Raw genomic sequence first — 110,118 nt, 5'->3', positions numbered from 1 at the left:
TGTAGCGACCTGTTCTTCGCTCGCGGCGACCCCAGATCGACCCATCTGTCATCTCCCCAGATCAGGGCCGTTGCAATCACCGGTTGAGCCCGCCTGGGTGCGCTGAAAGGTACGTTCGCTCGGGGAGGGGGGTCAGCGATTGGGCAGGCGTACCGTGAAGACGGTGCGCCCGTCCACCTGGTCGACGCCGATGGTGCCGCCGTGCAAGTGCACGTTCTCGACGGCGAGTGAGAGTCCGAGTCCGCTGCCCTCGCTGCGTCCGCGCGCGGTGTCGACCTTGTAGAACCGCCGAAAGATCGCCTGCCGATCCTCCGGTGAGATGCCGGGGCCGTGGTCGACGACGGTGATGACGGAGAAACCGGGTTCGACGCTCAACTCGACGCGAACCGGGGGCGCTCCGTGGCGCAATGCGTTACCGACGAGGTTGGCGACGACGATGTCGATTCGACGCGAATCCACTCTGGCACTGACATTTTCAAGTGCACTGAGTTCGACGGTTTCGATCCAGCCGCGGCTCTCGAGTGTGCGCTCGGTCAATTCGACGAGGTCGACGTCGTCGAGGACGAGGTGCGCTTGCTGAGAGTCGTGGCGAGACATTTCGATGAGGTCTTCGACAAGTCGAGTGAGCTTGCCGATCTCACTGCTCACGATGCGCGCGGCAGCGGCGGCGTCGGGCGGAAGATTGGGGATCTCTTCACGGAGAATTTCGCTGACCGGCACGAGTGCGGCCAGCGGCGTTCGAAGCTCGTGGGAGACGTCGGCGACAAATCTTCGCGACTGCTCTTCCGATTCTTCCAGACCTCGGATGACCGCTTCGTTGCGAGCGACCATGTTGTTGAACGTTGTTGTGACCTGGGCAAGTTCGGCTACTCCGTCTTCGGGGAGTCGGACGCTCAGGTCGCCGTCGGCGGCACGGGCGGCGGCCTCGTCCAGGCGTTTGAGCGGACGGACCAGCGTCGACGCGATCCAGAGTCCGAGCAGACCGCTCACCAGCACACCCGCCGCGAGGGTGAGACCGACTGCTCGAAGTAGGTCGTCGAACTTGTCCTGCACCCCTACCAGCGGCCGGATGGTAACGGCTTTGACCAGTGTCTCGTTGTCGTAGCCGTCGTCTGCGCTCATGTCCACGACATTGACGGACATTCCCAACATGATGCGCTGTGAGTCGAGTCGCTCGAAGCGGATCAGTTTGGGACTGTCCAAACCGTCCTCGAAGCTGGGCGGGATGGTCGCCGCATCCACAGTTCCTTGACGGATGACTTCGCCGTCGGCGATCAGTGTCATGTCGGATTGGAAAATCTGTTCGAGGTTGGCAGGTGTCAACTCGTCTACCGGCACTCCGTTGCTGTACTGCAGTTCGTCGCGAAATTGTGCTGTTGCGACGTCCTGAGCGTTGGAATAGATCCACGACCGCGCCATGAACGAGACGACGCCTGCGGTTGCCCCGGCGATGATCACGACGATTGCGATGAACACGAGCACGAGCCTGGTCCGCAGACCGTCGACCTGAAGCCAGGGCGGTCTCATCGAGCTGAGCTGGTGTTGAAGCGATACCCGAATCCGCGCACCGTTTCGATGACGGTCGGTGCGGCTGGGTCGTCCTCGATCTTTCCGCGCAGTCGCTGCACCGCCGCATCGACGATTCGGGAATCGCCCAGGTACTCCTGGTCCCAGGCTGCGGACAACAACTGCCTGCGGCTGAGGACCTGTCCGGGGTTCTCGGTCAGCGCCAGTATCAGTCGGAGTTCGGTCGGGGTCAGGGTCAGCAGCGTCCCGGCCTTGCGCACCTGCAATGACGACCGATCCAATTCCAGGTCGCCGAACGTCTCTGCACCCGGCGCCACATCTGGACGCGTCGTTGCGGGTGCCGAACGGCGGACGACGGCTTTGATCCGAGCGTCGAGGACACGCGGACTGGCCGGTTTGACGACGTAGTCGTCGGCACCGGCTTCCAGACCGGCAACGGTGTCGATGTCGTCGGATCGAGCGGTCAGAATGATGATCGGGATCGAACTTCGGGTGCGGATACGTCGGCAGATCTCGTAACCGTCGGCTCCCGGCAACCCGAGGTCGAGTAGGACGAGGTCGGTGGCCCCCATGGCGTCGTCGAAGTCGCCGTTACCGTCGGGACGATGGCTGACGTTGTGCCCGAGTCGGTTCAGTCCCAACGTGATTGCCTCGGCCACGGCTGGATCGTCTTCTATGAAAAGAATGCTCACCATGAGCTCACCTTGGACTCGCCATGATCAGGGGCCTTCTGCGGTCGGAGGAATCTGGGTCTGCCAAGGGTACAGGGGTCACACTCGCGAGAGTCGCTCGTTGCCTGAGTCTGCCAGCACCGCATGCCGGGCGACGCTGGTGTTCAACGGAAATGCCGACACAGCAAGGGTGTAGCAGCCGACGAGCAGTAGTGCACCGATCACGTCGCTCGGGCGGTGCCATTGCAGCACGACTACCGAGATCGCGGTTCCGATGGTGATCAGCGCACCGTTGACCGCAACGACCGCCCGCCACCTCGAGGGCGTGACGATCACGATCGCGCAGACCAGAGCAGTGATGGCCGTCAAAGTGCCGCTGGGAAAGGAATTGTGCATCACCAGACCGTTCAGGTCCGGTCGATCCAGCGATTGTTTGAGAACCCAGGCCGTCGTGATGGGACCGAGGGTCACGACGACGACGCGTAAAGCTAGCGCAATCGGGTTGTTGCGCAATGTGATCATGAGCGCCACGAGCACTCCTCCCACTATCAGTATCGGGGTGACGAGGCCGATGAATTCGGCGGAGAACACACTGAGGCGTTCGGAGGTGGCCGCGCCCACCATGAGTTGTTGGTCGACGATCTGACCACCGGTAGTGTTGACCGCCAATTCGAATTCGACGACTCCGAGAATCAAGAGTGCCAGTGCGGCAATCAGTCTCGCTGGTTTGACTCGTGTCATGATCAGCCTTCCGCTCTCTCGTCCGAAGGGTTGCTCAGCTGGGGCGGACATTCCCCGCCGGGAGTGGTTGCCAATTCGAAATGCCACATCTCGTTCGCATAGGTCTGGCAGAGGCCGTAATCGCTGCCGTGCTGTATGAGCCAGTCGTCGGCGTCTGTCGGTCCGATGTCGACGGCCAGCCCGCTGACATGCTTCGACAGACTCGGGGAGTGCACCCACTTGGACGCTTCGTCCACGCTGCCGTACTTGACGACGGCTTCGTCGAACAGTCGCTGTTGGTATGCCGCGGACCGCCATCCCGACGTGACGTGCATGTCCACTCCGGATGCCTGTGCGTCGGCCGCTGCCGACTGCAGCGCCGCGAGCAGTGCGGTATCGAGTCGGGCCAGCGCGGGCACATGAGTGTCCTGCAAGCTGATGCCGTCTTCGATCTCGCCGCCTGAAGGTCCTGAATCAGGCTGAGTGGCAAGGTAGTTACCGCTCTTCGGCTGTGCTTCTTCTGTGTACGAGCACGCGCTGAGCGTGACCGCACCGAGCACGACCGCACCGAGGGCGACGAAGCGGATGATTCCGCGGTGGCTGGGCATGTATCAGAGACTGCTCGGTCAGTGTCACCGGCAGATGGTCACCGTTCGTCGGCGGTGTCACGGTCTGCAACAGCTCTGTAACAGGACGGAACGGGGCTGGTGAGCGTGCGCTATGCGGGGCGCGGGATCGATGCGAAAGTCGAGAGTTCGAACCACGAAGGCAAGCTACGACGCAACGCTGTCGGCCCCGAAATGGTGACATCACCGGACCGTATGGCGTCCGACCAGGTCAGGTTACCGCGCCAGATCTCGGTCATCGGTCGCAAGCCAGCAGAGACCGACACCGCAACGTCGAAACCTGGATCGATATCGCACATGTCCACCTCGCCGGAATTGATGACGAGCCACCAGTTCCGCGAATGTCCACGCACTCCGGAGAACGCGAAGTGCACCACGGTCTTGCCGTCGGGCACCACGGAATGATCCACCCGGCGATGCATGTCCCACAGCAGCAGTTTCGGATCCAGATCTTCGTCGCCGAGCTCGCCGATCCATCTGGTGCCCCAGATGCCGAGAGCTTCGACCACGGGACGCAGTTCACGGCCGGCGTCGGTCAGACGATAGCTGACGACGCAGTCGGTTTCTTCTCGCTCCACTATGCCGGCGACCGCGAGCTGGTGAAGCCGGGTCGAGAGCAGTGTCGGTGACATTCGCGGAAGCCCGCGGCGGAGATCGTTGAAATGCTCGCTTCCCATGATCAGTTCGCGGAGGAGAAGCAGTGTCCACCGCTCGTCGAGTAGCTCCATCGCCTTGGCGACGGGGCAGAACTGGTGGTACGAGGACCCCATCTCTCGATCGTAGGCCTCCGGGGTGCTCCGGTACAGATTTCGTACTGGAGAGGTGCGAACCGTCGTCGTAGCGTCGAAGTAACGGCATCAACTTTGTTGGTTCGGAGTACGAAAAATATTGAAGGAGAACGGTAATGAGTGGATCAACGGGAACTCTCGGGTTGGACCGGGAGCTGAAGGCGAAGCACCGGGCAATGTGGGGTCTCGGTAACTATCCGGCGGTAGCGGCGCAGGTCATCGCGGAACTCGGACCTGTATTGGTACGTGAATGCGGCGTGCAGAAAGGAGATCGGGTGCTCGACGTCGCGGCGGGGTCCGGCAACGCCGCCATTCCGGCGGCTGCGCTGGGTGCGCAGGTGATCGCCACCGACCTGGCTCCCGAACTGTTCGTGGCAGGAAAGGAGGCCGCGACGCTCGCGGGTGTCGAACTCGATTGGCAGGAGGCCGATGCCGAGGCTCTTCCCTTCGGCGACAACGAGTTCGACGTGGTGCTCTCGTGCGTCGGCGTGATGTTTGCCCCGCACCATCAGCGTGCCGCGGACGAACTTCTGCGAGTATGCCGATCCGGCGGAAAGATCGGAGTGCTGAGTTGGACTCCGACGGGATTCATCGGCGAGATGTTCAAAACGATGAAGCCGTATGCGCCGCCGCCGCCCCCCGGCACCCAACCGGCGCCGTTGTGGGGCGACGAGAACCATGTTCGTGATCTGCTCGGTGATGTCGACGCCAGGACAGACGTACTGCGTGTGGAGACATTCAGCGGACCGGAAGATTTCCGTGATTTCTTCAAGAAGAATTACGGGCCGACCATCGCGGTGTACCGGAACATCGGCGACGATCCTGACCGAGCGCAGGCACTGGACCGAGATCTGCTCGAGTTGGCGAAAAAGTACGGCACCGGAAGTGAGCCGTTCGTGATGGAGTGGGAGTACCTGCTTCTCACCGCGACACCCGATAAGGGCGGTGCGTGATGACGACAGTCGAGTTCGCGCCGCTGAAATCGGCGATCACAGGTTCTGTGTTCGGTCCCCGAGATCCGGAGTACGACGACGCCAGATCGATCTGGAACGGGCAGATCGACCATCGGCCTGCGGTGATCGCCCGGTGCCGGTCGGCGTCGGATGTGTCTGTGGCACTTGCATTTGCCAGAGCCCATTCATTGGAGGTTTCGGTCAGAGGTGGCGGGCATTCCTACCGCGGCACATCGGTGTGCGAAGGCGGTGTGATGATCGATCTCAGCGCGATCAACGTGGTAACCGTCGCCCCGTCCGCGAAGCGAGCCAGGGTCGGCGGTGGTGCGACGATTGCCGACCTCGACGCCGCGACGCAGGAACACGGATTGGCAGTGACCGGTGGAGTGATCAGTGATACCGGCGTCGGTGGCCTGACGCTCGGTGGCGGCATGGGGTGGCTGACCCGCACGCTCGGCCTGGCGATCGACAATCTGGTGTCGGCGGAGGTGGTGCTTGCCGACGGTTCGATCGTGCGAGCCTCCGAGGACGATCACAGCGACTTGTTCTGGGCTCTGCGCGGCGGCGGCGGAAACTTCGGAGTGGTCACCGAGTTCGAGTACCGTCTGAGCGAGATCGGTCCGGAAGTGCATCTGGGACTGTTCTTCTGGGGAATGGAGGACGGACCCGCAGCGCTTCGTCTGTGCCGCGAAGTGGTGCCTGCCCTGCCGAGAAATGCGGGAGCGATGGTTGCCGTCAGTTTGTCCGCGCCGCCGGCACCGTTTGTCCCGGATCAGTTTCACCTGCTACCCGGATACGCGTTGCTGGTAGCCGGTTTCGGATCGGAAGAGGAACACTCTAATGCGATTGCGCCGATCCGAGAGGGCGTGCCGACGCTGTTCGAGTTCGTCACCCCGCTCCCGTACACCGGTTTGCAATCGATGCTCGACGACTCGGAACCGTGGGGTGCGTACGCCTATGAGAAGGCTTTGGACCTGGTGGATTTCTCCGACGACGTGATCGATGTTCTGACCGAGCAAGCGGGCAAGAAATCGTCGCCGATGTCCTTCATGCCGATCTTTCCGCTGCAGGGAGCTTTCACTTCCGTCGGCGAGGACGAGACTGCGTTCGGTGGTTCTCGCACACCACATTACGTGTGCAACATGACGGCTACGGCCACCGATGCCGGAACGCTGGAGTTGGACCGATCGTGGGTGCGTGAGACCTGGGAAGCCTTGCGTCCGTTCTCGTCCAATCAAGGCGGGTACGTCAACTTCATGACCGATGTCGACGAGGACCGAGTGCGAGCCTCCTACGGCGCGGCGAAGTATGCGCGATTGTCCGCAGTCAAGGCGAAGTACGACCCGGACAACGTGTTTCACCTCAACGCAAATATTCTGCCCGCGTAAGGCGTCCAAATCAGAGTGCGAACACCAGTCAGACCGTGAATACCAGGATGACGACGATCAGCGCGGCCAAGATGATGACGGCAATCATGCCGGTCATGGCGAGGGGAGCCCAGGCCACTACCTTGTCACGGGTGCTGGCATCGGCGGGCCCGGTCGGTATTCGCGGCGGCCAGGAGAACATGTCCATCGGACTGGGAACGTTCCGCAGTGGCGTGTTCTGTTGCACTGCTGGAAGTCCGGTGATCGTGGATCCGGTCAAGCGATTGCGGCGGTGTGGGTCGGCAAGTTGTGTGGTCCGGTGAGCCCAGGCCGGTACGGCGCCCTCGGACGAGTAGACGGGAGCGTCGATCAGCTGCTCGATCGTGCCACCGCCCGTCGCGGCTGCAGCGAGAGCGTCGCGTGCCTGAGCCATTGTCGGCCGTCGGATGGGGTCCGGCTCGAGGAGTTGAAGGAGAACGTCGGTGAGCGGTCCGGACTTGGTGGGTCGGTAGATCTCGGCCTTGGCAACACGATGCAGTAGGGCGATGGCGTCCGAGTCGATACCGAAGGGCGGTTGACCCTCGATCACCGTGTAGAGCGTCGACCCGAGTGAGAAGACGTCACTGGCCTCGGTGGGGTCGTCGCCGCGGGCAACTTCGGGTGCGAAGTACGCGGGAGTGCCGGTGATGACTTCGTCCTGGGTGTCGGACACGTCGCTCTTTGCACGGGCGATGCCGAAGTCGCTGATCTTGACGGTGCCGAGGGACTTGCCTCGGTCTGCGATCAGGATGTTGCCGGGTTTGATGTCGCGGTGGACGATGCCTGCGGCGTGCGCTTCGGTGAGTGCCGCAGCGATCTGCGCGCCGATCTGCGCGACTTCGAGTGGTGGCAACGTGTCGGCCAGGTTCATGGCCTGGGCGAGGCTGCGAGCCGGGAAGTACTCCATGACCAACCAGGGTTCGCCGGACTCGATCGCGACGTCGTACATGGCGATGGAGTGGGGATGGGTGAGCTTTGCGGCGTTCCTGCCCTCGCGCAATGTGCGTTCGCGGACCTCTTCGGCCGTTTCGGTGTCGAGGCCTTCCGTACTTGTGACCTGTTTCACCGCGACGTCACGGCTGAGGAGGGTGTCGCGGGCCAGCCAGACGGCGCCCATCCCTCCGTCGCCAATCTTGGAGCGGAGTCGGTACCGCCCCGCCAGCAGGTATTCGGGCCCGATGCCCCTCCCGGTCTGCTCCTGAGCTGTCACATCTCAAGGTTAATGGATTGATGCCACTGTGACGCTCGAGGCTCCTGTGAACTGGGTTTTTGGCTCTGCTTGACGTGTCGGGGGTGACACGGTTTACTGAAAACGGTTCGAAAATATGTTCGAAATTGCTGTTCGTTGGATGCATGTCAAACCCGACTTCCCCGCGGTTTGCCGGCTGGTTATGGATTGCGACCAGTGAGTTTTTTCCGGTGTTCCGGAGGATGGGGATGACCGAGGTGACCGAGTTGGTAGAGCTGTCGGCAGATGCGGCGGGGTTGTCCCGTCAGGATCGGCTGGCACAGCTCCGCCGACAGATCGCGTCCATTCCCTCTCGCGGCGATACGTCGTTCTCCGGACCGAGTGTGTCTGTTACCGGTGTGTCCGCAACTGGTGTTTCCGGGACAAGTGCAGCAGCCTTCGAGAGTGTTGCCGACCGGGACATACCGGTCGTGGACCGCGCGCACAAGGCTGGTGTTCTCCCAGTGCCGGAAGGTATCGGGGCATTGCTACCGCAGGGCGGTTTGGTGCGCGGAACCGTGGTGTCCGTCGAGGGCGCGGCGTCCTTGCTTTTGGGATTGGTCGCGTCCGTGACGGCGTCCGGAGGGCATGTTGCAGTCATCGGGCAGCCTCGACTGGGATTGCTGGCGGCGTACGAGATGGGTGCGCAACTGGAACGTCTGGCACTCATTCCGGCGCCTGGGCCGGATCCGGTCGAGATCGCCGCTGTGCTGCTCGACGGTATGGATCTGGTGATTCTGGGGTTGGCGGGTGCATCGGTATCCCCGTCGCGTGCGCGAGCGGTGGTGGCGCGCGCCCGGAGCAAGGGCTCGACTCTTGTTGTCACCGAAGGTCACTGGGACGGAGCCGAAGTTCGGTTGGACGCTCGGGTCCATGGTTACGGTGGGTTCGGTCAGGGCCGGGAGTTGGGGCGTGGTCGGCTCAGTTCCCTGAGCCTCGCGGTTCGTGCACGGGGGCGCTCGTTCCAGCCCCGGACCACGCGCCTGGACATCTGCAGTGCAGCCGGCCGGGTCGAGTGGGTGCCTTCCCAGCCGGTGGAGACTGTGTCGTCCCAGGTGATGACGGAGCAGGTGGTGTCACTGTGAGCAGAGTTCTGGCGTTGTGGTGCCCGGACTGGCCGGCGGTGGCAGCGGCAGCACTTGCCGATCTTCCGGCAACACATCCCGTCGCGGTCACCTCGGGTAATCGGGTGATCGCATGTTCGGCGACGGCCCGCGCGGAGGGAGTTCGCCGAGGCTTGCGTCGACGCGAGTCGCAGGCCCGCTGCCCGGAACTGTATGTGGCGACGGCAGATCCGGAACGCGACGCCAGATTGTTCGAGCCGGTCGCCGCGGCCATCGATGCGGTGGCACCGGGCGTCGAGGTACTCCGTCCCGGTTTGCTGGTGCTCAGTGCGCGAGGTGTCAGTCGGTACTTCGGTTCGGAGGAAGCCGCGGCGGAACGATTGGTGGATCAGGCATCTGCTGCGGGCGTCGAGAGTCAGGTGGGTGTGGCGGATCAGCTGTCCACGGCGGTCATTGCCGCACGCCGGGCAGCGCTGGTGCCGCCGGGGGAGGGGGCACGGTTTCTGGCGCCCCTACCCATGCCGGAGTTGGCGGCCGAGCCCAGCCTCTCTGCGCCGCATCGCGGAGAGTTGGTCGATCTGCTGCGCAGACTCGGGATCAGGACCATCGGTGCTTTCGCAGATCTACCGGCAGTGGACGTCGCTTCGCGTTTCGGTGCCGATGCGGTGCTCGCGCATCGTGCCGCGCGTGGTGAACCCGAGCGGCCACCGTCGGCGCGGACGCTTCCGCCGGACCTGGAAGTGGAGCAGCATTACGATCCGTCGATCGAGCGGGTAGATGCCGCAGCGTTTGCCGGGCGTGCCTTGGCAAGTCTGCTGCACGACAAGTTGTCCGCCGCCGCGGTCGCGTGTACGCGTCTGTCGATTTCGGCCAGCACGGGCAACGGTGAAAATCTTTCTCGGACTTGGCGTTGCGCCGAACCTCTGACGCCAGAGGGAACGGCCGATCGAGTGCGTTGGCAACTGGACGGCTGGCTCACCGGGCGCAGTGAGACCCGGCCGACTGCAGGCATAGCGGTGTTGCGTCTGGAACCGGTGGAGGTGGTCAGTGCCGGTGCCTTGCAGTTGGGACTGTGGGGCGGGGTCGGCGACGAGGAGGAGCGGGCCAGGCGAGCATTGGTGCGCGTGCAAGGTCTTCTGGGCGGCGAATCGGTTCAGGTCGGTGTCCTGAGCGGTGGTCGAGGACCCTCGGAGCGAATTACCCTGTTGCCCGTGGGAGACGAGCGGGTAGCTGCCCATGATCCGACAGCCCCGTGGCCTGGTCGTCTGCCGCAGCCCTCTCCGGGGTCGATCTTCGTAGACAACCCCAAGGTATGGCTGGGGGATATGGCCGGCAATGCCGTGTACGTCACCGAGCGCGGAGTCTTCAGTTCGCAGCCGGGAAGGCTGAAGTGGGGGAGCAAGGAATGGGCAGTGCAGGGATGGGCCGGGCCATGGCCGGTAGACGAGCGATGGTGGGACGCTGCCTCGGCGCGCACGGCGGCGCGGGCTCAGGTTCTGCTGGAGGAATCGCGGGCGCTGCTGATGATCTGTGAAGGCGGTGGATGGTCGGTGGAGGGTGTGTACGAATGAGTTCACAGGTACAGCCAGCTGTACCGGACATGGTCGAGTCGGCTGTACGAACAGTAGGGGCGCTGGCGCCATCGTACTGACGCCGTCGGGCACCTAGCGTTGATGACATTCAAAAACTCACTGTTGCAATGATTCTCGTCGTTGCAACTCTTCGCGAGGAGTGTCATGAAAACGGCGGGCCGATCTGACGTTTCCGGAACCGATCGACTTCACTACCGGCCGACGGAGCTACGCGACGCACAACTTCTTGCGTACGACGAAGCCGGCGAAGGCCGAATCGTGGAGGTATTCGGGGACGTCGCCACAGCTGAGCACATCGTGATCTTCGTGCCAGGCAATGACAACGGCCTGGGAAACTACTTCGACGAGAACCGTCCGACAGGACCACGAGCGAGCGGATGGACACTGGGAAGGATGCTCCGAACGCTCGGGCCGAACGACCGCGTCGCGGTGATCGTGTGGGTCGGTTATCGGACGCCGTGGGGATTTCTCGAGTCGTTCTCGCGGACTCTTGCAGAGCGCGGTGCGATCGATCTGGCGCGGTTGACTCGTATCCTGCCGCGTTCGGCGCATGTCACGCTCGTCGGGCACAGCTACGGGGCGGTGGTGTGCGGACTCGCCCTCCCGTCGGCGCGCGCGGACGATTGTGTGGTGATCGGCAGCCCGGGAATGGGGACCAGTTCGCGTGAGGACCTGTGCTTTGGCGGAAATCTCTGGGCTGCTCTGGGGCCGTCGGACTGGATCCGGTACTTCCCGCGCGTGAAGATCGGTCGTCTCGGGCACGGCCCGTCTCCAGTCCGAGCGCAGCACGGAGCCATAGTTTTCGACACCGGCGCCATTCGAGGGCATTGCGGATACTTCGCCGATGCAAGCGAGTCGCTGCGCAACATCGCGAGGATCGGGTTGGCTCGCTACGACGAGGTCACGAGACCAGGGGAGTTGCCGCCTCAGCTGACCGCGTCAGCAATCCGCGAGGACAGGTCTATCCTGGGAACTCGTGAGTGTCGCTAACGTACGAAGTGCCGGCGGGGTCCAGATCAGCTACCGCGATTCCGGCTCGCATCCCAGTGTGGCAGATCTGCCTCCGGTAGTTCTCGTGCACGGCATGGGCGGCGACAGCGGTACCTGGGACAAGTTCGCGCGGACCTTGCGTTCGCGCAACCGACGAGTTGTCTCGGTCGATCTTCGCGGCCACGGCCGGAGCGCTCGGGCGTCGTCGTACCTGTTCGACGAGTTCGCGGACGACGTCATGGACGTGTGTGATCATCTCGAACTCGATCAGGTGGATCTGGTCGGCCATTCGCTCGGCGGGCACGCGGCGTCGTTGATCGCTCAGAAACGTCCCACCGTGGTGCGGAAGTTGGTCATCGAGGAAGCGCCGTTACCACTCCGCGCAGGTGATCCGGAACAGGTGTTCGCGAGGAAATTGCCGAGTGTGCCAGAACTGTGGCACGCCACAACAAGTTTGGTGCGACATCCGCGAGCCGCGCTGACGTTCGATCGCTCGATGACGCGGTCCGCGCTCGAGCAGTTCCGCCGGCCGGATCCGCAGTGGTGGGATCGCTTGCCACTCATCGAGGCCGACATGTTGTTCCTGCGTGGAGGTCTGGGTGGGATGGTGGACCCCGTTCGCCTCGACGCTGTTGCAGCCACCGTCGCGCGCTGCGAATTGGTCTCCTTCCGCACCGGCCACAGTGTCCACCGCGACGGTCACCGCCAATTCGAATCCGTTGTGTTGCCGTTCATTTCCTGAAAGCGGAATATCAGATCAGTTCCGGGAAGAACCCATCCACAACGCGTGCGGCACCGAATGTACTTCCATGCACACCAACGGCAACGACTGGTCCGCACACGAATACGTCGACGCGGTAGCACGATCCGTTCACGGTGAGACAGTTCGATGGCCGCAGGGTCCGAGCACGGATGCGGTGATCGTTCTCCCCGTTCATGCCCGAAACCATCCGGGGAAGAACGCAGTTCTGCTCTGGAATCACGACTTCGGTTGGTCGTGGGGCGTCGAGGAGGCTGATGTGCGAAGAACGATTTCGATAGTCGACACTCTCGGCATCGGCCGGACACCGGATCCGCTGCGCTGTGCGGATCGGGTAATCGAGCTGATCAGTCAGGCGGTTTGCTCGAGCATGTGTAGCGAAGAGTGATTCGGTCAACTCTGGGGCGACAACGCCTCCGAGAGGACGACGCACGTGAACCCAGAGAACGTTCCAGCCTCGCATTGTCATTCATTGCCGCGCCGGACGTTCCTCGGTGGCGTCGGTGCTCTTGTCCTCGCCGGAGTGGCAGACGTCGCAACCGGCGCGGTGAGCGCGGCGCCGGCACAAGCAGCGCCCGCCGATCGGTTTCCACAGAAACCCAACATCGTTGTCATCATCACCGATCAGGAGCGCCGGCCGATGTACTGGCCGCAAGGTTGGGCTGATCAGAATCTGCCCAACCGCAAGAGGATTGCCGATCACGGGCTGACGTTCGACCAGGCGGTGTGCAATACCGCGATGTGCTCGCCGAGTCGCAGTACGTTCTTCACCGGCCTCTACCCCGCGCAGCACGGGGTCACGAGAACGCTCACCGAAGGCGGCACTGTTTCACCCACCGAGCCACAGTTGCAGGTCTCCGAACAGAACATGGCAAAGCTGCTGGCGTCGGCCGGCTACAACGTCCAGTACCGGGGGAAATGGCATCTGAGCAAAGGCGTCGACGGCGGTGATCCGACCAGCGAGGACGTGGCGGGATTCGGCTTCGAAGGGTGGATTCCGCCGGACGCGGGCCAGGACACCAATCCGGATCATTTCGGCGGCGGGTGCGCAGACCATGATCGCCGTGTTGCCGAGGAGGCAGTCGATTTTCTCTCCGGACCAGCAGTCACGTCCGGACAGCCCTGGGCGCTGATTGTCTCGTTCGTGAACCCGCACGATGTCCTCGCGTACCCCCAGACCTGGAATGCGATGAACGGAACGTGCGACAACTACGGATCGGACGCACCAGGCGCCTTCGAGCAAGGAATCGACCTGCCGCCCACCTTCGACGAGATCCTGGCGCTCAATCACAAACCGACAGCACAGGTTCAGTCGGAATTGCTGCTCGCAGCCGGGCTCGGGCCGCTGCTCGGACCCGATCAGGCCCGCAACTACATCAACTTCTACGCCTACATGCACAAGGTTGTGGATGAACACATCGGCAGCGTGCTCGACGCGATCGAGGCCACTCCACAGATGCTCGACGACACGGTGATCGTTCGCATGTCCGACCACGGGGAGATGGGGATGAGCCACGGAGGTTTGCGGCAGAAGGTGTTCAACGCCTACGAGGAAACGCTGCGCGTTCCATTGGTCATCAGCAACCCCTTGCTGTTTCCCGAGCCCGTTCGCACCGACGCCCTGGCGTCGTTGATCGACGTGATGCCCACTCTCGCCACTCTCGCCCAAGCGCCTGCGCGTGAATCGTGGAACTTCTTGGGCACCGATCTGACACCGGTCGTCGTCGACGCTGCCGCCTATCCGCAAAGTCCCAGCGCACAGGTCCAGGACACGATTCTGTTCACCTACGACGATCAGAACTGCGCAACGCCCGACGGTCAGAACATCGTCACGCAGCCTAATCACATCCGGTGCATACGTGAGAGTCGATGGAAGTACACGATGTACTTCGATCCCGCGGGAGTTGCTGCGCCGCAATACGAACTCTACGACCTACAAGCCGACCCCTTGGAACTGAACAATCTAGCCAATCCGCTCAATATCGGCTCGTATCGGCCAGATCTGGCGGCTCAGATGAACGCCAAGCTCTTCGCAGTGATGGAGACCAAGGGCGTTTCTCTGAAGGAATAGATCGAATTTCGCCAAAACTGATTCACGTTTCAGTTCTGCGGGCATGCTGGTGGGGCATCTGTCTTCGGTTCGGGAAGAAGGAATGTCATGACTGTCACCTCGCCGGGGCGAGAAGGTTTCAGTACTCTTCGGTCGGGAGGGTTGAACTGGGATTCGTTCCCACTCCGATTGTTCACCAAGGGAAATGCAAAATTCTGGAACCCAACCGACCTCGATTTTTCCCAGGACGCTCGTGACTGGCAGGAGCTGACCAGCGAGCAGCAGCGCAGCGCCACCTTCCTGTGCGCGCAGTTCATTGCCGGTGAAGAAGCCGTCACCGAAGACATTCAACCGTTCATGAAAGCGATGTCGACCGAGGGCAGGTTCGGCGACGAGATGTACTTGACGCAGTTCTGTTTCGAGGAAGCCAAGCACACCCAGGTATTTCGGCTGTGGATGGACGAAGTGGGATTGACCAGTGACCTGCATTCCTACGTCGCTGACAATCCGTACTACCGGCAACTGTTCTACGAGGAGTTGCCGTCGTCGCTACGCATTCTCGAGACGGATCCCAGCCCGGTCAACCAGGTGCGTGCCAGCGTCACGTACAACCACGTCATCGAGGGCAGTCTGGCGTTGACGGGCTACTACGCCTGGCAGAAAGTCTGTGCGACGCGCGGAATCCTGCCTGGCATGCAGCAATTGGTGCAGAAGATCGGTGACGACGAACGACGGCACATGGCTTGGGGGACGTTCACCTGCCGAAGGCACGTCGCCGCCGACGATCACAACTGGGACGTCGTCCAGCAGCGGATGGGTGAACTCATGCCCATGGCGCTCGGAATGATCAACTGGGTCAACGATCAATTCGAGGTGCAGCCGTTCGGTTTGGACAATCAGGAGTTCCTCGAGTATGCCGCAGACCGTGCGCAGCGCCGACTTTCGGCGATCGAGTCTGCGCGCGGGCGCGACGTCGCCGAGATCGACCTCGACTATTCGCCGGAAACTCTCGAGGAAAAGTTCGGGGCGGAAGATGCCGCTGCGATGAGTGAGGCGGCCGGCTGAAGTCGAGTTCTATTGGGGCCAAGCCGAGTTCTGGATGACCTCGACAAAATCGATGTGCCGAAATCCAGGTACAAAATGTTCGAGCACGTCGCCGTTGACCGTTCCGAACGTGCTCTCGGGGCGGTGCTTGAAACCTTCGGTGAAGGCCTTCAAGATCTGATTCTTGAAATCCGGGCGGGGGTGGGCCGCGGTGACGGCGTCGATGTCGGCCTGGTCGAGTTCGCTGTATCCGATTCCGAGTACGTCGGTCTCCACACCCGCTGTCACCAAGGCGATTTCGGGTTCCAATCGGGATGGAACTTCGGGCGTCGTATGCAGAGCGATGCCTTCCCACACTGTGCGGATGTCGGCTTCGTCGACTCCGTAGCCGGTGAGGAATCGCCGTGCTTCGTCCGCGCTGTCCAATTCGAATCGTGCCGTACTGTCTCGGAACTTCTCGGTGAGCCCCAGATCGTGGAACATGGCGCCGACGTAGAGCAATTCGGGGTCGGCGTGCAGTCCCAAACGCGCGCCTTGCAGCGATCCGAAGAGGAAGACGCGTCGCGAGTGGTGAAACAGTAACTCGGACGCCGTATCTCGGACGAGTTCGGTGGCGTTGGCAGCCATCTTCGAATCGGGGATTTTCACACCGGCAATGATCGTGTTCATCGGTACCTGCTCTGCTTGTCGCTGCTGCGAATTTCTCGGTCTATCCCAGTGTCGGTCGAGCACGCACGCGGGCGCACCCTGATCTCGGCCATACTGTCCACAGATCAGGACGAAGGGGAGTGATCGTGACCGCAGTGCATCGAGTTGCCGTCCTGGTGTTCGACGGCGTCAAACTGCTCGACGTCGCAGGTCCGAGTGAGGTGTTCGCAGAGGCCAATCGCGGCGGAGCGAACTACGAGTTGGTGATCTGCTCGGTGGGTGGACACGATGTCGACTCGTCGACCGGCATGCGCATTCCGGTCGACTGTGACGTCGCAGATTCCGGTTCCTTCGACACGTTGCTTGTCATGGGTGGCGACGTGTTCCCGTCCACGCCGGTGAGCCCGGAACTACGCGAGGCGGCACGTGAGCTGGCAGGGCGTTCGGGGCGGGTTGCCTCGATCTGTACCGGGACTTTCATCCTGGCTGCGAGCGGACTGCTCGACGGACGCCGCGCAACGACGCATTGGCAACACACGGCAACGCTGGCGCGCGCCTATCCGCAGATCACGGTAGTTCCCGACGCCATCTTCATCGAGGACGGCACGGTGTTCTCGTCTGCGGGTGTGACCGCCGGGATCGACCTCGCGCTCGCATTGCTCGAGCGAGATCATGGTGCAGAAATGGCCCGACGCGTCGCGCAACTTCTGGTGGTATTCCTCCAGCGTCCAGGTGGGCAGTCACAGTTCTCGCCGTCGTTGAGCGGGCCGCGACCCCGGGTGCCCGCGCTTCGCGCAGTAGTCGATGCGGTGGCGGCCGATCCGGCGGGGGAGTACTCGGTCGACGAACTGGCTGCCCTGGCGCATCTGAGCCCACGGCATTTGACGAGGCTCTTTCGCGAGGAACTCGGTACGACGCCGGCCAAATACGTCGAGTTGATCCGTTTCGATTCCGCGAAAGCGCTCCTCGATGCCGGCCACTCGGTGACCGAAGCCGCACAGTTGGCGGGATTCGGCAGTTCGGAATCCCTACGCCGAGCATTTTCGACGCATCTCGGAATCTCGCCGCAGGTGTACCGTCGTCGTTTTCAAGCTTTCGGCTGAGACTGACTTTCGTGCTTGCCTTGCGGCGGGCTCATGCCCTGCCTGTCGAGCCAGGCAAGGCTGTAATCCGCGATCTCACGCCAGCCGTGGTCGATGGTCAGAGAATGCCCCCGATCGCCGAAGACCTTGTATTCGTTGACCGTTGGAGCCTTGGCATACTTCTTGAACGAGCTGTCCGAACTGGCTTTCGGTACTGTGCGATCCTTCCCGCCGCCGATCATCAGAAGGGGTCCACGTTGCGCGTTGAAATCCACTGCAGCGGGGCTGTGAGGCGCGAAGTTGGCGAGTGCTGCCTCGAACAACGGCCGACCAGGGGCGGGAATCGCATACTGCTCGAACAAGGCGTCGGACTCGTCCTTGGACACGGCGCTGGCAAAGGACTTGTGAAACGACTCTCTGTTGTGTGAGTACGCCTTCCGGTAATTCCCGGGGTTGGACAGGACCGGGAAGACGCTGCCCAGTTGGACGAGGGGAAGTTTCAACACCCCTTTGGGCTGAGCCGGGTCGATGGCAATTGCCGCGGTCGCCAACTTCTGGCCCAGCAGTTTCTGCGCGATCAAACCTCCGAACGAATGCCCCACCACGATCGGTGGTTCGTCGAGATCGGCGATCACCTTGGCGTAGTGATCGGTCACGTCGTCGATGCCGTGTCCCGCGATGTCTTCCGGGTGTTCGCGCGTCTCACCCACCGTCGACGCGTCCCCTGGCCACCCCGGCGCCATCGTGGGGTACCCCTGCGCGTTGAAAACCTGTGCCCAGGAATCCCAGGTGGTCGGGTGCATCCAGAGTCCGTGGATGAACAGAACTGTCGGGTTGGACTTGGGCGACATGCGCGCTCCCCGCTATCGGACCGATGATCGATACGGGATGCCCGCTTTTTGCAACCTCATGCACATTTTCGGCGAGCTTTTCCGTCGGACCGTTCCGTTCTGTTGTGCGAAGATGGCACGATCGTGGAATGGCACCAACTGGATCTGCAAAGGCGATGGCACTGTGGACCACCGCTTTTGTTGTCTCACAAGCGAATATTGCTCGCCTACTCGGGCCGGTGGCTCCCAAAGTATTGGAAGTGCAGACGGCGTTCTCCGCTCGCCGGTACGTCGAGATCTTGGACTCCATGGACGCGGCGGCCACGGCGCGATTTCGTAGTCACTACTACCCCGACTTCGTACATCCCGCGATCTACGCGATGGCTTTGCGGTCAGCAAGCAAGCGGCTCGGGGAGCGGGTTCCCCTTTCCTCCGCAACTCGGCGCGTCCTTGCCGTCGCGCCGGTACTGTCGGCGGCCGGCGACTACGTCGAGAACGTGGCCGGACTGCATTTCCTCGATCATCGCGACAGCATCACCGACTCGAGGGTTCGCGCCGCTTCGACTGTCAGTATTGCCAAATGGGTGCTCGCGCTCGGAACTTTCGGATATTTGTCGCAGGGTTTTGTCAGAGTATGGGTATCGCGAAAATGAGGAGCACTGATGGCAGTCGAACTCGATACCGAATACTTCGCTGACGGAGAAGAGTTCCGTCGTTGGCTGTCCGAGAACCACGAGTTGGTCCCCGGCCTTTGGCTGAAAATGGCCAAGAAGACCTCGTCGCACAGCTCGATCGACTACGACCAAGCGTTGGACGTTGCCCTGTGCTTCGGCTGGATCGACAGCCTCGCACGGCGAATCGACGACGATTTCTTCGTACAGAAGTTTTCGCGACGCACCGCGCGGAGTCCGTGGTCCAAACGCAACGTCGAGATAGTCGCCCGCCTCGACGCCGCGGGACTTCTCGAGCCATCCGGCATCGCCGAGATCGAGAAGGCCAAGGCCGACGGTCGGTGGGATCGCGCGTACGAGGGATCAGCCAAGGCCGAGGTCCCGAAAGACTTTCTCGATGCGCTTGCGGAAAACCCGAAGGCTCGCGAGTTCTACGCGACGCTCAATTCCACCAACCGATTCACCATCGCGTACCGACTGCAGGAGGCAAAGCGTCCGGAGACGCGAGCCAGGAGGATCGAGAAATTCGTCAACCAGCTTGCGGAGGGCAAGAAGTTCTACTGAGCTGCCGCGTCACTGAGCCACAGGCACTTGCGAATCGACACCCAGCGCGGCTGACACAATAGGGCTCGTGATCGAAGCCGAAACCTGTTCCGCACTGTCTGCTGTCGACGAACCGCTGGCAGGCAGCGCTGCCGTCGTGCGGGGTTGGGTGTGTCTCGAATTCAACGCAGCCTGGGGTCGAGACGTGCTGGACGGAACGGCGTTGGGGGAGGAGCTCGCCGCCGAGCTGAGCCGACGAGCCGACTCTGCCGACGTACGAATCATGTTCGTTCGGCGACCCGGTCGCACCGACCCGATGACTGATGGACACACCGTCCTGCTTGCGCGCTCCGATCCGAGCGACTCATGGTGTGAAAGGTTGCACATCGATTCGCCGATGGACTTACTCGACGTCGATTTCTTCCTGTTGGATGGGCCGCCACCAGGATTGGGCGAGCAAGTGACCGAGCCAGTCGTATTGGTCTGCGCTCACGGCAAGCGCGACCAGTGCTGCGCTGTATTCGGCAGGCCGATTGCCGCAGCGCTCATGTCGTCCTTCGGGCCTCAGGTGTGGGAGTGTTCGCATACCGGCGGGCACCGATTTGCGCCGTCGATGATCCTGCTGCCGAGCGGCAATACATACGGCCGTCTGTCCGCAAGTGAGAGTGTCACGGCCGTGGAGGTGGCTTCCCGAGATCAAGTCCATTTGCCAGGCCTGCGTGGTCGGAGTTGCTGGTCTCCGGCGGGTCAGGCTTCGGAAATTGCAGTGCGACAACAAATCAGCTGTGGAATCGACCAGTTGGCTGTCATCGAGCAGGTGAGTGACGGGACATGCGTCGTCGCACATGTGGACGGCCGGCGATGGGCCGTGGAGACTGCAGTCTCCGAACTCGCGCCGCGTCCACCGAGTTGCGGCGCGGCACCCAAGCCGGTCAGGCCGGTTGTCGTCACATCGATTCGGGATCTGTGATTCCTCGACGGTTTTACGCGATCAGGCTCGATGAACTCGGTCGTGGTCAGTGCTATTGCAACAGGAGTGCAATGACTGCGGGCGGTAGTTGAGATATCGCCTGAGAAGATAGCTTTCTCGGGAGAACGTACCGTGAGGTACGTTCTGGGAATGGCACCGACGTGGGAACAGATCCGAGGCGCGAATTACGGCACGATGGGACGCACTGTGCGTGGCGTCGTTCACCGCCCCGACGGGTCGTGGCAGCTGGTGTTGCATGCTCCGGAGGCGGCGTGGCGCTACGAAAACGAGTCGGGCGAGCCGATCTTTCTGGAGAACGCGACGGACAGATGGTCTCGCGACGCGGACGATGCGATGGTCCACGCCGTCAAGTCTCCGAACACGATGTACGCGACCATCGGTATCGGTTCACCATCGCTGCTTCTCCGCGCTTATGACACGTTCCCTCCTGCATCAAGTCATATGTTCGACAACGAACGATTCGTCGACCCCAGTGCGCCCCGCGCAGCGATCGTGCGAGGCCGCGAGGGATGGGAGGTGACCGCTCTCGACCAGTACACCAACGAGACGGTTACTTATGTGTTCGATGCGGAACTCGGCGTCGCCTTGCGGTGGCAGCACGGCGACGAGTGGATGGAACTCGAAAACCCCGCACTGGATGAAGAATTCGATCCAGGATTGTTCCGATGGACGGGTCCCTCGCGTCCTGCGCAAGACGAGATCGCGAAGCATCAACGTGAGCATCAGGAACGGGAACGCGCTCTGGCCGAGATTCCTCAGGCAGTTCCGACATGGCTCCCGATGACGATAGTTGCCACGTCGCAGTCAGGTGATCCTCGCACCGGCGAACTGAGCCTGTCGATCCATGGACAGTCGCCCCAATTCACGTTGCGTCGTTGGGTGAGCGCGATCGGCGAGCCGGCTCTAGAGTGGCCGAACGATCTCACACCGCAGCGTTATCGATGCTCGCTCGGTGACTGGACGTACGAAATTCGTGGTTATCAGGACATCGACCCAACGGACTGCGCTCGCATCGTCCAGTCGATTGTGCCCGTCGACCCGCCCAGTCGGGAGGCAGCCCAGATCGCCGCCGAACTCGCGGTGGAGGAACTTGATCGCCGAGAAGAAGAGTTGCTCGAGGCTCTGGGAACCGGTCGAGTGCTTACCGATCACCTCGTCGACGAGTCTCTGTTGATCCGCACCGATTTCACCGACGATGGCGCTTGGCGTGAGATCGCCGTCGCTGCAATGGCTCCGGTATCGGAGGGCGACAGCGATCTGGAGTTTGCGGCGTATCTCACCTGCATCGACAATCGGGACTATGACGGACTGACTGTCGACGGCCTGCTCGGGCTGATCGGCGAGCCGCCGCCCTACTACGCGTTTCTAGTCGATGCCGAGACGGTGAGAACCCCTGAGCATCCCATCGTCGCTGTCTACACGGGCCCCGACGAACCGGATCGGCCACGGGGGAGGACATTTCGCGTCATTCCCGCGGAAATGTGGAGTGTGGAGAACAATCTGTCGATCGCGAACATGGACTTCGAGTCCTTCGCAGACAGTACTGATGACGATGGGGTCTTTCGCGGATTTCCCGAGCCTGCTCGCCCGGTTGAGGAAGTGACGACCCGTGAGATTGCACAGTGGATTGCCGACGATCTCGACACCGACGCCCTCAGAGATTTCTACGCTGAGATCGACGGGCGCAAGTATCCCTATCCGGTGTCACTGTTCGAAGTCGATCTGTCGGAGGTCCACGCCCAGGCCCGCGACATCGACTACGGAGCGGACGTAGATCTTGTCGGATACGAGGCATTTCTGGAAGCGACAGCACGTGGCGGTCCAGCACTGCTTGGAAATGTACCCGCCCACCGCGCGCAGTGGACGTTCGTGATCGACCACGAGTCGTATCGGCCGATTGCGGCGCACCGCGTCGGATTCAGCACCTACACCCCACCCGACTCCGAAACCGGAGTGCCGCAACCTATGCGCCTAGAGGTGCCGTTCGTGTGCACCGAACCGGTGTCGCTGTCGTCGTTGACGGACAGGGACGACCTGGTGGACCGCGAGGCGGTGAAGCGAGCTGTACTGGCTGAGGCCGCACGCCTGCACGGCGACGCCCAGATCACCGGCGGCGAACCCGTACTCGCGCGGATTCCACGACTCGCAGGATTTAACATTGGCTGCCCGGTACAGGTCGACGGTCAACACGTTTTCTACATAGCCATCGTGACCGACGCCGCCGACGCATTTATCGTGCAGGAGGTACCGCCGGAGGGACTGAGAATTGTCGGTCCAGGGGAGCCCTGAACAACGGTCAGATGCCAGTAAGTTTGATACATCCCGGCTGTGGGCACCGCGATCATTTCGTTGCCCGAGTTCAACTTCGCGAAACGAGAATCCTTTTGGCCGCAGAAATTGAACGACCTCCGCGATAAGCCTGAGGACAACAACCCAAGAATGGATATCGACGATGAATCCTGCTGCTGGTTGGCATCCCGATCCCTACGATTCGACCATCGATCGGTATTGGGATGGGCAACAGTGGACATCGGAAACTCGGCTCAAGACCACAGGTTCTGCATCTGTTGGTGATCCGACCGCTCGGGCGAAGAAGAGGCGGACATGGCCGTGGATTTTGGGCGCCGGTGTACTCGCTGCCGGTGTTCTCAGTGTCGTGATCGTCGGGACAGGGGCTGATCCCGACGAGAAGACCGACTCGGTGTCCGTAGTATCCACCACCAGTTCGGCGGCGCCGACAACACTCTCGCGGACGACGACATCCGTCACGACTACGACGGCGGCGTCTTCTATAACGTCGGTGCCTGAGGTCATGGAGACGTCCGAGGTGTACGTGCCGACAACGCAGATGATGCCGGCCGAACCTCCACCGACCTCGCAACGCTCGCTGGAGTATTCGTGCAGCGACGCGGACTGGCGAGACGCGATGGGTGCCGAAGGTAACGCGTTGTGCGGATCAACCTGGACGCCCCGCAACCAGTCCCAGCCCACGACGCAGTACACGCCGCCGGCGACCACCACTCGCGGACAGTCGACGGTTGGCACGGTGCACCCTGGTTCGTACTGCAGTACACCGGGGGCCGTTGGTGTCACAGCCAACGGCACGCCGATGGTGTGCGCGCCAGGTTCGGACGGAAAGGACCGCTGGCGGTCAGCCTGAGCCTGTTTTCGGAAAGCCGGGTCCGTGTCTCAGTTCCTGACTCATCTGGCCGATTTAGGTGCGGTGCGTGTAGCGATGGTGAACGCGACACCAGCTATTCGAGGGGCACACATCTACAGCTGCCCTCGTCTTTACCGACACCCGCGCCCTGATGGCGACCGAAGTCTGGTCCGAAGCGAACGAGACGAAATTTAAACGGAAGCAGGCGTGGAAAGGAGCCCCTCGATAGCTGCTGGCAATATTTGATTTGGTGACACAGCGGCGGCGTGCGCCGCGCGTATCGACTAGTCCGGCGGTACCTGGACGCGAACTCCCACCTGCGGTCGCGTCGACCGAGTGTTGTCAAACCTGCCAGCGACACACGCTCCGTCGTTGCACAGTCACGGCACTAGGCTGGAACCGCTGACTCGGCCCCAGATGTCGGTCGAGCCTGGCCTGGCCCGACTCGACCGTTGCGGGTGCGACGTAGCATCGCTGCTATGACTGTCGATTTGGTTGCGCCTGACGAGGCCTTGTGGGTGTCCTGGTTGGAGTCGCGTGACGAGTGGGGCGGACCGCGGGCGGATCAGCCCGGTTCGGCCTTGGGAGTTGCGCAACGTCTGGATCTCGACCTTGCATCCCGCGATGGGTTCGGGCACTGGGTGCAGGAGTTGTTGGCGCAGCCTGAGGCGTTGCCGGGGCCCGACATTGTCCCGGCAACCAACTGGTGGATCGTTCGTGACGGCAGGTATCTCGGTGCTATCCAGTTGCGACACAGCTTGAATGAGTTCTTGGCTGATCTTGGTGGTCATATCGGCTACGGGATCCGGCCGTCGGAACGCCGGAAAGGGATAGCGTCGACTGCTCTGCGGGAGGTGCTCACGTACGCCGGCGACCCGGTAGGGCTCAGTCGCGTCCTGATTACCTGCGACGAAACGAACGAGGGTTCGCGCAAAGCAATCGAACGGTGCGGTGGTCTACTCGACAGCGTGCGCCCAGCTGATCAGTCGTCGCGCAACCTCGGTCATACGGGGGATACGCTTCGCTACTGGGCGGCCACGGGCCGGTCAAGAGTCAGTTGACCCCTTTTTGACCGTCAACGGGAAGTCACGGTCGCAGGGTAGGCAACACGGGCCGCGATACTCTCGCTGAGGTCGTGGATTTCTGCGGCGAGGACGTCTCGGCCCTTCGTGTCCGACTCGTGAACGAAGGTTGTCGATCCCAGTGTGGCACCGCAATATTCGATGATGCCGCGCTCGATCTGTGTCCGGAAGGCCTCGTACACGCCGTGTCGGTCGAAACTCTCAGCGTCGTCACCTGCGACCGGAATCAGGTGGACGGTGAGTCGGTCCAGTTTCTTCACGAATTCGCTTCCCGGGGTGTATTCGTACGCCCATCCACTGACGAAGACTCGATCGATCCAACCTTTGAGTAGTGCGGGCATCGACCACCAGTACATCGGAAACACGAGAATCAGATCGTCTGCACGATCGATTCGGTCCTGCTCGGCTACAACATCGGCCGGGGGAGACCCGTTGCCGCGGAACAGGTTCACATCGGCTTCGGAGAATCGGGGATCGAAATTTTCGGCATGTAGGTCCGCGAAGTCGACGTCGCCGCCCAGGTCGCGGATCGCGTCGGCGGTAGAACGGGCGACATGCTGGGTAAGTGACTGAGGATCGGAGTGGGAGACTACGACGAGTGTGGTCATGAGCGTTCCTTCGGTAGATGGTGCGCTTATGTACTAAGAGTAGATTACTATTGGTATATAGCGCAAGGAGGTGTCCGATGGCACGTACGAGACTGTCGCGAGCCGGCAGGTACGAACAGCTCGTCGAGGTGTCGTGGGCATTGGTGCGAGAGGAGGGCGCAGACGCGCTCACTCTTGGCAGGTTGGCTGAACGTGCCGGCGTTGCAAAGCCCGTTGTCTACAGCCATTTCGCCTCCCGCGCCGCGTTGTTGGCAGCCCTGTTCAAGGAATTCGACGATCGTCAGACGGTGATGCTCGAGGAGTATCTCGATGCCGCGGATGAGTCTTTGAGCGGACGCGCGAATGCCATCGCCGACTCCTACGTCGGATGTTCGCTGGCCCAGGGGCGTGAGCTGACGGGTGTGCTTGCAGCGCTGGAGGGTTCGCCCGAACTGGAGCGGGTCAAGCGTGAATCCGAACACGCGTATTCCGAACGATGTCGACAGGTGCTGGCTCCCTTTGGTGTGGGCGGCGGACTTGCGCAACCTTCGATGACTGCAATATTCGGTGCTGCAGAGGCACTCTCGCATGCGGCTGTAGCGGGAGCGCTCTCGCCCGACGATGCTCGAAGCGAACTTGCCGCACTGATTGTCGCGGTTGTTGGTAGGGCCTGAGGTCACTGGCTATTGCGGGCGGTCGTGATCGGGCCGCCCAGTGTCGTCAGAGACTGACGTGCCCATTCAGTTCGACGCGCTCACGCATGGATTCGGATATCGCTGTCAGAGTTCTGACGAACGCGTCGATGGCGGGAGCAAGTGGAGGTTTCCCGTAGGTCGCGACAGCGATAGTGCGCCGCTCGCCGGGAATGCGGTGTGCGCGGATATCCGGATTCTGATGTGCCTGGAGAGCGAGGGCCGGAAGGGTGCTGACCCCGCTTCCGGAGGCGACCAGAGCTTGGACGGCGACGTAGTCGTCGGTCTCGAACTCGATCCGCGGAATGAACCCAGCACGATTGCAAGCGGTGAGGAGGTGGGCGCGGCAGCTCGGGCAACCGGCAATCCAGGTCTCGCTGGAGTAGTCGCTGAGCTGGCTGGCGGCATCTGGATTCCGCGCGGAGGTGATCAAGTACAACGGATCTTCCAGCAAAGTCGTCTGCGCGACATGCTTGAGCCCGACTTCAGGGGTGTCCTCGTGCGCGAAGACAACAGCTACGTCGACATCGTTGTTACGAAGCAGTGCAAGTGCTTTGGGTGGTTCTGCATCAACGAGGCTGATGGACACATCGGGGTACTGGGACGTGAACGCTGCCATCGCCTGCGGAATCAAACTCGCCAGGGCTGACGGGAATGCGGCCAGTCGTACCCGCCCGGCCCTCAGTCCTGCGTACGTTTCGACTTCCGCTACTGCTGCATCGACGTGGCCGAGGATCTCGGTGGCTCGCCGAACCAGTACCGCACCGGCATCCGTCAGACGTAGCCCACGACCGGCTCGCTGGAACAGCGGAACCCCGACTTCCGATTCGAGTTGTCGAAGGTGGTGGCTGATGGAGGGCTGTGCGTAACCGAGAGAATCGGCGGCGGCTGTCACCGATCCTTCCTGCGCAACAGCGACCAAAACCCTCAGCCGAATTAGATCGAGCATGCCGAAATCATAGAAGATTTCGATGCTTTTTACGAAAACACGTATTGGACCTATGAATCAGTGTTTGGAAAGGTGCTCCACATGGCACAGGCACCTGATCTCGCGGCAACAACCGAGCTACAACCACCCACGTGGGCAGACATCGAGCGTGCCAGTCAGGTCGTCCGTCGGCATCTACCGGTTACGCCCCTGGTATCGCATCCGACCTTGGGTGCGGGCTCGTGCAGCCAATTGTTCGTCAAACACGAGAACGTGCACCCCACGGGTGCGTTCAAGGTTCGCGGCGGACTGAATCTGGTGGCAGGACTGGATGAGGCGATGCGGGCGCGGGGGATCGTCGGCTACTCGACCGGAAACCACGCTCAATCCTTGGCGTATGCAGCAGCGGGTGCGGGCGTGCGATGTGTGATCGTCATGCCGGTTGGGGCGAATCCAGTCAAGGCTCACGCTGTCCGCATGCTCGGAGCCGAACTCATCGAGCACGGTGTGAATTTCGACGAGGCACGTGCTCACGCCGAGTTCATCAGCGAACGTGACGGCCTGCGTCTCGTCAGCGCCGCCAATGAGCCGACCATCCTTGCCGGTGTCGCTACTGCTTACGTCGAACTCGTCGAACAACAACCCGATCTGGACGCGGTGGTAGTCCCAGTCGGTGGCGGCAGCGGCGCCGCGGCGGCGTGTCTCGTCGCCAGTACGCTCGCACCGCACCTAGAGGTGTTCGCAGTGCAGTCGGAGGCCGCGCGAGCCGCACATGACTCATGGAGTTCCGGCACGTGCGTCGAGCGCCCGAACACCACCCGTGTCGAGGGGCTTGCGACCGGTGCCGGGTTCGCACTGACACAACGTGTTTTGCGTGAACGGCTCGGAGGCTTCCTGCTCGTCACTGACGACGACATCACCCTCGCGCAGCGGGCGTTGCTCTGCGACGCTCACACTTTGAGTGAAGGCGCCGGTGCGGCCGCACTTGCTGCGGTCTATGCGCATCCGAACACCTTCGCTGGCAAGCGCGTTGCTGTTGTCTGCACGGGCGCCAATGCCTCCGAGAGCGAGATTCGCAGGGTCGTCGGCTAACCGATGGCATGATCGGAACCATGTGTCAGTTTGGTAGGGCGGCACCAATTTTGCATCGAGTATGTGTGTCTGGAACAAGATTTCGCTTCCACGATTGAGCAGAGTGAGCAGGGTCGCATCTCGCGACAGCAAGGCCACCGTGGAGGAGACGTGATGCTGCCGACAATCGTCGTTCGGGACGGGACTGTGCTCGATGGTGGAGGGAGCCCGCCCAGGAAAGCGGATGTTGCGATCTCCGGTGACACGATCGTGGAAGTCGGAACGATCGGTGCTGTGCCGGGGGCGATCGACATCGATGCTCGCGGTTGTATGGTGGCTCCCGGTTTTGTGAATGTGCTCAGCCATAGTTACCTCACGCTGCAGCAAGACCCACGAGGATTGTCGGACTTGTATCAGGGGGTCACAACCCAGGTCTTCGGTGAAGGCGTGTCTCTCGGACCGGTCACGGGTTCGATGACTCCGACGATGCTCGGATTGGGTGCGATTCCACCTGGGGTGCAATCACATTGGCCCAGGTTGCACGATTTTCTCGAATCATTGGAGACGAACGGCGTCGGTTTCAACGTGGCGAGCTTCGTCGGCGCAGCGAATCTGCGCATGGTGGTTGCGGGTGTGGACAATCGTCTGTTGAGTGAACAAGAGCTGGCCGAAGCGTGTGCCCTGCTCGACGAGGAGCTTGAAAATGGAGCTCTCGGAGTGGGTTCGGCTCTGATCTATCCACCCGGAAGCTATGCCGATACCGGCGAGTTGCGAGCATTTTCGCAGGTGCTCGCCAGACATGATGCCGTCCATATCTGCCATCTCCGAAGCGAAGGGCAGAGGTTTCTCGAAAGCATCGAGGAACTGATCGATATCGCTCGAACGACAGGAGCGCGCGGGGAGATCTACCACCTCAAGGTTGCTGGTAAGTCGCACTGGCACAAAATGTCAGAGGCCCTGCAATTGGTTGAGTCGGCTCGCGAGGACGGCGTGCGAATCACCGCGGACGTATATCCGTACGAGGCGGGGAACACGTTGCTCAGTGCCGCGTTGCCACCGGAGTTTCGGTGTCGTGACACCACGGCCGGGCGCACGCACCTGAACTCGACCGGTGTCCGAGACCAGATCCGCGAGAGGATCCATCGTGAGGACGAGGACTGGGAGAATCTCTACGCTGCGTCCGGAGGTGCCGATGGGGTGACGATCTTGTCCGAGGTACCGGCACTCGGGATCCGAGCGGGGGAAGCTCTGGGATCTATTGCTCGGAGGATGGGGCATCACGACCCGGTGGACACCATACTGGCTGTTCTCGACGCTCTGCCCACAGCCGAAGCTGCCTATTTCATTGCGTCGGAGGACAACACGCGAATTGCCTTCGAGCGTCCCTGGGTTTCGGTTGGTTCCGATGCCGATGCTCAAAGCACGGAGACCCTTTTCGCGGGGCAACCCGTCCACCCCCGTTCATTCGGAACTTTCGCCCGTATTCTGAGCCGCTACACCCGCGGCATTGGCGGGCAATCAGTCGAGGAATGCGTTCGCCGAATGACCAGCCTTCCTGCTGAAAACTTCGGTTTGGCGAAGCGTGGCTACATTGCGCCAGGGGGATACGCCGATCTGGCGATCTTCGACCCCTCGCAGGTAGAGGATCTCGCGACATACGACAACCCAAGAGTGTATGCGACCGGAATGCGGCACGTTCTGGTCAATGGGCAACCGGCACTGTCGGACGGGGTGCCGACGGGGAAGCTTGCAGGACGCGCACTTCGGCGCTCGCGCAACGGGTTCGATGCAGTGAGGTGACGAGCTGGCACCGGGGTCAGGTCCGGATCGGCGAAGCGGCCACTGCTGGGAACGACCCTTCAGCGGCCACTTCGCCGGACCACGTGAGAGCCCTCAGAATTTCGCCGGGGTCTGTGGAACGATCATGGCCACCAATGCCGCCGCAGCCGTCGCACCGACCAGGACTCCGAACGCGGCCATGTACGAGAACTGGTCCACCATCCATCCCATCACGAGGGGGGTGATGAAACCGGCAAGCTGTCCACAACCGTTGATCAAACCCATTCCGGAACCGAGGAATTCGGCGGGCAATGCCCGCAACGGGAGGGCGAAGATCGACATCGAGCACAGTCCGCTGACGCCCATCGCGAGGGTTTGATAGAACGTGAACATCGCGACGGTATCGGTGGTAGTCATCAAGAACAGCAGAATGGCAGAGGCGGCCATGCACGGAACGAGCAGAATGCGCGCGCTGTCGTGGAAGTACTTGTCCACCAGACGTCCACCGACGACGATGGCCAATGCCGTGACGATGAACGGGATCGCCGCGAAGATTCCCGTATCGATCAGCGAGAGCCCCTTTTCGTTGAGGAGGTAGCTCGGCACCCAGGTCAACAGCCCATATCCGGCCATGTTGGCCAGGCAGAACAGAAGTGCGAACTTCCAGACCGAAACGGACTTGAATACCGCGGCGCGTGAGTGTTCACTGGCGAGCGGTTGCAGTGCGGCCTCCGGATCTTCCGTGATCTCTGTGTCCAACGGCGCCGGGAGCACCAACCAGACGACTGTGCCGATCACAGCGCCGACTATGGCCACCAGCCAAAATGCGTCCCGCCAACCGACGGCCATGAGAACTGGGGCGATGATCAATGGTGCGGTGCCGGGGCCCAGGTTGTTTGCACCGATCATGAAGCCCATGGCCGTGGCGCGAGTTTTCGGACGGGTTCGCTCAGCCAGAGCTTTGAACGACGCTGCTGGGAAGAGACCCTGGCTGAGCCCGAACATCGCACGCATGACCATCAGCGAGACGAGTCCCCAGGCGAATCCTGTCAGTGCGGTGAACACCGACCACAGGATCAACGCAACGATCAACAGTGGCCGGGGTCCGAATCGGTCGGCCAGCATGCCGCCGGGGACCTGCCCGAGCATGTAAAAGATGGCGAAGATCGACACGACTCCGCCCAATTGCGTATTACTGAGGGAGAATTCGTCTCCGATCATCGGCAGTGCAAGCCCGATCATCACGCGATCTATCATGTCGATCATCCAGATCGTACTGAGCAGCCCAACAGTCATAGTCGTTGTTCGACGAATTGACTTGTTGTCCAATATGTTTTGTATCGACTTGCCGCCGCTATGCGAGGGTTCCTCAACCGTGGCGCGTTCCGACTTCATCATGCCTCCTGAATTGCGTTGTGCCGCATGGACTGATGAAGTGTGGCAGCGGACACGTTGGCCGCATTGGTCCGTTCGGCCAATAACCAACCGAATGTTTCGTCGGTCGGTACAGCGTCACTCGGGTGAGATTCCCGGTGACGCTGTCACCAGAGCTTTAACTGCACAAAGCTCTGTCCACGGTGTCTACGACGTGTTGCGTGGCGGATGCAGTCGAGGGAAGAGCCGTCACCGCAAGGTTTACGGCGCGCCCGTTGTCGGTGATGCCGCCGCGGGTCTCGTAACCGACTATGTCGCCGCCATGGCCCCAGTAGACCCCGCCGCACGAAAGAGTCCTGCTGGTGAGGCCGAGGCCGTACTCGAGTCCGGTGGGCCCGCCGACGTGGACGGTGGTACGCATCTGATCGAGTTCGGCTGCGGGGAGCAGTCGTCCGTCGAGTAGCGCGTAGAGGATCTGGTTGAGGTCCGAGGTGGTGGAGATCAATTGTCCTGCGGCCCATCCCCACGACGGGTCCATCTCTGTGACGTCACTCAGTGGGCTGTCTGGTGCGGTGCGGTGGTATCCCTGGGGATGGGGACCCCGGATGGTCATGTCGCCCGGGGATGGGAAGTAGGTGTCGCGCAGGCCGATCGGCGCGAAGATACGTCGATTCATCTCCTCGGCGAGGGGACGGCCGGTAACCTTCTGTACGAGTAGGCCGGCCAGAATGTAGTTGGTGTTGCTGTACCCCCAACTCGTTCCGGGCGGTGCGTCGGCGGGGTGTTGGAAGGCGATGTCGAGCAAATCGTGGGGGTCGGCGTAGCGGTATCTGATCTCTTCGTCATTGACGTGTATGCCGTACTCGGGGAGTCCGCTGGTGTGTTGGAGGAGTTGGCGGATGGTGATGTTGTGGCCGTCGATCCCTTCTCCGCGGACGAGTCCGGGTAGGTAGGTCTCGATGGGGGTGTCGAGTTCGATCTTTCCGTCGGCGACCAGTTGCAGGACCACTACTGCGGTGAAGGTTTTGGTGTTGCTGCCGATCCGTATCTGGCCGTTGTGCGGCACCTCTGATCCGGTGGTCAGGTCACCGACTCCTGCGGTGTAGTTGCGGGAGTTACCGTTTCGGTCTTGGACGCTTGCGAGGGCGGCGGGTAGTCCGTCCTCGCTCACCAGTGCGTCGAGGGAGCGTTGAACCGCGTCGGACTCGGTGGAGGAAGAACCGACGGTATCGGGACTGAGGGCGGACGACGGCGAGCAGGACGCCAGCGTCATGGCACCGAGGGCCATCGCGGTAACGACCGAAAAGGTCCGGTGCCGTTTGCGGTCCTGCCGTCGATCTGAGGAAGGGAAGACCTTTCGAATATTGTTACGCATCAGTAGAACTCCTGAGGATTGGTAGGGGTCGGGACATCGTTCGATCGGGAAGAATCGTTGTTCGATGTTGCGCGCGAAGTCGTGCACGAACATGTTTCCTTCACTCCGCGCACATCGCTGCGTCGACAACTCGCTGTGCCGCTACGAAGGCGTCCTCGCTCATCGGGATGTGATTGAGGGTGAGAGTCACAGCGCGTCCTGTGGTATCGACTCCGCCCGAGGTGCCGAAGCCGGGAATTCCGCCGCCGTGACCCCAGATCTCCTTCCCGCAGGAGCTGTTCACGCGGACCAGCCCGAGTCCGTAGCTGTCCTGCGGGCTCCTGTCGAACGGCACGGTGTGTTTCATCTCGGCGAGCCTGTCATTCGAGACGAGATCGCCGCGTAGCAAAGCCGTGAAGAAAGTGTTGAGGTCGGCGCCGGTTGCGACCATCGCACCTGCGGTGTCGGCCCACGACACGTCGCCATCGGTGACATCGACCTGAATGCCGTCAATCGGGTGATAGCCCTGTGCATGAGAACCGCGGATCTGTGTCTCGCGGGAGGCGGGAAAATAGGTGTCCTTCAGTCCGAGCGGATCGATTATGCGGGTGGTGATCTCCTGCGCGGCAGGGCGTCCTGTGACCTTCTCGATGAGCATCCCGAGCAGAATGTAGTTCGTGTTCGAATAGACAGCCTTGTCTTTGGCGGCCGGGCCGGGTGGAAGAGACATCGCGATATCGACCAGTTCAGTGGGGGAGAAGTGCTCCGATGGTTGTGCGCTTGTCCCCACCAGCAGCTGGCCGGGCTTGATGTCTTCCGGCCGTGCTCCGCCGGCGGCGAGGTAGTCCGTCAGTCCACTGGTGTGCTGCAAGAGATCTCGAATGGTGACTCGGTTGCCGTTGTTCCCGTTGCCTACGACCGTTCCGGGCAGGTAGTGCTCGATGCTTATATCGAGGTCGAGCAGTCCGTCGTCGACGAGTTGCATGACGACGGTCGAAACGAAGGCCTTTGTGTTGCTGCCGATTCGGACCCGCGCATCATCGGGGATAGGCTCGCCGGTGGCGGTGTTTCCCATTCCCGCACGAATGATGCGAGTGCCCCGCGACGGGTCGGAGATCACGAGTTGTGCGCCGGGGATCCCCTGCTCGATGACGCCGTCGAGCACCTGTTGCACGGCAGCGTCGCTTTGCCGAGTGGAATCAGTGGAGTCAGTGGTGTCACCACATCCGCTGACGCTCAATATGAGGGCTGCAGCGGTGACTGCCGGAAGTACGGTGAGCAGGGGGCGACGTCGAAGGGTGGTCATTGGTTGTGGCCTCCTGTTGTCGGATCTCATGGTGAGTTCCATATGCAGAGAACAGTATTGACGTGCGTACGCCTCCTCCATGGTGCGAAGTGCAGTCTCTCGGTGGTGCGTGCCGGAGCGTATGGGGTGTAGCTGGCTGCACCTCGGAGTCCCGCGTCTCGCAGCCGATACTGTCGGTTTGACGAGTTATTCCGGAGTAGGCGACTTTTGGCGATTGACAGGAGAGCCTCAGCGGCAAAGGGCGATATCCACCGCGTGTTCGAGTTTTCTCCGGGTGGCATCGTCGGCGACTTGCATGGTGACCGCGATGTTCGCTTCGCGTCCGTCGTCGGTAGCGCCCCCGCGTGTCTCGTATCCAGGGAAACTGCCGCCGTGGCTCCAGGACAGGCCGCCACACGGTAGCGGCCGGCTGACCAATCCAAGTCCGTAGCGGGCCCCGGGTCCGAAGGTTTCCTCCGCGGGGACGGTAGTGCGCATCTGGTCGAGTTGGGCTGCGGGGAGCAGTCGTCCGTCGAGGAGTGCGTGGAGAAACTGGTTGAGGTCCGAGGTGGTGGAGATCAGCTGCCCTGCTGCCCATCCCCACGAGGGGTCTATCTCTGTGATGTCGACGGGAGGCGCGTCCGATGACTCCCGGTAGTAGCCGCGGGGGTGGAGTTCCGAGATCTTCTCGTCGTATGGTTCAGGAAAGTACGTGTGCTGCAAGTCGATCGGCGCGAAGATTCGCCGGTTCATCTCCTCGGCGAGGGGTTTTTCGGTGATCTTCTGTACGAGTAGGCCGGCGAGGACGTAGTTGGTGTTGCTGTACTTCCAACTCGTTCCGGGGGCGAAGTCGGCGGGATGTTCGAGCGCGATGTCGAGAAGTTCGCGTGGATCGTAGTATCGGACTTCGTCTTCCAGGTAGTTGCTGTAGTTGGGGAGTCCGCTGGTGTGTTGGAGGAGTTGGCGGATGGTGATGTTGTGGCCGTCGATCCCTTCTCCGCGGACGAGTCCGGGTAGGTAGGTCTCGATGGGGGTGTCGAGTTCGATCTTTCCTTCGGCGACCAGTTGCAGGACCACTACTGCGGTGAAGGTTTTGGTGTTGCTGCCGATCCGTATCTGGCCGTTGTGCGGCACCTCTGATCCGGTGGTCAGGTCACCGACTCCTGCGGTGTAGTTGTGGGAGTTACCGTTTCGGTCTTGGACGCTTGCGAGGGCGGCGGGTAGTCCGTCCTCGCTCACCAGTGCGTCGAGTGAGCGTTGAACCGTATCGTGCCCCGCAGCGGCAGTATCTGCGGTCGACGAGCACGCGCCGAGGGTGACCACGCTGAGAGTCATTGCGACGGAACAGAGGGCGCGGTGCCGTTTCCGGCCTTGTCTTCGGGGTGAGTTAAGTTGGCCCTGTCGACTGTAGCGACGCATCAGTAGAACTCCTTGGAGAGATTGATCGGTCTGGACACGATCGTGTCTGCTTGAGGATCGGTCGCGCATCGCTCCGACGCGGGAAAACCATCTCCCTCGATTGGGGGAGGCCATCGCCGAGCGGCCCAGTCATACTGGTCGAATCATGATCACAGGATTACGACCGCTGATGCGGGGCTCTACATACTCAGCTGTGCTTTTCGCCTTTTGTGGTGTGTTGGCGAGCCTGCCACTTCTGGTGGTTGCTATGTTGCCTGCTCTCGTGTGGCAATCCGCACCCGAGTTCGTCCGGGCGCTTTCGGTCCTGCTCATATGGGTGACTCTGGTGGGAGCACTCGGCCTGGCACATCCTGTGCGACGCGCGCTCATCGTGTCTGCCCGCCGACTTCTGCAGGTGTCGCTGCCGAGCCCAGCGCTCGGACACCGTACTCCCAACCTCTCGGACATTGATCGTTGGCGTGCCCCGCTCTGGATTGTCCTGCATGTCATGGTGGGCTGGATGGCGGCGCTCGCGGCCATCGTCCTTTTCATCATGGGGATTTCGCTCCCGGGGAACTGGCTCGGCGGCACGGCGCGAATCAGTCTGTTCGATACGTCGGTTGACGTGACGGGTGGATGGACCTGGGTTGTGGCGGCCGGCTGCCTCCTGCTTGCGGCAGGAATTTGTGTCCTGGTGGCAACACTGCTGAGGTGGCTGGCGCCACGACTGTTGGGGCCGTCCACGGCCGAACGGCTCGCGCTGGCGGAAGAACGTGAACTGCAACTGGCCGAACGTAATCGGGTCGCTCACGAGTTGCACGACTCGATCGGGCACACGCTCACCGCCGCCACGATCCAGGCGGCGGTGGCGGGCGAGGTGCTTGCCTCCGATCCTGCCGCCGCGAGGGCCGCCATGCGTAGCATCGAGGAGTCGACACGGGCAGCGCTCGAGGACCTGGACTATGTACTGGGTGTACTTCGCGAGGAGAGGCCTGGGGCTGTACCTTCTCGGACGCTGTCGGACTTGCCTGCGTTAGTTGATCGGTTGCGGCATGCGGGGGCGGTTGTGGAGGTGAACCTGTCGGGTGACCTTTCACAGATCCAGGGGACACTCTCGCGCGCGGCGTACCGGATCCTGCAAGAGGGGACGACCAATGCTCTGCGGCACGGGGACAGTGGGCCGATCGAAATCACGGTGGCAGTCGGCTCGGAGAGCGTCGAGCTCAGAGTGGTCAACAGCATCGGGGCAGTGACGGGGGGAAAGGAAGACGTAGTTCGAAGATCAGGGCGCGGCCTGGGCGGTCTGGCCGAGCGCGTGCGACTCTTGAACGGTGAGTTCAAGGCTGGACCGGACGGAGCCCAGGGCTGGCGATTGAGTGTTCAGTTGCCGGTACGGGTGGCACGATGACCGAAGCCAACTGGAGTGAGGACGCCTCCAACCCTGCAAGCATGCCAGTCACCCTGCTGATTGCGGATGACGACGACGTCACCCGCAGCGGCCTGCGTATGCTGCTCGCAGCTCAGCCCGGGATTGTGGTCGTCGGCGAGGCTTCCGACGGTATCGAAGCAGTGGAGCTTTCGCGGCAACTTCGTCCGGATGTGGTGCTGATGGACGTGCGGATGCCGCTGCGCAACGGTATAGAGGCAACCTGGCACCTCCAGGCCGAGTGCACCGAACCGCCGAAAGTCTTGGTAATCACCACTTTCGAGAACGATGGCTACGTCACGGCCGCGCTCAGTGCGGGTGCGAGTGGCTTCGTGCTGAAGCGGCTCCCAGTCCCGCAGATCGCAGCGGCAGTACGGGTAGTGGCGGCGGGCGAAGTGATCCTGTTCCCTGCCGCGCTACGCCGGATGGTTACGCCCCGTCCATTGGTTTCCGCCGAGGCGTTCCCGAATGCAGCGCTGACAGCAAAGGAGGAAGAGGTACTGCGGTTGATGGCCACCGGGCTGTCCAACTCGGATGTTGCTCAGGTTCTGGTGGTGAGCCTGGAGACGGTGAAGACGCACGTTGGAAATGTGCTGGCAAAGCTCGGTGCTCAGAATCGAACGCACGCTGTCGTCATCGCCTACGAGTCTGGTCTGGTGGTCCCACGATCAGGCACCGATACGGAACCCTGTGCAGCTGGCGGTTGATTGCTTTTGCCAGCGTGACCCCGGTGAGGATTCGGCGACTGAACCCGCAGACCCGTTCCTCTTGTCCGTTCCTCTGACGAATGCCCTCGGGGGCGAAGTCGCACGACCGGTCACCAGTGCGTCCCAGGCACGAGTCGGGCAGCGCGTCGGCCGAGTTTGCGGATGCGCGAACGTGAATGATGCTGACGCGTCGGTGTTGCCGGAACGTCTGCCGGAGTTTCCTTGTCTACCTGACCCTTTGCCGCCGGAGAATCGGGGAAGGCCTGGTACATCTGGTTGAGGATCCGGTCCTTGGTGTGCGGTGCGAACAGGGTTCCCAGATCGCCCAAAGTTCCCAGTGGCACGTCGATGCGTTTGGGGCGGTCGATCAGCGCGCGGATCACCATTGCCGCAGCTTTTTCCGGGCTGGTGATCGGGCCGTTGTTGTATTCGCCGGTCGGAGCGATCATCGGTGTTTCGACCAGCGGCATGTGGATAGTCGTGAAAGTGATTCCGTCTGCCAGGGTTTCGGAGGCGGCTACGTCCGAGAAACCGTCGAGGGCAGCTTTGCTCGCCACGTAGGCCGAGAATCGGGGCGTCGCCGCTTGAACTCCCGCGCTACTGATGTTCACGATGTGGCCGAAGCGGCGAGAACGCATGGTCGGCAACAATGCCAGAACCAATCGCACAGCGCCGAAGTAATTCACGGCCATCGTTCGTTCGTAGTCGTGGAAACGATCTGTGGAGTGGTAGATACCGCGTCGGATTGATCGGCCGGCGTTGTTGACCAGCATGTCCACGTGATCATGTTCTGCCAGAATGCTTTTGATCGTGTGCTGGACCGATTCGTCGTCGGTGATGTCGCAGGGATAACCGAATGCCTTGCCCCCGGCTGATCGAATCTCCTGTACCGCGGCATCGAGTTCGTCGGTGCGGCGCGCGATCAGGAGAACGGTGGCGCCTTTCTGAGCGGCGGCAATGGCAGATGCCTTGCCGATTCCGGACGAGCCTCCGGTGATCAGAACTATCCGCCCGACGAGTGGTCCTTCGGGATGCTTGCGACGTGCGCGATTGGGATCGAGGTTTGCGCGCCAGTACTTCCACAACACAGTCGAGTACGACCCGAACTCGGGGACCGCCAGTCCCGATCCGGATAGGGCGGCAACGGTTCTCGCGGAGGTGAATGTCGGCGCCATCGTCATGTTGTCGAGTAATGCTGCAGGCATGCCGATGCGATCGAGGAAGACCTTCCGTGCCGATTCTGCCGAATCCATCGGCAACGGCGATACGAAGGGTTTGGCGATCACGCCCGGCAGGCTGAGTGCGGGCCGCGGCGCTCCGGCGGCCTTGGCGAGTCCGGCATAGATTTCGCGTACCGGTTGAGGTTTCGGATTCACGAGATGGAATGCTTCGCCGTCATGGCCGGGTACATGCATCAATTCGACGAGGGCGGCGGCCACGTAATCGACGGGCACCACGTTGGTCGCGCCGAGGTTGGGGATCGGGACGGGGAGTGCTGCAGGTAGTTTCGCGAGTAGCGCCAGTCCTGGGAACAAGTAATACGGACCGTCGATCTTGTCCATCTCTCCGGTGACGGAGTTACCGACCACGGCAGAGGGTCGATAGACACGCCAGGTGAGGCCTTCTCGTTCCCGAACGATTTTCTCGGCCTCGAACTTGGTTCGGTGGTACGGCGTGGGAAAGCCTTGACCGCAATCGAAATCGGTTTCGCTGAAGGTTCCCGGGTAGTCGCCCGCAACTGCGACTGATGACACGTGATGAAGAGTGGCTCCCAGCTGTGCGGCAAGGTCGACCACGGAGCGTGTGCCCTCGACATTCGTCGAAGCCTGCTCGTCTCCGGCGGTGATGTCGTAGATCGCGCCGAGGTGAAGGACGTGGTCGGCAGGTGGGGGAGAATCGATGCCCAACCCAGGCTCCGTCAGATCTCCAATGAGCGGATGCACGCGATCGCCGCCGGGAATTGCCGACACCTGTTCTTCGAGTTTGGCGACAGAACCGGCTCTGACCAGCACATGGATCTGAGCAGTTTGATCACGCTCGAGCAGGAGTGGCAGTGCAGCTCGTCCGAGAAATCCGGTACCGCCAGTGACGATGTATGTGGCCATAGTCGGTAACTTACTCCAAAGTAAGATCAGCGGCTAGAGGGAAACGAACATCAATGCGTCATGACCCCGTCCTCGGCGTCGAAGTCGATGCCCGCGGAGATGATTCCGGAGAACAAGAACGCGACGGCAAGCGCAAGAGCGGGGATAGCAAGGATCCATTCGAAAATTGTCATGCTCCAAGTCTGACGAAATCAGCTTCGGAGAACATCGCCCTGCGGAGCGATTTAGACGATCGGGCAGTCATCCTCGAGGACGACTGCCCGATCAGGGAAATCCACTAGTGCGCGATCAGTGGCCAGAAATCAGTGGCCCAAAATCAGTGGCCGATGCCGACCTTCGCATGAAGCTTTTTCATCCACGCGGGAGCCCACCAGTTCGCTTCGCCCATCAACTTCACGAGCGAGGGCACGAGCAACATGCGGATGATGGTCGCGTCGACGATCAGTGCGACGATCATGCCGACGCCCAGGAACTTCATCACCGACAGCCCGGACATCGCGAAGGCCCCGGTCACCACGATCAGGAGTAAGGCGGCAGCCGTCACGATGCGGCCGGTGCGCTCGGTTCCGAACTTGACCGCTTCCTCTGTCGTCGCACCCGCGTTCTTGGCCTCGACCATCCGGGACATCAGGAAAACCTCGTAGTCCGTGGACAATCCGAAGACCACCGCCAGGATGAGCACAACGAACGTCGCTTCCAGCGGAGTTTGACTGACCCCGAGGAGTTCGACGCCGTGTCCGTCCTGAAAGACGAAGGTCAGGACGCCGAAGGTGGTCGCGAGGCTCAGGGCTGCCATCAGCACCGCTTTGATGGGCAGGACCACCGACCCGAATGCAAGGAACAACAGGATCAGGGTGGATCCGACCATGATGAGGATCATCACCGGTAGCCAGTGCAGGACGGCGTTGTTGCCGTCGTCGACCATGGCTTGACCGCCGCCGACAAGCAGCACCGTTCCGTCCGGAGCGGAGATCTCTCGTAGATCCGTGACTGCGGCGCTCTGCGATTGGGGCGTGGATCCCTCGCTGTACAGCGCCTGAACCGCGATGAGTTGATTGGTGCTCGCAACCACGGTTGCCTGACCGATGCCCTCGACCTGACCGGCGGACTCGGCGATCGCTGCACCTTCGGCCGGGGTGAGAGTGTTCCCGTCCTCGGCCTGCAGGATCATCGTCGCGCCGTTTCCGGTCTGCGGGAAGTCGTTGACCAATGTATCCATCGCGACACGAGCGGGGTCGTTGTCCGGCAGGGCGGTGTACGAGAGCTCTCCCAGACGGGCGCCGAGCAGAGGCGAGGCCATCACGAGCAGCACGGCGACGATCGTCACCGAGACCGCCACCGGACGCTTCATCACCCACGTGACGACGCGGCCCCAGAATTTGCGCGAGCGTTCCTCGCCGCGTTGTGCCGCGTCCTTGCGCCACGTCAGGGCATTGATGCGGTGACCCAGAATGGCAAGCAGCGCAGGCACAGCAGTCAGCGACAGGACGGCCGCGCTCAGTACCGCAGCGATCGCGCCGAAGCCCAGAGATCGGATGACGGCCTGGGGGAAAACGAGCATGCCGCTGAACGCACAGATCAGCAGTAGACCCGAGAACATGACGGTGCGACCCGCCGTCAGAACTGTTCGCTGGGCAGCAGCTCCCGGATCCGAGCCTGAATTCAGTTCTTCACGGAACCGGCCGACCACGAAGAGTCCGTAGTCGATCGCCAGTCCCAACCCGAGAAGAGAAGCGACGTTGATCGAGAATGAGGACACATCGGTGATCAAGGTGAGGATCCGGAGAACCGCCAATGCGCTCAGGACGCTGAGTACGCCCACGAACACCGGAACCGCGGCAGCGACGACGCCGCCGAAGATGAAGACCAGCAGCACCAGAGTGATCGGAATGGCGATGGCCTCGGCAACAACCAGGTCTTTCTCGAGTTTGGTGTTGAATGCGACGCCGACGACGGTGTTGCCCGCGAATTGTGCCTCGGCGCCTTCGACTTCGAGCTTCGGCAAGAGATCGGCGAAAGTGGCCGGCGTGACTCCCGAGTCCGGTGCCAACGTGATCGCAACGGCGCCCATGGATCCGTCGTTCGAGAGCAGACTGGCCTTGGCCGCCGCGTCCGTTCCCCAATACGACTTCACCGACGCCGTCGGCACTTCCGTTTTGAACTGGTCGACCGCGGCCGTCACCGCCGGCCCGATGTCGTCCAGGGTCTTACCGTCGGTGGGTGAGTAGATCGCGATGATGTCCGGGGTCTGCGGTCCGAGATTGTCCTCGATGATGTCGGCGACCTTCGCGGAGTCGCTGCCCGGATCGATGAATCCGCCCTGGCTGAGCTTGCCGAACACTCCGAGTCCCCACACTCCACTGATGAGAACTATCAGAACCGCGAGGCTCAGTACCCACCATTTCCGGGCAACGACGGTTTGGGCCCAGCGTGTCATGTATCAACTCCGGTGTGTGGGGGCGTCTGGCCAGATCGACTGTAGTGGGCGTTTGGTCTTGAATCGGAAACGTCATGCATACTGCTCGAAGCACTTGCAAGCCACGCGTGTGGGGGAAGCCGGTCCGAATCCGGCGCTGACCCGCAACGGTAGGTCGATTCTCGGTAGTCACCGAGCGTCGGCAAGCCCGATTACCCACCGCGCGGTGTGCGACATCCATTCGTCGTGGTCTACGAAAAGGAAGTCCAGCAGGAGCTCTGGCCGAGGATCAGCGTGCGGGCGGAGTTGTCTGTCGGATTCTCATTCGTGGCTCAGAGCCCTTACGAGGTCCCCGTGTCACTTCAGTTCTCCCCGTCCCGTGCCGCCGCCGTTCTTGTTGCGGTCGCCTTGGTTTCGGCAGGTTGTTCCAAAGGCCAGGAATCAGAGTCAGCGTCTGCTGCGGAATCCTTCGCACAGCCGGTGTCCGTGACCAACTGCGATCGCGAGATGACGTTCGATTCGCCGCCGCAGCGCATCGTGTCCTTGAACGGACACGTCACCGAAGCCCTTATCGAGATCGGCGCGGGTGATCGGATTGTCGGTCGGGCGTACAGCGACAACCCACCAACTGCTGAGACGGCCGATCAGTTCAACAGCATTCCCAGTCTCTCCGACACCTTCCCCAGCATGGAGCAAGTCCTCGACGTCGATCCCGACTTCGTGGTCGGAGGAATGACCAGTGCCTTCAACGAGAAGCAAGGGCGTTCACGAGACGCCTTCGGCGAGCGAGGAATCAACACCTTCCTCTTCTCCGAATACTGTGGCACCGGTTTCCCCGACATCGGATTGCTCGAGAACGACTACACACAACTCGGTCGACTCCTGGGCGTCGAAGATTCGGCCCGCGAGGTAGCCGAAGAGATCAGCAGTGGTCTCGATTCCGTCCGCGCATCGGTCGGGGACGCAGCGCCGGTGCCGACCTTCTTCTACGACAGCGGTGACCAGGTTCCGACGACAATCGGCGGAGTCGGCGTCGGTCAATTGGTCGCGGAATACTCCGGTGTCTCGAACATCTTCGCCGAAGGGACAAAGCCCTACATCGACGCATCGTGGGAAGCTGTTGCCGAGCGTGCACCCCAGGCGATCGTGGTCATCGACTACGGCGACAAGACAGCCGAGCAGAAGATCGACTTCCTCCGTGCCCAGCCGTTGATGGCGACCACCCCTGCTGTGCAGCAGAACCGGTTTGTCGTGGTCCCTCTCGCGGACCTGTTCGAGAGTTCGCGGTTGGTGCGTTCGGCACAGACCATCGCGACGGCCTTCCATCCGGGCGCTGACGCGGCGAAGTGACTCGCACGCGTTACGGGTACGGCGCCCTGCTCGTCGGCTTGGCGTGCGCCTTGGCGATCGTACTGGGGTTGGCCGTCTCCTTGGGATCGGTTCGCATTCCCGTCGGTGACGTGTGGGCGATAGTCGGAGCTCGTTTGGCGCCAGGGACTTTCGAGACATGGTGGACCGCGGCGCGGGAGTCGATCGTGATCGATTCTCGCTTACCGCGTGCCCTCACGGCTGCGGTGGTGGGTGCCTCCTTGGCGATGTCGGGTGCTGTTGCTCAGGTTGTCACACGGAATCCTCTTGCCGACCCGTATCTGCTCGGAGTTTCGTCGGGTGCGGGATTCATGGTGGTGCTCGTGTCGGTGCTGGGTTTCGGCGCCGGCCTCCTCGGGGTTTTCACGATTCCGGTCGCAGCATTCGTCGGGGCGATGATCCCGTTGTTTCTCGCACTGCTGATCGGCGGCCGGTATCCGCAGCCGACCGCGATTATTTTGGTGGGTGTCGCGCTCGCCCAGATATTCTCGGCGCTCATCACCTTTTGCATCCTGGTGTTGGCCGACGATCGGCACGTGGCGTCGGTGATGCACTGGCTCGCCGGCGGATTCGGAGATGCGCGATGGTCGACGCTGATCTTCCCGACAATCACACTGGTCGTCGTCGGCACAGCCCTTCTGTTCAGTTCGCGATGGATGGACGTGTTGCAGACCGGTGACGACGGGGCTGCTGCACTCGGTATGAACGTCCGACGGTTCCGTGTCTTGTCCTTGCTCGCGGTCTCCGTACTGGCGGGCGCAGCAGTCAGCGTTGCCGGTGGAATCGGTTTCATCGGTCTGCTGATCCCGCATCTGGCCGGCTTCATCGTCGGCACCAGAGCAATTCGACTGCTCCCTGCTGCAGCCCTGCTGGGCGCCGTCGCGATGGTTGCCGCGGATACCGCTGCGCGCTCGGTGGCGCAATCCACTGAAGTCCCGGTCGGGGTGATCACCGCCCTCGTCGGTGCGCCGATTTTCGTCTGGATGCTCTACCGGCAGTATCGGAGGCTCGAACAGTGACACAGGCCAGAACAGTGACACTCCCGAAAGACTCTGAAACTGCGCCCCTGCTCGAACTCGTCGAGACCCGGGCGCGGCTCGGAAATCGCGAAGTGTTGCGCGGCATCACTTTCGCAGTCAAGTCCGGTGAAATATTGGGCTTGGTCGGGCCGAACGGCAGTGGCAAGACGACGGCGCTGCGCTGCTGCTACAACGCTTTGACGCCGACTGGTGGCGCAGTTCTGATCGATCAGACCGACTCGACGACGCTCTCGCGCAAGGACATCGCCAAAACCATCTCGGCGAGCGTCCAGGAACCTACTGTCTCGGCGGGTCTTTCGGTTCGCGAATCGATCGCACTCGGACGAACTCCACACCGGAGCTGGTTGGACCGAAGCACGGAGCGGGATACCGCCATCGTGGACCGGTGCATCGAGCAGGTCGGTTTGGTCGAGCTTGCCGGACGAGACGTGTCGACCCTGTCGGGTGGTGAGCGGCAACGTGTCTCGATAGCTCGCGCGTTGGCTCAGGAGCCCAAGGTTCTGTTGTTGGACGAGCCGACCAATCATCTCGATCTTCGGCACCAGCTGATCGTGATGGAATTGCTGGCCGAGCTTGCTTCGGCGGGGCTCGCGGTTGTGGTCACGATGCACGATCTACGGTTGGCAGTCGAGTACTGCGACAACCTTGCTGTGCTCACCGATGGTGAACTCCGCGCGTGTGGGTCTACGGTCGAGGTGTTGGACGAGCCGTTGTTGGCCGAGGTTTTCGGTATCAGGGCGCGAGTCGAACGCGGAGTACGCCCGCGGATGGAGATATTGGGGCTGGCATGACGGAATCTATAGCCGGGGTCTACGCCCGTATGGCAGCAGCTGTGCCGTTCTTCGACGACCTGACCGCGTATCCGGAAACGGTACCCGCGGTGTTGATGACCGACCCCCAATGGTTGGCAGCTCGCGTCGCCGATACGGCCAAGCGATGGGGGAGCGCGGACAGTCGAGTCAACGGCACGTTGTGGTGGTACTCGGCCAGCTCAACGCTGGCAGGCATTCCGATCGGAACCGGAATGGTTACCGGGTTCGCGGCCGATCCGTCGCTGGATGGTGGACGGATCTTCCTGCGTGACAACGGCTATCTGGGTGGGTTTGCTGCCGGTTCGGTCATTCCGATCTCGCAGAGTGTGGCGGAGTTGGGTCGCGCGATGTTCGGCTCGCTCGGTCCCGTGATCGAGGTACTCGCCGACGTGTCCGGCGTTCGGCAGCAGGCGCTGTGGGCGATCGCGGCGGACTCCATCGCCAATCGCAGCCTTGACGCGGCCGGTAGGGCGCGGGAGCGTGGAAGTGCATTTGCTGCCGGCCTGATCGATGTTCTCCGCGGTGAGAACCCGGGCATTCCGGCCCCGCGTTTCGTTGATGTCGACCGCAGTGAAAGTGTTGTGCGCGTTTCCAATCCATTGGAGCCGGTGGCATTCGGGCGACGTAGATTCACGCAGCGGGCGTCGTGCTGCCTGATCTACGAGGTGCCCGGTGAAGGAAAGTGCACCAGTTGCCCGAAGCGCGCACCCGAAGATCGGGTGCGCGCCTTGGCAGCTCTGGTGTGACTGGACCCAGGAATTACCGGGTCGGGTGTTTCTCAGGTCAGTGCGCTGCGACCTTGGAACGGTCGAGCCCCAGCGCGTCGGTCATCGTGAAGAACAGATCGGTTTGGTCCGTGAGACCGCTGACGTTGGCCGCATGGGGGCCGAAAGCTGCCACGCGCAACTGAGTTCCGGTATGTCCTTCGGACTCGACGGCCGGATCTTCGGACGTTCCGTAGCTGATCGTCATCTCCGAGCCGTCCTTGGTGGTCAGCTTGCGGGTCAGGCCGGGGTAGACGATTTCCTGGGCGCGCTCGACCGGGATGTTCTGGTCCTTGGCGATGGTGGCGATGTCGTCGGCGCTGACATTGGTGACGATCTGACTGGTGTGAGCGTGGTCGGCTGTGACGATGACCAGGGTTTCTCCGTCGGTCTTCGCGAATTCGAGTGCCTTCTGCACAGCTTCGTCGAGGTCGACGGTTTCACCGATCTGACCGCATGCGTTGGCTGCGTGATCCTGCTTGTCGATCGAGGCGCCTTCGACCTGGAGGAAGAATCCGTTGTCGTTGACCTTCAGTAGGTCGATGGCCTTCTGAGTCATGTCCGCGAGCTTGGGTACGTCGGAGGTTCGCTTGGGGTTGTCGACGCAGGTTTCGGCGGGCTGCAGGTAACCGTCGCGGGTGGCGACGGATCCTTCCCAGCGGACGGGCATGTTGCCGTCGGCGAACAAGCCGAGCACGGGCGCATCCTGATCGGCCTTGCCGACCTCGTTCATCTCGGCGACGTTCTCCACCAGCTGGTAGCCGCGAGCCGCGGCCTGCTCGTTGAGTGTCTTGCCCTGCCAGTCACCGGCTTTCGCAGTCTCGGCGAAGGACTTGGCACCACCGGCGAAGGTGACGTCGGCGCGGGTGTCGAGGAGCTGTTCGCTGATCGATCCCTTGCCGCCGTTCTCGAGGGCGTTCTCCGGGCAGGACTTGGACGTCGCCTCCGGTCCGTAGCACTTGCGGCCACTGACGTGCGCGACCTGCACTGCGGGGGTGGCGTCCTGCACCTCGGCGGTGGAGACGTTGCCGGTGGCCTTGCCGTTCGCCTTGGCGATCTCGAGGACGGTCGACTGGGCCTGACCCTTGATGTCGACGGAAATCGCGCCGTTGTAGGTCTTGGTGCCGGTGGACCACGCCGATCCGCTGGCTGCGGAGTCGGTGACGTAGTCGGGCTTGCCGTCCTTGGTCAGTGCGTAGTGCGTGTACTGGCCGGTGATCGGCAGGGCGTCGAGACCGGGGAAGCTGCCGGCAGCGCCCTCGGCGTAGTTGCGCGCGGCGGTGATCTCCGAGTCGCCCATGCCGTCGCCGATCAAGAGAATCACGTTCTTCGCGCCGGAAGCGTTGACGGCGTCGCGCACTACGGCCGACTGATCACCGTCGATACGACGAGCACCACCGTTCGAGGACAGTTCGCCGGTCGCGGCTCGATCGACGGTCGTGCCGTTCGAGCCTGTTGCCTCGTCGGCACTGCTGCTGCAGCCCGCAGCGGCCAGAACGGCGACGGCGCCGGCGACGGCCGTCAACCTACGTGTGTTGCGCGAGAACGACATACGAGTAGTACTCCTGGAAACAGTGTGGATGGAGATGATGAACGCCGCTAATGATCTGGGTCCAAAGTGAACGGAGTGCAGACATGCGTACATCTGAATGTGACGAGACGGTGAGGGTTGGGATTCGCTCTGTTGACTGCGAGTGAGTGACCTGTCAGACTGAATCTGCATCGAACATCAGTTCGATGCATGTGGTGCGTCTTCCCTTTCGGCATCCTCGAGCAGTCGGTCGTCCGTGACGGCCGGCTCGATCAGGTGCGAGGTCAGTGTGGGTTGGGGAAATGGGCCGCCGACGTGGTCCGAGATGGAACGGGTGCTTTCAGGGCGGCCCGGCCGCGTGGAACACGAGGATTTGTTCCCTGGCGATGGAAGCGACAGCCCCGCCTGGTCGCGAAAGCGCGGCGAGTACCACGCTGGCGAGCTCACCCGTGGTACCGGCGTGGTTCCTTACGCAGAGTTGCATGCTCACTCGGCCTTCAGTTTCCTCGACGGCGCATCGCCGCCGGAAGAGCTGGTCGAAGAAGCAGTGCGTCTCGGGCTCGAAGCTATCGCCGTCACCGATCACGACGGGTTCTACGGCGTGGTGAGGTTTGCGGAAGCCGCACGTGAATGGGGAATGCGCACCGTGTTCGGGGCCGAGTTGTCCCTGGATTCGGTACCCAGGACCGGGACGGCTGATCCCGGTGGAACGCACCTCCTGGTACTTGCCCGTGGGCAGGAAGGGTATCGCCGTCTCTCGCGGGAGATCGCCGCCGCGCATTTGGCCGGCGGTGAGAAGGGCAAACTGCAGTACAACTACGACGTGCTGACCGAAGCGGCCGGTGGGCACTGGCAGATCCTGACCGGGTGCCGCAAAGGTCATGTGCGGCAGGCCTTGACGTCGGGTGGTCGCAAAGCTGCGGCGGAGGCCTTGCAGGATCTGGTCGAGCGTTTCGGGGCGGAGCGAGTGTCGGTGGAGCTCACCCATCACGGGCTGGCGGAGGACGACGAGCGCAATGCAGTTCTGGCCGAACTGGCGAGAGAGCGTGGATTACGCACGGTGGCGACCACCGCCGCGCACTTCGCCGCTCCGCCGCGTCGACGCCTCGCCATGGCGATGGCAGCTGTGCGATCGCGTCAAAGTTTGGACGAGGCGGCCGGATGGCTGGCCCCTACCGGCGGAGCGCACCTGCGGTCCGGCGCGGAGATGGCGACACTGTTCTCGCTCTATCCCGAGGCCGTCAGTGGTGCCGCCGATCTGGGACGTGAGTGCGCTTTCGACCTCAAACTCATCGCACCCAAATTGCCACCGTTCGACGTTCCCGCCGGGCATACCGAGGCGTCGTGGTTACGTGAGCTCACCATGGTGGGAGCCATGGAGCGCTACGGTCCACCGGAAAGTGCACCGAAGGCATACAAACAGCTCGAACACGAGCTTGCCATCATCGCGGGATTGAATTTTCCCGGATACTTCCTGGTGGTGCATGACATCGTCTCGTTCTGCAAGAACAACGACATCCTCTGTCAGGGAAGAGGTTCCGCCGCGAACTCGGCGGTGTGTTATGCGATCGGCATTACCAATGTCGATCCGGTTCGCAACAAATTGCTGTTCGAGAGGTTTCTTGCGCCCGAGCGTGACGGCCCGCCCGACATCGACGTGGACATCGAGTCCGATCGCCGGGAAGAGGCGATCCAGCACGTGTACGCGAAGTACGGGCGTACGTATGCCGCGCAGGTCGCCAATGTCATCACCTATCGAGGAAAATCATCGGTGCGGGACATGGCTCGGGCACTTGGCTTTTCGCAGGGCCAGCAAGATGCGTGGAGTAAGCAGGTCGGCCGGTGGGGTGGTATCGACAAGAACGCGGATACCGATATTCCGCGTCCGGTACTCGAACTGGCGGCGCAGATCGAAGGCTATCCGCGGCACCTGGGCATCCACTCAGGCGGCATGGTCATCTGTGATCGTCCCATCGCCGACGTCTGCCCGGTGGAGTGGGCGCGGATGGCCAATCGCAGTGTCTTGCAATGGGACAAGGACGATTGTGCTGCCGCTGGGCTGGTCAAGTTCGATCTGCTCGGTCTCGGCATGCTTTCCGCTTTGCACTACATGATGGATCTGGTGGCCGAACACAAAGGCATCACAGTCGATCTGGCGCAACTCGATCTGTCGGAAACAGCGGTGTACGAGATGCTGCAGCGGGCAGATTCGGTGGGGGTATTCCAAGTGGAATCACGTGCGCAGATGGCGACACTGCCGCGTCTGAAGCCTCGAAACTTCTACGACCTGGTGGTCGAAGTCGCGCTCATCCGTCCGGGGCCGATTCAAGGCGGATCAGTGCATCCGTACATTCGTCGGCGCAACAAACTCGAACCTGTGTCCTACGACCATCCATCGCTCGAGAAGGCACTCGAACGCACGCTGGGAGTTCCGCTGTTCCAAGAACAGTTGATGCAGATGGCCGTCGACGTTGCGGGTTTCACACCGTCCGAGGCCGACCAATTGCGTCGGGCAATGGGATCGAAACGCTCGACCGAGAAGATGGAGCAACTGCGGGCGAGGCTGTACCAGGGCATGCGAGACCTACACGGTATCGGCGACGAGGTTGCCGACCGGATCTACGAAAAGCTGTATGCGTTTGCCAATTTCGGTTTCCCGGAAAGCCATTCACAAAGTTTTGCCGCGCTGGTCTTCTACTCCTCGTGGTTCAAACTCCATCACCCCGCTGCGTTCTGCGCTGGGCTTCTGCGCGCGCAGCCCATGGGTTTCTACTCACCGCAGTCCCTGGTTGCCGATGCGCGCAGGCACGGAGTGCAGGTACACGGTGCCGATATCAACGTCAGCCTCGCGCACGCCGCCGTCGAGGCAGGTGGATTCGAGGTTCGGCTGGGATTAGGGGAAGTGCGCAACATCGGCGATGCACTGGCCGAGAAGATCGTCGAACAGCGCGACCTCGCTGGACCGTTCACGTCGTTTCTCGATCTGACCGGGCGGGTGGAACTGACTACCGCACAAGCTGAATCGCTGGCGACCGCCGGGGCGCTGGCCAGCTTCGGTATCTCGCGTAGAGAAGCGCTGTGGGCAGCGGGCGCTGCTGCGGGGGAGCGTCCCGACCGCTTGCCCGGTATCGGTGCATCGGTCACAGCTCCCACTCTGCCCGGCATGAGCGACGTCGAACTGGCGGCAGCGGATGTCTGGGCGACAGGAGTATCTCCCGACACCTACCCGACACAGTTTCTCCGCCCGCAGCTCGACGCGCTCGGCGTGGTGCCGGCGTCGAGACTTCTCGACATCCCGGACGGTGACCGTGTGCTGGTGGGGGGAGCGGTCACGCACCGGCAGCGTCCGGCAACAGCTGCGGGCGTCACGTTCATCAACCTCGAGGACGAAACCGGCATGGTCAACGTGGTGTGTTCGGTGGGGTTGTGGGCAAAGTACCGAAAACTGGCAAATACGGCGCCGGCGTTGCTTATTCGAGGAAAGGTGCAGAATGCAGAAGGCGCTGTCACTGTCGTAGCAGACCGGATGCAGCTGATGGATCTCCGAGTCACGGCCAAATCGCGAGACTTTCGCTAATGCCAGATTCTGATCGGAGTTTGTGCCGAGGGGACAAATGTCGAGCGCAACTCTGACCTCCGAGCATATGGCGCGGGTCACATTTACTCCCTAGGGTTGTCGCTTGAGCGCGATCGATTCACCGCACGCAGCCACGGCCAGTTGCCTTGCAGGTGAATATCGTCGCCTTCCAAACACGCTGAACCCAAAGCACTTCGAATCGAACAGGAACTCCATGAGCACAGCGATCCTCGTCGCACACGTACACCCCACCGATCCGTCTTCGGAAGAAGCATTCAACCGCTGGTACGACGACGTGCATATTCCGCAGGTCGTCGAACGAGTGCCCGGGGTTGTCTCCGCCTCCAGATTCTCTCTCGCGGACGTGCAGTTGCTGCCCGAGGAGGCCTTGCCCGCTCGCCGCTACCTGAGCATCTATCAACTCGACACGGAAGATCTCGCGGGCACCGCCCAGGCATTGGGAAGTGCTTTGGGCGACGGAACTCTCGACATGTCCGAGGCCATCGCGACCACCGGAGACACCGGACCCGAATTGCTCTTCTACGTCCCGACCGAGAACTGAAGGAAGCAGCCGACATGTCAGATCTACTCGAGAACAAAGTTGCGATAGTCACCGGAGCAGGCGCAGGCATCGGTGCGGCCATTGCCCGGGCATTCGGGGCGGAGGGTGCACGCGTCGTAGTCTCCGACATCAACGGTGACGCAGCACAGACCGTGGCGGACTCGATCGAGGGCGCCATCGCGGTCACCACGGACGTCACCGACGAACAGCAGGTCAAAGATCTTGTCGCCAGAGCGGTCGAAGAGTTCGGCGGACTGAACGTCGTAGTACCCAACGCCGGCATCGCCACCACGACTCCACTGATCGAAACCTCGTTCGAGGACTGGCGGAAAGTCATGTCCGTCAACCTCGACGGAGTGTTCTTGACCGTCCGCCATTCGCTACCCGCGCTCGTCGCATCCGGTGGCGGTTCGATCGTGAACATTTCGTCGATCTCGTCGACCACCGGCTCGCCTTTGATCGGCAGCTATGCCGCCGCCAAGGCTGCGGTTCGCAATCTCACCGAAACCCTCTCGGCCGAACTTCGCTTCCATGGAATCCGCGCAAACGCGTTGCTGCCCGGATTCATCGATACCGACCTGGTCAAGAGTCACCAGCAAGACTTCGAGAACGCCCTCGGCCTCGAGTCCGGGGGATTCGACGACTTGATGGTCACCAAGCAGACGCGCTATGGGCGGACCGAGGAAGTGGCCGCCGCAGCAGTGTTCTTTGCGAGCGACCAATCGTCGTGGTGCAACGGCAGCAGTCTGGTTCTCGACGGAGGCTTTACCGCCTCTCTCCTCTGAGTCGCAGCACCTTTCCGAACATCACCCGATCATCATTCGTGCGAGGATCCACACCATGACCAACCGCGCCGTGTACGTACTTCCGCCTGGAGGATTGAACAACCTCGAATCGAGGACGGTCGAGACCCCCGGGCCGGGTGTGGGTGAGGTGACGATCGCGATCCACGCGAATTCGCTCAATCACCATGACTACCTCGTAGCGACCGGCGAGATAACGACCGACGGTCCGCGGATCCTGTTGTCCGATGCTGCCGGGGAGGTCGTTGCCGTCGGAGACGGCGTAACGCAGTTCAGCGTCGGAGATCGCGTGATGAGCACTTACCTGCCGCATTGGCGCAGCGGTGCACCGGATTTCGACGGTTTCGGAAACTCGCCCGGTGACGGCGTCGACGGGTTCGCCCGCGCCGCCGCAACGGTGTCGGCGTCGGCAGTAACATCGATGCCGCGAAACTACACCTACGAGGAAGCCGCCACCCTGCCTACCGCGGGATTGTCTGCGTGGCGTGCACTGTTCGCGGGCGTCCCGATCATCCCCGGATCGTCGGTGTTGATCCCTGGGACCAGCACGGTGGCGCTGTTTGCCGTCCAACTGGCCAAAGCTGTTGGAGCTCAGGTGATCGCAACGTCGTCGGCCCCCGACAAGATGGCACGATTGGTCGAACTAGGTGCCGATCACGTGGTCAACTACCGTGAGCGCCCGGACTGGGGAACGGAAGCGATGCGGCTCAGCGGCGGGATCGACCTCGTCCTCGACGTCGGCGGGCTGTCCACCCTCGGCCAATCTCTGGCGGCAGTCAGACCAGGCGGGCGAATCTGCGCGCTTGGCATCATGAACGGCCCCTCGTCGTCGATCGACCTGAGTTCGCTACTGACCAAACAGGTCACCATCGAAGGTGTCCTGGTGGGCAGTCGTGCCCACCAGGAGGAGATGGTCGCCGGGTTGGAGAGCCTCGCGCTTCGTCCCGTCATCGATTCTTCCTACAGCCTCGACCGCCTCGCTGACGCCTTCGAGCAACAGAAATCAGGGCAGGTCTACGGCAAGATCGTCATCACAAACCCTTGACGGCTTGCCGGTCCCAGTGGGGATCGGTGAGAATTTCCGCCGAGTCGCCGACAAAGGCAGGTGCAGCAGTCTGGTCGCCGCTCAGAGTGAACCTCAGCCACGCGGTGAGGTAGCCACGAAATCCTTCACCGTCTGCGGCCCAATTGTGGCTGACTCCAAGCAGTCTGCCGCGGACCGCCGGCCCAGTGGTTTTGTCGAAGTACTCAGCTTGCGGATCGGCGGTGGAGACCGGGTCGTCGGCGCCGGTCATGAAGAACGTCGGTCCGGTCAACTGGGCCACGTCGATCACGTCGACAGGTCGCGAGGCCCACCACGGGTCAGGCAAATCGAGTACCGCCGTGGCGGTGATCAGATTTTCGGACTGGGTTGCCGCGTTGATCGCGCCACCGGCGCCCTGGGAGTGTCCGACCGAGGCAATGTTGTCGGTGTCGATCCGCTGGTGAAAAATGCTCTCAGCGTTGGTGTTCTGATCGACGACGTACTGGGCAGCCCCCAAGATCTCCGTCCCGTCGCCGGTGACGCTGCTGTCGGCCACCACAACGACAAAACCCCAAGAAGCGAGATGCTGCAGGAGCGCTTTGTACTCCTCGTAAGTCGCATAGCTGCCGTTGCCGAAGGTGACGACGGGATGCCGTTCCTCGCCTGTGGCGATATCGGTGGGATAGAAGAGCTGATACCCCGTCACCGATTCTTCGGTGACCTCGTGGGAACCCGGATTCGCGAATATCTCACTGACCGACTGCTGTACGACGGCCTCGGTCGTGGACACGTCGGAAGTTGTCGGAACCCCCGCGGTGGCATGAGTGACGGCACCCGAGAGCGCCAGTACACACGATGCAGTCACGACGGCGATCGAGTATGTGGTTCGAGAAGGCATGGGCACAAGTATGTCTTGTACGGTCGCGAGTGGTCAGGCCGAGACGCGTGTGGGCCGTTCTTCGCCGATTCGATCCCGGATGAGAAATATGGCGATGACACCGAAAGCGATCAACAAGATCGTGAGTAGAGGGGCGACGGCGGCGGCGCCACTCACCTCCGTCGTCACCGAGGTGTCCAGCCCGCCGGTCGAGAGAATGGTGGTGGGGTCGGTGAGGCCGTGTAGCACGATTGCGGCCCAGATCGTGCCCGTCACACGCATGGTCAGGTACATGCACATGCCGAATCCGAAGGTGAAGACAACGGTGGCAAGGACGGTTGACGGCTTCATCCCGGCGATCAGGTTGACCGTGTGCATGAGTGCAAAGACCAGGGAAGACACGACGGCGACAAAGCGCTCGCGGTGGCCGGCGTCGCGCAGCATCTTCACTGCCAGACCGCGTGTGGCCAGTTCCTCCGTCAGTCCGACACACGCACCGAGTACCAGCAGGGCGATTATCTCGCCGGTGGTCCACGCGCTCCAGTCAGTTCCCGCGAGATGCGCAACAATGGCGGCGACCACGATTATCGGACCGATCCACATCCAACCCCGCCCACGAATGGGCTGTGGACCGAAGATATCGCGCAGCCAGCCGACCTTGGTCGCGAAAACCAGCAGGGCGATTCCGCCGATCGCGATGGGCAATGCGACGCCGAAGATGATGCTGGAGGCGCTCGCGACGACGTTGTCCGTGTCGATCTGGTCTGCAAAAACCCGAGAGGTAACCTGCCCGACAGCGAGATAGAAGGCCAGGTAGCCGACGATCAGCAGGAGTACTTTCCACACCGTGGGGCGACTCCAAAAACCGGACTTTTCGGGAATCGTATTGGTCATTGTCAGATCGTAAAGGGAGTCGCAGGAACGCGCGCGGGTACCGTCTATCCGGACAGCAGCGAATATGAAGGCGGGCGCAGAAATAATGTTGGAAGTCGATTTGAATGCACTGGACACGGCTTTGGCAGCGGGTGAGCCGTTGATCGACGTCCGTGAGGCCGACGAGTTCGCTCAGGTTCGAGTTCCGGGTGCGACGCTCATTCCGCTCAGCGAATTCGTCGCTCGTGTAGGCGAGATTCCGGACGCCGAAACTGTTTACGTCATCTGCGCTGTCGGTGGCCGTAGCTTGCAAGCGGCAGAGTATTTGCAGGCTCGCGGCATCAATGCGGTTTCGGTGGCAGGTGGAACGATGGCGTGGTATCAGTCGGGGCGCCAGGTCGAGACCGGGGCCTAAGGCGCAACTGATGGGGCAACTCCAGTTTTCCGGAGCTGCCCCACCAGGTCACTTTCGCCAGAACAAGTGGTGCGTCACGCCGCTCGGGCTCGGCACTATTTCGAGGTTGAAGCGGTCTCGTAGCTCGTCGGGTGACTCCCACAGTCGTATACCGGATCCGAATTCGACCGGGCAGACCACCACGTGCATGGCGTCGACAAGGTCCGCGTCGAGGAACTCACGGATAGTGCTGACTCCACCGCCGAGCCGAACGTCCTTGCCCTGCGCCGCCTGACGTGCCTGCTCGAGGGCCGTCGCGGGGTCGGCGTCGACGAAGTGGAATGTCGTGTCCGAGAGGGTGAACGAGGGCCGCACGTGGTGGGTCAATACAAAAACCGGGGTGTGGAACGGTGGCTCGTCGCCCCACCAGCCCTGCCACTCGAGATTCTCCCAAGGACCACGTTGAGGGCCGAACTTGTTGCGGCCCATGATTTCGGCACCGATGTTGTTGGAGAAGTCCCGGGTGAAATAGTCGTCGAGGCCTCGGCTGCCGCCGGGATCGGTGCGATTGGGCCAGCTGGCCGTAGCTCCCGCCCACGCAAACATTTCACCGTGGTCGAGGCCGAACGGGCTCTCGAAGCTTTGGTCCGGACCGCATGCTATTCCGTCTCTGGAAACGCCGAAATTCTGCACTCGCAATAACTGACTCACCGTGTACTCCCGCTCTCGACAATGGTCTACGTGAGTACAGACCGTACGGCGAGCCAAAACTCATCGGTGCAAACTCGTCGATACAAATTCATGCTGCCGCGGGGAGAGCGCCACTGCGGATCGAGCGGACGGTCCGTACCGCGACGGTTGCCCAGATCGGGATGAGCACAGTCAACAGTGCAAGCGCGATACCCAGGATTGCTGTGGAACCAGTGGCGACTCCGAAGGCATTCGCGCCGACAGCACAGGCTCCGATGGGGAAGGTGAAGCTCCACCACCCGAGTGAGAAGTCCAAGCCGCGGCGCAGTGCGTGGACGGTGACAGTGGTGACCGTGACAAAGGCGATCACGCCGATGATTCCGACGACGGTTCCGTACGCGATTCCGAATTCGTGCAAGGCGTCGGCATGATGGGTACTGAGTGCATGCCGGGAGGCGGCGGCCAACAAGTTCGATGCAGCGATCGACTGTCCGATCACGCCCAAAGGAATCCACAGTGACGGAATGGCATTGAACGGGATCACGTCAACGCCGGCCGAGCGGTTGCGTGCGAACTGCCGGGCGACGGCCACCAGAATGCCGATGGCGGCGGTCAGCGCCAGAGCGAACAGGATGTAGCAGAAGACCAGTACCGCGATGCGCAGTGCACCTTCAGGCATGTGGGTGCTGACCGCTGCGCCGGTGGTGGCCGAGACCATCGGAGGTACGACGGGCATGAGCCAGAACGGCATAGCCGTTGCCATTCCCGCATCTCGAACCAGGCGAATCATCATCACGACGTAGGTGATCAGGCCGAGTGCCGTGCCGAGTGTCCACAGTGTCAGCGACACGGTGATCGCGACGTCGTGGCCGAGGAAGTCCGGGCCCGTGATGCCGGTTGCGGATCCCACGGTCAGAAGTGCCATTGCGACGGCGCCGTAGAAGGGGAACATCGCGGGGCTGTGCAGGTATGCGAGGGCCTGACATCGATGTTGTGACCAATGGGTGGCGAATGCTCCGATCAGGGCGCACAGTACGAGAACCGCCAGGACCCAGAAGATCTCCGAGACCAGTTTCAAGCCCTCGATCTCCGGTTCGAGCGAAGCCGCGGCCACCGACACGATTCCCGTTCCCATCGCTGCCGCGAACCAGTTCGGGGTGATGTGGGCGAAGGTGGGACTCGTGGTGGTGGTCATGTATTTCACTGTCGTCTCATCCGGTTCGTACCGGTAGACCGGTTGTCCTTGAATGCCCACAAACTCGCCTTGTGGGTCTAATCTTGGGTTATGTCGTTGTCTCCTCGGGTGCCGGAACTCAGTGCCCTCGACGTCCTGCTTTCCGTGGGGCGTCTGGGCAGCATGGGTGCTGCCGGCCGGGAGCACGGGCTCAGTCAGCAGGCAGTCAGCGCCCGGGTGCGTTCGGTCGAGCGTCAGCTCGGAATCAAGGTCTTCGATCGCGCAGCGACGGGTGTACGGCCCACTGCCGAGGGCGGACTGATTCTCGAATGGGCCAGCCATATTTTGGTCAGTGCCGAGGAAATGGCGTCGGGAGTTGCCGCTCTTCGCGGTGAACGCGACGCAGCCGTCACGGTCGCGGCCAGCATGACCATTGCCGAGTATCTGGTCCCCGGGTGGACGGTTGCGATGCGCCACAAGTTCCCCAACGTCGTGGCGTCGGTGAGTCTGCACAATTCCTCGGACGTCTCCGCTCAAGTCCAGGCAGGCAAGGCTGATATCGGATTTGTCGAAGGGCCGGATGTGCCGTCGGCGCTTGCGTCGTGCGAGGTGGCGCGTGATCACCTCGTGGTGGTGGTTCCACCGGGGCATGACTGGGCGAACGGAGTGCCTGTTCCGGTCGCGGACCTCGCGCGCACACCGCTCATTCAGCGTGAGTCAGGGTCCGGTACACGTTTGACGCTCGAGAACGCTGTTCCCGATTGTGTGCCGCCGTTGCTCGAGCTCACCTCGTGCACCGCCGTCAAGGCGGCGGTGGTGGCAGGCAACGCCCCGGCCGTTCTGTCGTCGCTGGCTGTTGCCGCCGACCTGACGGACGGCCGACTGGTCGCGGTCAACGTCGACGGCTTGCGGATGCCGCGGCGACTGCAGGCCGTCTGGGATCCCGATCGCGGATTACGCGGTGCAGCAAGAGATTTCCTCGACATCGCGCTCGGTTCCAACACCGCTGTTCATTCGCGCTGACGGGTCCGGCGGTTAAGTGACGGTGTCGATCCCCGCGAGGATGAGGTTGATGCCTGCCAGAAACTGCTCGCGGTCGTCGTGATCGCGCAGTTGTGCAGTCACCTGATTGAGGAACGGGTACTTCGCAGAGTCGAGTTCTTCCCACCGCGTGGCGACGCCCGCGAGGAATGCGGACCGATCTGTCTCACGGGGGAGCAGACGGGCGCCCGCGGCGTACTGTCCGGCGAGACCGAGCACGTAGTTCAGGAGCGCGGACGCGCAGTCGAACTGTGCCGATTCGGGAACGCCGAGCGCCTGGAGTTGCTCGCCGAGACTTTCGAAGATCTGCATCACCGCTGATTGCCACGGTTCACGTGAGAGTTGGGTGCCGATCCAGGGGTGGGCGTCGATCGCGTCGAACACGCCGAGGGTGATGATCCGGATCGCCTCACGCGGTGTTGCGCTCTCGGTTCCTTCGGTTGTCACGCGGGCGATGACGTCGTCGGTCGCCGCCGCGAGCAGGTCGCTCTTGTTGGCAACGTGCCAGTAGATCGCCCCACTGCCTGTTGCCAGGCGTGCGGAGAGAGCACGGAATGTCAGCGCGCCTTCACCCTCGGAATCGAGGATCTCGATCGCGGCCTCCACTATGCGCTCCTTCGAGAGCGCATCCGTGCGTCGTTCGGCCCGCTGATTTCTGGTCGCCATACGCACCATCTTGACATATCTGGAACGGCGTTCCAAGATTGTTGTTGGAACGCCGTTCCAATTCATTGGAAGGAATCAACATGAACACGTCAATCTCGATCATCGGGGCAGGCCTCGGCGGCCTGACCCTCGCGCGCGTACTCCACGTCCACGGAATTCCCGCGAAAATTTACGAGGCGGAACCGTCGGCAGAGGCCCGTACGCAGGGCGGACAACTCGACATCCACGAACACAACGGCCAGGCAGCGCTCGAGGCGGCCGGCCTCACCGACGAATTTCGCGCGATCATCCACGAGGGCGGCGCCGCGTCGCGCGTACTCGATCAACACGCCGCCGTGCTCCTCGACGAACCCGACGACGGCACGGGAACACGTCCCGAAGTGCTCCGCGGAGACCTCCGTCGGATCCTGCTCGATTCCCTTCCCGACGGGACGATCGAATGGGGACGCAAGGTCGAAAGTGTGCGCTTGCTCGGCTCACCCGACACAGCCGACGGCCGCCACGAGTTGACCTTCGCCGACGGTTCGACAGTGACCACCGACCTCCTCGTCGGTGCAGACGGTGCCTGGTCGAAAATCCGGCCGCTGCTCTCCGATGCAAAGCCCGACTACGTCGGAACCACGTTCGTCGAGACCTACCTCTACGACGTCGACGAGAAGCACTCGGCTGCAGCCGCAGCGGTCGGTGACGGGGCGATGTACGCGCCCGCGCCCGGACAAGCGATCGCGGCGCATCGAGAGGCGGGGGACATCCTGCACACCTACGTTCAGTTGAACCGTTCGGCGGAATGGTTTGCCGGTATCGATTTCAACGACGCTCCCGCTGCGACAGCGCGGATCGCGGCCGAGTTCGACGGTTGGGCAACGGAACTCACGGCGCTGATCACAGACGGCGAAACCGCTCCGATTCCGCGGGCGATCTACGCCCTTCCCGACGCGCACCGGTGGGATCGCGTGCCTGGGGTGACTCTCCTCGGTGATGCGGCCCACCTGATGACCCCGTCCGGTGAGGGCGCGAACTTGGCCATGTTCGACGGAGCCGAACTGGGAAAGGTGATCGCCGCGCACCCCGACGACATCGAAGCGGCACTCGCCGAGTACGAAGAAGCGATGTTCGTGCGCAGCGCATCCGAGGCCGCGGACTCGCACGTGATCCTTGATCTCTGCCTCGGTGACCATGCACCGTACTCACTGGTCGACTTCTTCACCGGTGCTGCTTCCGTATCCGGATAATGGGCGAATGCCTGTCGATTCCTCTCCCGCGTCTGCCGCGATTGCACACGTGCACGACCTCTCGAAGGGCGGCCCGCTGGACCGAAATCACCGGGTGACGTTGCACTTTCATCCAGACCTCCCATTTGAAAGTGGCCTGACACTGGCCTCGATCGCACGTCAGGGCACCTACGTGACCCAGTTCGAGACTCGTACGAGCAACGGGGGACTGACGGCACAACACGGCGGCGACCGTTGGCGCTGGGAGAGTCGGATTTTCGGCCGAGCCTACGACGAGCGAGAGCCGTCGGAACGGCCGAAGTACGGATCATTGAACTTTTCCGCCGATCCGTACGGGGCATCTCCTCGGTTCGGCTCGTCCTACTTCCGGCTTGCCGAGCACACGCTCGACCGCACCACTTTCTGCTTCCCGGACAGCGTCTTCGAGCCCAGCCTCTTCGGAACGGCGGAAGCGATGAGCTTGGTCGACGCCGCAGGAGCCACCGAGTTCGCGGATCCGCTCGACCACTACATCGAGGCGCACGTTCACGGCGTCGTCGACATCGGAACGGACGTCGAGGCACTCGTTCTGGATCCGAGTTACCGGGGCACACAGGTCGAAGAGGTCGCCCACTCGCTCACGTGCCCGGTGTTGTGGCACGACGGTTACGCGGTCGACGCCGACGAGGTCGCCGAACATCCCGACTATCGGGGAGCAACCATCGTCGACCTTGCCAGAGAGGTTGCGCTCGACGGTCGACTGACGCCTGCCATCCTGGGTCTCGCCCGGCGCGGCTCCTACGATCCGCAGGACGTCAAAAAGGTCTGGCACTACATCGCTCGATTCGGCGGCAGGGCGTAGAACTGGGCATTCGCGTATCCCGCCCGTCAACGACTGCTGGTTCCGGGACCGCACATCAGTCCGAAGGCGGCGGTGAGGAAAGAGTGATTGATACGCAACATCGGGCATGAACTCCCGAAACAACTGCATCCGAAGATGGAAGTCGACCTTGATCCTCGGTCGAAGGGATGCATGAATCGATGGGCGCTCAACTCACTACCACCAGTGTCGACACCCTCTGCGCGTACTGCGGGGTGGGCTGTGGACTTGTCCTCGACATCATCACCGATCCCGAGACCGGACGTCGGAAGGCGGCGAAGTCGTTCGGATTGAAGACACATCCCACCAATTTCGGACGTTTGTGCACCAAGGGCACCACGACGGCGGACATGCTCGCCGGCCCGGGGCGCATGGAATCTGCGTATCGGCGTCCGCACCGAGGTGAGGCGATCGAAGCTGCGGACATGAGCGCAGTCATCACCGAAACTGCCCACCGCCTGCGGGCAATCATCGACGAGCACGGCCCCGACGCATTTGCGTTGTACGTGTCCGGGCAGATGTCTCTCGAGGCCCAGTACCTGTCGAACAAACTGGCCAAGGGCTTCATCGGCACCAATCAGATCGAATCGAATTCCCGACTTTGCATGGCCAGTGCCGGCACCGGATACAAGCAATCGCTCGGGGCCGACGGACCGCCCGGTTCCTATCAAGACTTCGAACATGCCGACGTGTTCTTCGTGACCGGCGCCAACATGGCGGACTGCCATCCGATCCTCTTCCTTCGAATGCAGGAGCGGGTCAAGGCGGGCGCGAAGTTGATCGTCGTGGATCCTCGACGCAGCGCCACCGCAGACAAGGCGAACTTGTTCCTGCAGATCGCCCCCGGCACCGATCTCGCACTACTCAATGGACTTCTCCACCTACTCGTCGTGAACGGGCACACCGATCCGGACTTCATCGCCGAATTCACCGAAGGCTGGGAGGTGATGCCCAGCTTCCTCGCGGAGTACACACCGGAGAAGGTCAGCGAGATCACCGGCATCCCCGAAGTCGACATTCGCGCCGCAGCGCAATGGATCGGTGAGGCCGACAACTGGATGAGCTGTTGGACAATGGGTCTGAACCAGAGCACCCACGGCACGTGGAACACCAACGCCATCTGCAACCTTCATCTGGCGACCGGTGCGATCTGCACGCCTGGCAGCGGCCCGTTCTCGTTGACCGGTCAGCCGAACGCCATGGGTGGGCGTGAAATGGGCTACATGGGGCCAGGTTTGCCAGGTCAGCGCGCCGTGATGGTCGACGCCGATCGCGACTTCGTCGAGGAGCGATGGGGGATCCCGCAGGGTTCGCTGCGCACCGAAACCGGCGGTGGGACCATCGACCTGTTCTCCCGAATGGCGGCGGGTGAAATCAAGGCGTGCTGGATCATCTGCACCAATCCTGTTGCGACGGTAGCCAACCGCAAGACCGTCATCGACGGATTGGAGAAGGCTGACCTCGTCATCACCCAGGATGCGTTCTTGGGCACCGAGACCAACGAATACGCCGACGTCCTGCTGCCGGCGTCATTGTGGACAGAGTCCGACGGAGTGATGATCAACTCCGAACGCAACCTGACGCTCTTCCAACAGGCACTGGATCCGGTCGGGCAGGCGCTGCCTGATTGGCAGATCATCGCCCGAATCGCCTGCGAGATGGGCTATTCCGAGGCATTCACCTACACCAGCGCCGAGGAGGTGTTCGAGGAGATCAAGCAGTTCTGGAATCCGAAGACCGGCTACGACTTACGCGGCGTCACCTACGAGCGCCTCCGCAAGTCGCCGATCCAGTGGCCGTGCCCGCCCGAGAGTAAGCAAGACCGTCATCCCATCCGATACCTCAATGACGGTGTCAGTCAGAGACTTCTGGTCCGAGAGGACGGCAGCACTCCGCGCCTCGCGTTCCCCACCGCCACGGGGCGTGCGATGTTCTTCGCCCGGCCACACATACTTCCCGCCGAAATGCCCGACGACGATTACCCGTTCCTGCTCAACACCGGTCGTCTTGCGCACCAGTGGCACACCATGACCAAGACAGGCAAGGTGGCCAAGCTGAACAAACTCAACCCCGGGCCATTTGTCGAGATCCATCCCGACGACGCCGCCAGGCTCGGCGTCGTAGACAAGGACGCGATCGAGGTCGCCTCACGCCGTGGCCGCGCCGTGCTCCCGGCCGTGGTCACCGACCGAGTGCGTCCGGGAAACTGCTTCGCGCCGTTTCACTGGAACGACGCCTTCGGCGAGTACCTCTCGATCAACGCCGTCACCAACGACGCCATTGACCCTGCCTCCCAGCAACCGGAGTTCAAAGCCTGTGCCGTCACTATGACGAAGGTCGCCGTGGACACGCCCGAAGCGGAGTTCGCCGAATCGCCGCGGGTGGCTCCCGAGGCGGCTGATCGGGCTTTGTCGCGAACCGATGTCCTCGCCGATGTCATCGGCCAAACAGGAACACCCGCAGTGGTATTCGATCCGCTCCAGCAGAGCTATCTGGCAGGTCTTCTCGCGGCGTTGCGTGCGGATGCCGATCGCACTCCCGGGGTGCCGACCTTGCCTCCGGCCGCACCCTTCGATGCCGAAAAGCGGATGTGGGTAGACGGTGTCTTGGCCGGCCTGTACTCGCGGACCTCGCTCCCTGGCACTGACGGGCCCGTGTTGTCGCCGGGTCCGGACACTACCTCCGAGCGGGCGCCGATCGTCGTGCTCTGGGCATCGCAGACCGGAAACGCGGAGGAGTTTGCCGCTGCCTGCGCCGCTCGACTCAGCGAAGTCGGCTTACCCGTGGTGATGCACGCAATGGACGAGTTCCCGGCTGCCGACCTGGCGGCCACCCGAGAGGTCCTGCTGATCACCAGTACCTCCGGTGACGGCGAATCCCCGGACAACGGCAGCGGTTTCTGGGATGCCCTGGCTGCTGACACAGTGCCTCGGATGGGCGAAACACGGTATGCAGTCATCGCTTTCGGTGACTCGAACTACGACGACTTCTGTGGACACGGACGAAAACTCGACGCTCGCCTTGCTGAACTGGGAGCCAGTCGTATCGTCGAACGTGCCGACTGCGAGCCCGATTTCGAAGACACTGCTGCTGGATGGCTCGACGCGGTCACGGCCGAACTTCAGAGCACGGAGGCTGGCGAGCCGACCGACGTCGTCGTCGCAATGAAGAACTCCGGCACAACTGCTGTGGCCGCGTCGATTTCACCGGCGATGTCGGCGCCGCTGCAGTACAACAAGAAGGCGCCACTGACCACCGCTTTGACGCGCAATGTCGTGCTCAACCGGCCAGGCTCTTCCAAAGACGTGCGGCAGTTGGGTTTTCACCTTCCGGACGACACGGTCAGTTACGAAGCCGGCGACGCTCTCGGAGTCTGGCCGCGAAACAGTTCCCCGTTTGTCGACGAGTGGCTCACCCTTACCAGCCTCGACGGTGAGGAGACCGTGGAGCTGGGGCAGTACGGCGCGATGACCTTGCGTACCGCGCTGACCGAACGCCTGGAGATCACCCGAATCTCGAGCGACATGATTCGGTTCGTGCATCAACGAACGCGCGATGCGGACCTGGCCGAGTTGATGAAGCCGGAGAACATCTCCACGCTCAAAGACTGGTCGTGGGGACGACAGTCCGTCGACGTACTTGCCCAGTCGCCGGTTCGTGCTTCGACCGACGAATGGCTCTCGTTACTCAAACCGCTTCAGCCGCGGTTGTATTCGATTTCTTCCAGTCCGAAAGAGAACCCACGCGAAGTGCAGTTGACGGTGTCCGCCGTCCGATACAACGTCGCGGGCGTCCCACGCCGTGGAGTGTGCTCGACGTATCTCGCAGATCACGCTGACGGTGATGACATCGGAATTTACGTGCAGAAGTCGACTCACTTCCGGCCTCCGTCCGATCCCGAGACCCCGATGATCATGGTCGGTCCGGGGACCGGCATCGCGCCGTTCCGCGCTTTCCTGCATGAGAGGAGGGCGTTGGGGCACACGGGTCCTAACTGGCTGTTCTTCGGGGAACAGCATGCGGCGACCGACTTCTACTACCGCGAAGAAATCGAAGAATTGCGGAAGGACGGTTTCCTGACCGAACTCGACCTCGCATTTTCCCGGGATCAAGCCGACAAGGTCTACGTGCAGGACCGGATGCGTGAGCGGGGCGCGCTGCTGTGGGAGTGGCTGCAGAAGGGCGCACATTTCTACGTCTGCGGCGATGCCAACCGGATGGCCAAGGACGTCGACAACGCCCTCAACGGTGTAGTTGCTCAACACGGAAAACTGGCCCCTCGTAGTGCCGAGGCGTATGTGAAGGCTCTTTCGGCGGAGAAGCGTTACGTCCGAGACGTCTACTGACGCCGATCAGACAGCGCCCTTGAACCCATGCTGGCGCCAGGCCTCGTACGTCACCAGGGCCGCAGCGTTGGACAGGTTGAGGGACCGGCGTCCGGGAAGCATCGGGATACGCAGACGCTCCGTGATGTGTTGGTCCGTCAGCACTTCCTCGGACAATCCGGTGGGTTCGGGCCCGAACAGCAGGACATCCCCGGGTTGGTAGGCGATATCGGCATACGACGTGGTCGCGTGCGCGGTGAAGGCGAATACGCGAGCGGGGGTGACGGCTTCCCAGGCAGCGGCCAGGTTTTCGTGGACCGTGACAGTCGCCAGATCGTGGTAGTCCAAGCCTGCGCGCTTGAGCTTCGGCTCCGACAAGTCGAACCCGAGAGGGCCGACCAGGTGGAGTTCGCAACCGGTGCCTGCGACCATGCGGATCGCGTTTCCGGTGTTGGGTGGGATGCGGGGCTCGTGGAACATCACTCGGAACACTCGAGGAACTGTACCGGGCGGCATCTCGGTGCCCGCGTTTGCGAGAAGAGCGGTCGAGAAGTGTGGGCGAATTGGTAACAAACCGGCCAGTCCGTGCGAACCTATTTCCGGCACTCTTCTCAGAACGGACTTTTCATGAACCCTCCCGCCGGTTGGAACCCCGACCCCTTCGACCCCACGATCGACCGTTACTGGGACGGTCAGCAGTGGACCGCACAGACACGACCCAAGGGCGTCGACGCACCTACTCAAGCATTCGGTACTCCGACGCAGGTCTTCGGTGCACCGGGATCGGCGGCGCCGGACGCAAACGCCGAAGAAGGAAGCAAGCGGCGGAAGTGGCCGTGGATCGCCGGCGCAGCAGTCGTGGGGCTGGTGGCCATCGCTGCGGCGACGGGGGCGGGCAAGTTGGAGGAATCGACGACGCCCGCTGTGACCTCTTCGACGACAGCTGCAGCGACGACAACCAAGAGCACTGTCCCGTCGACGACAAAGACCACAACGTCGTCCGCCCCGCCGACCACGACTACAGCGACGACGCTGCCGACCACGACAACCACCGTGGCAATCGTGCCGCTGGTGCCTCAGGTCCCGGAGACCACGACAACGCCGTACGTTCCGCCCGCTCCGGCCTACACGCCCCCGAAGACAACAGAACCGGCGTACGTACCACCGAAACCGTCGGGAGGAACGGTGAATCCGGGGTCGTTCTGTTCGACCCCTGGAGCAACAGGCGTGACAAAGAAGGGCACTCCGATGGTGTGTGGGATCGGTAGCGACGGACGAGATCGCTGGGTGTCGGCCGGCTGATTGTCGGCTGCCATCAGGGGCGCTGAACCGGTGTCGGTGCGGCGGGGCAGTATGGACGGCATGCTCCCCGAAGAATCCGACGATGTCGTCGGCGAAGACTATTCAGACGCGCGGCTGGCCGGGCAGAAGTGGCGTCAGCGCACTTTCACCAACTGCAATTTCCGAGACGCCGATCTCACCGGACTCACGACGGAGTCGGTGGTGTTCACGGATTGTGATTTCACCGGCACCGATCTGGGGGAGTCCGTACATACGGGAACGGCGTTCCGATCCTGCAATTTTGCGCGGACCAGCCTGTGGCACAGCACGTTCCGGAACTGCAGTCTGCTCGGGTCGACGTTCGACGGTTGCCGCATCCGGCCGTTGACGCTCGACGAAGTCGACTTCTCGTTGACCTCACTCGGCGGGGCGGACCTGAGGAAGATCGACTTCACCTCATGCCGCTTCCGTGAAGCGAACCTGGTTCGGGCCGACATGCGGGGCGCGGTGCTGGCGTCCGCGGATCTGTCCGGTGCTCGCACGGGTGGACTCAAACTCGAAGGTGCAGACCTGCGCGGTGCGCGGATCGATCCGAGCCTGTGGACGTCCGCATCCGTCGGAAACGCACAGATCGAGTTGATGCAGGCGGTGGCGTACGCGTCGGCGCACGGTCTTGTCGTCGACATGAAGTAGTGACGCCTAGCTCTGCAAGCGCTCCTCGAGGCGCACGGTCACCCGCTCGCCCGTGTCCTTGCCGATGGCTTTGCGCAGATCGGCTTTGACCGGCAGCTTGTGGTTACCGTCTCCCAACGCCATGAACGAACTCTGGAACGGATGTCCGTCGATCGTCCCGCGCACCTTGACCAGGCCGCGGGTGCCGAAGAACTCGGCGGACTCCGGCCAGATCACATAAGTCCACCCGCCCTTGGCGTCGCTCTTCTGCAGGGTGGCCGTGAATTCCTTGTCCAGCAACATGATGTCGGTCCTTTCGAGCTCGTCCCAGTCGATCAGCGGATGAATTCCCGAGCAAGGAGATCCATCAACAGTCCGTCCTTCCACACACCGTGGCGATCTCGCGAGTACTCGCGCATCACCCCGACGTCCTTGAATCCCACAGATCGGTAGCACGCGATGGCGACGGAGTTGTCGACCTCGGGGTCGATGACAAGACGGTGGAATGCGAGGTCGTCGATCAGATGGGCACACAGCACCCGTATCGATTCGCGACCGAACCCTTGGCCGTGGAAGTCGGGATCGAGAAACAAGTCGAGCCCGGCGTGGCGGAAGTCGGGGTTGTCCTCAGCTTCGTACCACTGGATGAAGCCGATCAGTTGGTCGCCGTAGAAAATGCTGTAGCGCGTGGTGCCGGCCTCCGGCGCCGCAGGCCAGTCGTCATCGGGATTTTGCCACCACTGCACGACGTCCGGGTGCAGGTGAATTGCCCGCAGACGGGCGTGATGATCGGGCGCGAGCGGGGAGAGGACCACTCTCGGGCCGCGTAGTTCCGGAGCCGTTGTCACTCATCGACCCTAACCTGGAACAATGGTCGCCGTGACTGCAACGATCCTCGACGGCAAAGCTACCCGCGACGAAATCTTCGAAGACCTGAAGGTGCGGGTGAGCGCTCTGAAGGCAGAGGGCATCACGCCCGGCTTGGGCACCATTCTGGTAGGCGACGACCCCGGATCCGCTGCTTACGTGCGCGGCAAGCACGGCGACTGCGCCAAGCTCGGTATCAATTCTTTGCGACGCGACCTGCCTGCCGACATCACGCAGGAACAGCTCAATGCGACGATCGACGAGCTCAACGCCAATCCCGAGTGCACCGGCTACATCGTACAGTTGCCGATTCCCAAGCACCTCGACGAGAACGCGGCCCTCGAGCGCATCGACCCAGACAAGGATGCCGACGGCTTGCATCCGGTCAACCTCGGTCGCCTGGTGTTGGGCAAGGAAGCGCCCCTTCCGTGCACCCCGCGTGGAATCCTGCATCTCCTGCGTCGCTACGAGGTGCCGATTGCAGGCGCACACGTGGTGGTCGTCGGACGAGGCATCACGGTCGGTCGCCCGATCGGACTCCTGCTGACGCGTCGTAGTGAGAACGCCACGGTCACCCTCTGCCACACAGGTACCCGCGATCTCGCAGCCGAGGTTCGCCGCGCCGACATCATCGTCGCTGCCGCCGGCGTTCCCGGTCTCATCACCGCCGACATGGTCAAGCCCGGAGCAGCGGTTCTCGATGTCGGTGTCAGTCGCACCGACGACGGCCTGCGCGGCGACGTCGCAGCCGACGTCAACGAGGTTGCCGGGTTCGTCTCACCCAACCCCGGTGGTGTCGGGCCGCTGACCCGCGCGTTCCTGATCACCAACGTGGTCGAGCGTGCCGAGCGGGTTCTGGCCGGAGTCTGAGTCCGATGTCCTCACTGGTCGGCCTCGCGAAGAAGAATCTGCCCATGCTCGCGGTCCTTGCCGTGATCGCGGCAGCTGTTGTTCTCGTGCTGGCCGACCGGTGGCGCCGCGGTGCTCTCGTCTTCGGTGTTGCCGTCATCATCGGTGCTGCCGCGCGGTGGTTCGTTCCCGAGAATCGTGTGGGGTTGCTTGCCGTGCGTGGGAGGGTTTTCGACACTGCGGCGATGGGCGTCATGGGAGCGTTGATCGCGACGCTTGCCCTGACCATCGATCCGCTCGGTACCGACTGAGAAGGTCAGTCCCCGTAGAACGAGCGGATGTCGATGTCGCTCAAAGGGATCCACTCCGGTGACTGTGCGGATGCCGACTTCTTTCCGGCCTTGTCCGGTTCGCTTCGCAGCGTAACTGCGAGGACCGGTTCCTCGTCGATTCGCCCGGCCAGGGCGTAGATCGCGGCGAGATGGTGAACGCACGGCGAGCGTCGACCTGAGCAGTCGCAGCTGGCAATGCACTCCGAAAGATCAACGGCTACTGCGATATTTCGAGACAGTAGTTCGGTGACGACGCTGTCCGGTAGTTCGCCGGTGGAGACGGATCTGTTGGCCTTTCCCGCCGAGCGGAGAAGGCTCTTCACTGCAGCGATTTCGGATTTGGTCCACAGCGGGACACCAATCGTCACCGACGAGGTTCTTGCTTTGGTGCTCACCTCGGCGATGACGGTCCCCGATGAGACCACGGTGAATTCCACCGACCCGTTGCGTGCGAGGGTACGAGCCGTCGGCAGGGACGGGTTCGGACCGGATGCCGCGGTCCGTTCCACCGTGCGCAGCCACGCCCGACCCCAAGCGGTGACACCGAATTCGTTGGCCATCAGATGATCACCGCGCCGTCGAGTTCGAGAAGTTCACGCAATTCGGTGTCGGGAAGATCCGCCAGGGCGGCCTCCACGTTGCCGGAAACAGCATCGGCTACAGCTCGTTTCGACTCGTGCATCGCTGCGATGTGATCCTCCACGGTTCCGCCCGTCACCAAGGTGTGGACGTTGACGGTGCGCTTCTGGCCGATGCGGTGTGCCCGGTCGGTTGCCTGATCTTCGACGGCTGGGTTCCACCACCGGTCGTAGTGCACGACGTGACTCGCGCGAGTGAGGTTGAGGCCGAAGCCGGCGGCGCGCAGGCTCAGAATCAGAACCGGCGGGGAATCCGCGTCGTTCTGAAACGCGTCGACCATCCCGTCGCGCTTGTCGGTGTTGAGGCCACCGTGAAGGAAAGGCACGGCACCGATTCCCAATTCGGATCCCAGGTGCCGGGAGAGCATCTCGCCCATTGTCCGGTACTGCGTGAAGATCAGCGCGCGATCGCCGTCGTCGACGATCTCGGCGATCATTTCCGTTGCGCGGTCGAGCTTTCCGGATCTTCCGTCAAGGTCGTCCGTATCGCCGGTCACCTGTGCGGGGTGATTGCATACCTGTTTGAGGGTGGTCAGCAGCGCAAGGATGTTACCGCGTCGGGCAATTCCCGTGCCCAATCCGGTGTCGAAAGCATCGGCAACTGCCGACCGATAGATCCGCGCCTGTTCCGATGTCAGAGTGCACGAGATGGTGGAGAACTGCTTGGGCGGAAGATCCTTGGCCACTGTGTCTTTGGTTCTGCGCAGAATGAAAGGATCGATGACCGCGGCAAGCCTGGTCGCCGCAGTGGCGGATCGACCGGATTCGATCGGGACGGCGAAGCGTTGACGAAAACGCGCGCGAGTTCCGAGGACTTCGGGATTGGCGACCCGAAAGAGTGACCACAATTCTTCGAGACGGTTCTCCACCGGCGTGCCGGTCATCGCCACCTTGACGTCGGCCGACAACCGCATTGCCGCTTTCGCAGCGAGGGAAGACGGGTTCTTGATCTGCTGCGCCTCGTCGAAGATCACCGAACTCCAGTGGATCGGGGTCAATTGGGCCGTGTCGGAACGCAAGACGCTGTAGCTGGTCAGAACAGTGGTGCCGGCGGGGATACGCGTGGGAAGTGCGCGAGCAGTCCCGTGATGAACATGTAGTGGCAGATGCGGAGCGAATCGCTCGATCTCGCGGCGCCAGTTTCCGATCACCGAGGTGGGACACACAACCAGATGCGGGCCGTCGTCGGCGCGGATCGCGATCATCGAAATCGCTTGCAGTGTCTTACCCAAACCCATCTCGTCGGCCAAGATCCCACCGCCCGAACCCGACAGCGCCGTCAGCCAGGCAACTCCCTGCATTTGATACGGGCGCAGAGTCGCCTGAATCTTTGCTCGGCGAAGGCTGTCCAGGGCTGTACGCGCATCCGTGAACAACCGCACCGTGGACCGGGCGCTTCGGATCTTCGTGTCGTCGCGGTCGATCGCTGCATGCGCCGCGGTCGGAATGTCATGTGCGCCGGTCTCGACGACGCGCTTCCACGCGAGCAACGACGGTCCGAGGTCGCCGCGACCTGCATCGAGGTTGTGGAAGGCGTCGATCGCGGCTGTGAGGTCGAGCAGTTGCGCTTCGACGTCGGTTGCTGTGATCGACTCGTCGACCGGGATCGCAAGCCTGCACACGCCCGGCGACCCGGTCGGCATCCCCAGTGCCGACAGTCGCGCTGCCGGGTCTGCGTCACCCCAGAACGCGAAGGACATGTGCTCGGGAATGTACGTAGCCTGCAGGCGCGTCGAGCATGGCTGATTCACGTTCGCCGATGCTAGCCGCGCCGGTTCACGTTCGCCAATGAAAATGTCGGGAAAACCCGCAGATCAGCTGTGGTTTTCCCGACATTGACGAATTCTGAAAATGTGGCTCTGTGCCGGATCAGCGAGCCGTGCGTGCGAACTCCATCGTTCGGCGAAGCAGTCCGGCGACGGCGTCCGCCTCCGTCAGGAATCCGTCGTGGCCGTCCTTGGACTTGAGAATCTCGAGGCCGCTGCACGTGGAAATTCCGTCGGCGATCTCCTCCTGCAAACGGAGGGGATACAGCCGATCCGAATCCACGCCGCCCACGACGACCGGTGCCGTGATCGATGCCAACGCCGCTGCAACGCCGCCGCGTCCTCGGCCGATGTCGTGCCGGTTCATGGCTTCGGTCAGGAGGACGTACGTACTCGGGTCGAAGCGGTCGACCAGCTTGTCCGCCTGGTGTTCCAGGTAACTCTGCACAGCGTATCGTCCACCGTTCCACGGGTTTTCGTCGTTCTGGGCGGAGTTCTCGAAGCGCGCATCCAGTTCGGACTCGGTGCGGTACGTCAGGTGCGCGATGCGGCGAGCGATGCCGAGTCCGGCGCGAGGTGCCCGGCCCGATCCGTGATAGTCACCGCCTTGCCACTCGGGATCGGAGACGATGGCAGCGATCTGCGTCGTCTGGGTGCCGATCTGATCTGCAGTCGCCCGTGAACCGGTTGCGAGAACCAACGCGGAGCGAATGCTGTCCGGGTAGGTAACTGCCCATTCGAGGGTGCGCATGCCGCCCATGGATCCGCCGACCACAGAGGCCAACTGGTCGATCCCGAGGAGATCGACGAGCTTCTTCTCCGCCGCGATCTGATCCCGGATGGATATCTCCGGGAACCTGCTGCCCCACGGCTTGCCGTCGTCGGCCAGTGAACTGGGACCGGTCGTGCCGCGACAGCCACCGAGGACATTTGTTGCGATGACGCACCATTCGCCGGTGTCGATCGGTTCGCCGGGGCCGACCATCCCGTTCCACCAGCCGGGGGAGGGCTGATTTGCGGAGATCGGACCGGTGACGTGTGAGTCTCCGGTCAGTGCGTGCTCGACGAGTACGACGTTGTCGCGGTTCGGGGACAGCTCACCCCACCGCTGAACGGCGAGCGAAACCGAGGGGAGTACCGCGCCGCTCTCGAGTTCCAGGGCGCCGATGTCGACGAACCCCACCTGGCCGTCGGCCGGGGGCAGGAGGTCGATCCTGGGCTCCAATTCGTTCACGGTCACGAGTTTGCCACCGCAGCCAGGCCGACGGTGAGATCAGCGAGGATGTCGTCGATTCCTTCGATGCCGACCGCGAGGCGGACGAGCCCGGGCGTGACACCCGAAGCGAGCTGCTCTTCGGGGGTGAGCTGCGAGTGCGTCGTCGAGGCGGGGTGGATCACGAGTGAGCGAACGTCACCGATGTTGGCGACGTGGCTGTGCAGCGTCAGGGCGTTGACGAACTTCTTGCCCGCATCGATCCCGCCGGGCAGCTCGAAGGTGACGATGGCGCCGGTCCCCTTGGGCGTCAGCTGCTTTCCACGTTCGAACCACGGTGAGGAGGGGAGTCCCGCGTAGGAGACGGAGGCCACCTCGCCGTGGCCGTCGAGGAACTCGGCGACCTTCTGTGCGTTGGATACGTGGCGCTCGATGCGCAGGCTCAAGGTCTCGATGCCCTGCGCGATGAGGAACGCGTTGAACGGTGCCACGGCGGAGCCGAGATCGCGCAGCAGTTGGACGCGCGCCTTGAGTGCAAACGCCGGGGCACCCAGGTCCGCGAAGGTGACGCCGTGGTAGCTGGGATCCGGGGTGGTGAAGTTGGTGTGGCGACCCTGCGTCCAGTCGAAGGTGCCACCGTCGACGATGACGCCGGCGATCGCGGTGCCGTGTCCACCAAGGTATTTGGTGGCGGAGTGAACGACGATGTCGGCGCCGTGCTCGAGTGGGCGGAGCAGGTACGGCGTCGCCACGGTGTTGTCCACGATCAACGGAAGACCGTTCTCGTGGGCCAGCGACGAGATGCCAGGTAGATCGAGGATGTGGTTCTTGGGATTGGCGATCGTTTCGCCGTAGAACGCCTTCGTGTTCGGGCGAACGGCTTCGCGCCACTGCTCGAGATCGTCGGGATCCTCGACGAACGTGACTTCGATGCCCAGCTTACGAAGTGTGTAATGCAGGAGGTTGTACGTGCCGCCGTACAGGTACGGGCTCGAGACGATGTGATCGCCGGCCTCGGCGATGTTGAGGATCGCGATGGTCTCGGCAGCCTGACCCGAGGACAGGAGGAGTGCGGCGACTCCGCCTTCGAGGGCGGCGATCCGCTGTTCGACGGCGTCCTGCGTCGGATTCATGATTCGCGTGTAGATGTTGCCCGGCTCGGCCAGCCCGAACAGTGCGGCAGCGTGATCGGTGCTGTCGAAGACATAGCTGGTGGTCTGGTAGATCGGCAGAGCGCGCGCATTGGTGGCGGTGTCCGCTGTCTGCCCGGCGTGCACCTGCTTGGTCTCGAACGACCAGTTCGCGGTCGGATCCGAAGCTGCTGCGGCGTCGGCTGTGTTGTCGGTCATGATTTGTTCACTCCAGTGGTCTGACGGATAGATGTCGGACGGGGGCGAATGATCGCCGCCCCGTGCTGGGGTCTATCTACAAGTGCGACACATACTGAAATACCTCCGTGGGGCTCGGCCCGGTCTGGGGTCCGTCCCTGTCGGACCCGCGCTTGTCACCCGAATTGCGGTGGAACTGCGCGAGCAGATCCACGTCGGGAAACCTGGTCATCACCCGGGGCACCCCACCGCGGTTGGAGGGTTGCCGTCCAGCGAGCCGGGGCTTGACGCTGGCACTCATGACCAAGTCGGATTCTACCGGGAAGTGAGCGCAGTCCTGACACGGGGCGAAATGTGAGCCGCAACCGCACGCGCGGCAGAGCGACGTAGCCCACTAGCAGGCAAAAGTTACTCGTGAGTAGAGACCGGTGAGTGGACCTGCCGGTTGCGGCCTCACGGGTTAGCAGTACGCTTGTCTTGTTTGGGACTCATCTCCCGAGATCAGTCCACACCGTCTAGGTTTGATAATCGAACCGTTCGCGGACCCACTCACAAAGTGTGACCGCAACCGTGTAACCAGGGAAACTTCCTAGGAGGACGCGAAGCACCCATGTCCAAAATCAAGGTTGAGGGCACCGTCGTCGAACTCGACGGCGATGAGATGACGCGCATTATCTGGCAGTTCATCAAAGACAAGTTGATCCATCCGTATCTCGATGTGAACCTCGAGTACTACGACCTCGGTATCGAGTACCGCGACGAGACCGACGACCAGGTCACCATCGACGCAGCGCACGCGATCCAGAAGCACGGCGTCGGCGTCAAATGCGCCACGATCACGCCGGACGAGGCACGTGTCGAGGAATTCGGTCTCAAGAAGATGTGGCGTTCCCCGAACGGAACGATCCGCAACATTCTCGGCGGCACGATCTTCCGCGCACCGATCATCATCTCCAACGTTCCGCGACTCGTTCCGGGCTGGACCAAGCCGATCATCATCGGCCGTCACGCATTCGGCGACCAGTACCGCGCCACAGACTTCAAGGTCCCCGGCCCCGGCAAGGTGATGATCACCTACACGCCCGAGGACGGCAGCGCACCGATCGAGCACGAACTGGTCAACTTCCCCGAGAACGGCGGCATCGTTCAGGGGCAGTACAACTTCAACGATTCCATCCGTGACTTCGCTCGCGCGTCGCTCACCTATGGTCTGCAGCAGAACTACCCGGTGTACCTGTCCACCAAGAACACCATTCTCAAGGCGTACGACGGTGCCTTCAAGGACATCTTCCAGCACATCTACGAGACCGAGTTCAAGGCTGAGTTCGATGCCGCAGGTCTGACCTACGAGCACCGCCTCATCGACGACATGGTCGCTTCCGCACTCAAGTGGGAGGGCGGCTACGTCTGGGCATGCAAGAACTACGACGGTGACGTCCAGTCCGACACCGTGGCCCAGGGCTTCGGCTCGCTCGGCCTCATGACGTCGGTTCTGCTCACGCCGGACGGACGGACCTGTGAGGCAGAGGCTGCTCACGGCACCGTGACGCGTCACTACCGTCAGCACCAGCAGGGCAAGCCCACCTCGACCAACCCGATCGCGTCCATCTTCGCGTGGACCCGTGGGCTCGAGCACCGTGGCAAGCTCGACAGCACCCCTGAGGTCATCGGCTTCGCGCAGGCGCTCGAAGACGTTGTCATCAAGACCGTCGAAAGCGGCCAGATGACCAAGGACCTCTCGATGCTGGTCGGCGGCGATCAGGGCTACCTGACCACCGAGGAGTTCCTCGGCGCACTCGACGTGAACCTGCAGAAGGCCATGGCCGCGAAGTAGATTCACCGCTTCACCTTTCGAATGGGACGTCCGGGAAACCGGGCGTCCCATTTGTGTTCGCGGTCTCACGTGAGTGAACTCACCCGCTCTCACTTGGAAGTTCAACCAGGTGTGAGATCACAATTGATCAGTGACTTCGTCTACCCTCTCCCGTTCTGACGCCTCGACACCCGGGGTTCGTTCCACCAGAGGTCCGGCGATGCTCGCTCTCGCCCTCGGCGGTTTCGGTATCGGCACCACCGAGTTCGTCGCCATGGGATTGCTCCCGGAAATGGCATCCGGGCTCGGCGTCTCGGAACCCATCGCAGGTCACGTGATCTCCGCGTACGCGCTCGGGGTTGTCGTCGGCGCTCCGCTGATCGCTGCTCTCACCGCACGGGTACCGCGCCGCACACTGTTGATCGCGCTCATGGTCGCCTTCACCGTCGGCAATGCCGCCTCGGTTTTCGCTCCCTCGTACACGACGCTGATGATGGCTCGCTTCGTCGCCGGATTGCCGCACGGCGCGTACTTCGGAGTCGCCGCGTTGGTCGCAGCTCACCTGGCCGAACCGGGAAAACGCGCCAAGGCCGTGGCGATGGTCATGATGGGTCTTTCCGTGGCCAACGTGATCGGGGTACCGGTCGCCGCCTGGATCGGTCAGGCACTCGGCTGGCGCAGCGCCTTCGCTTTGGTCGCCGTGATCGGGGTGGCAACCGTTGCTTCGCTGTTCGTCTGGATTCCGCGTTTGGACGGCATGCCGGTGACGAATCCGATCACCGAACTCGGAGCGCTGGGCCGCGTCCAGGTGTGGATGACGCTGATCGTGGGCATGGTCGGGTTCGGCGGCATGTTTGCCGTCTACACCTACATCAGTACGACGCTCACCGACGTGTCCGGGCTCGGCGCTTCGTTCATTCCCCTGGCACTCATGCTCTACGGACTGGGCATGGTGGCCGGTAACTTCGTCGGCGGATACCTCGCGGATCGTGCCCTGATGAAGGGCCTGTTCTTGTCGATGGGATCCCTCGTGGTGATCCTCGCGGTCTTCGTGATCGCTGTGCGCAATCCCTACACGGCACTGATCTTCGTCTTCCTCATCGGCCTCGCGGGGTCCTCGATGGTTCCAGGTCTGCAGACACGGCTGATGGACGTCGCCGAGGACGCTCAGACCCTGGCTGCGTCTCTCAATCACGCCGCGCTGAACATCGCCAACGCCTTCGGAGCGTGGATCGGCGGCGTCGTGATCGCGGCCGGTTACGGGTACACGGCGCCGGCGGCAGTGGGGTCTTTGCTGGCGGTCGCGGGTCTTGCCGTGCTGGCGATTGCAGTGATTCTGCAGCGTAGGGCCGTGCGCTGACCTGGGCGCCGATCCGCGTCGGTGGAATCGGCTACGGTGCTTGCCGTGCCACAAACTGCTGACTCCCACATTCTTGCTCCCCACACCATCACGTCCGTGAACGTCAACGGCGTTCGAGCAGCGGCCCGCAAGGGCATGCTCGATTGGCTGGAGAAGACGTCGGCGTATTTCATCTGCCTTCAGGAAACGCGTGCGTCGGACGATCAGCTTCGTGAGACCCTCGAGCCAGCGCTCGGCAACGGATGGTTCCTGGTCTCGGCCGAGCCGTCCGCGAAGGGACGCAACGGAGTCGCGGTGCTCTCACGCACCGAACCCGACGCGGTGCGGATCGGTCACGGAGACGACGAATTTCTCGAAGCCGGTCGATACATCGAAGCCGACTTCGCGGATCTGACCGTCGCGAGCCTGTACCTGCCGTCCGGTGAGGCGCTCACACCGAAGCAGGAGGAGAAGGAACGGTTCATGGCGTCCTTCGCAGTTCACCTCGCCTCCACCGCCGGAGCGGCCGAGTCGGCCGATCGCCACGTGGTGGTCAGCGGCGATTGGAACATCGCACACACCGAACTCGACCTCAAGAACTGGAAGACCAACAAGAAGTCTTCGGGATTCCTCCCGGAGGAGCGCGCGTGGATGGACCTTCTGTTCGCCGACGATTCCGCGTGGGTGGACGTCTTCCGCACCCTTCACCCTGGTGTCGATGGTCCTTACTCGTGGTGGTCGTACCGCGGCAAGGCATTCGACAACGACTCGGGGTGGCGTATCGATTACCAGGTTGCCACCCGCGGCTACGCCGAGCGGGCCAAGGTTGCCCTCGTGGAACGCGCTGAGTCCTACGACCTCCGTTGGTCGGACCACGCACCTGTCACCGTCTCGTACCGGTAGGAACGCGCATGCCTGAAGGTCTGAAGATGCCGAGCGCAAAAATGCGCAACGCCATCATCACCGTCATCGTTGCCGTGGTGGCGCTGGTGCTGGCGGTGACGCTTTCTTCACGCGACTCCGACAGTTCGGCGTCGTCGGTCACCAAGTCCTCGAGCGTTCAGTCCTCGAGTGTTCAAGCCAAGCCTGGCGCCACCACCAAGGCTGCGCCGTCGAGTTCTGCGCCGTCGAGTTCCGCTGCCAAGTCAACGCAGCAGGCAAACAGCGATGCGCCGGCGCGAGTTCTCGCCACGCTCGTGGAGATCGACGCCGGGAGGTGGCCCGATTCCGCCAACGCGCCGGGAACCAAGGGCGGCATCACCTTCCGCAACAGCGAGGGGCGTCTGCCCGCTGTCGGGGCGGGTGGTGGACGTGTCGTCTATCAGGAATGGGACGTCAACGCGAAGAAGAACGGCCAAGGCCGCGACGCCGAGCGAATCGTCACCGGCAACGACGGTTCGGCCTGGTACACCCTCGATCACTACGACACGTTTGTGAGGATTCGCTGATGTCCGATTCGTCTACGGTCAGCGTGGCGCAGTGGCTGGATCCGTCTTCGGATGTCGCTTCGGTGGCGCTGCAGGGCGACCCGGCCGTTGCAGATGATCTTGCACGTGAACTCCGTGGCGAGAATTTTGTCGTTCGGGTGGTTCGTGGCGAGAACATGCGGACTACGTCGCAGGTCTTCGACGAGTTCGCGGCGGCCTTCCAGTTTCCGTCCCACTTCGGGCGAAACAAGGATGCTTTCGACGACGTCATGCGAGATCTGGACGACGTACTCGGATTGGGCGCCGGATATGTAGTTGTGATCCGAGGTGCGGGTTCTCTACTGTCCGAGCAACAGGATCAGTTGGAGTGGTTCCGCGAAACGATGGACTTCTACACCGAAGAATGGGAACCCGTCGTTTTCCGGACCGTCTACCAGGTCTGTGAAGACGACCTGAGCGCCCCCGGTGAAGACCTCGTCGAACTCGACTACCCGGGCACCACGCCACCGCACTGATTTCCACTCGTGAAAAGATCGGAACCATGTCGACCCCTGCAGAACAGAAGCCCACCGCAAAGCCTCGCGTGCTTTCCGGAATCCAGCCGACGTCGGATTCTTTCCACCTCGGCAACTACCTGGGTGCGCTGCAGCAGTGGGTTCCGTTGCAGGACGATTTCGACGCGTTCTACTTCATTCCGGATCTTCACGCCATCACGGTGACGCAGGACCCGAAGGAACTGCGTCGTCGCACCAAGGTTGCGGTGGCTCAACTTCTGGCGCTGGGTATCGATCCCGATCGGGCGACGCTGTTCGTGCAGAGTCAGGTTCCCGAGCACGCGCAGTTGGCGTGGGTCCTGAATTGCATCACCGGTTTCGGTGAAGCCAGCCGTATGACGCAGTTCAAGGACAAGTCCGCCAAGCAAGGCAGCGACAACGCCAGTGTCGGTTTGTTCACGTATCCGGTTCTGATGGCCGCGGACATCCTCCTGTACCGCCCGCAGCGAGTCCCGGTGGGTGAGGATCAGCGCCAGCACCTCGAACTCGCACGCGATCTGGCCGGCCGGTTCAACACCCGCTACGGCAAGGCGTTTGTCGTTCCCGAGCCGCAGATCATCAAGGGCACGGCAAAGATCTACGACCTGCAGGATCCGACCGCCAAGATGAGCAAGTCCGCTGCCAGTGCGGCCGGACTGATCAATCTGCTCGACGATCCGAAGGTGTCGGCGAAGAAGATCAAGTCGGCCGTCACCGACAACGAGCGCGAGATTCGCTTCGACCCGCAGGCCAAGCCGGGCGTCAGCAACCTACTCACCATTCAGTCGGCTCTCTCCGGAGTACCGATCGAGACTCTGGTGGCCGGTTACGAAGGCAAGGGGTACGGCGACCTCAAAACCGATACCGCTGATGTCCTGACCGAGTTCGTCACCCCGCTCAAAGCGAAGGTGGACGGTTACCTCGCAGACGAGGCGGAGCTGGATCGCATCATCGCGGCCGGAGCGCACCGCGCCCGAGAGGTGTCTTCACGCACACTCGCCGCTGTCTATGACAAGGTCGGATTCCTGGCACCGAAGGGCTGACCGACGCGAATTCGGACTCACGACGCCTGACCGAACATGAGGGGGACGGCAATGGCTGACACGGACGACGACGCACCCAGCTTTCTCGAGAAGCAACGGGCAGCGCGACCTTGGCTCGATCATCTGGTTCGCGCTGCTGGACGGTTCCAAGAGCAAAAAGGCGACTACTACGCTGCGGGAATCACGTACTTCAGCGTTCTGGCACTGATTCCGATCATGATGGTCGCGTTTGCCGTGGCTGGTTTCGTATTGGCCGGGCATCCCGAGTACCTGGAGTCGATTCAGGAGCAGATCACCAAGAGCATTCCTGGCAGCTTGGGTGACACCATCAACACGCTGATTGATTCGGCTATCGATTCGCGCGCCAGCGTCGGAATCTTCGGTCTCCTGGGTGCCGCGTACGCGGGTCTGGGTTGGATGGCAAACGTTCGCGACGCGCTGACGGCCATGTGGGAGAGCAAGCGCGAGCCGAAGGGTTTCGTGCGTACCAAACTCGGTGACGCAGGGGCACTTATCGGTCTGGCCCTCGCCATGGTCGTCTCGCTCGGAATGTCGGCGCTGAGCAGCGGGCCGGTAGCCACTCAGATCGTGAAGTGGCTCAACCTCGAGAACATCACCGGTGTCGGTGTGGGGCTCAGAGTCGTTTCACTGTTGCTCTCACTCCTGGCGACGTGGGCGGTCTTCCTGTGGGTGATCGCCCGGCTACCGCGCGAGCCTGTCACGCTGCGCAGCGCCGCGCAGGCAGCGCTCATCGCCGCGGTTGTGTTCGAGATCTTCAAGCAGGTGGGTGCGATCTACCTCGCTGCCGTCACCGGTGGCCCCGCGGGTGTGGCATTCGGCCCGATCATCGGTTTGCTCGTGTTCGTGTTCACGGCGTCGAGGATGCTGCTTTTCTGCACGGCGTGGGCGGCGACGACAAAGGAAAGCATGGCCCTGGCGTTCGTTCCGCCGCCAGATCCGGCCGTGATCTCGCCGCGAATCGTTGTCAGTGACGGGGCTTCACCGTCTCGCGTGGCTGCGTTGATCGCCACGGGTGCGGTTGCCGGCCTGGGTCTTTCGGGCTTCCTGCGTCGTCGGCCGCGCTAGCGCCTACGACGGTTGAGGGCAACGGCTCCCGCCACCAGCGCGATCACCACTACTCCACCGACCGCGCCGATGAGGATGCGGTCCGTGGTGTCCGACTCGCTGTCGGTGGCGGTGGGTGCTGCCGAGATCGAGCCTGGTGCAGCGGCAGACGGTGTGCGGGTGACGTCGGGCGTGGCGTCTTCGGTCGATCGGTCCGTCAACGAGCCGACGGTTGTGCTCGCGGGGAGTGCATATCCGTAGTCGAGTAGACGGGCGGCTTGCTCCCACGGACGGATCGGCTTGGCTTCGCCGCCCATCAATGTCACCAGTAGTTTCCGGCCGTTACGCTCCGCGGCACCCACGTACGTGTGGCGCGCGTCGTCGGTGAAGCCGGTCTTGCCGCCCAATGCACCGTCGTAGTTGTAGAGCAACTGATTGTCGTTCGCGAGAGTGAATCCGGGCCGGTCCTGATCGTCGGGAATTGTCGGGTCCTTGGGGAAGCCGGGGAACTCGACGGTCTCGGTATGGATCAGACTGGCGAAGGTTGGGTTCTGCAGTGCGGTATGGAATATCACGGACAGGTCGTACGGTGAGCTGCTCATCCCCGGGCCGTCGAGTCCGGACGGAGTTGCCGTGCGGGTATCGAGGGCGCCGAGGTCGGCGGCGAGGGCATTCATCTTCGACACGGCTGCAGCGTCACCGCCGAGTTGACGGGCAAGAGCGTGCGCTGCATCGTTCCCCGACGCCATGACCAGACCTTGCATCAGCTGTCGGTTGGTGTACTTACCGCCCTTGCCGATGCCGACGGCACTACCTTCAGCGTCTGCGTCCTCGGCCGTTGCGGTGATTTCGGTGTCGAGATCGAGTTCGTCAAGCGCGACGAGAGCCAACAGCATCTTGATGGTGCTGGCCGGTCGGTAGCGACCGTGCGGATCTTTTGCGGCGAGGACCTCGCCGGTTTCAGCATCCGCGAGTACCCATCCGGATGCCGCGATGTCGGCCGGGAGCGGGGCAGCGCCGTCTGGGAGCACAACACCACACTCGCCGAGCTTGTCTCCACCGACGGGGCTTTCCGGAATCGGGACAGCAGTCGGGACCGTGGATCCGGGCGCGGGAGCTTCGGAGAGATCGATCGCCGGTGCCGGGCTACTCGTGAAGGGGCAGCTGTCGGTGTTGGGTGTTGTGAACGGCGCCTCGGTGGTGGTCGGCGGCGGCGGGGCCGGTTGGGCGCCGGCGATTCCCGAGCTACCTACGACACCGGAAAACGCAATGCTCCCTGAGAGCACTGTTCCGGCCACTGCCACTGCACACTTTCGACGCCACATCATCGATATACGAGGGTATGCGAACCAGAGTGAACGTCCGAATCGCCACGCAAGCGCGGGGACCGAAAACAGACGATTCGGTTTGTGCATCGGTCATAGTGGACGGATGGACCTCGCAGGCATACGTGGACGCCGGACGCTCGCGGCAATGACGCTCGTCGGAGCATTGGCTGCTGCCGTCGGATGTTCCGGCGATTCGGAACCGTCGGCCGAGAGCCAAATCTCTGCCGTCGTCGGTCAGAGTTTCGAATTCATGGCCGAAAGGGACTGGGAGGCAGTGGACAGCACTCAATGCAGTTCGATGCGCAGCGAGAGTCCGCGGGTCGAAGAGTCGCCGTTCGACGACGCACTTGCCAGTCTGAGACTGGACGGTGTTGAGAACATCGTGGTGAACGGGGATTCGGCGACCGCCAACACTCGCCATTACAGCACCGAGGAACCGTCCGCGATGATGCGCGAGGACATCACATTGATCAAGGAGAATGGCGCCTGGGTTGTGTGCTGACGTCTTCGGATGCTGACGTTGCCGATTGCCGTCGATGAGTTCCCCGACCACGCAGAGTCTGTAACAGTGGGGTAGTCGACTACTCGAATGGCGCACGCGCACTGACGACAGGGGATCGGTATGGGCAAGATCGTGGTGACAGAATTCGTGTCTTTGGACATGGTGATGGAAGCGCCCGGTGGTGAACCGGGTTATGCGCACACTGGATGGGTCTTTCCATACCAGGAGGGCGATCAGATGAAGTTCAAACTCGACGAAACCCTCGCCGCGGACGTGCTTCTACTCGGTCGGCGGACCTACGAGAGTTTTGCCGGTGCCTGGCCCGAGCGGGAGGACGACCAAGGCTTCGCGGACAAGATGAACGAGATGCCCAAGTACGTCGTCACGAGTTCGACCGAGCCGCTCGAATGGAACAACTCGACGGTGCTCACCGGTCCTATCGAGGAGTCCGTCCCGAAGCTCGAGGAGCAGGTCGACGGCGAGATTCTGGTGGCGGGAAGTCGGACGCTCGTCCACGCGTTGCTGTCGGCGGGTCTGGTCGACGAGCTGCGCCTGATGGTCTTCCCGGTCATTCTCGGGTCCGGCGGGAGGGTCTTCCCCGAATCGGCCGACAAGATCGTCCTCGAGTTGAAGGACGATCGTCGATACGAATCCGGAGTTCAGGTACTGACGTACCACCCCACCGTCGCGTAGCCCTGTCGAAAACATCTGTGGCCGAGCCTCTTCGAGAGTCTCGGCCACAAATGTCTTGCCGGCTAGCTATTCTCGGGGAAGCCGAGGTTGATACCGCCGTGGCTGGGGTCGAGCCAGCGACTGGTGACGGCCTTGCCGCGCGTGAAGAAATGAACACCTTCGGTCCCGTGGGCGTGGGTGTCGCCGAAGAGGCTGTTCTTCCAGCCGCCGAAGCTGTAGTAGGCCATGGGAACCGGGATGGGGACGTTGATGCCGATCATGCCGACCTCCACCTCGTTCTGGAAGCGTCGGGCAGCGCCGCCGTCGTTGGTGAAGATGGCGGTGCCGTTTCCGTACGGATTGTTGTTGATCAGTTCGAGGGCTTGGTCGTAGGTGTCGACACGCACGACGGACAGGACAGGTCCGAAGATTTCGTCCGTGTAGATCGACATGTCGGTGGTGACGTGGTCGATGAGGGTGGGCCCGAGCCAGAAGCCGTCAGCTCCACCATCGGCCTGAACTGTGCGTCCGTCGACCACGATGGTGGCGCCGTCCTTCTCACCTGCATCGACGTAGGAGGCGACCTTGTCGCGGTGGGCCTGGGTGACAAGCGGACCCATGTCGGAGTTCTTGGTGCCGTCGCCGGTGACGAGGGGAGTGGTGCGTTCGACGATCTTGGCCACGAGTTCATCTGCAATGTCGCCGACCGCTACGAGGGCGGAGATTGCCATGCAGCGTTCGCCGGCGGAACCGAATCCCGCGTTGACCATTGCGTCGGCGGCGAGGTCGAGGTCTGCGTCCGGTAGAACGATCGCGTGATTCTTGGCGCCGCCGAGTGCTTGGACGCGTTTGCCGTTGGCGGTGCCGGTGGCATAGACGTACTGGGCGATAGGGGTGGAACCGACAAACGAAATCGCTTTGACTGCTTTGTTTTCCAGGAGCTCGTCCACGGCGAGTTTGTCACCTTGGAGGACGTTGAAGACGCCGGGAGGCAGACCGGCTTCGGCCCAGAGTTCGGCGAGCCAGATAGCGGCGGTGGGGTCCTTCTCCGAGGGCTTGAGAATCACGGTGTTCCCGGCGGCGATGGCGACCGGGAAGAACCACATGGGGACCATCGCGGGAAAGTTGAAGGGGGAGATGATGCCGACGGGGCCGAGGGGTTGGCGGATGGAGTAGACGTCGACCTTGGTCGAGGCGTTCTCGGTGTATCCGCCTTTGAGGAGATGCGGTATTCCGCAAGCGAATTCGACCACTTCCTGCCCGCGGCTGATTTCGCCGAGGGCGTCGGAGAGAACCTTGCCGTGCTCGGCTGTGATGATCTCGGCGAGTTCACCTTTGCGAGCATTGAGGAGTTCGCGAAAGCTGAACAGTATCTGTGTGCGCCGGGCCAATGAGGTGTCACGCCAGGCGGGGAAGGCTGCGGCAGCCGCGTCGATGACGGTGCGGGCGTCCTCGAGGTTCGCCAGGGCCAGTCGGCCGGTGATCTGTCCGGTGGCGGGGTTGGTGACGGGGGCGGTGTCCTCGGACGTTCCGGCGAACGGCTTGCCGTCCAACCAGTGCGCGATGACACGAGTATCAGTGCTGGTCATGGTATTTCCTAGTGGTCTGGTGACTCAGGAGTTCGGGGAGGTGTACTTGGCGACGTAGTCGTTCATCGTCTCGCGCTGGTATCGGGAAACCTCGTGCGCGTTTTCGTTCTCGGCGAAGACGCTCGACACCATCACGGTGTTCTCACGTTCGTAGAAGCCGAGTTTTCCCAGGCCTCCGAAGAATTCGTCCCAGTTGACGTCTCCGTCACCGATCTTGAGATGTTGATGCACTCGAACGGCGTTGCCTGGCGGGTTGGTGATGTAGCGCAGTCCGTGGGAACGGTGATGGTCCATGGTGTCCGCCACATGAACGAGTCGGACCATGTCGCCGGCGGCCTCCATGATAGCGGGAAGGTTCCCACCCATATGGAATTGGTGGCACGCCACGATCACCATGCCGAGGTTCTTGGAGTTCACGCCGCGGATCGTGCGGATCGCGGCAAGTCCGTCTTCGACAAAATCGTCCGGGTGTGGATCGATCAGGACGTCGATTCCCTCGCGCTCGATGATCGGAACCAGTTCCTCCATCGAACGATAGAACGCACGCTCGGACTCTTCGGCTTTTTCGGGGCGGCCGGAGAATTCGGTGTTCATGACGTTGACGCCGAGGTCGACGGTGATCTGGATGGCCCGTTTCCAGTACCGCACTGCTGCTTCGCGGGCGTCCTCGTCCGGGCCGGACCAGCGAAGGACCGGTAGCACCGAAGCGATGCCGACTCCCGCACTCGCGCAAGCCTTCCGGAATTTGGCAACGAGTGCGTCGTCAGCTTTCGGGTGATTGAAGAACGGGATCATGTCGACGTGTGGTGTGAGTTGCAGGTACTCGTACCCGAGATCGGCAACAACCCGAGGAAGCTGGAGCAGTGAGTAATCGTGGTGGAACGGTGTGGGATCGAGTGCGACCTTCATCGTTTACGCTCCGGCTACCGAGGTTCGCGGAACCATGTCGACAACGACGCGCTGACCCGACTCCAGAGACTTCACACCGGCGGCGCAGACCGCGGCCGCGGCGTAGCCGTCCCAGGCGCCGGGGCCGTCGATGTAGTGACCGGTGTCGGCGCCGGTCTTGACGGCCTTGATCCAGCGGGCAAACTCGGTGTCGTACGCCTGCCCGAAGCGTTCGCGGAATCCTGGGGTGATCTGCCCACCCCAGTTGCCGGGCTTGCTCTTTCGGATCAGTCCGACGTCGAGTCCGATCATCGCGCTGCCGAGTTCGCCGACAACCTCGGTGCGCACCTCGTAGGCGACGCCGGTGGTGACAAAAACCTCGGCGTCGACGTGCCTACCGGATTCGGTCTCGAAGATCGCGATCTGCGGGTCCTGAATACCCGCGGGAGCCAGCGAATTCGCGGCCGGTCGGATGATCTGGACGGAGGTGATTTCTTCGTCGAGCAGAAAACGTGTCACGTCGACCTCGTGGACGAGTGAGTCCTTGACGATCATCGCGCTGTCGAAACCCTTCGGAACCGCAGGATTACGATGCACACAGTGCACCACGAGCGGGCGACCGAGATCGCCACTGTCGATCAAATCCTTGAGCTGGGTGTATTCGTGGTCGAATCGCCGCATGAAGCCGACCTGGATCAGCTTCTTGCCCAGCGCTGCTTCGGCTTTCACGATCGCGAGCGAACTGTCCACGTCGGTGGTCAGCGGCTTTTCGCAGAGAACAGGCTTGCCCGCTTCGAGGCAGGCAAGAACCTGCTTCTCGTGGGTCGGGCCCGGGGTTGCGAGAACAACGGCGTCGACGTCTTCGGCTGCGATGGCATCGAACGGGTCGACGACGACGCGCGACCCTGGCGTCAGTGCTGCGATTTCCTCGGCGCGGGCCAGCGAGTAGTCGTTGACGACGGTGACGCGGGCACCGCCGATCTTGTTGGTGATGCGGTCGACGTGATCGGCCCCCATGATGCCGACGCCGAGCACTGCGATCCGGAGATCCTGGTTGTCAGACATGCGGTGGTACTCCTCGATTGTGTTGCTCAGCTGAAACGGACGGCGGGGACGCCACAGGTGGACAGGTACTTCTGGGTGCGCGCTGCGATGGGCAGCGGTGTGTCGGGATGGCAGGGATACATGTCCTGCTCGACGATCGCGAACACGTCGATGCCGAGCTTCTCGATGGCCTCCAGAAGCGGTGGCATGTCGGGGATTCCGCGCGGCGGTTCGATCATGGCACCGAGTTTGACGGCCTCACCGAACGGCAGGTCCTCCGCCTCAACCTTGGCGACGATCGCCGGATCCACCTGCTTGAGGTGTAGGTACCCGATGCGCTCCGGATGTTTGTCGATAATTGCGAGATTGTCGCCGCCGCAGTAGCTGATGTGGCCGGTGTCGAGACACAGATTCACGAAACGCTCGTCGGTCCCTTCGAGGAACTTGTAGACGTTGTCCTCGATGTCGACGTGACTGTCGGCATGAGGGTGGTATTGCGCCATGACGCCGTACTCCTCGAGCATTGCCTTCCCGAGAGCGTTCATGCCGTCGGTTTTCTTACGCCACTGCTCGGGCGTCAGATTGCGGTCTTCGAGTACCGCTCCGGTGGAAGGGTCGCGCCACATCTCAGGGATGACCACCACGTGCTTGCCGCCGACGGCTGCGGTCAACTTGGCGACATCCTTGATCTGATTCCAGACGGCATCCCAGGAATCGTCCTGGTGCAGATGTTCGAAAACGGTACCGGCCGAAAGCTTCAGGCCGCGGGCACCGAGTTCGTCCGTCAACTTGGCTGGATCGGTCGGAAGGTATCCGAACGGGCCGAGTTCGATCCATTCGTATCCCGACGCGGATACCTCGTCGAGGAATCGTGTGTAAGGGGTCTGCTGTGGATCGTCCGGAAACCACACGCCCCAGGAGTCGGGGGCTGATCCGACGCGAATCGCGCTCATGTCTAGATTCCTTTCGCGGGCAAGCTTTATGGGGTGTGGTTGTGCGGAATTTTCATTCGGATGGACGTAGGTACGGTCGCTGGATCTTCTTCCAGGACTCGTAAGTTGCCCGTGCTTTCTTGGTGGACTCCAGGTCGGAGGTGGCCGATACCGGTACATCCCACCAGGATTCGCTGTCCGGGGCGCCGATCAGCGGATCGGTTTCGACGTGGATGACCGTACTGGTCTCGCTTGCTTTGGCAACCTTGATCGCGTCGGCGAACTCGGCAGCGGTGTTGGCGCGGATGACGTCGACACCGAGGCTGGCGGCGTTCGCGGCCAAATCGACCGGGAGAACCCCTCCGTCGAGACGTCCGTCATTCGAGCGGTAGCGGTACTGCGTGCCGAAGCGCTGGGAACCGAGCGACTCGGACAGCGAACCGATGGAGGCAAATCCGTGATTTTGCACCAAAATGACGATGACCTTGAGGCGTTCCTGCACGGCGGTGACCAATTCGGTGGCCATCATCAGATAGGAACCGTCGCCGACCATGACGAACACGTCGCGATCGGGACAAGCCATCCGGACGCCCAGACCTCCCGCAACTTCGTATCCCATGCAGGAGTATCCGTATTCGACGTGATATCCCTTCGAATCGCGAGTACGCCACAGCTTGTGGAGGTCACCGGGCATGGACCCGGCAGCGCACACCACGACGTCACGTGGATCGGACAGAGTGTTGACCAGACCGATCACCTGATTCTGATTCAGCGACCCGTCGGCTGCAGGTTCGGCCGGGTTGTAGACGGATTCGACGACAGCATCCCAATCGCGAGCGAGTTCACCGATCCTGGACGCGTACTCGTCGTCCACCCGGTAGTCGCTCAGTGCGAGTGCCAGGGCGTCGAGAGCCTCACGCGCATCGGCCACCACACTGACACCGCCCTGCTTCACGGAATCCAGTGAAGCGACGTTGATGTTGACGAAGCGAACGTCTGGATTGGTGAAGGCGGTGCGGGATGCGCTCGTGAAATCGCTGTACCGCGTACCGATTCCGATGACGACGTCCGCATCGGTGGCCAGAGCGTTTGCAGCGGTGGTGCCAGTGGACCCCACTGCTCCGACGGATTGTGGATGGTCGTAGACCAAGGAACCCTTGCCGGCCTGGCTCTGCCCCACGGGGATTCCGGTCTGCGCGCAGAACGCTGCCAGAGAGTCCGTGGCCTGGCTGTAGATCACGCCTCCGCCGGCGACGATCAGCGGCTTGCGAGCCGAACGGATGATCGCGGCGGCGCGTTCGATCACCGATCGCTCGGGGAGCGGACAGGCCACGTGCCAGACTCGTTCGGCGAAGAACGACTCGGGCCAGTCGAAAGCCTCGGCCTGTACGTCCTGCGGGATGGCGATGGTGACTGCGCCGGTCTCGACGGGGTCGGTGAGAACTCGCATGCCGGCCAGCAGAGCACTCGGCAACTGTTCCGGGCGCCATACCCGATCGAAGTATCGCGAGACCGGTTTGAAAGCGTCGTTGACTGTGACGTCACCGCTCGACGGGAGTTCGAGTTCCTGCAGGACCGGGGCACTGGCTCGGGTCGCGAAAGTGTCTGCGGGCAGAAGTAATACAGGTAGACGGTTGATGGTGGCCAGTGCCGCGCCGGTGATCATGTTGGTGGCGCCCGGGCCGACGCTGGACGAGACCGCCCACGTCTGCAGGCGGTCCTTCATGCGGGCGTGGGCGACTGCCGAGTGCACCATCGCCTGCTCGTTGCGTCCGAGCACGTAGGGGAGCGTCGGCTCACGGCCGGCGTCGAGATCCTGGATCTCGGCCTGCAAGAGTGCCTGCCCCAATCCGGCGACGTTCCCGTGCCCGAAGATTCCGAAGCAGCCGGCAAACAGCTTGGTGCGCTGGCCGTCGCGTTCGGTGTACTGGTTGGCGAGGAAGCGGACGACAGCTTGAGAAACGGTGAGGTGTACGGTCGGCTCGTCGCGAGGTGGACGATTGCCGGTTGTGTTGTTGGTGGGTGCCACAGCTTTCACTTCCGTCAGTTGTGGGACTGCAACGGCAGTCGAGGGTCGATGTCCTGGTGATCCCAGCTTCCGCGCAGCCAGGTGTGTTGCGGATCGTCACAGATGTTCCACGCCCGGATCTCGCCCGAACCTGCCATGACGTTGAGGTAGTACATGTGGTGCCCCGGCGCTGCGATGGACGGGCCGTGATAGCCGTGCGGCACGAGGACGACGTCGCCTGAGCGGACTTCCTCGAGCACCTCGATAGGTCTCTCGGCGGTTCCGTACACGCGGTGGTAGCCGAATCCTTCGGTGCCGGTCGGGCTTCGGTCGATCTCGAAGTAATAGATCTCTTCGAGGGCCGATTCGACGTCGCTGTTCTCGTCGTGTTTGTGGCTGGGATACGACGACCAGTTCCCGCCGGGGGTGATGACCTCACACGCGATGATGGAGTCGGCCTCGAAGGTGTCTGCGGTGGCGAAGTTGTGAACCTGTCGGCTGCAGTTCCCGGCACCGCGGAGCTCGACCGCAACTCCTGAAGCCGGGCCGTAGCGATGGGGGAGCTTGGCGCCGGCGCGTGCTCCGCACAGAGCGAAGCGGCCCCCGTCAGCGCTGCTGACCGAGTAGTCGGCGTCGCGTCCTACGTACGCGAAATCGCTCGGACCGTCGAAAACCGATGCGCGGCCAGTCAGGGGAATCTCCGTCCCCTCGGCAACAACCACAGCCGAACCCGCCAGTGGAACGACGATGATCTCGTTCTCGCCGGACTGCAGGTGAACGTTCGCACCCGGGGCGAGTTGGAGTGTCCACAAGCTGGATTCGGTCCACCCGGCAGACTCCGGCGTGACCACTGTCGTGAAATCACCGTCGGCGGAAGAGTCGGCGGGGACGTAGTACTTGCTGAACATCTTGCTCCTGCCAGGTCGGTTCTAGTGGACGAGCTTGACTGCGGTGTCGACGGCCGCGGTCACGTCACCGTCGGGTGGGTAGAGCAGCGCGCGCCCGACTATCAATCCGCGCACGGACGGCAACTGAAGGGCAGCGTCCCACTTTGCGTACGTTTCTTCCGGCGCGATCTGCGGGTCGCCGCCCAACAGGAGCGTCGGGAGAGTCGTCGCATCCATGACCCGTTCCATCTCGTCGACGACTGGCAACTTCATCCACGTATACGCCGAGGTGGAGCCGAGGCCCTGGGAGATATGGATGGACTTGATGACGGCGTCGGGGCTGAGATCGTTGACCACCTTGCCGTTTACGCGACTGGAGAGGAACGGCTCGAGCATCGCGATCAGTCCGGCCGCGGCCAGTTCGTCCACGGCTTCCGCACATGCCGTCATGGTGGGCAGAGTGCCCGCGTCGTCGAGTGCGATGCGCAGCAGCATCTTTCCGCCGTTCATGCCGAACTTTGCGGTGCCGGCCGCGGTGTATCCCGTCATGCGGTCGTCGAGTTCGAAGCTGGCGCCTGCCAGGCCGCCGCGGTTCATCGACGAGAAGACGACCTTGTCGTCGAGGGCACCGAGGAGGAGCAGATCGTCGAGAATGTCCGCAGTACCGAGAACGCCGTCGACTCCAGGATTGTCGAGAGCAGTGCGCAACCGGTCCAGCAGATCGGTACGACTGTTCATCGCTGTCGGCTTGCCGCCGACAGACAGCGCCCCACGCGCCGGATGATCGGCGGCGACGATCATGAGCCGGCCGTTGCCTCGAACAGTGGCGCGAGGAGTTCGTGCAGCCCAGGCCTTTTCGATGATCTGCGGATCGCTCGCACGCAGTTCCGTCACTTCGGCGTAGGTGGTGGCGAGGGGGCGGGCGGCGAGCTTGTCAGACATTGACTGCCTCCGTGGCTGTGGCTTCGGCGAGATCGTGGACTTCTTCGGCGGTCGGCATCGCGGTGGAGCATTCGAGCCGAGATGCGACTATCGCGCCGGCCGCGTTGGCGTAGCGCAGTACCTTCTCCAGCGGCCATCCGGCCAACAGTCCGTGGCACAGTGATCCGCCGAAGCTGTCGCCTGCTCCCAGCCCGTTGACCACGTCGACGGTGTTGGGCGGCACGGTGATCGACTGCTTTCGCGTTTTGCCGAGTACACCCTTCGGGCCCTGCTTCACGATGGCCAGTTCGACTCCGAGGTCGAGAAGCGCGTCCGCAGCCTTGTTCGGGTTGGTCTCACCGACAGCGATTTCGCACTCTTCACGGTTCCCCACGGCTACTGTCACGTGTGCGAGGGCGCGCTGTACCTGCGTGGTCGCGTCCTGCGGCGTCGACCAGAACATCGGGCGGTAGTCCAGGTCCAGAACGGTGAGCGGGCGCCGTTCGCGGGCTTCCCAAGCGGCGAAGTGTGCGCTGCGGCTCGGTTCTTCGGACAGCCCCGTCACAGTTGACCAGTACAGCGAGGCTGTTCGAACGGCGTCGAGGTCGATGTCTTGCGGGGTGATCCGAAGATCAGGCGCATGCGGCTTGCGATAGAAGTACAGAGGAAAGTCGTCCGGGGGGAAGATTTCGCAGAACGTCACCGGTGTCGGGTACTCCGAATTGGTGACGACAAACCTGTTGTCGACACCGAGACGTGCCAATTCGCGTGTGACGAACTTCCCGAAGGGATCGTTGCCGACGCCGGAGATCAATGCTGCTCGCCGACCGAGGCGCGCGGCCGCCACCGAGACATTGGCTGCGCTGCCGCCGAGGAACTTGCCGAACGTCTCGACGTCCTCGAGTCCGACACCGGTCTGAAGTGGGTAGATGTCCACACCCGATCGGCCGATGGCAAGCACGTCGAAGGGTGCGTCAGGGATGTGCGACCCGCTCTGGTGAGTGTTGATGCTTGTCAAAACTGACTCCCGAGAGTTCGTGGTGGGTTGCCCACGCAGGGCACCGATGTATGACTGAAACTGTGCGCCGCGACACAGCGATTGTCAATAGTTTGTCTGGACATTATGACTTGCGGTCAAGTGAATGTTAGTGTTCGCATACACTGCCGAGAGAAGTAGCGTCGATACGGCGCCTTCCCAAGTCAGAGATCGGAGTTGACCGTGGTCGCAGCACTCGCCGTCGAGTTGGACCGCTCAAGCCCGGTGCCGCTGTATTTTCAGCTGGCCCAGGCAATCGAGGGCGCTATTCTCGGTGGCGACCTTGCCCCAGGCGATCGCTTCGAGAACGAACTTGCGTTGGCCAAACGGCTCAATCTCTCGCGTCCGACCACACGGCGCGCGATCCAGGAATTGGTGGACAAGGGCTTACTTGTTCGCAAGCGGGGTGTCGGAACTCAGGTGGTGCAGAGTCCCGTGCACCGCCCTGTCGAGCTCACCAGCCTGTTCGACGACCTGGCGAGGGCAGGCCAGGCTCCGACGACCAAGCTCCTCGAGTTCACGGTGGGAGTTCCCGGCGAGGACGTTGCCGCGGAGCTCAACCTCGAACCTGACGCCGAAGTGGCCACCATCAGGCGTCTGCGGAGCACCAACGGCGAACCACTGGCAGTGATGACCAATTACATTCCGGTGGACATCGCACCCGATCCCGAGGAGTTGGAGACGCAAGGGCTGTACCAAACCTTGCGAACTCGCGGCGTGCACATCCGTGTGGCGCGGCAGCGAATCGGCGCTCGGGCGGCGACTCGCGAAGAAGCAGGATTGCTCGACGAGAAAGTGGGTGCTGCCCTCTTGACCATGAGCCGCACTGCATTTGACGATTCAGGTAGTGCCGTCGAGTTTGGCAGCCACTGCTACCGAGCGTCGCGTTACTACTTCGACACCACTGTGGTCGACCGCTAGATCTCGATCCCGGTGACACGAGTACCCGCCTGACTGAGTCAGTGGGGGTGATTTGTGATCCCAGAATTTCTGCGATCCTTCGATCATTTGACCCGAATGGAGCCTCATGACAGGCATTTCTGTAGCAGTTGCCGGATTCGGATGGATGGGCCGCGTACACACGCAGGCGTATCTGCGTCTGCGGCAGCACTATCCCCAGCTTCCCGTGATCCGCCTCGCTGCCGTCGCCGACGAAGTGCCGGGCCGAGGGGAGGAAGCAGCGGACCAATTCGGTTTCGACGCTTTCACCCAGGACTGGCGCGATATCGCAGCCGATCCGGCGATCGACGCGGTGAGCATCACGGCCCCGAACTTCTTGCACCGTGAAATCGGCGTCGCAATGGTAGAGGCCGGCAAACACATCTGGATCGAGAAGCCCGTCGGGTTGTCCACGGAAGACGCGAAAGCTGTTGCAGCAGCTGTCTCGAAGGCAGGTGTGCAGTCGAGCGTCGGCTTCAATTATCGAAATGCGCCGGCCGTGGCCCTGGCAAAAAGCCTGATCGAGTCGGGGGAGCTGGGCACGATCACCCATTCGCGTTTTCGCTTCCTCAGCGACTACGCGGCGCACCCCGAAGGCGCTTTGAGTTGGCGGTACGAGCGTGAGCGCGGCGGCGCCGGCGTCCTGGGTGACTTGGCTTCGCACGGTATCGATCTCATCCGTCATCTCCTCGGCGACGTCGACGCCCTCGTTGCGGATACTGCCATCTTCATCCCGGAGCGGGCGCGACCGTCCGCAGCAACCAGTGGACATGCCCGCGCCAGCGGCGGAGAGATGGGGGCTGTCGAGAACGAAGACTTCGTCAGTGCACTGCTGCGCCTCGGTTCGGGTGGCCGCTGCACCCTCGAAGCGTGCCGAGTCGCCGTGGGAGAGCAGAACAACTACGGATTCGAGATTCACGGCACGAAGGGCGCCGTGTTCTGGGACTACCGCCGGATGGGTGAACTGGGCACCAGCCTCGGCTCGAAGTACCAGGACCAATCCGTCACGACGGTGTTGGTCGGCCCCGAGTCGGGTGAGTTCGGCCGCTTCCAGCCCGGCGCGGCCAACGCGATGGGCTACGACGACCTGAAAGTGATCGAGGCTCGCAATTTCATCTCCTCGATCGTGGGTGGAGCGCCGCAGGGCGCGACCATCGCTGATGCAGTCGCGTCGGCGCAGGCTCTGGACGCGATGGTTGCCTCGGTGTCCTCCGGCGGTTGGATCACTCTCGGCTGATCGACAGCGTCTCCGAAAGGCTCTGGCGCAGTGACATTTCCCCGCGGTCTGGCGTTGCTCGTGGCAGCAGCGCTGTTCATGGAGATGCTCGACGCGACGATTCTCACAACGGCGCTGCCGTCGATCGCCGAATCATTCGGAGTCGCTGCCGTCGACGTCAATGTCGCCGTTTCTTCGTATCTCTTGGTGTTGGCAGTCTTGATTCCGGCGAGCGGATGGATGGCCGACAGAAACGGAACGCGGCGTGTCTTCATCTTCGCCATAGCTGTTTTCACGGTGGCATCGGTGGGATGTGCACTCAGTACGTCCCTCCCGATGCTGGTGGGAATGCGTGCATTACAAGGGGTAGGCGGCGCCATGATGGTGCCGGTGGGGCGGCTCGCAGTATTGCGGGTGACGTCGAAGGCGGAACTGGTACGGGCAATCGCCTACCTGACGTGGCCGGCGCTCACAGCGCCGGTTCTCGCGCCCGCTCTGGGTGGAGCCATCGTGTCGATCGCGTCGTGGCGCTGGATATTCCTGATCAACGTCCCGATCGGGATCGTCGGGTTTCTCCTTGCATTGCGCATGGTGCCTGAAATTCGGGCAGCGCAGAAACGAAGCCTCGACTGGCTGGGCCTGGTGGCGATCGGAGCGGGCGTCGCCGTGCTCGTTTTGGCACTCGACAGCGTGCACAGTTCCGGGACCGATTGGATTCGAGTGGGACTCGGGATCGTTGTGTCTCTGATCTTGTTGACCTTGGCCGTCATTCACCTCCTCCGGTCGGATCACCCGCTCATTGCGCTCGGGGTCCTGCGGCTCCGATCCTTTCGGATTGTCGCGTCGAGCGGCTCGCTGTACCGGCTCGTGATCATGGGTGTGCCGTTTGTGCTGCCGCTGTTGTTCCAAGTGGGATTCGGAATGTCGGCGTTCAAGGCCGGTCTGCTGGTGATGGCTCTGTTTGTGGGCAACATCGCGATCAAACCGCTCACCACGCCGCTCATGCGCAGGTTCGGGATCAGACGAGTTCTGGTGGGGAACGGCGTTCTGTCGGTGGTGTGCTTCGGTGCGCTTGCACTGATTTCGTCGTCGACACCGGACGGAGTTGTCGCCGTGGCGCTGTTCGTCAGTGGCGCGCTGCGATCAATCGGGTTCACCGCGTACAACAGCTTGGCATTCGCCGAGGTCGACTCGGGGGAGCTGACCGATGCCAACACCTTGCATGGAACCCTGCAGGAGCTGGCGTCCGGTCTGGGTATTGCGCTGTCCGCGTTGGTGATCACGCTTTGTACGCCGCTGGCGGAGTCCGGCGATCTTGGCGGAGGAGCGCCGTTTTCGCTGACACTGGGTGTTCTCGGGCTCATGCTCGTGCCGACGGTGATCGAGAGTTGGCGGCTCCCGCACGGTACAGGCGCTGCGGTGTTGGCGCGCCGATGAAGAGGGGCCTCCCGCCACTTTCATCATAACGCGGGACCGGGGGCTTGCGGCAAGGCCCGGGTGATGGTGCAGACTCGGCTGCTGCGAGCAAGCAAATGCCTTGCCCGGAGGAGGGGTTTGCATGAGTGACGTCATCATCGTCGGTGCCGGACCAACCGGATTGATGCTGGCAGGCGAGCTCCGGCTACATGGCGTCGACGTCGTTGTCATTGACAAGGACGAGGAGCCGACCCGGTTCGTCCGTGCCCTCGGCATTCACGTCCGCAGCATCGAAATCATGGAACAGCGCGGGTTGCTGGACAAGTTCCTCGCGCACGGACGCAAGTACCCGCTCGGCGGATTCTTCGCGGGGATCAGCAAGCCGGCACCCGCTCACCTCGATACTGCGCACGGATACGTACTGGGCATACCTCAGCCCGAGATCGACAGGATTCTTGCCGAACACGCCACCGACGTCGGCGCGGACATTCAGCGAGGGAAGCGCGTCGTCGCAATCCGTCAAGACAGTGACAACGTCACAGCGGAATTGTCGGACGGCACAACACTTCATGCGCGTTACCTCGTAGGCTGCGACGGTGGGCGTAGCACCGTTCGGAAGCTGATCGACGTCGGGTTTCCCGGCGAGCCGTCGAGCGCCGACACGCTGATCGGCGAAATGGACGTGACCATGCCGGCTGATGAAATGGCCGCCGTTGTCGCCGAGATCCGGGAAACGCACAAACGATTCGGAGTCGGTCCCGCCGGCAATGGTGCTTTTCGCGTCGTGGTACCAGCGGCCGAAGTTGCCGACGGTCGCGCGGTTCCGACCACCCTCGACGACATCAAGCAGCAGCTACTGGCCATCGCCGGCACCGACTTCGGTGTGCACTCGCCGCGGTGGCTCTCGCGCTTCGGCGACGCCACCCGATTGGCGGAGCACTACCGCCGTGACCGGGTTTTCCTCGCCGGCGATGCCGCTCACATCCACCCACCGATGGGCGGGCAAGGCCTCAATCTCGGTGTCCAAGACGCCTTCAACCTGGGCTGGAAGCTCGCCGCAGAGATCAACGGCTGGGCACCGGAGAGCCTGCTCGACACTTACGAATCGGAACGGCGTCCGGTGGCTGCCGACGTTCTCGATAACACGCGCGCGCAGGCGGAGCTGATCTCCACCGCGGCCGGTCCACAAGCCGTGCGACGCTTGATCTCCGAGCTGATGGACTTCGAAGACGTCAAGCGTTATCTGACCGAGAAGATCACTGCGATCTCGATTCGCTACGACTTCGGCGAAGGCGACGACCTACTCGGTCGGCGGCTGCGGAACATCGCGTTGACGCGCGGCAACCTCTATGACCTGATGCGATCCGGCCGCGGACTTCTTCTCGACCAGGGTAGCCAACTGGCGGTAGATGGTTGGAGCGATCGAGTCGACCACGTGGTCGATACCAGCACCGAATTGGACGCACCGGCTGTCCTGCTTCGGCCGGACGGTCACGTGGCATGGGTCGGGGATACGCAGGCGGAGTTGGATACTCAGCTGTCCAAGTGGTTCGGCCGGCCGGCGACGGGCCCCGTGTGACTCTTCGGGTTCGGCAACCGAGCACCGTGGCGACTCGGACGCACTACCGTTGACGACTATGAGGCGAAGGTCAGCACAGGTTGCGGCTGCGGCAGCGGGCTCTGTGGGAGCGCTGATGCTGACAAGCTGCACGACCAATGTCGATGTGCCGAAAACCTTTGCCGCCACGATAACGGTGACCGGTCAGGCAGAGCAGGCCGAGACGGTCTCTGGAGAGTGCGTGATCGACATGATTCGTGTTGCTCCGAACGACCAGATTCAGATTTTCGGGGGCAGCGGCGCTGCATCCACAAGGTCGACACTCGAGGTCGAGGCAATCGATCAACTTCCCGACGGAATGAGCACCTGCTCCTACACCGCACATTTTGATGCCGTCCCCGCAAACCAGAGAAACTATGAGGTGAGCTTGGGCCACTTCTCTCCGGAGTCCTTCAGCTCAGATGAGTTGGAGAACGGTATCACCTATCAACTTCGCCGGCCCTGACTGAACCAGTTCTCCCTCGCGTTGTATCCGGTCCGACTTTCACTCAGCTCGCTTGGTGGTCCCGTCGCCTCCGCGCTGTCGAGCCTTACCGGGGTTGATGTGGAGCCGAACACCCTCGTAGGCGACTGTGTACGGCACATCGTCGTCGTTGTCCGGGTCGCCGGAGTCCGCAGGATCCGGAAGTTCCGCGATCTGTTCGATGACAGTCTGTGCTCGCGCCGCACCGGGATCGAACATCTCCTGAAACGGCCCGACGAACGACCCCCCAAGCCCGCGGCGCCTTGCCCGAACAGCCGCCCACCCGAACACCGCCAACGGGCCGATCATGGCGAACAGCACTAACAAGTCCCACCCCATGCCACGAGCGTACCGACCGATCGGCATTAAGCGGCCTAAGTCTTTTCAGCGCTGCCGTCCCTCAGCTCATTCGCCTCTCGGACTGTGCCTTCAGCAACTCGGCCAGATGGTCAGGCGAGATCCGCTCGCGAACTGCCTCCATCACTAGTTCGGCCTGCGTCTGAGGCGCGAGGCCGTCGATCGGTTGGTCTCGGTCCAGATTGGTCGGGAAGGCGTAGCCCTCAGCGGAAGCGGCGACGGCACACCGAACGGACTCGTCGGAACCTGCTTCGCTGAGGGCGAGCAGTGCCGGATAGATCGCGTTGACGAGCGCCTCCCGGTCGATGGTTCCGAGGGCGCGACCGAAGGCTGACGACACCTGAAGAAGATTTGCCATGCGCAGGACGTTGGCGGATTTGTTGTGGCCGGCGGCGTGGAACAGTGCAGGGTTGAAGAAGACGGCATCTCCCTTCTCCAAAGGTAATTGGACGTAATTGGCCTCGAAGAACTCCTTGAACTCGGGACGCTCGAACGCGAGGTATCCGGATTCGAATTGTTGGGAGTACGGCAGATATTTTGTCGGGCCCGTCTCGACCGGCATGTCCACATGGGCGACTGCACCTTGCAAGGTGAGGGCGGGGGTCAAGCGATGAACGTGCGCCCGGAACTTCGCAGCGACGTCGCTCGACATGAAACCGAGGTGGTAGTCGCGATGTGGATTCTGTGCGGCGCCACCGGGATTGACGACGTTGACGTCCGACGTCACCTGATACATGGGGCCGAGCCAGGCTTCCGAAGCTAAAGCGACAATGCTGTTTGCGTAGTAGTCGACGTAAGCCTTGGGATCTTCGAGCGCCAACTTCAGTTGTGCTCCCCAGATCCGGTCATTTGCTCCGGGTTTGGCGAAGTGATCCCCGGAGGTCGCGCCGGATTCGTGTTGGCGCGCAATGAGTTCACGAAAGACTGCGCTGGCGCGATCCAATACCTCCGCGTCGAATGCGCCTTGGAAGACCGTGATGCCGGGCCCGGTGAGTAACGCACGGGCGATCTCGTCCTGAATCTCCGCGCGGATTTCAGGATTCGACGATTGCTCGACCAATGCCTTCGAGTCGTACAAGAGAACCCCGTCGGCCACAGAATCGGCGTACGGGTAATCGGCGAGGTCTGTCTCGTGTGCGACCAAAGCGGCGAAGTCTTCGATGTTGCAGTTTTGCCGGTGCAACCTACCCGCGGACGGCACGGTGTGGTCGGTCAGTGCTGGAGTCATTCGGGGACCTTTCCTGCAGTGTTCAAGATGCGCTGTGACTCAAACACTGCCAAGGAAAAGCCATCGAAACTACCCCTGAAATCCATCAAAAAGACCTCGAGAAACGTCCCCTATGGATTCGACCGAGACAGTTTCTCCTTCGGAGTGCATCGACTTGATCACTGCCGCAGCCACGAGGTTTGCCTGCAGTCCGTCGGCTGCTGTGGCCAACGTCGACGGTCTACCGGTGCTCAACGCGTCGATCCACTCGTGAAGTTGGCGCCGATACGACTCGGCAAAACGCGGAATCCAATCCGCCGCATAGCCGTACGAGTGTGAGCGGTCCGTGTCGGTGTGAATGACCACGGGTTCGGCGAGGCGAGCCGCGCCGATTTCGCCGACGACCTCGCACCGAGTGTCGTAGCCGTACCGCGCGTTCAGAAAGATCTCGACCGTGGTGAGAACGCCGTCGGCGGTGCGAAGCATGATCACTTGCGGATCCTGGCGATCGGTCACGAGTGAGCTGGAGCGCCCGCAGTGCCAACTGGCCGCAACGACGGGGGAGTTCAGGATCCACGGCACGATGTCGAGTTCGTGAATCGCGGAGTTGGTCACCGTGGATTCCGAACGGCCGCCTGGGTAGGTGCTGACTGTTCGACTCGAGCAGTGCACGATCAGTGGGTCTCCGATACGGCCGGAATGTGTTTCGGCCTTCAGCGCTACGTATCCCGGATCGAACCGACGCATGAAGCCGACGCTCACCAGAGGGCTTTCGGGGTTCTCGGCTGCAACAACGCGTCGGCAATCCTGCGCTGTCACTGCAAGAGGCTTCTCGCACAGAACCGGTTTTCCGGCTTCGATCGCAGCAAGGGAGAGGTCGGCATGCGTCGAATCGTGGGAAGCGATGACTACGGCATCCACGTCAGCGTCGTTGATCAGTTTCAAGGGATCGGTCACCCACCGTGCTCCGACTGCCGACGCAACCGACACTGCCCGGTCCTGATCGAGGTCTGCGACCACTGAGACCGTTGCCCCGGAGACCGTGAAATGCAGATTGTGGACGTGGTCGGCGCCCATGACGCCGGTTCCGATCACACCGACACGAATCGACATGAGGTTCCTACTTCCAGAGAGTTTAATTGGACAACATAATGTCCTTACATATTTCGCGATTCGACTCTACAGTTCGAGGCATGACTTCTTCTACCGTTCTGGAACTCCCTCGCACCCGGGTCCCCGATCCGATCGACGCCCCGACTTTGCGCTGGGGGATCCTCGGTCCTGGCTGGATTGCACAGCGCTTCGTGGAATCCCTGCAGACCAATACAGCTCAGGAGGTGACGGCAGTTGCTTCGCGCGGACTGGCCCGAGCGCAGGCCTTCGCGGACCAGTGGGGGATCCGACGCGCTCACGGCAGTTACGAAGCTTTGCTTGCCTCCGAGGAGGTGGACGTCGTCTATGTCGCAACCCCGCACACTGCTCATTTCGATTGCGCGATGGCGGCATTGGATCACGGAAAGCATGTTGTGATCGAGAAACCACTTGCCTTGAACGGCGGACAGGGACGTGCCATTCAAGAGAGGGGAGCAGCGCTCGGATTGTTCTGCATGGAGGCGATGTGGACGTCCTTCCTGCCCAAGTTCGATGTGATCGACCAGATCATCGAGGCTGGACTTCTGGGAACCATACGTACGGTTCTGGCAGATCACGGTGAACGGTTCGAGACCGATCACCGTATTTACGATCCGGCGCTCGCGGGCGGGCCGCTTCTCGACCTCGGGACCTATCCGGTCAGTCTTGCGCATCGAGTGCTGGGTGTTCCGACTTCGGTCTTCGCTTTCGGTCAGCCGGCGAACGACCAAGTGAACGGCCAGATTTCCGCGGTGCTCTCCTGGTCCGGTGTAGCTCAGGCGAGTCTGAGCACCACCATCCTCGCTGACACACCCAATACCGCCTCGATCTGCGGTGACAAGGGGATGATCGTTCTGGACTCGACGTTCTACCGCCCCGGGTCCTTCACGGTCCGGCTCGGAGACGGAAGATCTGCGCGCTACGACGACCCGGTCGACGGATACGTCGGAGGTCTCGCGTTCGAGGCGGCCGAGGCGGCGCGTCGGATCACCGCCGGGGATCTCGAGTCGCCGGTCCATCCGCTCGACGCGGCCATTGCGACGCTCGACATCCTCGACGAGATCCGCCGTCAGGTAGGAATCACGTTCCCGGGGGAGGCCTAGAGCGTGAAGGCTTTCCGGAAGGCAGCGAGCGCGACGTCACTGCCTCCCGACGCCCAACCCTCCAAACCGATTGTGCCGGTGTATCCCTGGTCAGCGAGCACGCGTGCGATGGCGGGGTAGTTGATCTCGCCGGTTCCGGGTTCGCATCGACCGGGTACGTCGGCCACCTGAATCTCGCCGATGTTGTCACCACAACGCCGCACGAGTTCGATGAGGTTTCCTTCGCCGATCTGTGCGTGGTAGAGATCGAGCATCATCTTGAGGTTCGGGTGTGAGACGGATTCCACCAGTGCCAGAGTGTCTTTGGCTCGGGCCATCGGAACTCCGGGGTGATCGACAATCGTATTGAGATTCTCGAGGCAGAAGACAACTCCGGCGTCTTCGCCGAGGCGCGCGATCTTCTCGAGTGCGCGGCCGGCGGTCAGCCACATCGCCCCGGTAGTTCGATACTGCGGGCGAGCAGCCTGCCCGTCGATCAGCTCACCGGTGTGGAAGTTCAGCCGGGGAACGCCGAGTTTCGCTGCCGGAGCGAGACACAGCTGCGCCGTGCGTACCAGTTCGGCGCTGCCCGCCTCGTCGAACAAATCGCCGTGCAGGTAGCCGGTCATCGAGGAGAACCGAGCTCCGGTGGCGACAAGAGCGTCGAGGTCCTTGTCCTGCCAACTCCAGATCTCTGCAGCAAATCCCGCATCCGAGATCCGCCGAACACGCTCGACGAAGGGGAGTTCGGTGAACGTCATTTCGGCGGAGACCGCCAAGTCGAACGGGCTCATCGCGGCACCGACAGTAGCGACACCGGCAGCCCGGTTTCCACGGATTCTTTTGCAGCCAAGGCAATTTCCAGCGCGTTGCGGGCATCGAGACCGTCAACTGACGGCGCAGTACCGGAGCGGACGCAATCGGCGAAGTGTGCCAGCTGAGCGACATATGCGTCATGGAAGAGTTCGATGTTCACCCGGGGTGTGTCGGCCAGAACACCCGGCGAGCTGTAATGACGCATCGCGGTCCGAGTGACCTCTCCTGCACTCACCATTCCTCCGGAACCGAAGACTTCACCGCGCACGTCATAGCCGTAGGTGGCGTGGAAGTTGGCCTCGGCCGACGCGAGGGCGCCGTTGTCGAAGCGCAACTGAACCATCGACGTATCGAGGTACCCCTGCTCCTTGTACTGCGGATGGATGAGAGCATCGGCCTGCGCGAACACCTCGACGACGCGTGCTCCCGGGTTGAGCCAGAGCAGAGCGTCGAAGTCGTGAATCAGCGTCTCGTTGAAGATGGTCCACGGCCTGACCCGAGCAGCGACGTCGGCGGTGATGCCCGGATCGCGGGTCAGGGAACGCAGTAGCTGTGGGGTCCCGATCCCGCCGGTGGTGATCACGTCGTGGGCTGCCGCGAAATCAGCGGCGAAGCGCCGATTGAAACCGACCTGCAGCGCAACGTTGTTCGCAGCGCACGCGCCGATTGCGCGATCGGCGTCTTCGAGCGTCAAGGCCATCGGCTTTTCACAGAAGACATGTTTGCCGGCCTCCGCTGCTGCCACCACGAGATCGGTGTGAGTTGATGCGGGCGTACTGATGAGCACCGCTTCGACGTTCGGATCGGCGATCAGTTCGAGTGCATCGGTGTACGGGCGAGCGTCGGGACTGACACGCTCGATCAATGACGCCGCAGCGCCGGACGCGGGGTCGGCGACGGCGACCAGACGGGTGCCGGGGATGCGCAGCGCGACGGACTCGCCGTGGAAACGGCCGATCCATCCGGCGCCGATGAGACCGACTGCAACAGAGGCAGACATGGGGGCTCCGTTCGGAGTGAGAATGAGGAACTAGATCGTTCTAGTGGTGCCAGTAAAGCGCCGGTTGCGGCGCGCGTCAACGTTTGCGTGCATATTTGCTGGAACGATCTAGTCTGTTGAGGTGAACAGTCGACGCCCCACCTTGCAGGATGTTGCCGATCTGGCCGGAGTGTCACGCGCACTGGTGTCCATCGTCATTCGTGATGTCCCGGGTGCCAGCGATGCGACGCGTGTACGAGTCAAGGCGGCCGCGGACCAACTCGGCTATCGACCCGACAACGCTGCGCGACTGCTGCGTCAACATCGCAGCCGCTTGATCGGTGTCAGTTACGTTGCGGCGCAAACATTTCACGCGGAACTGCTCGATGAGATCTACGACGCAGCGGAAAGGTTGCGCTACGACGTCGTCCTCAGTGCCGTCTCGGATCGCAGGCCTGGCTCGCGCGCCGTTCGTACCCTTCTCGATGACCGATGCGAGGCGATCTTGCTGTTGGGTTCGCAGGCGCCGGAATCGGAGATCGTCGACCTGGCGGCCAAGGTTCCCGTCGTCGTGCTCGCGCGGAAGATGCCCTCAGTGCATGTGGACGTTGTCCGCACGGACGACGAGGCGGGCGCCGTGATGGCCGTGAATCATCTCGTTGAACTCGGGCACCGCTCGATCGTCCACGTCGACGGCGGACGCGGTCCGGGTGCCCAGGAGAGGCGTCAGGGCTACCGGAAGGCCATGCGGGCGACCGGTCTGGAATCGCGGATCCTTCCCGGCGGTCTCACGGAGGCGTTCGGGGCAGACGCCGCGCGGTCGATGGTCGAAGAAGGGCTTCCCAGTGCGGTCTTCGCTTTCAACGATCGTTGCGCGCTCGGAGTCCTGGACGTCTTCTTGCGTGCCGGGGTCTCGGTGCCCGGCGACGTCTCCGTGATCGGATTCGACAACAGTGCAGTGGCAGGTTTGGCGCACATCGATCTGACCAGTGTCAGGCAGGACACGGCGTTTCTGGGTGGCGCCGCGGTGGAGCGGATCTCCGAACGCCTCGACGGCGGAAGTGGACTCTTGGGCAAGGACATAGTCGCGCAGCCACAACTAGTAGTTCGAGGTTCAACTGGACCTGCAGCGCGTTGACCTGGCGTTTCCACGGGATCCGGTTTGTCCCGTCTTTGATAAGCAGTCCTAATGTCAGAACAAACTATTGACATTCGACTGTGACGGGTATTACATCTTTCACATACAACCGAGCACCATCCGTTCGCGGGCCGTTGGTTGATGTCGAGAGGGAGTTCACATGTCGTTTCTCACGGGGCGCAAGAGCGTTGCCGTACTGGCCGGAGCCTCAGTCGTGGTCTTGGGTCTGGCCGCCTGTTCAAGCACCGGCGGTAAGCCGGATTCTTCCGGATCGGGAATGGGCGCGGGTACGGCGGACACGCCCCGCGCCACCATTGCGATGATCACCCACGAAGTTCCCGGTGACACGTTCTGGGATCTGGTGCGCAAGGGCGCCGAAACCGCAGCGGCGAAGGACAACATCGAACTTCGGTACTCCGCCGATCCCGAGGCACCGAATCAGGCCAACCTGGTTCAGAGCGCGATCGACAGCAAGGTCGACGGGATTGCAGTCACCCTCGCGAAGCCTGACGCCATGGTTGCCGCGGTCCAAAGTGCCACCGCCGCGGGCATTCCGGTGGTCGCCCTCAACTCGGGCCTCGAAACCTGGAAGGACATGGGCGTCAAGGAGTACTTCGGTCAGGACGAGTCGATTGCCGGTGAAGCTGCGGGCGAGCGACTCAACACCGAAGGAGCGACCAAGGTGTTGTGCGTCATTCAGGAGCAGGGCAACGTGAGCCTCGAATCACGTTGTGCCGGTGTGAAGAAGTCGTTCAAGGGAGCGACGGAGATTCTCAACGTCAACGGCAAGGACATGCCGTCGGTGGAGTCGACCATCACCGCGAAGCTTCAGCAGGACCCGGCCATCGATCGAGTCCTCGCTCTCGGTGCGCCGTTTGCATTGACGTCCGTGACGTCGGTCGGCAACGCTGGCAGCAAGGCGAAGGTGGTCACCTTCGACACCAACGCGGCTCTCGTCGACGCCATCAAATCCGGTGACGTGCAGTGGGCAGTGGACCAGCAACCCTTCCTGCAGGGCTACCTCGCCATCGATTCGCTGTGGCTCTACCTCAACAACGGCAACGTGATCGGCGGCGGCCTGCCGACGCTGACCGGACCCGCGTTCATCGACAACACCAACATCGACTCGGTCGCCGAGTACGCCAAGAACGGAACTCGCTGATCCGGGCGCACGGAGGGCTGAGAATCCGCCCACCGTGCGCCTGTCCAGCACGGAAGGGAAATCATGTCCACTCAGGCAGATCTCGACCTTGCCGCCCACAAAGTCGTGACCGATGAACGGGTGAAGGAGCAGAAGCGCATTCAGCGTCTGCTGCTCCGCCCCGAGATGGGTTCACTTGTCGGCGCCATCGCTATTTTCATCTTCTTCTGTATCGTCGCGGCGCCGTTCCGTACGCCGGAAGCGCTTGCGACAGTGCTCTACTCCAGCTCCACGATCGGCATCATGGCTTGCGCGGTCGCCCTGCTCATGATCGGCGGCGAGTTCGACCTCTCCGCCGGCGTCGCGGTCACCACGTCCTCGCTGGCAGCGTCCATGATCGCCTACAACCTGCACCTCAATCTGTGGGTGGGCGCAATTCTGGCGCTGGTGGTTTCACTCGCGGTCGGATTCTTCAACGGTTACCTCGTCATGAAGACGAAGATCCCCAGCTTCCTCATCACCTTGAGTTCGTTCCTGATGTTGACCGGCATCAACCTGGCCGTCACCAAGCTCGTGAGTGGTCAAGTGGCCACACCCAGCGTCTCCGACATGGCCGGATTCGATTCCGCCAAAAAGGTATTCGCGTCGTCCTTCTCGGTCTTCGGCGTGTCCGTCAAGATCACCGTCGTGTGGTGGCTGCTGTTCACCGCGATTGCCACGTTCATCTTGTTCAAGACCAAGATCGGCAACTGGATCTTCGCGGTCGGTGGTAATCAGGACAGCGCACGCGCGATCGGTGTGCCGGTGACGGCAGTCAAGATCGGTCTGTTCATGACCGTCGGCTTTGCGGCCTGGTTCGTGGGCATGCATCTGCTGTTCTCGTTCAACACCGTTCAGTCCGGTCAGGGAGTCGGTAACGAGTTCCTGTACATCATCGCCGCAGTCATCGGCGGTTGCTTGCTCACCGGTGGTTACGGAACCGCGATCGGCGCTGCGATCGGCGCATTCATCTTCGGTATGACCAACCAGGGCATCGTCTACGCAGGCTGGAACCCGGACTGGTTCAAGTTCTTCCTCGGCGCCATGCTGCTCTTCGCGGTCATCGCCAACAACGCATTCCGCAACTACGCTGCGAAAAGGTGACACATGAGTACCACAGCTGAAGTTCCCGCTCTCTCGAACTCGGGCGGCAACGTGCCACTGATCGAGCTCAAGGACGTCGGTAAGCAATACGGAAACATCATCGCGCTCAAGGGAATCAACCTCCGCGTCGGCGCGGGTGAGGTGACCGGCGTGCTCGGTGACAACGGCGCAGGCAAGTCCACACTGATCAAGATCATCGCCGGCCTGCACCAGCAGAGCGAAGGTGAACTGCTCGTCGACGGCGAACCGACGACGTTCCATTCTCCGAAAGAAGCGCTTGGCAAAGGCATCGCGACGGTCTACCAGGACCTCGCCGTTGTTGCGCTGATGCCGGTGTGGCGCAACTTCTTCCTCGGGCAGGAACTGCGCAAGGGCGGACTCATCAAGTCGCTCGACGCCAACGCCATGCGTGCGACGACGCTCTCGGAACTGTCGAAGATGGGCATCGAACTGCCCGACGTCGACGCACCGATCGGCAGCCTTTCCGGCGGTCAGCGTCAGTGTGTTGCCATCGCACGCGCCATCTTCTTCGGCGCGCGCGTGCTGATTCTCGACGAGCCGACAGCAGCGCTCGGCGTCAAGCAATCGGGAATGGTGTTGCGCTACATCACCGCTGCCAAGGAGCAGGGTTTCGGCGTCATCTTCATCACGCACAACCCGCACCACGCGTACATGGTCGGCGATCACTTCGTGCTCCTCAACCGAGGTCGTCAGAAGCTCGACGCCAAGTACGACGACATCTCGCTCGAAGAACTGACCAAGGAGATGGCAGGCGGTGACGAGCTCGAGACACTGACCCACGAGCTTCGCCGCTAGATCAGAACGTCACGACTACTGCCTCGGTTCGAATCGAACCGAGGCAGTAGTCGTTTCGTCAGAGGGTGGTAGTCGGCCGAACCCCGAGGCCGGAATGCATGTACGCCTCGTCGATCATCGTCATGTTGGCGAGCGCGTCGGCCGGGCCGATGGGAAGTGTCGAGTCCCCGGCCAGATGATCGGCCAGGGCCTCGAGTTGGTAGGTGTACGACGACGTGGTGCCCAGATGCTCGACGATCGTGCGCCCACCGGCCGTGATGGAGACGCGGTCGTCGACGTCCGGCTGCAGGAAGTTGTGCACCAGGACGTCACCTTCCGTGCCGAAGACTCGGAAGGTGAAGTGATAACGCTCGTCCAACATCGTGGTCACCACGGATGCCGTGGCGCCACTGGGGTATTCGAGTTCGATGTCGAACCACGAATCAACTCCCGGAACGTATTCCTCGTGACGGGTCGCGGTCACCACCGGCGCCCCACCACACACGTCACTCAGCATCCGGGAAGCGTGTAATCCGTAGCAGCCCAAATCCATCAGAGACCCTCCCGCCAACGCGAGTTCCCACCGCGGATCGTTCTCGGCGGGGGTCGGCATCCGCAGTACCGTTTCCACTCGAGTTAGTTCGCCGACGGCGCCATTCCGAACCAGATCCAGCAGGCGCCGGTTCACCGGATGAAAGAGGTAGTGGAAACCCTCGAGCAGCGTCACTCCGCTCACGCGTGCTGCCTCGACTACCGCCTGTGCTTCCGCCGCGTTGCTCGAAAACGGTTTCTCCGTCAGCACGTGCTTGCCCGCCTGAATGGCGGCGAGATTCCACGGGCCGTGCAGGCTGTTGGGCAGCGCGTTGTAGACGACGTCCACCTCCGGATCCGAAATCAGCTCCGCGTACGAACCGACCACCCGTTCGATCCCATGCTGTGCCGCATAGGCTCTGGCACGCTCGGGGTTGCGTGCGGCAACGGCCACCAGGCGGTGCCCGGTGGCCGTTGCGGGTTTGATCATCGCGTTCTCGGCGATTCGTGAGGCTCCCAGAATGCCTATTCGCAACGGGGTAGGTGTCACAGAACCGACCGCAGGTACTCGACGCTGGCTCGCACGTCGCGTACCGGCCCCTCGTCCGATGGCGCCTCGGTCAGAATTGTGTCCTGCTCGAGGACGTACCACCCGTCGAAACCGTGTCGCTGCAAGATGGCAGTGACACCGGCGATGTCGACGTCGCCACCACCGAGCGGACGGTACATTCCTGCCTTGACGCCGTCGGTGTAGGTGAGCTCGCCGCTGCGAACGCGTGATGCGAGGGCATCGTCGACGTCCTTGAGATGTACGTGGGTAATGCGCTCGGGAGCTTGACGCGCCAGGTCGACCGGATCGGTGCCGCCGATCAACAGGTGGCCGGTGTCGAGACACAGTGGGATGGCCGAGCCGTCGAGCACGCGCAGGACCTCGTCGCGCTGCTCGATCATCGTTCCGACGTGAGGGTGGACGACTGCTCGAATGCCGCGCTCGGCCGCGGCGTCGGTGAGCC

At 62.3% G+C, this 110,118-nt stretch carries 103 protein-coding genes and 2 riboswitches (1 of these 105 only partly in view); of the genes, 57 read left to right on the top strand and 46 right to left on the bottom strand.

Features of this window, described 5'->3' with window-relative positions:
- Positions 1-132: 132 nt before the first annotated feature.
- The 5 genes from ACFWAD_RS15780 to ACFWAD_RS15760 form a co-directional block, all read right to left on the bottom strand.
- Entirely contained in the window at positions 133-1,527 is a 1,395-nt protein-coding gene (locus ACFWAD_RS15780) for a sensor histidine kinase (RefSeq protein WP_378545330.1), read from the bottom strand.
- Entirely contained in the window at positions 1,524-2,222 is a 699-nt protein-coding gene (locus ACFWAD_RS15775) for a response regulator transcription factor (protein ID WP_378545327.1), read from the bottom strand. The genes ACFWAD_RS15780 and ACFWAD_RS15775 overlap by 4 nt, the downstream gene beginning before the upstream one ends.
- 75 nt (positions 2,223-2,297) lie before the next feature.
- Entirely contained in the window at positions 2,298-2,939 is a 642-nt protein-coding gene (locus ACFWAD_RS15770; RefSeq protein WP_378545324.1) for a phosphatase PAP2 family protein, read from the bottom strand.
- A gap of 2 nt (positions 2,940-2,941) precedes the next feature.
- Positions 2,942-3,526 carry a M15 family metallopeptidase gene (locus ACFWAD_RS15765; RefSeq protein ID WP_378545321.1) on the bottom strand — a complete coding sequence of 195 codons (585 nt, stop codon included), beginning with the start codon at positions 3,524-3,526 and terminating at the stop codon, positions 2,942-2,944.
- A 110-nt stretch (positions 3,527-3,636) separates the two neighbouring features.
- The gene (locus ACFWAD_RS15760; protein WP_283303251.1) at positions 3,637-4,314 is read right to left on the bottom strand and encodes a helix-turn-helix domain-containing protein; all 678 of its coding nucleotides are present in this window, start codon (positions 4,312-4,314) and stop codon (positions 3,637-3,639) included.
- Between the two features lie 134 nt (positions 4,315-4,448).
- On the opposite strand from ACFWAD_RS15760, the gene ACFWAD_RS15755 reads away from it, so the two are divergent.
- Together ACFWAD_RS15755 and ACFWAD_RS15750 are read left to right on the top strand one after the other, a co-directional pair.
- Complete coding sequence (locus ACFWAD_RS15755; RefSeq protein ID WP_378545318.1) at positions 4,449-5,285, top strand: class I SAM-dependent methyltransferase; 837 nt, start codon at positions 4,449-4,451, stop codon at positions 5,283-5,285.
- Complete coding sequence (locus ACFWAD_RS15750) at positions 5,285-6,673, top strand: FAD-binding oxidoreductase (protein WP_378545315.1); 1,389 nt, start codon at positions 5,285-5,287, stop codon at positions 6,671-6,673. The genes ACFWAD_RS15755 and ACFWAD_RS15750 overlap by 1 nt, the downstream gene beginning before the upstream one ends.
- Before the next feature lie 28 nt (positions 6,674-6,701).
- Here the strand turns inward: ACFWAD_RS15750 and ACFWAD_RS15745 are convergent, their stop codons facing one another.
- On the bottom strand, positions 6,702-7,901 hold the full coding sequence (locus ACFWAD_RS15745) for a serine/threonine-protein kinase (protein WP_378534382.1): 1,200 nt from the start codon (positions 7,899-7,901) through the stop codon (positions 6,702-6,704).
- 227 nt (positions 7,902-8,128) lie between these two features.
- On the opposite strand from ACFWAD_RS15745, the gene ACFWAD_RS15740 reads away from it, so the two are divergent.
- The 7 genes from ACFWAD_RS15740 (at position 8,129) to ACFWAD_RS15710 (ending at position 15,440) form a co-directional block, all read left to right on the top strand.
- Positions 8,129-9,004, top strand: a complete 876-nt coding sequence (locus ACFWAD_RS15740; RefSeq protein WP_378545299.1) for a hypothetical protein — start codon at positions 8,129-8,131, stop codon at positions 9,002-9,004.
- On the top strand, positions 9,001-10,554 hold the full coding sequence (locus tag ACFWAD_RS15735) for a DNA polymerase Y family protein (protein WP_378545297.1): 1,554 nt from the start codon (positions 9,001-9,003) through the stop codon (positions 10,552-10,554). Before ACFWAD_RS15740 ends, ACFWAD_RS15735 begins: the two co-directional genes overlap by 4 nt.
- Positions 10,555-10,719: 165 nt before the next feature.
- Positions 10,720-11,565: an alpha/beta hydrolase gene (locus ACFWAD_RS15730; RefSeq protein WP_378545295.1), complete on the top strand. Its 846-nt coding sequence runs from the start codon at positions 10,720-10,722 to the stop codon at positions 11,563-11,565.
- Complete coding sequence (locus tag ACFWAD_RS15725; protein ID WP_378447771.1) at positions 11,552-12,307, top strand: alpha/beta fold hydrolase; 756 nt, start codon at positions 11,552-11,554, stop codon at positions 12,305-12,307. Before ACFWAD_RS15730 ends, ACFWAD_RS15725 begins: the two co-directional genes overlap by 14 nt.
- A gap of 67 nt (positions 12,308-12,374) precedes the next feature.
- The gene (locus ACFWAD_RS15720) at positions 12,375-12,713 is read left to right on the top strand and encodes a DUF6292 family protein (RefSeq protein ID WP_064443375.1); all 339 of its coding nucleotides are present in this window, start codon (positions 12,375-12,377) and stop codon (positions 12,711-12,713) included.
- A 45-nt stretch (positions 12,714-12,758) separates the two neighbouring features.
- Positions 12,759-14,396, top strand: coding sequence for a sulfatase-like hydrolase/transferase (locus ACFWAD_RS15715; protein ID WP_378447770.1), 1,638 nt, complete (start codon positions 12,759-12,761; stop codon positions 14,394-14,396).
- 87 nt (positions 14,397-14,483) lie between these two features.
- Positions 14,484-15,440: a R2-like ligand-binding oxidase gene (locus ACFWAD_RS15710; protein ID WP_378545292.1), complete on the top strand. Its 957-nt coding sequence runs from the start codon at positions 14,484-14,486 to the stop codon at positions 15,438-15,440.
- Positions 15,441-15,449: 9 nt separating this feature from the next.
- Here the strand turns inward: ACFWAD_RS15710 and ACFWAD_RS15705 are convergent, their stop codons facing one another.
- Positions 15,450-16,088, bottom strand: coding sequence for an HD domain-containing protein (locus ACFWAD_RS15705; RefSeq protein WP_378545289.1), 639 nt, complete (start codon positions 16,086-16,088; stop codon positions 15,450-15,452).
- Between the two features lie 125 nt (positions 16,089-16,213).
- Here ACFWAD_RS15705 and ACFWAD_RS15700 point away from each other — a divergent pair, with 125 nt between their 5' ends.
- Positions 16,214-17,170 (top strand): GlxA family transcriptional regulator, encoded by a 957-nt coding sequence (locus tag ACFWAD_RS15700; protein WP_378545286.1) that lies wholly within the window; start codon positions 16,214-16,216, stop codon positions 17,168-17,170.
- Here ACFWAD_RS15700 and ACFWAD_RS15695 read toward each other — a convergent pair.
- Complete coding sequence (locus ACFWAD_RS15695; protein WP_378545283.1) at positions 17,155-18,000, bottom strand: alpha/beta hydrolase; 846 nt, start codon at positions 17,998-18,000, stop codon at positions 17,155-17,157. The two genes, ACFWAD_RS15700 and ACFWAD_RS15695, sit on opposite strands and share 16 nt — an antisense overlap.
- 128 nt (positions 18,001-18,128) lie before the next feature.
- Between ACFWAD_RS15695 and ACFWAD_RS15690 the strand changes: the two genes are divergently transcribed.
- The 6 genes from ACFWAD_RS15690 to ACFWAD_RS15665 all read left to right on the top strand — a co-directional run bounded on the left by ACFWAD_RS15690 (position 18,129) and on the right by ACFWAD_RS15665 (position 24,405).
- Positions 18,129-18,632 (top strand): hypothetical protein, encoded by a 504-nt coding sequence (locus ACFWAD_RS15690; RefSeq protein ID WP_378545280.1) that lies wholly within the window; start codon positions 18,129-18,131, stop codon positions 18,630-18,632.
- A 9-nt stretch (positions 18,633-18,641) separates the two neighbouring features.
- A complete protein-coding gene (locus tag ACFWAD_RS15685) occupies positions 18,642-19,214 on the top strand; it encodes a YdeI family protein (protein WP_378545277.1) in 573 nt (190 codons plus the stop codon).
- 58 nt (positions 19,215-19,272) lie between these two features.
- A complete protein-coding gene (locus ACFWAD_RS15680; RefSeq protein ID WP_378545367.1) occupies positions 19,273-20,163 on the top strand; it encodes a sucrase ferredoxin in 891 nt (296 codons plus the stop codon).
- Positions 20,164-20,295: 132 nt separating this feature from the next.
- Positions 20,296-22,473 carry a DUF6924 domain-containing protein gene (locus tag ACFWAD_RS15675; protein ID WP_378545274.1) on the top strand — a complete coding sequence of 726 codons (2,178 nt, stop codon included), beginning with the start codon at positions 20,296-20,298 and terminating at the stop codon, positions 22,471-22,473.
- A 163-nt stretch (positions 22,474-22,636) separates the two neighbouring features.
- Positions 22,637-23,344: a DUF2510 domain-containing protein gene (locus ACFWAD_RS15670; RefSeq protein WP_378545271.1), complete on the top strand. Its 708-nt coding sequence runs from the start codon at positions 22,637-22,639 to the stop codon at positions 23,342-23,344.
- Between the two features lie 479 nt (positions 23,345-23,823).
- Entirely contained in the window at positions 23,824-24,405 is a 582-nt protein-coding gene (locus tag ACFWAD_RS15665) for a GNAT family N-acetyltransferase (RefSeq protein WP_378545268.1), read from the top strand.
- 14 nt (positions 24,406-24,419) lie between these two features.
- On the opposite strand, the gene ACFWAD_RS15660 is transcribed toward ACFWAD_RS15665, so the two are convergent.
- Positions 24,420-25,034 carry an NAD(P)H-dependent oxidoreductase gene (locus ACFWAD_RS15660; RefSeq protein WP_378545265.1) on the bottom strand — a complete coding sequence of 205 codons (615 nt, stop codon included), beginning with the start codon at positions 25,032-25,034 and terminating at the stop codon, positions 24,420-24,422.
- Between the two features lie 77 nt (positions 25,035-25,111).
- On the opposite strand from ACFWAD_RS15660, the gene ACFWAD_RS15655 reads away from it, so the two are divergent.
- Entirely contained in the window at positions 25,112-25,687 is a 576-nt protein-coding gene (locus ACFWAD_RS15655; RefSeq protein WP_378545262.1) for a TetR/AcrR family transcriptional regulator, read from the top strand.
- A gap of 46 nt (positions 25,688-25,733) precedes the next feature.
- On the opposite strand, the gene ACFWAD_RS15650 is transcribed toward ACFWAD_RS15655, so the two are convergent.
- Positions 25,734-26,654: a LysR family transcriptional regulator gene (locus tag ACFWAD_RS15650; protein WP_378545259.1), complete on the bottom strand. Its 921-nt coding sequence runs from the start codon at positions 26,652-26,654 to the stop codon at positions 25,734-25,736.
- An 81-nt stretch (positions 26,655-26,735) separates the two neighbouring features.
- On the opposite strand from ACFWAD_RS15650, the gene ACFWAD_RS15645 reads away from it, so the two are divergent.
- Together ACFWAD_RS15645 and ACFWAD_RS15640 are read left to right on the top strand one after the other, a co-directional pair.
- A complete protein-coding gene (locus tag ACFWAD_RS15645; protein WP_378545256.1) occupies positions 26,736-27,725 on the top strand; it encodes a threonine/serine dehydratase in 990 nt (329 codons plus the stop codon).
- Between the two features lie 153 nt (positions 27,726-27,878).
- Positions 27,879-29,504 (top strand): amidohydrolase family protein, encoded by a 1,626-nt coding sequence (locus ACFWAD_RS15640; protein ID WP_378545364.1) that lies wholly within the window; start codon positions 27,879-27,881, stop codon positions 29,502-29,504.
- Between the two features lie 93 nt (positions 29,505-29,597).
- On the opposite strand, the gene ACFWAD_RS15635 is transcribed toward ACFWAD_RS15640, so the two are convergent.
- The 4 genes from ACFWAD_RS15635 to ACFWAD_RS15620 form a co-directional block, all read right to left on the bottom strand.
- Complete coding sequence (locus ACFWAD_RS15635) at positions 29,598-30,749, bottom strand: MFS transporter (RefSeq protein WP_378545253.1); 1,152 nt, start codon at positions 30,747-30,749, stop codon at positions 29,598-29,600.
- 286 nt (positions 30,750-31,035) lie between these two features.
- Positions 31,036-32,232: a serine hydrolase domain-containing protein gene (locus ACFWAD_RS15630; protein ID WP_378545250.1), complete on the bottom strand. Its 1,197-nt coding sequence runs from the start codon at positions 32,230-32,232 to the stop codon at positions 31,036-31,038.
- 100 nt (positions 32,233-32,332) lie between these two features.
- A complete protein-coding gene (locus ACFWAD_RS15625; RefSeq protein ID WP_378545247.1) occupies positions 32,333-33,517 on the bottom strand; it encodes a serine hydrolase domain-containing protein in 1,185 nt (394 codons plus the stop codon).
- 228 nt (positions 33,518-33,745) lie between these two features.
- Positions 33,746-34,831: a serine hydrolase domain-containing protein gene (locus tag ACFWAD_RS15620; RefSeq protein WP_378545244.1), complete on the bottom strand. Its 1,086-nt coding sequence runs from the start codon at positions 34,829-34,831 to the stop codon at positions 33,746-33,748.
- A gap of 331 nt (positions 34,832-35,162) precedes the next feature.
- Between ACFWAD_RS15620 and ACFWAD_RS15615 the strand changes: the two genes are divergently transcribed.
- A complete protein-coding gene (locus tag ACFWAD_RS15615) occupies positions 35,163-36,302 on the top strand; it encodes a sensor histidine kinase (protein WP_378545241.1) in 1,140 nt (379 codons plus the stop codon).
- Positions 36,299-37,027, top strand: a complete 729-nt coding sequence (locus ACFWAD_RS15610; RefSeq protein ID WP_378545238.1) for a response regulator — start codon at positions 36,299-36,301, stop codon at positions 37,025-37,027. Before ACFWAD_RS15615 ends, ACFWAD_RS15610 begins: the two co-directional genes overlap by 4 nt.
- A 110-nt stretch (positions 37,028-37,137) precedes the next feature.
- Here ACFWAD_RS15610 and ACFWAD_RS15605 read toward each other — a convergent pair whose 3' ends face one another.
- From ACFWAD_RS15605 to ACFWAD_RS15595, 3 genes are all read right to left on the bottom strand, one after another.
- On the bottom strand, positions 37,138-39,132 hold the full coding sequence (locus ACFWAD_RS15605) for an SDR family oxidoreductase (RefSeq protein ID WP_378545235.1): 1,995 nt from the start codon (positions 39,130-39,132) through the stop codon (positions 37,138-37,140).
- A gap of 50 nt (positions 39,133-39,182) precedes the next feature.
- Entirely contained in the window at positions 39,183-39,305 is a 123-nt protein-coding gene (locus ACFWAD_RS15600; RefSeq protein ID WP_003940840.1) for a hypothetical protein, read from the bottom strand.
- 143 nt (positions 39,306-39,448) lie between these two features.
- Positions 39,449-41,569: an MMPL family transporter gene (locus tag ACFWAD_RS15595; RefSeq protein ID WP_378545232.1), complete on the bottom strand. Its 2,121-nt coding sequence runs from the start codon at positions 41,567-41,569 to the stop codon at positions 39,449-39,451.
- Positions 41,570-41,640: 71 nt separating this feature from the next.
- A riboswitch (cobalamin riboswitch) is annotated at positions 41,641-41,787 on the top strand.
- A gap of 115 nt (positions 41,788-41,902) precedes the next feature.
- On the opposite strand from ACFWAD_RS15595, the gene ACFWAD_RS15590 reads away from it, so the two are divergent.
- The 4 genes from ACFWAD_RS15590 to ACFWAD_RS15575 are packed head-to-tail and all read left to right on the top strand — an operon-like array spanning position 41,903 to position 45,514.
- On the top strand, positions 41,903-42,898 hold the full coding sequence (locus ACFWAD_RS15590) for an ABC transporter substrate-binding protein (RefSeq protein ID WP_378534588.1): 996 nt from the start codon (positions 41,903-41,905) through the stop codon (positions 42,896-42,898).
- A complete protein-coding gene (locus ACFWAD_RS15585; protein WP_378534331.1) occupies positions 42,895-43,935 on the top strand; it encodes a FecCD family ABC transporter permease in 1,041 nt (346 codons plus the stop codon). Before ACFWAD_RS15590 ends, ACFWAD_RS15585 begins: the two co-directional genes overlap by 4 nt.
- A 14-nt stretch (positions 43,936-43,949) precedes the next feature.
- On the top strand, positions 43,950-44,747 hold the full coding sequence (locus tag ACFWAD_RS15580; RefSeq protein ID WP_378545229.1) for an ABC transporter ATP-binding protein: 798 nt from the start codon (positions 43,950-43,952) through the stop codon (positions 44,745-44,747).
- On the top strand, positions 44,744-45,514 hold the full coding sequence (locus ACFWAD_RS15575) for a (2Fe-2S)-binding protein (RefSeq protein WP_378545225.1): 771 nt from the start codon (positions 44,744-44,746) through the stop codon (positions 45,512-45,514). The genes ACFWAD_RS15580 and ACFWAD_RS15575 overlap by 4 nt, the downstream gene beginning before the upstream one ends.
- Positions 45,515-45,551: 37 nt before the next feature.
- Here the strand turns inward: ACFWAD_RS15575 and phoA are convergent, their stop codons facing one another.
- Positions 45,552-47,084 (bottom strand): alkaline phosphatase, encoded by a 1,533-nt coding sequence (gene phoA / locus ACFWAD_RS15570; RefSeq protein WP_378545222.1) that lies wholly within the window; start codon positions 47,082-47,084, stop codon positions 45,552-45,554.
- A gap of 268 nt (positions 47,085-47,352) precedes the next feature.
- Here phoA and ACFWAD_RS15565 point away from each other — a divergent pair, with 268 nt between their 5' ends.
- The 4 genes from ACFWAD_RS15565 (at position 47,353) to ACFWAD_RS15550 (ending at position 53,050) form a co-directional block, all read left to right on the top strand.
- Positions 47,353-50,640 carry an error-prone DNA polymerase gene (locus tag ACFWAD_RS15565; RefSeq protein ID WP_378545219.1) on the top strand — a complete coding sequence of 1,096 codons (3,288 nt, stop codon included), beginning with the start codon at positions 47,353-47,355 and terminating at the stop codon, positions 50,638-50,640.
- A gap of 214 nt (positions 50,641-50,854) precedes the next feature.
- A complete protein-coding gene (locus tag ACFWAD_RS15560) occupies positions 50,855-51,202 on the top strand; it encodes a hypothetical protein (RefSeq protein ID WP_378545216.1) in 348 nt (115 codons plus the stop codon).
- Between the two features lie 14 nt (positions 51,203-51,216).
- Positions 51,217-51,987, top strand: a complete 771-nt coding sequence (locus tag ACFWAD_RS15555) for an SDR family oxidoreductase (protein ID WP_378447743.1) — start codon at positions 51,217-51,219, stop codon at positions 51,985-51,987.
- Positions 51,988-52,042: 55 nt separating this feature from the next.
- Positions 52,043-53,050 carry an NAD(P)-dependent alcohol dehydrogenase gene (locus ACFWAD_RS15550; protein WP_378545213.1) on the top strand — a complete coding sequence of 336 codons (1,008 nt, stop codon included), beginning with the start codon at positions 52,043-52,045 and terminating at the stop codon, positions 53,048-53,050.
- On the opposite strand, the gene ACFWAD_RS15545 is transcribed toward ACFWAD_RS15550, so the two are convergent.
- Together ACFWAD_RS15545 and ACFWAD_RS15540 are read right to left on the bottom strand one after the other, a co-directional pair.
- On the bottom strand, positions 53,037-53,927 hold the full coding sequence (locus ACFWAD_RS15545; RefSeq protein ID WP_378545210.1) for an alpha/beta hydrolase: 891 nt from the start codon (positions 53,925-53,927) through the stop codon (positions 53,037-53,039). The two genes, ACFWAD_RS15550 and ACFWAD_RS15545, sit on opposite strands and share 14 nt — an antisense overlap.
- Positions 53,928-53,960: 33 nt before the next feature.
- On the bottom strand, positions 53,961-54,800 hold the full coding sequence (locus tag ACFWAD_RS15540) for a CPBP family intramembrane glutamic endopeptidase (protein WP_378545207.1): 840 nt from the start codon (positions 54,798-54,800) through the stop codon (positions 53,961-53,963).
- A gap of 85 nt (positions 54,801-54,885) precedes the next feature.
- Between ACFWAD_RS15540 and ACFWAD_RS15535 the strand changes: the two genes are divergently transcribed.
- The gene (locus tag ACFWAD_RS15535; protein ID WP_230813203.1) at positions 54,886-55,194 is read left to right on the top strand and encodes a rhodanese-like domain-containing protein; all 309 of its coding nucleotides are present in this window, start codon (positions 54,886-54,888) and stop codon (positions 55,192-55,194) included.
- A gap of 48 nt (positions 55,195-55,242) precedes the next feature.
- On the opposite strand, the gene ACFWAD_RS15530 is transcribed toward ACFWAD_RS15535, so the two are convergent.
- Both ACFWAD_RS15530 and ACFWAD_RS15525 read right to left on the bottom strand, forming a co-directional pair.
- Positions 55,243-55,884, bottom strand: a complete 642-nt coding sequence (locus ACFWAD_RS15530) for a dihydrofolate reductase family protein (protein WP_378545204.1) — start codon at positions 55,882-55,884, stop codon at positions 55,243-55,245.
- A gap of 88 nt (positions 55,885-55,972) precedes the next feature.
- The gene (locus ACFWAD_RS15525) at positions 55,973-57,058 is read right to left on the bottom strand and encodes a TDT family transporter (RefSeq protein WP_378545201.1); all 1,086 of its coding nucleotides are present in this window, start codon (positions 57,056-57,058) and stop codon (positions 55,973-55,975) included.
- A 90-nt stretch (positions 57,059-57,148) separates the two neighbouring features.
- Here ACFWAD_RS15525 and ACFWAD_RS15520 point away from each other — a divergent pair, with 90 nt between their 5' ends.
- Positions 57,149-58,060 (top strand): LysR family transcriptional regulator, encoded by a 912-nt coding sequence (locus tag ACFWAD_RS15520; RefSeq protein WP_283303336.1) that lies wholly within the window; start codon positions 57,149-57,151, stop codon positions 58,058-58,060.
- Positions 58,061-58,072: 12 nt separating this feature from the next.
- On the opposite strand, the gene ACFWAD_RS15515 is transcribed toward ACFWAD_RS15520, so the two are convergent.
- Complete coding sequence (locus ACFWAD_RS15515) at positions 58,073-58,753, bottom strand: TetR/AcrR family transcriptional regulator (protein ID WP_378545198.1); 681 nt, start codon at positions 58,751-58,753, stop codon at positions 58,073-58,075.
- A 71-nt stretch (positions 58,754-58,824) separates the two neighbouring features.
- Here ACFWAD_RS15515 and ACFWAD_RS15510 point away from each other — a divergent pair, with 71 nt between their 5' ends.
- The 3 genes from ACFWAD_RS15510 (at position 58,825) to ACFWAD_RS15500 (ending at position 65,181) form a co-directional block, all read left to right on the top strand.
- On the top strand, positions 58,825-59,976 hold the full coding sequence (locus tag ACFWAD_RS15510; RefSeq protein ID WP_378545195.1) for an FAD-dependent oxidoreductase: 1,152 nt from the start codon (positions 58,825-58,827) through the stop codon (positions 59,974-59,976).
- 7 nt (positions 59,977-59,983) lie between these two features.
- Entirely contained in the window at positions 59,984-60,817 is an 834-nt protein-coding gene (locus ACFWAD_RS15505; RefSeq protein ID WP_378545192.1) for a DUF3626 domain-containing protein, read from the top strand.
- Positions 60,818-60,996: 179 nt separating this feature from the next.
- Positions 60,997-65,181, top strand: coding sequence for a molybdopterin-dependent oxidoreductase (locus tag ACFWAD_RS15500; RefSeq protein WP_378545189.1), 4,185 nt, complete (start codon positions 60,997-60,999; stop codon positions 65,179-65,181).
- A 6-nt stretch (positions 65,182-65,187) separates the two neighbouring features.
- On the opposite strand, the gene ACFWAD_RS15495 is transcribed toward ACFWAD_RS15500, so the two are convergent.
- On the bottom strand, positions 65,188-65,652 hold the full coding sequence (locus tag ACFWAD_RS15495; protein WP_378545187.1) for a tRNA (cytidine(34)-2'-O)-methyltransferase: 465 nt from the start codon (positions 65,650-65,652) through the stop codon (positions 65,188-65,190).
- 135 nt (positions 65,653-65,787) lie between these two features.
- Here ACFWAD_RS15495 and ACFWAD_RS15490 point away from each other — a divergent pair, with 135 nt between their 5' ends.
- Together ACFWAD_RS15490 and ACFWAD_RS15485 are read left to right on the top strand one after the other, a co-directional pair.
- Positions 65,788-66,462: a DUF2510 domain-containing protein gene (locus ACFWAD_RS15490; RefSeq protein ID WP_378545185.1), complete on the top strand. Its 675-nt coding sequence runs from the start codon at positions 65,788-65,790 to the stop codon at positions 66,460-66,462.
- 51 nt (positions 66,463-66,513) lie between these two features.
- Complete coding sequence (locus tag ACFWAD_RS15485; RefSeq protein ID WP_003940770.1) at positions 66,514-67,134, top strand: pentapeptide repeat-containing protein; 621 nt, start codon at positions 66,514-66,516, stop codon at positions 67,132-67,134.
- A 6-nt stretch (positions 67,135-67,140) separates the two neighbouring features.
- Here the strand turns inward: ACFWAD_RS15485 and ACFWAD_RS15480 are convergent, their stop codons facing one another.
- Together ACFWAD_RS15480 and ACFWAD_RS15475 are read right to left on the bottom strand one after the other, a co-directional pair.
- Positions 67,141-67,416, bottom strand: a complete 276-nt coding sequence (locus ACFWAD_RS15480) for a DUF1905 domain-containing protein (RefSeq protein ID WP_347872009.1) — start codon at positions 67,414-67,416, stop codon at positions 67,141-67,143.
- A 32-nt stretch (positions 67,417-67,448) separates the two neighbouring features.
- Positions 67,449-67,961, bottom strand: coding sequence for a GNAT family N-acetyltransferase (locus tag ACFWAD_RS15475; protein ID WP_378545182.1), 513 nt, complete (start codon positions 67,959-67,961; stop codon positions 67,449-67,451).
- Between the two features lie 31 nt (positions 67,962-67,992).
- On the opposite strand from ACFWAD_RS15475, the gene ACFWAD_RS15470 reads away from it, so the two are divergent.
- Together ACFWAD_RS15470 and ACFWAD_RS15465 are read left to right on the top strand one after the other, a co-directional pair.
- A complete protein-coding gene (locus ACFWAD_RS15470; protein WP_378545179.1) occupies positions 67,993-68,850 on the top strand; it encodes a bifunctional methylenetetrahydrofolate dehydrogenase/methenyltetrahydrofolate cyclohydrolase in 858 nt (285 codons plus the stop codon).
- 5 nt (positions 68,851-68,855) lie between these two features.
- Positions 68,856-69,140, top strand: a complete 285-nt coding sequence (locus ACFWAD_RS15465) for a DUF3017 domain-containing protein (RefSeq protein WP_230812347.1) — start codon at positions 68,856-68,858, stop codon at positions 69,138-69,140.
- A 5-nt stretch (positions 69,141-69,145) separates the two neighbouring features.
- Here ACFWAD_RS15465 and ACFWAD_RS15460 read toward each other — a convergent pair whose 3' ends face one another.
- From ACFWAD_RS15460 to ACFWAD_RS15445, 4 genes are all read right to left on the bottom strand, one after another.
- Positions 69,146-69,721 carry a hypothetical protein gene (locus ACFWAD_RS15460; RefSeq protein WP_378545176.1) on the bottom strand — a complete coding sequence of 192 codons (576 nt, stop codon included), beginning with the start codon at positions 69,719-69,721 and terminating at the stop codon, positions 69,146-69,148.
- A complete protein-coding gene (locus ACFWAD_RS15455; protein ID WP_378545173.1) occupies positions 69,721-71,550 on the bottom strand; it encodes a DEAD/DEAH box helicase in 1,830 nt (609 codons plus the stop codon). The genes ACFWAD_RS15460 and ACFWAD_RS15455 overlap by 1 nt, the downstream gene beginning before the upstream one ends.
- Positions 71,551-71,668: 118 nt before the next feature.
- A complete protein-coding gene (locus tag ACFWAD_RS15450; protein ID WP_378545170.1) occupies positions 71,669-72,805 on the bottom strand; it encodes a homoserine O-acetyltransferase in 1,137 nt (378 codons plus the stop codon).
- On the bottom strand, positions 72,802-74,127 hold the full coding sequence (locus tag ACFWAD_RS15445; protein ID WP_378545167.1) for a bifunctional o-acetylhomoserine/o-acetylserine sulfhydrylase: 1,326 nt from the start codon (positions 74,125-74,127) through the stop codon (positions 72,802-72,804). The genes ACFWAD_RS15450 and ACFWAD_RS15445 overlap by 4 nt, the downstream gene beginning before the upstream one ends.
- 143 nt (positions 74,128-74,270) lie before the next feature.
- Positions 74,271-74,411, bottom strand: a riboswitch (SAM riboswitch).
- A 305-nt stretch (positions 74,412-74,716) separates the two neighbouring features.
- Between ACFWAD_RS15445 and ACFWAD_RS15440 the strand changes: the two genes are divergently transcribed.
- From ACFWAD_RS15440 to yhjD, 7 genes are all read left to right on the top strand, one after another.
- Positions 74,717-75,940 carry an NADP-dependent isocitrate dehydrogenase gene (locus ACFWAD_RS15440; protein WP_378447725.1) on the top strand — a complete coding sequence of 408 codons (1,224 nt, stop codon included), beginning with the start codon at positions 74,717-74,719 and terminating at the stop codon, positions 75,938-75,940.
- Positions 75,941-76,070: 130 nt separating this feature from the next.
- Complete coding sequence (locus ACFWAD_RS15435) at positions 76,071-77,279, top strand: MFS transporter (protein WP_378447724.1); 1,209 nt, start codon at positions 76,071-76,073, stop codon at positions 77,277-77,279.
- 36 nt (positions 77,280-77,315) lie between these two features.
- Positions 77,316-78,161 carry an exodeoxyribonuclease III gene (locus tag ACFWAD_RS15430; RefSeq protein WP_378545164.1) on the top strand — a complete coding sequence of 282 codons (846 nt, stop codon included), beginning with the start codon at positions 77,316-77,318 and terminating at the stop codon, positions 78,159-78,161.
- 8 nt (positions 78,162-78,169) lie between these two features.
- A complete protein-coding gene (locus tag ACFWAD_RS15425) occupies positions 78,170-78,706 on the top strand; it encodes a ribonuclease domain-containing protein (RefSeq protein ID WP_378545161.1) in 537 nt (178 codons plus the stop codon).
- A complete protein-coding gene (locus ACFWAD_RS15420) occupies positions 78,706-79,200 on the top strand; it encodes a barstar family protein (RefSeq protein ID WP_378545158.1) in 495 nt (164 codons plus the stop codon). Before ACFWAD_RS15425 ends, ACFWAD_RS15420 begins: the two co-directional genes overlap by 1 nt.
- A gap of 26 nt (positions 79,201-79,226) precedes the next feature.
- The gene (trpS, locus tag ACFWAD_RS15415; RefSeq protein WP_378545155.1) at positions 79,227-80,261 is read left to right on the top strand and encodes a tryptophan--tRNA ligase; all 1,035 of its coding nucleotides are present in this window, start codon (positions 79,227-79,229) and stop codon (positions 80,259-80,261) included.
- A 51-nt stretch (positions 80,262-80,312) separates the two neighbouring features.
- Complete coding sequence (yhjD, locus tag ACFWAD_RS15410; protein WP_378545152.1) at positions 80,313-81,347, top strand: inner membrane protein YhjD; 1,035 nt, start codon at positions 80,313-80,315, stop codon at positions 81,345-81,347.
- Here yhjD and ACFWAD_RS15405 read toward each other — a convergent pair.
- On the bottom strand, positions 81,344-82,654 hold the full coding sequence (locus tag ACFWAD_RS15405; protein ID WP_378545149.1) for a D-alanyl-D-alanine carboxypeptidase family protein: 1,311 nt from the start codon (positions 82,652-82,654) through the stop codon (positions 81,344-81,346). The genes yhjD and ACFWAD_RS15405 overlap by 4 nt on opposite strands.
- A 103-nt stretch (positions 82,655-82,757) precedes the next feature.
- Here ACFWAD_RS15405 and ACFWAD_RS15400 point away from each other — a divergent pair, with 103 nt between their 5' ends.
- Positions 82,758-83,156, top strand: a complete 399-nt coding sequence (locus ACFWAD_RS15400) for a hypothetical protein (RefSeq protein ID WP_378545146.1) — start codon at positions 82,758-82,760, stop codon at positions 83,154-83,156.
- Positions 83,157-83,276: 120 nt separating this feature from the next.
- Complete coding sequence (locus tag ACFWAD_RS15395) at positions 83,277-83,849, top strand: dihydrofolate reductase family protein (RefSeq protein ID WP_378545143.1); 573 nt, start codon at positions 83,277-83,279, stop codon at positions 83,847-83,849.
- 62 nt (positions 83,850-83,911) lie between these two features.
- Here the strand turns inward: ACFWAD_RS15395 and ACFWAD_RS15390 are convergent, their stop codons facing one another.
- The 8 genes from ACFWAD_RS15390 to iolC are packed head-to-tail and all read right to left on the bottom strand — an operon-like array spanning position 83,912 to position 93,115.
- Positions 83,912-85,417 carry a CoA-acylating methylmalonate-semialdehyde dehydrogenase gene (locus ACFWAD_RS15390; RefSeq protein ID WP_378545140.1) on the bottom strand — a complete coding sequence of 502 codons (1,506 nt, stop codon included), beginning with the start codon at positions 85,415-85,417 and terminating at the stop codon, positions 83,912-83,914.
- A gap of 24 nt (positions 85,418-85,441) precedes the next feature.
- Positions 85,442-86,326, bottom strand: a complete 885-nt coding sequence (locus ACFWAD_RS15385; RefSeq protein WP_378545137.1) for a sugar phosphate isomerase/epimerase family protein — start codon at positions 86,324-86,326, stop codon at positions 85,442-85,444.
- Positions 86,327-86,329: 3 nt separating this feature from the next.
- Positions 86,330-87,370 (bottom strand): Gfo/Idh/MocA family protein, encoded by a 1,041-nt coding sequence (locus tag ACFWAD_RS15380; protein WP_378545134.1) that lies wholly within the window; start codon positions 87,368-87,370, stop codon positions 86,330-86,332.
- Positions 87,371-87,396: 26 nt separating this feature from the next.
- Positions 87,397-88,302 carry a sugar phosphate isomerase/epimerase family protein gene (locus ACFWAD_RS15375; protein ID WP_378534265.1) on the bottom strand — a complete coding sequence of 302 codons (906 nt, stop codon included), beginning with the start codon at positions 88,300-88,302 and terminating at the stop codon, positions 87,397-87,399.
- A 52-nt stretch (positions 88,303-88,354) separates the two neighbouring features.
- Complete coding sequence (gene iolD / locus ACFWAD_RS15370; RefSeq protein WP_378545131.1) at positions 88,355-90,310, bottom strand: 3D-(3,5/4)-trihydroxycyclohexane-1,2-dione acylhydrolase (decyclizing); 1,956 nt, start codon at positions 90,308-90,310, stop codon at positions 88,355-88,357.
- A gap of 14 nt (positions 90,311-90,324) precedes the next feature.
- On the bottom strand, positions 90,325-91,197 hold the full coding sequence (gene iolB, locus ACFWAD_RS15365; protein ID WP_378545128.1) for a 5-deoxy-glucuronate isomerase: 873 nt from the start codon (positions 91,195-91,197) through the stop codon (positions 90,325-90,327).
- Positions 91,198-91,218: 21 nt separating this feature from the next.
- The gene (locus tag ACFWAD_RS15360) at positions 91,219-92,118 is read right to left on the bottom strand and encodes a hypothetical protein (RefSeq protein ID WP_021332504.1); all 900 of its coding nucleotides are present in this window, start codon (positions 92,116-92,118) and stop codon (positions 91,219-91,221) included.
- Positions 92,111-93,115, bottom strand: coding sequence for a 5-dehydro-2-deoxygluconokinase (gene iolC / locus ACFWAD_RS15355; protein ID WP_003940877.1), 1,005 nt, complete (start codon positions 93,113-93,115; stop codon positions 92,111-92,113). The genes ACFWAD_RS15360 and iolC overlap by 8 nt, the downstream gene beginning before the upstream one ends.
- A 201-nt stretch (positions 93,116-93,316) precedes the next feature.
- On the opposite strand from iolC, the gene ACFWAD_RS15350 reads away from it, so the two are divergent.
- The 5 genes from ACFWAD_RS15350 to ACFWAD_RS15330 all read left to right on the top strand — a co-directional run bounded on the left by ACFWAD_RS15350 (position 93,317) and on the right by ACFWAD_RS15330 (position 98,767).
- On the top strand, positions 93,317-94,054 hold the full coding sequence (locus tag ACFWAD_RS15350) for a GntR family transcriptional regulator (protein WP_378534258.1): 738 nt from the start codon (positions 93,317-93,319) through the stop codon (positions 94,052-94,054).
- A gap of 106 nt (positions 94,055-94,160) precedes the next feature.
- A complete protein-coding gene (locus tag ACFWAD_RS15345) occupies positions 94,161-95,309 on the top strand; it encodes a Gfo/Idh/MocA family protein (RefSeq protein ID WP_378545125.1) in 1,149 nt (382 codons plus the stop codon).
- 30 nt (positions 95,310-95,339) lie between these two features.
- A complete protein-coding gene (locus ACFWAD_RS15340; protein WP_378545122.1) occupies positions 95,340-96,725 on the top strand; it encodes an MFS transporter in 1,386 nt (461 codons plus the stop codon).
- Positions 96,726-96,846: 121 nt separating this feature from the next.
- Positions 96,847-98,283 carry a rifampin monooxygenase Iri gene (gene iri, locus ACFWAD_RS15335; protein ID WP_378545119.1) on the top strand — a complete coding sequence of 479 codons (1,437 nt, stop codon included), beginning with the start codon at positions 96,847-96,849 and terminating at the stop codon, positions 98,281-98,283.
- A gap of 103 nt (positions 98,284-98,386) precedes the next feature.
- Positions 98,387-98,767, top strand: coding sequence for a hypothetical protein (locus ACFWAD_RS15330; protein ID WP_378545116.1), 381 nt, complete (start codon positions 98,387-98,389; stop codon positions 98,765-98,767).
- A gap of 39 nt (positions 98,768-98,806) precedes the next feature.
- Here ACFWAD_RS15330 and ACFWAD_RS15325 read toward each other — a convergent pair whose 3' ends face one another.
- From ACFWAD_RS15325 to ACFWAD_RS15315, 3 genes are all read right to left on the bottom strand, one after another.
- Entirely contained in the window at positions 98,807-99,124 is a 318-nt protein-coding gene (locus ACFWAD_RS15325) for a hypothetical protein (RefSeq protein ID WP_241199139.1), read from the bottom strand.
- Between the two features lie 61 nt (positions 99,125-99,185).
- On the bottom strand, positions 99,186-100,370 hold the full coding sequence (locus tag ACFWAD_RS15320; protein ID WP_378545111.1) for a phytanoyl-CoA dioxygenase family protein: 1,185 nt from the start codon (positions 100,368-100,370) through the stop codon (positions 99,186-99,188).
- 69 nt (positions 100,371-100,439) lie between these two features.
- On the bottom strand, positions 100,440-101,462 hold the full coding sequence (locus tag ACFWAD_RS15315; RefSeq protein ID WP_378545108.1) for a Gfo/Idh/MocA family oxidoreductase: 1,023 nt from the start codon (positions 101,460-101,462) through the stop codon (positions 100,440-100,442).
- Between the two features lie 80 nt (positions 101,463-101,542).
- On the opposite strand from ACFWAD_RS15315, the gene ACFWAD_RS15310 reads away from it, so the two are divergent.
- Positions 101,543-102,583 carry a Gfo/Idh/MocA family protein gene (locus ACFWAD_RS15310; RefSeq protein WP_378545105.1) on the top strand — a complete coding sequence of 347 codons (1,041 nt, stop codon included), beginning with the start codon at positions 101,543-101,545 and terminating at the stop codon, positions 102,581-102,583.
- Here ACFWAD_RS15310 and ACFWAD_RS15305 read toward each other — a convergent pair.
- The gene (locus ACFWAD_RS15305; protein ID WP_378545102.1) at positions 102,580-103,356 is read right to left on the bottom strand and encodes a TIM barrel protein; all 777 of its coding nucleotides are present in this window, start codon (positions 103,354-103,356) and stop codon (positions 102,580-102,582) included. The two genes, ACFWAD_RS15310 and ACFWAD_RS15305, sit on opposite strands and share 4 nt — an antisense overlap.
- Positions 103,353-104,378, bottom strand: coding sequence for a Gfo/Idh/MocA family oxidoreductase (locus ACFWAD_RS15300; protein ID WP_378545099.1), 1,026 nt, complete (start codon positions 104,376-104,378; stop codon positions 103,353-103,355). The genes ACFWAD_RS15305 and ACFWAD_RS15300 overlap by 4 nt, the downstream gene beginning before the upstream one ends.
- Before the next feature lie 121 nt (positions 104,379-104,499).
- Here ACFWAD_RS15300 and ACFWAD_RS15295 point away from each other — a divergent pair, with 121 nt between their 5' ends.
- The 4 genes from ACFWAD_RS15295 (at position 104,500) to ACFWAD_RS15280 (ending at position 108,595) form a co-directional block, all read left to right on the top strand.
- Positions 104,500-105,495, top strand: coding sequence for a LacI family DNA-binding transcriptional regulator (locus tag ACFWAD_RS15295; protein ID WP_378545096.1), 996 nt, complete (start codon positions 104,500-104,502; stop codon positions 105,493-105,495).
- Positions 105,496-105,655: 160 nt separating this feature from the next.
- Positions 105,656-106,657: a substrate-binding domain-containing protein gene (locus ACFWAD_RS15290; protein ID WP_003941029.1), complete on the top strand. Its 1,002-nt coding sequence runs from the start codon at positions 105,656-105,658 to the stop codon at positions 106,655-106,657.
- A gap of 63 nt (positions 106,658-106,720) precedes the next feature.
- On the top strand, positions 106,721-107,779 hold the full coding sequence (locus tag ACFWAD_RS15285; RefSeq protein WP_069145865.1) for an ABC transporter permease: 1,059 nt from the start codon (positions 106,721-106,723) through the stop codon (positions 107,777-107,779).
- 3 nt (positions 107,780-107,782) lie between these two features.
- Positions 107,783-108,595 (top strand): ATP-binding cassette domain-containing protein, encoded by an 813-nt coding sequence (locus ACFWAD_RS15280; protein ID WP_007727336.1) that lies wholly within the window; start codon positions 107,783-107,785, stop codon positions 108,593-108,595.
- A 58-nt stretch (positions 108,596-108,653) separates the two neighbouring features.
- Here the strand turns inward: ACFWAD_RS15280 and ACFWAD_RS15275 are convergent, their stop codons facing one another.
- On the bottom strand, positions 108,654-109,655 hold the full coding sequence (locus ACFWAD_RS15275) for a Gfo/Idh/MocA family protein (RefSeq protein WP_378545091.1): 1,002 nt from the start codon (positions 109,653-109,655) through the stop codon (positions 108,654-108,656).
- Positions 109,652-110,118: the 3' portion of a TIM barrel protein gene (locus ACFWAD_RS15270; RefSeq protein WP_378545089.1), read on the bottom strand. The gene runs 400 nt beyond the window's last position; the window shows 467 of its 867 coding nt (coding positions 401-867); the start codon falls outside the window, past its right edge; it ends in the stop codon at positions 109,652-109,654. Before ACFWAD_RS15270 ends, ACFWAD_RS15275 begins: the two co-directional genes overlap by 4 nt.

The sequence above is a fragment of the Rhodococcus sp. NPDC059969 genome (genome assembly GCF_042738325.1).
Lineage (GTDB): Bacteria > Actinomycetota > Actinomycetes > Mycobacteriales > Mycobacteriaceae > Rhodococcus_F.
This window is presented reverse-complemented; position numbering and strand designations above follow the sequence as displayed.

Coding starts and splice junctions, on each gene's coding strand:
- ACFWAD_RS15780 (WP_378545330.1), bottom strand. CDS start 1,527: ATGAGACCGCCCTGGCTTCAGGTCGACGGTCTGCGGACCAGGCTCGTG.
- ACFWAD_RS15775 (WP_378545327.1), bottom strand. CDS start 2,222: ATGGTGAGCATTCTTTTCATAGAAGACGATCCAGCCGTGGCCGAGGCA.
- ACFWAD_RS15770 (WP_378545324.1), bottom strand. CDS start 2,939: ATGACACGAGTCAAACCAGCGAGACTGATTGCCGCACTGGCACTCTTG.
- ACFWAD_RS15765 (WP_378545321.1), bottom strand. CDS start 3,526: ATGCCCAGCCACCGCGGAATCATCCGCTTCGTCGCCCTCGGTGCGGTC.
- ACFWAD_RS15760 (WP_283303251.1), bottom strand. CDS start 4,314: ATGGGGTCCTCGTACCACCAGTTCTGCCCCGTCGCCAAGGCGATGGAG.
- ACFWAD_RS15755 (WP_378545318.1), top strand. CDS start 4,449: ATGAGTGGATCAACGGGAACTCTCGGGTTGGACCGGGAGCTGAAGGCG.
- ACFWAD_RS15750 (WP_378545315.1), top strand. CDS start 5,285: ATGACGACAGTCGAGTTCGCGCCGCTGAAATCGGCGATCACAGGTTCT.
- ACFWAD_RS15740 (WP_378545299.1), top strand. CDS start 8,129: ATGACCGAGGTGACCGAGTTGGTAGAGCTGTCGGCAGATGCGGCGGGG.
- ACFWAD_RS15730 (WP_378545295.1), top strand. CDS start 10,720: ATGAAAACGGCGGGCCGATCTGACGTTTCCGGAACCGATCGACTTCAC.
- ACFWAD_RS15720 (WP_064443375.1), top strand. CDS start 12,375: ATGCACACCAACGGCAACGACTGGTCCGCACACGAATACGTCGACGCG.
- ACFWAD_RS15710 (WP_378545292.1), top strand. CDS start 14,484: ATGACTGTCACCTCGCCGGGGCGAGAAGGTTTCAGTACTCTTCGGTCG.
- ACFWAD_RS15705 (WP_378545289.1), bottom strand. CDS start 16,088: ATGAACACGATCATTGCCGGTGTGAAAATCCCCGATTCGAAGATGGCT.
- ACFWAD_RS15695 (WP_378545283.1), bottom strand. CDS start 18,000: ATGTCGCCCAAGTCCAACCCGACAGTTCTGTTCATCCACGGACTCTGG.
- ACFWAD_RS15690 (WP_378545280.1), top strand. CDS start 18,129: ATGGCACCAACTGGATCTGCAAAGGCGATGGCACTGTGGACCACCGCT.
- ACFWAD_RS15685 (WP_378545277.1), top strand. CDS start 18,642: ATGGCAGTCGAACTCGATACCGAATACTTCGCTGACGGAGAAGAGTTC.
- ACFWAD_RS15670 (WP_378545271.1), top strand. CDS start 22,637: ATGAATCCTGCTGCTGGTTGGCATCCCGATCCCTACGATTCGACCATC.
- ACFWAD_RS15665 (WP_378545268.1), top strand. CDS start 23,824: ATGACTGTCGATTTGGTTGCGCCTGACGAGGCCTTGTGGGTGTCCTGG.
- ACFWAD_RS15660 (WP_378545265.1), bottom strand. CDS start 25,034: ATGACCACACTCGTCGTAGTCTCCCACTCCGATCCTCAGTCACTTACC.
- ACFWAD_RS15655 (WP_378545262.1), top strand. CDS start 25,112: ATGGCACGTACGAGACTGTCGCGAGCCGGCAGGTACGAACAGCTCGTC.
- ACFWAD_RS15650 (WP_378545259.1), bottom strand. CDS start 26,654: ATGCTCGATCTAATTCGGCTGAGGGTTTTGGTCGCTGTTGCGCAGGAA.
- ACFWAD_RS15645 (WP_378545256.1), top strand. CDS start 26,736: ATGGCACAGGCACCTGATCTCGCGGCAACAACCGAGCTACAACCACCC.
- ACFWAD_RS15640 (WP_378545364.1), top strand. CDS start 27,879: ATGCTGCCGACAATCGTCGTTCGGGACGGGACTGTGCTCGATGGTGGA.
- ACFWAD_RS15635 (WP_378545253.1), bottom strand. CDS start 30,749: ATGATCGACATGATAGATCGCGTGATGATCGGGCTTGCACTGCCGATG.
- ACFWAD_RS15630 (WP_378545250.1), bottom strand. CDS start 32,232: ATGCGTAACAATATTCGAAAGGTCTTCCCTTCCTCAGATCGACGGCAG.
- ACFWAD_RS15625 (WP_378545247.1), bottom strand. CDS start 33,517: ATGACCACCCTTCGACGTCGCCCCCTGCTCACCGTACTTCCGGCAGTC.
- ACFWAD_RS15620 (WP_378545244.1), bottom strand. CDS start 34,831: ATGACTCTCAGCGTGGTCACCCTCGGCGCGTGCTCGTCGACCGCAGAT.
- ACFWAD_RS15615 (WP_378545241.1), top strand. CDS start 35,163: ATGTTGCCTGCTCTCGTGTGGCAATCCGCACCCGAGTTCGTCCGGGCG.
- ACFWAD_RS15610 (WP_378545238.1), top strand. CDS start 36,299: ATGACCGAAGCCAACTGGAGTGAGGACGCCTCCAACCCTGCAAGCATG.
- ACFWAD_RS15605 (WP_378545235.1), bottom strand. CDS start 39,132: ATGGCCACATACATCGTCACTGGCGGTACCGGATTTCTCGGACGAGCT.
- ACFWAD_RS15600 (WP_003940840.1), bottom strand. CDS start 39,305: ATGACAATTTTCGAATGGATCCTTGCTATCCCCGCTCTTGCGCTTGCC.
- ACFWAD_RS15595 (WP_378545232.1), bottom strand. CDS start 41,569: ATGACACGCTGGGCCCAAACCGTCGTTGCCCGGAAATGGTGGGTACTG.
- ACFWAD_RS15575 (WP_378545225.1), top strand. CDS start 44,744: ATGACGGAATCTATAGCCGGGGTCTACGCCCGTATGGCAGCAGCTGTG.
- phoA (WP_378545222.1), bottom strand. CDS start 47,084: ATGTCGTTCTCGCGCAACACACGTAGGTTGACGGCCGTCGCCGGCGCC.
- ACFWAD_RS15560 (WP_378545216.1), top strand. CDS start 50,855: ATGAGCACAGCGATCCTCGTCGCACACGTACACCCCACCGATCCGTCT.
- ACFWAD_RS15555 (WP_378447743.1), top strand. CDS start 51,217: ATGTCAGATCTACTCGAGAACAAAGTTGCGATAGTCACCGGAGCAGGC.
- ACFWAD_RS15550 (WP_378545213.1), top strand. CDS start 52,043: ATGACCAACCGCGCCGTGTACGTACTTCCGCCTGGAGGATTGAACAAC.
- ACFWAD_RS15545 (WP_378545210.1), bottom strand. CDS start 53,927: ATGCCTTCTCGAACCACATACTCGATCGCCGTCGTGACTGCATCGTGT.
- ACFWAD_RS15540 (WP_378545207.1), bottom strand. CDS start 54,800: ATGACCAATACGATTCCCGAAAAGTCCGGTTTTTGGAGTCGCCCCACG.
- ACFWAD_RS15535 (WP_230813203.1), top strand. CDS start 54,886: ATGTTGGAAGTCGATTTGAATGCACTGGACACGGCTTTGGCAGCGGGT.
- ACFWAD_RS15525 (WP_378545201.1), bottom strand. CDS start 57,058: ATGACCACCACCACGAGTCCCACCTTCGCCCACATCACCCCGAACTGG.
- ACFWAD_RS15520 (WP_283303336.1), top strand. CDS start 57,149: ATGTCGTTGTCTCCTCGGGTGCCGGAACTCAGTGCCCTCGACGTCCTG.
- ACFWAD_RS15515 (WP_378545198.1), bottom strand. CDS start 58,753: ATGGTGCGTATGGCGACCAGAAATCAGCGGGCCGAACGACGCACGGAT.
- ACFWAD_RS15510 (WP_378545195.1), top strand. CDS start 58,825: ATGAACACGTCAATCTCGATCATCGGGGCAGGCCTCGGCGGCCTGACC.
- ACFWAD_RS15505 (WP_378545192.1), top strand. CDS start 59,984: ATGCCTGTCGATTCCTCTCCCGCGTCTGCCGCGATTGCACACGTGCAC.
- ACFWAD_RS15500 (WP_378545189.1), top strand. CDS start 60,997: ATGGGCGCTCAACTCACTACCACCAGTGTCGACACCCTCTGCGCGTAC.
- ACFWAD_RS15490 (WP_378545185.1), top strand. CDS start 65,788: ATGAACCCTCCCGCCGGTTGGAACCCCGACCCCTTCGACCCCACGATC.
- ACFWAD_RS15485 (WP_003940770.1), top strand. CDS start 66,514: ATGGACGGCATGCTCCCCGAAGAATCCGACGATGTCGTCGGCGAAGAC.
- ACFWAD_RS15480 (WP_347872009.1), bottom strand. CDS start 67,416: ATGTTGCTGGACAAGGAATTCACGGCCACCCTGCAGAAGAGCGACGCC.
- ACFWAD_RS15465 (WP_230812347.1), top strand. CDS start 68,856: ATGTCCTCACTGGTCGGCCTCGCGAAGAAGAATCTGCCCATGCTCGCG.
- ACFWAD_RS15460 (WP_378545176.1), bottom strand. CDS start 69,721: ATGGCCAACGAATTCGGTGTCACCGCTTGGGGTCGGGCGTGGCTGCGC.
- ACFWAD_RS15445 (WP_378545167.1), bottom strand. CDS start 74,127: ATGACCGACAACACAGCCGACGCCGCAGCAGCTTCGGATCCGACCGCG.
- ACFWAD_RS15440 (WP_378447725.1), top strand. CDS start 74,717: ATGTCCAAAATCAAGGTTGAGGGCACCGTCGTCGAACTCGACGGCGAT.
- ACFWAD_RS15425 (WP_378545161.1), top strand. CDS start 78,170: ATGCCTGAAGGTCTGAAGATGCCGAGCGCAAAAATGCGCAACGCCATC.
- ACFWAD_RS15420 (WP_378545158.1), top strand. CDS start 78,706: ATGTCCGATTCGTCTACGGTCAGCGTGGCGCAGTGGCTGGATCCGTCT.
- trpS (WP_378545155.1), top strand. CDS start 79,227: ATGTCGACCCCTGCAGAACAGAAGCCCACCGCAAAGCCTCGCGTGCTT.
- yhjD (WP_378545152.1), top strand. CDS start 80,313: ATGGCTGACACGGACGACGACGCACCCAGCTTTCTCGAGAAGCAACGG.
- ACFWAD_RS15405 (WP_378545149.1), bottom strand. CDS start 82,654: ATGATGTGGCGTCGAAAGTGTGCAGTGGCAGTGGCCGGAACAGTGCTC.
- ACFWAD_RS15400 (WP_378545146.1), top strand. CDS start 82,758: ATGGACCTCGCAGGCATACGTGGACGCCGGACGCTCGCGGCAATGACG.
- ACFWAD_RS15395 (WP_378545143.1), top strand. CDS start 83,277: ATGGGCAAGATCGTGGTGACAGAATTCGTGTCTTTGGACATGGTGATG.
- ACFWAD_RS15390 (WP_378545140.1), bottom strand. CDS start 85,417: ATGACCAGCACTGATACTCGTGTCATCGCGCACTGGTTGGACGGCAAG.
- ACFWAD_RS15385 (WP_378545137.1), bottom strand. CDS start 86,326: ATGAAGGTCGCACTCGATCCCACACCGTTCCACCACGATTACTCACTG.
- ACFWAD_RS15380 (WP_378545134.1), bottom strand. CDS start 87,370: ATGTCTGACAACCAGGATCTCCGGATCGCAGTGCTCGGCGTCGGCATC.
- ACFWAD_RS15375 (WP_378534265.1), bottom strand. CDS start 88,302: ATGAGCGCGATTCGCGTCGGATCAGCCCCCGACTCCTGGGGCGTGTGG.
- iolB (WP_378545128.1), bottom strand. CDS start 91,197: ATGTTCAGCAAGTACTACGTCCCCGCCGACTCTTCCGCCGACGGTGAT.
- ACFWAD_RS15360 (WP_021332504.1), bottom strand. CDS start 92,118: ATGTCTGACAAGCTCGCCGCCCGCCCCCTCGCCACCACCTACGCCGAA.
- ACFWAD_RS15345 (WP_378545125.1), top strand. CDS start 94,161: ATGACAGGCATTTCTGTAGCAGTTGCCGGATTCGGATGGATGGGCCGC.
- iri (WP_378545119.1), top strand. CDS start 96,847: ATGAGTGACGTCATCATCGTCGGTGCCGGACCAACCGGATTGATGCTG.
- ACFWAD_RS15325 (WP_241199139.1), bottom strand. CDS start 99,124: ATGGGGTGGGACTTGTTAGTGCTGTTCGCCATGATCGGCCCGTTGGCG.
- ACFWAD_RS15320 (WP_378545111.1), bottom strand. CDS start 100,370: ATGACTCCAGCACTGACCGACCACACCGTGCCGTCCGCGGGTAGGTTG.
- ACFWAD_RS15315 (WP_378545108.1), bottom strand. CDS start 101,462: ATGTCGATTCGTGTCGGTGTGATCGGAACCGGCGTCATGGGCGCCGAC.
- ACFWAD_RS15310 (WP_378545105.1), top strand. CDS start 101,543: ATGACTTCTTCTACCGTTCTGGAACTCCCTCGCACCCGGGTCCCCGAT.
- ACFWAD_RS15305 (WP_378545102.1), bottom strand. CDS start 103,356: ATGAGCCCGTTCGACTTGGCGGTCTCCGCCGAAATGACGTTCACCGAA.
- ACFWAD_RS15300 (WP_378545099.1), bottom strand. CDS start 104,378: ATGTCTGCCTCTGTTGCAGTCGGTCTCATCGGCGCCGGATGGATCGGC.
- ACFWAD_RS15290 (WP_003941029.1), top strand. CDS start 105,656: ATGTCGTTTCTCACGGGGCGCAAGAGCGTTGCCGTACTGGCCGGAGCC.
- ACFWAD_RS15285 (WP_069145865.1), top strand. CDS start 106,721: ATGTCCACTCAGGCAGATCTCGACCTTGCCGCCCACAAAGTCGTGACC.
- ACFWAD_RS15280 (WP_007727336.1), top strand. CDS start 107,783: ATGAGTACCACAGCTGAAGTTCCCGCTCTCTCGAACTCGGGCGGCAAC.